Source organism: Pediococcus acidilactici DSM 20284, assembly GCF_000146325.1.
Taxonomy (GTDB): domain Bacteria; phylum Bacillota; class Bacilli; order Lactobacillales; family Lactobacillaceae; genus Pediococcus; species Pediococcus acidilactici.
On sequence record NZ_GL397067.1, the window covers coordinates 176,760 to 289,312 of the forward strand.

Here is a 112,553-nt window from a genome sequence, read left to right on the forward strand (position 1 = left end):
ACTACTTGCCAACTTGGCACGAAATCGATAAATTAGCCCGCATGGTTCATTTTGTGGGGGTCGATCGGCCAGAGTACGAGCGAGATGCGAAGTATCCGATTATTTGGGTTGACACTCCCCATTTTGATTTAAGTTCAACCATGATTAGGGAAAAGGTTAATAAAGGGTGCTCAATTAAATATTTAGTACCCGATGCTGTAGAAGATTATATAAGGGAGCATCATTTATATGAGTAAAGTAGAGTTGACTTACGAAAGTAATTATATTCCGATGAACCGAGAAGAATTGGTTGCGGCGGTACAAAAAAGCGTTCAAGGTCCCCGATTTGACCACATCTTACGCGTAGAACAAAAGGCCATTGAGTTAGCAAAACAAAATGACGCTGACGTGGAAAAAGCTAGTATTGCGGCTTTATTGCACGATTATGCTAAAAATCGGCCTGATAGTGAATTTATTGGTTACATTAATAAATTACAACTGGACCCAATTTTGTTAGATTATGGTAACGCGATTTGGCACGGAGTTGTCGGAGCAGAAATTGTCAAAAACGAATTAAAAATTCAAGATGAAGAAATCTTAAATGCAATTCGGCGACACACGGTTGGAGCACCATACATGACTTTAATTGACCAAATTGTCTTTATGGCCGATTATATTGAAGACGGCCGGGATTTTGACGGGGTGCAACAAGCGCGCATCATTACGGAACAAAGTTTACCAAAGGGCGTTGCGCTTCAGATGAAGAATACGCTGGCTTATTTAGTAGCCAACAACCGCCCGGTATTCCCCGCCACCATTGACAGTTACAACGCGTGGATTGCAAAACTTAACGACTAAGGAGAATGAAAGTGGATAACAAACAAAGCTTAGAATTAGTAGTAAAAGCAGCCGATAGTAAGCGTGCTGAGGGAATTATTGCCTTAGATGTACACGAAATTAGCACTTTGGCGGACTATTTCGTGATTACTAGCGCGGACTCAAATCGACAAGTAGCAGCGATTGCAGACGCAATTATTGAAAAAGCAAAAGAAAACGACGTAGAAATTCGTCGAATTGAAGGTTACCGGGCGGCCGAATGGATCCTCATTGACCTAGGTGACATCGTAATTAACGTTTTCCAAACTGACCAACGGAAGTTTTATAACTTGGAAAAGTTATGGTCAGAAGCTAAGAACGTAGAAATTGCGGATTGGATTACTGAATAATGATTTACCAGAGTTTTGCGGTACTTTATGACCAGTTGTTTGATGAAGAACAGTACCAAAATTGGTTTGAATATACCAAACAACAAGTTGATTTGAATCAAACCCACGAATGGCTAGAGTTAGCTTGTGGAGCCGGGCGCCTGGCGGTTAAGTTGGCAAAACAACGCCAAAAGGTGACCGGTTTTGATTTATCAAGTGAAATGTTGGCTTTGGCGGAACAACACGCGTATTCTGCAAAAGTTCCGTTAGAACTGGTCCAGGGGAATATGCTTGATTTAGCGGAATTACCCACCTATGACGTGATTTCTTGCTACGCCGATTCGTTTTGCTATTTAGCAAACGAAATTGAGTTATTGACGGCCTTTACGCAAGTGCACGATCACTTAAAGGAAGGTGGTCAATTTATTTTTGACGTGATTACTCCTTACCAAACGGGAGAAGTATATCCGGGATACATGTTTAATTATCAAGACGACCAGCAGGCTTTTCTTTGGACCAGCTATGCCGGCGAAGATCAATACCATGTTGAACATGATCTAACCTTCTTTACTAAGCAAGATCCAACGTCAGAGGCGTTTTACCGGACGGAAGAGACCCATTTTGAACGAACTTACGAATTAGATACGTATGTTGGTTTATTACAGAAAGCGGGCTTTTCTGTGGTGAAGTACTTTGCAGATTTTGGTAACGCGCCGGTAGATGAACAGACTACGCGCTGGTTTTTTAGCTGCAGGAGGTAGTAGAATGCGGGCTTGTGCGGTAATTGCGGAGTTTAATCCGTTTCATAATGGACACCAGTACTTGCTGAAAACGGCTCGGAAAACTTCCCAAGCCGACGTGATGATCGTGATAATGAGCGGCAATTTCGTGCAACGGGGAGAGCCGGCCTTAATAAACAAGTGGGAACGGGCAGCCGTGGCCTTGCAAAGTGGTGCCGATTTAGTAGTGGAAATGCCCACTGAGTACGCTGTGGCAGCCGCGCGGGATTTTGCCCAAGCGGGAGTTCAGATTGCCCAGTGGCTTCGAGCGGATGCGTTAGCATTTGGGTGTGAGACCCCTGGATTAGATTTTCAAGCACAAAGTCGGTTACTTGACCGGACTTTTAGCGAGCAAGATTATAATCAAAGTTTCGCCAGTCAGCTGTTTGCGGAAAGTTCGTTAAGCCGGTCTAACGATATTTTAGGGGTTAACTATGCTTATTGGCAGTTGCGGCTAGCACCTAAATTAACTTTATTGCCTGTGGAACGGTTGCAAGCGGGGCACCTAGACCAAGAAATCAAGGGCACGATTGCCAGCGCGACAGCCATTCGTCAGTCAATTCAACGGAATGATGCTCAGTATCAACAAGCGGTACCTGACCGAATGAAAAAGGTGTTAGAACGTCAAAAGCCGGTTGATTGGCAAGCATTTTGGCCCTTTTTAGAGTACCGGTTAAAAACAACTTCTGCTAAAGAATTACGCCAAATCCGCGGAATTAACGAAGGCATTGAAAATCGGATCCTTGCCCAAGCGGCACAAAGTAGTTCCTTTATGGAATTAATGACGAATTTAAAAACCAAGCGGTATAGCTATACTAGTTTACAGCGCAAATTAACCGCTATTTTATTAAACCTGCGGGTACTGAGTCCGTTGCAAAAGACTCGTCTGCTGGCGGTTAATGCTCAGGGGCAAGCCTATTTGCGGGAACACGATTTTCGTGAAGTTCTGATGACTAAGGTAACGAAAGCGGATTTTACTGCCAGTTATCAGCTAACTAAGCGCGCGGATGAGCTATATCAAATGGTGGCGCCTTACGAATGGGGAAGGACGCCGATTTTAGAAAAGAATGTCAAGGAAAAAACGTTGACAAAGAAATCCTAGATGGTATAATTATTTCTGTTGCATTGGAGGTTCACTATGGAATGGTATTTTACAGAATTGCGTAAGCATAAAGAACCGTTTCAGTTCGATGAGACAATGGATTTGGAACAATCTTTAATCGAACGCTTTCCAGATGTAGTTTTAAAATGCTCACCAATCAATTTTAAAGGCACCGTGACAAACGACCGGGATTCAGTTATGATTGATGCTGAGATCAGTTGTGATTTAACGGTTCCGTCGTCGCGTTCCTTAACACCTGTTCACTTAAAGCTTGATTTTTTTGTCAATGAAATTTACGTGGATAGTGCTAGTTTGATTGACACGTTCCCACAAGAAGAAGTGGTCATGTTAGTCAAGGATGACGTAATCGATGTCGATAAGTTGGTTGAAGACAACGTAGTTTTACAGGTTCCCATGCAGGTTTTAACCCCTGATGAAGAACAGAAGGGCACTATGCCTTCTGGTGCAGAATGGCAAGTGGTTTCGGAAGTAGCAGCGGAGTCGGAGCAAGATAAACAAGTTGATCCACGCCTTGCAAAGTTAAAAGATTTATTGAAAGATAATTCTGATCAGTAAGGCTTTAAATTAAGCGGGAGACCGTAATTCTCTTAAAGGAGGTGCTCATTGATGGCTGTTCCAGCAAGAAGAACATCAAAGACACGTAAGCGTAATCGTCGTGGACACATTAAGTTAACTACTCCAGGTTTGGCACCATGCCCAAACTGTGGTGAATTACGAGTTTCACATCGTGTTTGCCCAAGTTGTGGTTACTACAACGGCAAACAAGTTATTGACGTGAAAGCTAACTAATGATTAAAAAGCAACAAAAGGAGCCTAGGTCCTTTTGTTGCTTTTTTGTTTTAAACTTCTTTAATCAAAGTGATTTTTTTGGTAGTATTAATTCGACAGAGTCGTTGTCAAAGAGGAGGAATAGCAACATGGATAAACCACAAATTGGGGTCATTGGAATGGCCGTAATGGGAAAAAATCTCGCGTTGAACATTGAAAGCCGCGGATACACGGTTGCCATCTACAACCGGACGGCTGCTAAAACAAAACAAGTAATGGAAGATCATAGTGATAAGAAGTTAGTTCCTTCTTACACGATTGAAGATTTTGTTAATTCACTTGAAAAACCTCGTCGCATTATGATGATGGTTAAGGCTGGTAAGCCAACTGACGCAGTGATTGCTGAACTCTTGCCGCTTTTGGATAAGGGTGACGTGTTAATCGACGGTGGCAACACCTACTTTGAAGACACAATGCGCCGTAACAAGCAACTTGATGAATCTGGAATCAACTTTATCGGTACCGGAGTTTCTGGTGGTGAATTAGGGGCGTTACAAGGTCCTTCAATGATGCCAGGTGGTCAAAAGGAAGCTTACGACCTTGTTGCACCAATTTTTGAGCAAATTGCTGCAAAAGCTAAAGATGGTGAACCTTGCGTAACGTACATTGGGCCTAATGGGGCTGGTCATTACGTAAAGATGGTCCACAACGGAATTGAATACGGTGACGAACAGTTAATCGACGAAAGTTACGACTTAATGCGTAAAATGGTTGGTCTTTCCGTTGAAGAAATTGCTGACATCTTTGCAGAATGGAATAAGGGTGAATTGGATAGTTACCTAATTGATATTACTGCAGACATCTTAACCCGGAAAGACGATCTTGGCAGCGACAAACCAATTGTTGACATGATCATGGACAAGGGTGGTAACAAGGGAACTGGTAAGTGGAGTTCTCAAAACGCCCTTGAATTAGGGGTTCCACAATCATTGATTACGGAATCAGTTTATGCGCGTTACATCTCGGTTCTAAAAGACGAACGGGTTGCTGCAAGCAAAGAATTGACTGGTCCTAATCCAAAACTCGATGTGGACAAGCAGGAAATCGTTGAAAAGATTCGCCAAGCGCTTTACTTCAGTAAGATTATGAGCTACGCACAAGGATTTGAACAAATGCGGGTAGCTTCTAAGCACTACGACTGGAACCTTAACTTTGGTGAGATTGCTAAGATTTGGCGTGCTGGTTGCATTATCCGTGCCCAATTCTTGCAAAACATCACCGATGCATTTGACAAGAATCCGGAACTAAGCAACTTATTGATGGATGATTATTTCCAAGAAATTGCAAAGAAGTACCAAGATGCAGTTCGCGAAGTAGTTGCCCTTGCTGTTAAAGCAGGTATCCCGGTTCCCGCATTTTCAGCTGCGGTTGCTTACTACGACTCTTATCGCTCAGAAGTACTTCCCGCAAACTTATTACAAGCACAACGGGACTACTTCGGTGCACATACCTACGAACGGGTTGACCGTGACGGCATTTTCCATTACTCATGGTATGAAGAACAATAGACTTAGATAATTAAAAATAACTGTCCGCGAGCCTTGACTTAGATATCCTTGAAGATTGGGAGTAAAAAGTTGGGGAATTTGCGAGCAGTAACTGGAAATCGATCGTTATGCCTCAATTGGGCATAAGGGTCGATTTTTGGTTAAGCGGGAAAAACTAACTTACGGCGCACGTTGTGATTTCATTAAAATTATCGCACAAATGTTTTTAGTCGCTGCTTAATTTTTGGGTCGGTTTTGAATAGGTGTATTCGCTATTGCGACGGCCAGAAAGAAAAATGCATACCTCCAATAAAAACGCTTGTCAGCAACTTAGAGAACTGCTAGGCAAAGCCAGTTGACAATGTTAAAATTTAGAAGTATAGAGATTAAAATAATTTAATTTTGGAGCGGAAAAAATGAGTAAAATTTTGATAATTGAAGATGAAAAGAGTTTGGCTCGCTTTGTAGAGCTAGAACTACAACATGAAGGATACGAAACCGAAGTCCAAGGAAATGGTCGGACCGGTTTAGAAGCCGCCCTTTCAGAAGACTTTGACGCGATTTTATTGGACTTAATGTTGCCTGAAATTAACGGGATTGAAGTTTGTCGCCGGATTCGTCGGGAAAAGATTACCCCAATTATTATGATGACGGCACGCGATTCAATTATTGACCGGGTGTCCGGATTAGACCACGGTGCCGATGATTACATCGTTAAACCATTTGCCATCGAAGAATTGTTAGCTCGTTTGCGTGCGGTTCTTCGGCGGGTTGACCTCGAAGAACAGGATACTTCTTTCCACCAAACGACTGTAGAATTTAAAGACATCGTTATTGAAAAGGAAAATCGGGTCGTTAAGCGAAATAACGAGGTAATCAATTTAACCAAACGTGAATATGAACTCTTGCTACTTTTAATGGAGAACGTAAACGTGGTTCAGTCCCGGGAAACTTTGTTGAGTAAGGTTTGGGGCTTGGAAGATGGCGTGGAAACCAATGTAGTGGACGTTTACATCCGGTATTTACGGAATAAAATTGACGTGGCAGGGCAGCCTAGCTACATCCAAACGGTTCGGGGCACCGGCTACGTGATGAGGACCTAAGATGTTGAAGCAAGCAATTCGTAATCAACGGGTTTCCCTAAAATGGAAATGGGCGATCGGCACCGGTGTCGGAGTTTTGATAATTTTTGGCCTGTTTTCATTTTTCTTGTTTAAAATTTTAACCGGATCACTTTACTCCGTAGAACGGCATAACGTTGAAAATACAATTAGTCAGGTTAACGACCGGCTCCGCAGTGCTCAGGTTATCAATTATCAAACTACCAATATTTTTCGGCCTAATTTTAACGAAAAGTCTACGGAGCACCAACACCGGGTTTTTGACGATAATTTGCTAGCTAATTTGACGCGTAAGGATTTGGCAGTGACCGTATATGATTTAAAGGGGAAAACCGTTTTTTCTAACCAGCGAAATCCGTTGCAAATGAAAAAAGTCAGCCACCGGGTGGTTAAGCACCAAAAGTATCACGGGCAAAAAATTATCGTGGGACAGGCGCCCATCATTAACCGAAATAAGCAAAAAATTGGCTATGTGGAAGTTGTCAACCTGCTTCGGGACTACGGACGCAATTACCACCGCTTAATTTGGTTGTTTGGGTTGACCTCGCTGCTGGTCTTTATGATTATTTCGATTTTCGGGTATGGCTTAGCATCCTACCTGCTCCGGCCAATGCGCTCCATTAACATCACGATGCGGGAATTAGAAAAGGATCCGCAAACGGAATCTCGGGTGCCAGTTTTGAACACCAACGATGAATTGGAGGACTTAAGCCAACAATTTAATAGCATGATTGATCGGATGCAACGCTATATTGACCAACAGCGACAGTTTGTTGAGGATGTTTCTCACGAATTGCGGACCCCCGTTGCCGTGGTGGAAGGCCACTTAAAGATGCTTAAACGATGGGGGAAAGACGATCCGCAGGTACTGGAAGAATCGATTGAGTCTTCATTGGAAGAAACTCAGCGCATGAAGAGTTTGGTCAGTGAAATGCTGGACTTAACGCGCGCAGACCAAATCGAAATTAATTACCCAAATGAAAAGACCAACGTGGCTCGGCTCGTCAACCAAGTTTTTAACGACTTTAAGATGATCCATCCGGAGTTTCAGTTTACGATGGACAACGAGTTGATTGGGGAGCCGATTGTACAAATTTATCGTAATCATTTGGAACAGATTCTGGTGATTTTACTAGATAATGCCGTAAAATACTCTCGAGAACGTAAGGAAATTCACTTATCGATTGCCAACACTAAGCAATTTGTTGAAATTGCGGTGCAAGACTTTGGCGAGGGGATCTCCGAAAAGGATTTAAAGCTTGTCTTTAACCGGTTTTACCGGATCGATAAGGCTCGAAGCCGGGATCAAGGCGGCAACGGCCTAGGACTGTCCATTGCTAAAAAACTGATTGAGGAATACCACGGAACGATTTCGTTAGAAAGTTCGGTGGGATCGGGTTCAGTATTTAAAATTGAATTGCCAATCCTACAAAACCCGGGCTACGACCAAAATTATTAAAAATGACGAACTAAGCACTTTTCCAGGATTTTACTAAAATCCTGGAAGGGTGCTTTTTTGTTGCAGTTTTTGGCTTTAATGAACCAACTAAGGGAACCTTGCGGGTAACTAAACCGCAAAATAGACCTGGAGTTTTGCAATCGAATAGCTGTGCCAACGATATTGTAAGCGTTATCAAACGGTCGCAGTATATAAACCATAGAAACGTTTCTAAGTCTTTTAAAAAACGGGTTAGATTTGATTGAGGAGTTGAAGAGTATGGGTGAACAAGTAACCCCAAAAATGGATCGTAAGACGTTTTCGTTGGTTTTAGTTGCGGGAACGGCGTCTTATTTGGACTCTAGTTTGCTAGTTAGTTTGGGAGTAGCTTTACCAATTTGGACTCGAATTATGCACTTAAGCCCGTTGTTATCCGGGTTAATTTCGACCTTGTTAACTTTGATGGTAGCGCTGGGTGCCGTAGTTGGTGGATGGCTAGCCGATCGGTTTGGTCGAGTCCGTGTGTTTAATTTAGATATTTTATTCGTGGCGGTGGGGGCAATCATTATTGCATTCGCCCCTAATTTACCAATTTTGCTAACGGGAACCATCGTTGCGGGAATAGCTTCGGGGGCGGACTTGCCCACCTCGTTAGCCGTAATTTCAGAACGAACTTCTGACGCAATGTATGGCCGAGCAATTACGATTACCCAAATCTTTTGGACGGTTGGCATTTTGTTATCGCAATTTTTAGGATTTTTAACTTCGGCAATGACGGTCGGTTCGGTGCGGGTAATCTTTAGCGTAATTGCTTTAGTTGCCCTGGTCAATTGGTCAGTTCGGGTCTTTTCTCCAAAATTTAAAAGAGTGGAAGATTCGTTGGTGGACGACCAAAAAGCGACTTTTAATTCGCAGAATGGTCAGCAAAGGGTTAAACTAGGCGAAATTCTAAAGAATCCGGCTTACTTAAAGATTCTAGTGGCGTTAACGATGTTTTATTTATTTTGGAACCTGCCTGCTAATACGTGGGGTTCTTTCGTAAATTATTTTTTGGTGACGGTTTCGCACCGCACCCAAGCATTTGCAACCTTGGTTGCCTTAATTGCTAATGTATTTAATCTGGCATCGAATTCGATTTACGTGAAGGTTGCGGACACCAAGTACCGGTATCCAGTAATGGAAGGAGCTATTTTAATTGGGGCGGTATCTTTTTTCTGTGCGGGAGTTTGGAGCGACGTTTGGTGGGCCTTTGCAATTGCGTACGTTTGTTATTCCGCTACAAACACTTTGTGTGGCGAACCAATTTATAAAATTTGGACCCAGACGTTCTATCCGGTAGAAGTTCGCGCTTCAATTACCGGCTTTTCATATGGATTCGTGCGGCTATGCACGGCAATTTTTTCGCTTTTTACACCGACGTTAATGGCGTGGTCAGTACAAAATTTTTTATGGATAATTTTTGCTTGTGCGTTAATTTCAGGTGTCTTCGCAATTGGGATTGTTCAAATGCTACGGCACCGGAAAACGCGTTAGAAGGGAGATAAAATGAATCAAACTTATTGGATCTGGTATCCTGGAGATTTTGCAATTCACCAAGGAATGCTACAGAACTTTTCTCGTGAAGAACGGGGGATGCAATGGCCGGCATACTGGTACTTAGAGGATTGTTACCGGAACGTGAAGTTTTTAAAAACTTACCAGCTTAAAAACGCAACTAGTTTTATGGTGCGTAGCCATCAACCGGGATACGTAACGGTCAATGAACAGAAGTATTCGTTAAACGAACCAATTAATTTAACTGCAGGGGAACAGCAAATTGTTATCTACGTATTTAGTGCTAAAGACTTACCCTGTGTATACGTTGCGGGAGCGGAAATTTATTCCGATGCTAGTTGGGTTGCAAGTAATTATATTCAAGAGCGTCCAGTCGGGTGGAGTGCAATGTTTACTAGCAACACGGATGATCCTAATCAAATCCCATATCGATGTCGAGAAACTTTTCCAAAGCAAATTGTTGAGCGAGCAGGCGGAAAGTTAATTGATTTTGGTAGGGAAATTAATGCCACCGTTCGTTTTACTAAATTAAGCCACCCGATCCAAGTTTGCTATGGAGAGTCAGTAGCCGAAGCTTTAGATACCGTTAACTGTTATTATCAGCAACGCGATGTAAGGGAAAATGAAGAACTGCCTAAACGAGCGTTCCGTTACCTATTTATTCCAGACTATCCCGATGGACAACTAGAAGCTGTAGCGACTCAAATCGACTTACCAATGCAAAATCACGGCATTTTTAAATCGGACGACCCTTTGCTTAACCAAATTTGGCAAGTTTCGTTACGCACTTTCAAACTATGCAGCGATCTTTTCTTTATCGATGGCATTAAACGGGACCGCTGGATCTGGGGCGGAGATGCTTACCAAGATAACTTTATTAACCAATATTCCTTTTTTAACGAAGAGGTTGACCGACGAACCATTTTAGCGTTACGTGGCCATGACGAGGTTCGCCAGCACATTAATACCATCGTTGATTATTCGCTGTTGTGGATTATTAGCATTTACAACCATTACGAAATGTCTGGGGATCGTGATTTTTTGCAAATGATTATGCCCCGGATGGAGAAGATGATGGATTACTTACTAGCACAAACCAATTCCCTGGGCTTCATTATTGGCCGACCACAAGACTGGATCTTTGTGGATTGGTCGCCAATTGATAAAGAAGGACCGGTTGCTGCTGAACAGATGTTTTTATTGCAAGCGTTAAAAGCAATGACGGTAACTAAGAAAGTCTTGGGAAAAACCGCGGATGCTCAGCATTATCAGCAACGCTTTGACCAACTAAAACAAAATGTCTGGAAGTATTTTTGGGATGAAGCAAGCGGGGCGTTTATTGATAGTTATGAATCTAAACGGAGGCATGTAACTCGCCATGCTAATATTTTAGCGGTCCTTTTTGCGGTGGCCGATCGCAGACAGCAGCAGTTAATTTTGGAACGCGTTCTCTTAAATGATCGGGTTACGGCATTGACCACCCCGTACTTTAAATTTTTTGAACAAGACGCTTTGTGTAAGCTAGGACAATATGACCAAGTGTATCAAACCATTAAAGAATACTGGGGAGCAATGGTTGAAAAGGGTGCCACCACCGTTTGGGAAGAGTATGATCCGCAGGTATCGGGGGATGCCCAGTACGCAATGTATGGCGACCCTTTCGGAAAAAGTCTTTGTCATGCTTGGGGAGCAAGTCCAGTTTATCTACTGGGGCGCTATTTCTTCGGATTACGCCCCACCCAAGCGGGTTACGCAACTTTTGAAATCCAACCCCACCTAGCTTATTTTCAAAAATTACACGGCCAGTTGCCAATTAAAGACGGCCTCGTCCATTTTAAAGTAAACCGTGGTCAACTGACCATCACGTGCGATCGTAATGGGGGAACGGTAATTAGCCAAGGCAAACGAATTCCGTTGCTGGCCAATCAGCCCGTAGTAATTCCCATTGCGTGACGGAGGATTGCTAGCAAAAAAGGGGGTTAAGGGGATTCTTAAAAGCTATTTGGTTAGTTTGGCTTTAATAGAGCCAAAGTCAGCTTGTTCTGTTTAACCAAAAAGGACCGTTATGCCCGAATCGGCATAACGGTCCCTTTTCAATTAATGCTTGCGAACTACCTGACTTCTTTTAAACATCCCATTAGTGATGATGCCGTTGTTTTCCAGCATTCCGCTGGTGATTAACGTTCTTTTTGGTTGAATTAGTAGTAATCTTTGTGGTTGCAGTTTGCGGAGCAGTTTCGGTTGGCTTAACTGCGTCCGAAGCGTCTGCATTGTCCAAATCTACTGGACCAGCTGGTTTAATAATCTTTGGAGGATTCTTTTTCATCTCTTCATGAATTTGAGCCCGGATACGCGGACGGTAGAAGTTGATTAGTAATGTTTGGATACATGCGAATACTCCACCAACCGCAAAGTAAAGTCCTAACCCAGCAGGCGTAGAGAAGGTGAAGAACAAAATCATTAACGGACTAATGACCATCATTGACCGCATCGTCTTGCGTTGTTCTTCAGGAACCCCAAGTGTTCCAAGCCAGCCTTGCAGGAGGTAAACCAAGAATGAAATTATGGACAATAACAAACTTGATTTGGAAAGGTCAATTCCTAAGAAAATTCCCTGGTGCAATTCAGGAGAATATTGAATTGCGGCGTATAAAGCAGCAAATACTGGGAATTGAATTAACAGTGGCAAGCAACCGATCCCGCCAGTCATGCTAATGTTGTTATCCCGGTATAAAGCCATCATTTCTTGGCTGACCGCAGCTTTTTCTTCCGGCGTTTTAGCAGTTTGATTACGCTCTTGGAGTACTTTTAGCTGAGGTTGGATGTAAGACATCTTTTCTTGTTGAACGGTTGCCTTACGGGACTGGTTAACCATCAGTGGTAATAAAATCAACCGAACTACAAAGGTGATTAAGATGATTGCTAAACCATAACTCCCGCCAACTAAATGGGAGAGGTAGTCCATGAAGTGTTGCATTGGAACTGCTAAATTGTCATAGATAAAGCCATAAGGGTGGCCATGGCTGTCGCGTTGAACACAACCGCTTAAGACCAGTCCTAGCCCGGCAATTAAACTAATTGTCGAGATTCGTTTTATTTTTTTCATAATCTGCGTATGGTTCCCTTCTTACTTATAAATACTAGAAATACACAAGGGTAACTATACTTGATTTTGCCCGCTTTTTCAACGTACTTTAGTATTTAACTAAAAACTCGCGAGCCTGAAACGACGGAATTTCCTTGACCACTAATTTATCCACCCGCCCAGAAGGAGAAGGAGATGCTTTAACCCCTTGAATAAATTGCTTTAAGATCTCATTTGGTCCTTGAGCCTCAATTTCTACCGAACCGTCGAGACTATTTTTGACCCAACCGGTAATTTTCAGTTGATCCGCAAGGTGTTTGGTCATAAAACGAAAACCGACTCCCTGAACGCGGCCGACCACGTGCATGTGAACTGCTTGCATAACGTTCATCCCTTTCGTCGTTAACTTACAACTATAATTTTATCATTTTCAACTAGCTAAGCTAGTTATTAGCACGTATATCAATTTGCCAAGCTTAATGATAATATAAAAATGGCGTAAGTGTGTTATACTTACAATTGGTAAGGAGATTAGATAATGTTAGAAAAGATTTCTTCTGTAAAAAATTCCAAGGTAAAGGAATGGGTAAAGCTAAAGACTAATAATGGTCGCAAGAAGTACCGCCGTTTCTTTTTAGAAGGGCGTCATCCGGTAGAAACGGCGCTCGTTGAAGAACGTCAGTACGAGTATTTAATTGTGGAGGAGGGATTTGACCTAGCAAGCTTAGAAGCTAACGTTGACGAAGATAAGTTAATTGTGGTTACTAAAGAAGTGTCTAAGCACATTGCCGATACGGTACATGAGCAGGGAATCTTTTTGATTGGTTACGTGGAGGATGCGGTTTACGAAATGCCTAATGACACGACGGGGCAATGGCTGTTGTTAGATAACGTCCAAGATCCTGGAAACATTGGGACAATGGTGCGAACTGCTGACGCGGCCGGATTTACTGGCGTGATTTTTGGGAGCGGAACCGCTGACTTTTACAATCCGAAGATTCTACGGGCTATGCAAGGCAGCCAGTACCATTTACAATTAAAGCGGCTTAACCTACAAAAGTGGATTGAGGCTTGCCATCAAGCTCATCAAGCCGTTTACGGTTCTATTTTAGACGAGCATGCCCAAAGTTACCGAGACATCGATGCTCCAAAAGATTTTTCCTTAATCATGGGTAACGAGGGGAACGGGATGAGCCCTGAATTAGTTAAGGCTACCGATTGCAACCTTTACATTCCCATCAAGGGGAATGCTGAGTCCTTGAACGTGGCCGTAGCGGCGGGAGTTTTAATGTTTGGTTTAGTTAGTTAAGGTTTGGTTACATTTTCGGTTAATTTGCGTAAATGGCTTGATTAAAAAAAGTTTGCAGTTAATATTAGAGTAACTAACTAGCCAAAAGGAGCTTTAGATGAAGGTATTGGATTGGGAAAATGATGCACAATATTTAGATTTAGTCGGCGATTTACTTGAAACAGACGAAGTACAACGATTGAAAAACTATACGCAGCATCATAACGGAACCCGGTTGGATCATTGTATCCGGGTATCCTATGAAAGTTATTTATTGGCAAAAAAATTCCATTTAGACGTTCGCTCCACAGCGCGGGCGGGGTTATTGCACGATCTGTTTTACTATGATTGGCGGACGACCAAGTTTACGCTTGGTACCCATGCATTTATCCATCCCCGGGTTGCTTTACGAAATGCCGAAAAAATTACTACTTTAAATGACAAAGAAAAAGACATTATTTTAAAGCATATGTGGGGAGCTACAATTGCCCGTCCTAAGTATGCAGAAAGCAGCATTGTCTCTCTTGTAGACGATGCCCAAGCAGTAAGTGAATATACGGACCACGTTCGGAAAAACTTGCGGCTTAAATTATTAGAGTATAAAAATAAAGTGATTAAGTTGATTTAGTTAAAGAGGTTTTTGATATGCAAAATGTACACCAAAAAACACCAACTGATTTTGAACTTTGTCCAAAGTTTGAACACCTATTTGATATTTTAGGAAAGAAATGGAACGGTTTGATTTTAGAAGTGCTGACCAGTGCCGGTCCACAACGTTTTCGAGACCTATCACGTTCGGTAACGAAGTGTAGTGACCGGGTGTTGGTTGAGCGGTTAAAGAATTTGGAAGAAGAAGGATTGGTTGAACGATGTACCTATCAGGATTCTTCCTTAATTGAGTACCGCTTAACTGAAGAAGGCGAAGGGCTCCGGCCAGTCTTAGAAGCCGCGCATAAGTTTGCGGATTGTTGGTACTAATTGACTATTGACCTCGGCGAGGATTTTAGTTAAAGTAGCTAAGTGAATACAATATCAAGCTAGAAGAGTAGTAGCCGGTTGAGATTAGTAGCCAGAGAAGAAGGGAAAGCTGAGAACCTTCGATACTAGTTGCGGTGAATTCGCTTCGTTTTAGAATAGGCGGGTCGGCCACCCTTATGGGGCTAACCAAGTGTGCAAGTAATTGCAAACAAGGGTGGTACCGCGTTTAAAACGTCCCTTTTTTAGGGGGCGTTTTTTCTTTGCAGAAAGGTGGAAAGATTATGGGTTTACAGGACAAGTTAAAAGAACTAGAAGAAAAGGGCCTACAAGAAATTAAGGTCACGGATGAGTTATCAAAGTTAAATAAAATCCGGGTTAACTTATTAGGAAAAAAGGGACCGTTGACGGAAATCTTACGGGGGATGCGCGATTTAAGTAAGGAAGAACGGCCTAAAGTGGGCCAATACGCTAACCAAATTCGTGATAACTTAAAGGAACAAATTGAAGCTCGAAAGGCGGAGTTAGAACAAGCAGCCCTCGACCGGCAATTAGCTAGCGAAACACTTGACGTAACTTTGCCAGGTTCACCCGTTCGCCAGGGCCAACCGCACGTTATCCAACAAATCATTGATAACTTGGAAGACCTCTTCTTAGGAATGGGTTACCAGATTGTGGAAGGTCCCGAAGTGGAATTGGATCGCTACAACTTTGAGATGTTAAATTTGCCTAAGGACCATCCGGCACGCGATATGCAGGATACTTTTTACCTCACTGACGAAGTCTTAATGCGTTCGCAAACTTCTCCAGTACAAGCCCGGACAATGGAAAAGCATGACTTTAGTATGGGACCGCTAAAAATGATTTCTCCAGGCGTGGTTTACCGGCGGGATACGGACGATGCAACTCATTCGCATCAATTCCACCAAATCGAAGGATTGGTAATTGATAAAAACATTACCATGGGTGATTTGAAGGGGACATTGATTACGATGGCAAAGGAACTATTTGGCGATCGTTTTGAAGTTCGCCTGCGTCCTAGTTACTTTCCATTCACCGAACCATCGGTAGAAGCAGACGTAACGTGCTTTAACTGCATGGGCAAGGGTTGTTCAGTTTGCAAAAATACCGGTTGGATTGAAGTGCTCGGTGCCGGAATGGTTCATCCTAACGTGCTTAAGATGGCCGGCGTCGATCCTGAAGAATACGGCGGGTTTGCCTTTGGATTAGGTCCCGACCGATTTGCAATGTTGCGTTATGGAGTTGACGACATTCGGAACTTCTATTTAAACGACGTAAGATTTTTATCCCAGTTTGACAAGCGAGGTTAGTTAACAATGAAACTTTCATATCAATGGTTATCCAAGTATTTGGATTTAAGCAACATCGAACCGCAAGATTTAGCTGAAAAAATTGAGCGGACTGCCGTGGAAGTCGATTCGGTTACGCGGTTAGATTATAAATTAAAGAAAATTGTGGTGGGCCACACTTTGGAAGTGGTTGATCACCCAGATTCAGACCACTTACATATTTGCCAAGTTGACGTTGGCGAAGAAGAACCAATCCAAATTGTTTGTGGTGCGCCTAACATTGCTGCGGATCAAGACGTCATCGTGGCGTTACACGGTTCACGAATTAAAGACAACGTTAAGATCAAACGCAGTAAAATGCGGGGTGTCCCTTCAAACGGAATGATTTGCGCATTGCAAGAAATTGGTTTTCCGGATAGCGTGGTTCCTAAGAAGTACGTAGATGGCATTTACGTTTTCCCAGCTGATAGTAACGTTCATCCTGGTGATTCTGTCATGGAAGTTTTAGGGATGAATGATGACGTCATCGATACTTCTGTAACTCCTAACCGGGGGGACATGTTCAGTATGAACGGAAACGCTCATGAAATCGCGGCCATTTTAGACCAAACGGCTCAGTTTGAGGCGGTTCCCGAAGTAACCAGCGTGACGGATGCAAAACTAAGTGACCAAATTAAAGTTGAGATTGCTGATGATCAACTTGCTCCGGTATATAAAATGCGTGGTATTGACCAAGTAAAGGTAACTGACAGCCCATTTTGGCTCCAAACCCTTTTAATGAAGGTCGGTATTCGACCAATCAATAACGTAGTGGACGTTACTAACTACGTAATGTTGAAGTATGGTCAACCATTGCATGCATACGACCTCGACCAATTGCAAGGCAAGACGGTGGGCGTTGCTAAAGCTGAAGCGGACACCTCATTTACCACCCTTGATGGCGAAGAACGACAGCTCCGTGACGAAGATTTAGTAGTAACTGCAGATGGCCAACCAATTGCCTTAGCAGGGGTAATGGGCGGCTTGACTTCGGAAGTGGAACCTACTACCAGTCGGGTTGTGCTAGAAGCAGCTATTTTTGATCCGATCAAGGTTCGTAAGACCGCTCGTTTCCATAACTTGCACAGCGAAGCTTCGATGCGGTTTGAACGGGGGATTGATTACGGTGCCGTAACGGATGCGTTGAACGAGGCAGTTGCCTTGATTAGTGAATTTGGTAAGGGCCAAGCCTATCCGGATGAAGTCGTGGGCGCTGCAACCACTAAAGAACCAGCCAAGGTAGCAATTACGTTGGCTAAAATTAACCGGGTGTTGGGAACTACTCTAACGATTAGTGAAGTCGAAGCAATTTTTGCACGGCTTGGTTTTGCCGTAACCACTGATGAAAATGCGGAAACGTTTGAAGTAACCGTGCCAGTACGCCGTTGGGACATTCATTTACAAGCTGATCTTTTAGAAGAAATCGCCCGGATTTACGGTTATGATAACCTGCCTGTAACGCTACCAACCGGAGCTCCAACGGTGGGTCAATTAACCGAAAAGCAAAAAATCATGCGGAATTCACGGCAGATTTTAGAAGGGCTTGGTTTAACTCAAGCAATGAGTTATGGCTTAACTACGGTTGCCAAGAGTCAAAACTTCTTAAAGCAAACGACTGAACCAGTTAAGGTAGCTTGGCCAATGACCTTGGATCACGAAGCTTTACGGATGAATTTAGTTAGTGGGCTGTTAGACGACGTTGCTTACAATCACGCGCGCTTTGTTGACGACGTGGCGCTATATGAACAAGGGCGGGTCTTTTATTCAGTTGAAGGACAAGCTCAACCGCGAGAAGTGGAACATTTAGCAGGAGCAATTACCGGATCCTTACAAGCAACGACTTGGAACCAACCGCAACAAAACGTTTCCTTCTTTGATGCCAAGGGAATTGTAGAAAAGTACCTCCAAAACATGGCGTTAGAAGGCCAGATTAAATACGTTGCTGACCAAGATCGCAAGGGAATGCACCCGGGTAGAACTGCGGACATTTACTTAGACGATCAGCTTATTGGATTTGTTGGTCAAGTTCACCCAACTACTGCGCAAGAATACAAGATCAACGAAACGTACGTATTTGAATTGAACTTAAGTAAAATTATTGATGCACCAAAGCAAATGCAACATTACGAAGTGATTTCCAAATATCCAGCAATTACCCGTGACGTGGCATTACTAGTGGCTGAAGAGGTTACTAACGAACAAGTATTGGACGTTATTCAAGGTACCAAGCAAAAATACCTAACGGACGTTAAATTATTTGACGTTTATGCTGGAAATCATTTAGATGCGGGAACTAAATCGCTCGCCTACCAATTGACCTATCAAGATCGAAATGCTACTTTACAAGAGGATACCGTTAACCAGGAATTTGCGAAGGTAGTTGAACAATTAGAAACCCAATTAGGAGCAACAATTCGCTAAGGATTACAACTTGGTGACTTTAATGCACATTAAGGGATGATTTTGTATAATTACCAGTATTGTAAACGATAGGAGAATGAAATCTTGAATAATAACAGCAACGATTCTAATCAAAGTCGGCGGAGGCGGACTGATAATAGTCACGCTAATAAAAACAGTCATCAAATTATCAAGTGGGTAATTAGTATTTTGGCGGTAGTAATTATTATTACTACCTTCATGGGCTACCGGTACTATAGCTCTTCACTTAAACCATTAAACCCGCAAAGTAATAAACAGATTGAAGTGAACATTCCGATTGGTTCAACCGCTCGGGAAGTTGGCTCAATCTTGGAAAAGAAGCAGGTGGTTAAAAGCGGAGCCGTCTTTAACTATTACACGAAAAAGCAAAAGTTGAATAATTTTCAAGCTGGCTACTACGTTTTAAAGCCTTCGATGACTTTAAAGCAAATCGCTACTAAACTTGAAAAGGGCGGAGCGGCTGAACCAATTGCGCTAAACGGACCGCGGATCTTAATTAAAGAAGGCGAAAACATTGATCAAATTGCCAATTCAATCGCCAAAGATTCGAAATACTTTACTAAAAAAGACTTCTTGAAGCTGATGAAGGATGAAAGTTTCATCAAGCAGTTAGCTAAGAAGTACCCTAAGTTGTTAGGTTCTGCAATGGATGCGCAGGGCGTTCGTTACCGTTTGGAAGGTTATCTTTTCCCGGCTAATTATTCAGTTAGCAAGGATACCAGTCTAAAAGACGTGGTCACCCAAATGGTTGCAAAAGAAGATGCCGTACTCCAACCTTACTACGGCAAAATCAAGGAAAAGGGCTTAACTGTCCAACAAACCTTGAGCATTGCGTCCTTAGTAGAAATGGAAGGTAGTAAAGCTAGCGACCGGACTAAGATTGCGGGCGTATTTTTGAACCGGATTAAACAAGGTGAAACACTCGGTTCTGACGTTTCGACCCGATATGCCGTAAAGAAATCGGCTACGGAAAATCTAACTGCATCGGATTTAGCAAACCCAAGCCCATATAACACCCGGGTAAGCACCGGTTACATGCCTGGTCCGGTTGATAATCCAGGCGAAAACTCGATTTTGTCAGTAATTAATGCTGATACTAAAGATGGATACCTATACTTCTTTGCGGTAACTAAGAAGACTGGTGGCCATAAAGTTGGCGACGTCTTGTTCTATAAGGACTTTGATAAGTTTAATAATGACGTGGCAAAATACAATCCGGAAGGTAAATAGTGAGGAATTAGATTAATGAGTACGAAAAATAGTCCAATTATTATTGGGGTAACCGGAGGATCTGGAAGCGGGAAAACAACCGTTAGTAAGAAAATTCTTGAACAACTTGATGGACACTCAATTTCAATTATCCAACAGGATTCTTATTATAAGGATCAAGCGGGAATGACTATGGAAGAGCGGCGTGCGGTTAACTATGACCATCCGTTAGCTTTTGATTCAGATTTGTTGTATCAACATTTGAAAATGCTCAAACAGCGACAAGCGATTGACGTTCCGGTTTACGATTATACGATTTCAACCCGAAGTCCCGAGGTGATTCATCAGGAACCTACGGACGTGGTCATCTTAGAAGGAATTTTGATTTTAAGTGACGAACGCATTCGTGATATGCTGGATATCAAGGTTTACGTCGATACGGATGACGACATTCGGATTATTCGGCGTATTGAGCGAGATACCCAGGAACGGGGGCGCTCCCTAGAATCAATCATTACCCAGTATTTAACCGGGGTTAAACCGATGTATCATCAATTCATTGAACCAACTAAACGCTATGCTGATCTTATCGTTCCCGAAGGTGGGGAAAATAGCGTAGCAATTGATTTGTTAGTAACCAAAGTTCGCGATATTCTTGCACATGCAGGTCGCGACCGACAATATAATAAATAATTTTTGAGGTGAAAGAATGGCAGACGAAAAAAGATATCCAATGACTTTGGATGGTAAGCAAAAGTTAGAAGAAGAGTTAGAAACTTTAAAAACGGAAACTCGGCCACAAGTAATCGAACGGATTAAGATCGCCCGTAGCTTTGGAGATTTATCTGAAAACTCAGAATATGAATCAGCTAAGGACGAACAAAGCATGGTGGAAAGCCGAATTAACACGATTGAACACATGCTTCACTATGCTGAAATTATCGATGACGAAGCGATTGATAGTAACGAAGTTTCCCTAGGCCGGGTTGTAGAGTTCCAAGAACTTCCTGATGAAGAACCCGAAGAATACACCATCGTGGGTGCTGCTGAAGCAGATCCGATGTCTGGTAAGATTTCAAATGATTCACCAATTGCTAAGGGATTGTTAGGTAAGAAGGTTGGCGACGTAGTCACAATCGCTACACCAGGCGGCGATATGAAGGTAAAGATTTTGACTGTTAAGAGTGCGGAGTAGTTTTTAAACTTTCAATATATCAATGATAAAAAAGGACTAAATCTTGAGGTGTTACTCAGATTTAGTCCTTTTTAGTTAGTTTTTTATTATTAACTTAACTAGGAAAATAAAAGGGAGATTAGGGTCCTTGTGAATTCTAATCTCCTTTGTTTTATTTATTTACGCCGCGATTTTTGCCACCACAGTTTGATTAGTAAACCTAACCAACCCAGAAGGGTGATGATAGTTCCCATTCCTAGTAAAGGAGGGTAATAAGTGAGTTTCCATTGGTGGGTGCCTGACGAAATTTTGTCTGCACTACCCAAGAAGTGGTTGGCAACTTTTTGGGTGGCAACCGCATGGCCATCTGCTTTTAAGTGCCAGCCCGGACTATATGGGATCGAGGTAAACAGATACGGCCGCTTTGTAGTTGCCTTAAGCTTTCCCGTAACCACGTTGCCGTTAGCTTGTACATCCGTAAGCTGGTTATTTTGTGCAACGTGATCTAACTGTTTAAATTTAGCAAAATCAAGTTGATAAATTCCAAAATCAGACACTAATAGGGTCGATTTCTTTAGCACAATTTGAATTCGCACCCGCTTGCCGCGACTATGGTCGGCAACTGACAAAACAATTGGATGGTCGTAGTCAATGTCTTCGGTAATGCGTTGGTTATTAACGAAAATGTCGGCATTATGATAGTTCATCTGGCTGCCAGCGGTAATGTAGAGCGGATCGTCAGTTTGAGGAACCACTTCAAAAGTAACCGAGGCACCCTTATTTAGTTTTTGTTTATTAAGCACTGCGTTCCGGACGTCAGCCGAGGTGCTGACGTTGGAATAATAAATTTGTGCAGTGTTGGTGAGATCGTCAAAGAGGTTGACCTTACTTTGGCCACCCAACGCGGTCATAATTGTATTTTGGTACTCTAACGGACGGTAGGCTGGTAACTGGTTGGTAACTGGTTGTGAAGTCATCGCCCCTAAACTAATTGCGTAAGGGTTACGGTAATTATTCGCATACCGAGTTTTATCAAAGTAATCATAACGCTGTAAAATATCGTGCCGGACGCTCCGGGTTAAAAACGGATTTTTCTTAGGCTGGGCGTCAACGAGCGACCAGGAACGAAAATCTAAAAATGCGTCTGATAGTAAAGTTCCGTTCATATAGGTAATGTTTCCCGAAGTGGTCGGTTGGCCTAAATCCGCCATGGCCTCTAGGGAATTAGTTTCTAAGTTAGAATTAAAACTAGCTCCACTGTTAAAGCCTAACTGAATGGGATCGTTTTTTGCCCGAAAGTAATTAGTACCAATCCGCTGAAAATCTGCGGGATGTTTTTGGATTTGGCGGAGAGCTTTCCGCGCTGCGACACTATAAGTTTGAAATTCACTTTGACTAACGTAGCTGATGCGGTTTAAAGACCAAACGGCATTAATTCCAACGTCGAGGACCATTAATCCAAGCATAATCGAACGCAACGCCGGGTTGGAATTTGTACTCTGTAAGCCAACCCATAGTAGCAAAGCAGCTATGAAAAGGATTCCGCCTAAAATTAATTGGTCGTTAGATAAAAAGTCTTGCGATTTTTGCAAGAACTGGATACCTGCCAGTAGGATTAAACATAGTCCTAGTAGACTAGTGACCAGCGGGGCTAATAGCTTATTTTGGAGAGGATAAAGCATCCCCCAAAAGGCAAGCATCATCATCCAAAAGCTAAAGATAAAGCTGAATCGGTAAGCATACCACCACGGAAACTGCATTGCGTGCCAAAGTAAATCTAGTGGTGACCAGCAAAATGACAGCAAGAAGATTGCGGTGATTGCCAAGGCACTTAGGCGTTGAGAAAGTTTAATTTGGCGGTTAAAGAAGTAGGCGATTACCGCAATTAAAATTACCATCCCGACGTAAATGTTTGGAAGTCCCTCGGACATTTGTTTAAAACTAAAGGTTCCTGGAAATAGCTTTAAAACCATCTTGAGCGGATTATATTCAAATTTCCACTGCAAGGTGTTTTCAGTGTAGTTAGCCTTTCCGTGCAAAAGTGCCCACAAAGTCGGCATCCAGGTCACCGCAGAAAAGATTCCCACTGCCAGCCAAGCCTGCACAAAGGACCATGCCTTACGCCAATTGAGGCGGGGACTGCGCCACAGAAAATACATCACCGTAAAAATTCCAATCATGTACGCAAAGTAATAGTTAATAATTACCATGGCGGTCATGCTAATTACAAACAATTTAAGCTTGCGATCGGCGATAATTTGGTCGATTCCCATAATAATCAGTGGCAATAAAATTGGGGCATCAAGCCAAAAAAGGTTGAGCTGGTTTGCAATTGAAAAGGCCATTAAACTATAGGAAGTAGCAAAACCTGCCACACTAAGTCGGTTGGGATTTCGTCCAAGACTTCGTGCAAGGTGATGCAAATAAAGCGCTGCGGTTAAGCCTGCCAAAGCATACTTGACTAGGGTAACGATTAGGATTCCGGTAGTAATACTTTCCTTTTTAAAGAAAAGCAGTATTAAATTAGTTGGGCTTAATAAATAGTAGGCCCAAGTGCCGAACATATCACTCCCGAGACCGTTGCTAAAGGAGTAAAAAAGTTGACCCGGGTGTCCTAAAATAGTTTGCCGAAAATATTCGTAAAAAGCGACGTATTGCTGGCCCATATCCACGGTTAGTAAGCTCGAGCTACCAAATGGAGCAAAGCCCCGGTAAATAAAGTAGGTGAGCATTACTAAAGCGGGAATACAGCTACTGAGCAATAAATCACGTTTTTGGTTATTAATTTGCATAAAGATCCCCCAAGCAATTTATTAATAGTATTAGGATAGCATAAAACATCTTTAAGACTTTACTAATCAGTTAGTGAAGTGGCATATTTTCTGGTAGAATAAACGAAGTGATTTAACTAAGGAGTAATATGTGGACATGAAAAATCCGAAGAAAAAATTTCGGCGGCAAAAAAGTGAATTACCGTTTCGGTTAAATTTAATCTTTTTTGGTGTCTTTGCGTTATTGTTATTATTGATTGGCCAATTAGGCTATTTACAAATTTTGTACGGCTCAAAGCTCCAAGCCGAGGTTAACCGTTCGGATAACATGGTAGAAACCGAAAATGTACAACGCGGGATGATTTATGATTCCACGGGTAAGGTTTTAGTGGGAAATAAGGCGCACCAAGCGGTTTCTTATACTAAGAATATGAACGTTCTACCGCAGGATATGTACGACGTAGCTAATAAGTTAAGCAAGTATTTAACGGTTGAAAAAAATGACCTTACTTCAACTGATATTGCGAACTATCTTTTAGCTGACAGTAAAAATAGTAAAGCGTACGCGCAAAAAATTCCTAACCGGGAAAACCTTTCTAGTAAGGCATTGCAAGAAAAAGAGATTGCCGCGGTCAAAAAGGATCACGTTGAACTGACTGCTCGGCAAAAGAATGCCGCGCGAATCTATAAAACCATTAGCGGAGCTTACCAGTTATCGACGGTTTACATTAAGGAGACTGATTTAACCAGCGAGGAACTATCTCAAATTGGGGAACACTTGTCAGAGATGCCGGGAGTTAAGATCACTACTAGTTGGACCCGAAACTATCCTGCTGGCGATGATGTAAAGTCGTTTGCCGGAACGGTTAGCAGCTCCAAAGTCGGACTTCCTAGCGATGAAGTGAACACCCTCTTGGCGGAAGGCTACGCCCGTAATGATCGTGTCGGGCAAAGTTACCTTGAAAAACGTTATGAACCAGTACTAAAAGGTACCAAGTCGCAGACTTCTGTGGAAGTTAGTTCGGGCAACCAAGTGGTGAAACGGGTGCAAAAGTACGCAGGTAAGAAGGGTGATAACCTAGTTTTATCAATCAACTCTAAGTTCCAAGAAGAAGTACAAAAGATCATGAAGGAAGCTTCCCAAAATGCGGGCGGTGAGTCAACCGGCGGTTACGCGGTGGTAATGAATCCGAAAACCGGGGCGGTAATTGCCTTGGCCGGAGTAGATCGCGATCCGTCAACCGGTAAAATCACCGATAACGCCCTCGGAACTATTAACGAGCCAATTGTAATGGGATCGGTGGTCAAAGGTGCCATGGTTTCCGGAGCCTTAATGGACGGGGTAATTACTCCAAAAGACAATACCATGATTGATAAGCCAATTAAGTTGGCGGGAACGGGCTCAAAGAGTTCGTGGTTCAACAGTACGGGTAGTGCGAACATGCCGGTTGACGTATCGACCGCGCTAGAAGTTTCTTCAAACTCCTACATGATGCAATTAGCCATGAAGGAGGGCGGTTTCAAGTACAAAGAAGGTGCAGGATTAGCTGGGATGAATCCGACCGTGTTTAACAAAATGCGGGGATACTTTGAACAGTTTGGTCTCGGAGTAAAGACTGGAATTGATATTCCAGGGGAATCGGCAGGTTATAAAGGACCTTCGAGTGCGGCAGACATTGGTAAGGCGTTAGACCTCTCCTTTGGAAACTACGATGCTTACACCACAATTCAAATTGCCCAGTACATGTCGACGATTGCTAACGGAGGGTATCGAATTGCTCCTCACGTGGTGGAACAAATCCGAAGCAGTCGTTCAAATGGTAAGCTAGGGGCAGTACAAAGCACCACCACCCCGCAAGTGTTGAATTACATCGACATGAGCAAGGAAGAAAAGAAAATGGTTACGGACGGACTATATAAGGTAGTGCACGGTACCAATAAATATAAAACCGGGGGACCGCTTGCAAGTATTTCACCAGGAATCTCGGCTAAAACTGGTACGGCGCAGACCACTACTAATGGGAAATCAACGGTAACGTTATCCTTAGCTTCTTTTGCACCTTCTAACGATCCGCAAGTCGTCGTGGCATTGGCATTGCCAGGGTTGAGTACCTCTAGTGAAGCTGATAACATGAACGCGGCTAAAAAGATTTACGAAGCTTACTGGAAAGACGTCCAATCGAAGTCTTCCTTAGAAAACCCAACGAAGGCGACTAAAGAATCGGCTGCGCAAAACTTAAATGGGTAATTTATTGAATTCATTATGGAAAAAATATGTAAATCGTGGTAGCATGTATAATGCTAGTGGATTTTAGAATTCAAATATATATAATTAATGGAGGTCATTCCAATGCGTGTACACATTACTTTAGAATGTACTGAATGCCATAACCGTCAATACTTGTCATCAAAGAACAAGCGTAACAATCCAGATCGTTTGGAATTAAACAAGTATTGCCCACGTGAACGCAAGGTTACATTACACAAAGAAACTAAATAATAATTAAGGCTAGGGGCCCCAAGTTGGAGGTTGCTGGTCTTTTTTATTACAAGTTCACCGAATCAGGAGGAAGAGGCTCGTGGATAAAAAACAATTTCGGCAATGTCAGATAGAACGGTTGCGACAGTTGTCTCCGGATGTTAAGGCTAAGCTAGAAGAGCAAATTATGGAACGGTTCTTTGAACAAACTGCGGTCAGCACGGCAAAAAACGTAGCAATTACGTTAAGTCAAAAATTTGAGCTAAACACGGCCCCCATTATCCGAAGCCTGCAAGAGCGCAAGATTTCAGTGTTGGTTCCTAAAACTTTTGAAAATCGACGGATGGAGTTTGTTCCGTTAACCTCCGAGACCCAGTTGGCACCCCAGGCCTTTGGCATTTTAGAGCCCGTGGGCGGGGTTCCGGTTGCACCCACAGCTCTTGACTTGATTGTGGTCCCGGGGCTAGCTTACGAGCAAACAGGCGGTAATCGTTTAGGATTTGGCGGAGGATACTACGATCGTTATTTAAAACGGGCTCCGCAAGCACATAAAATTGTGTTAGCATTTAATCAGCAAGTTTATCCTGCTGCTCACTGGCCGGTAGATCAATTTGACGTGACGATGGATCTAATTATTACCGAGCAAGGGGTTCAATTTAAAAACGAACGGATAAGATAGAATGGACAAAACAAAAATTAATTTGAAAAACTTTTTTGCCGGACCTTTCATGACGATTACTTTAGTTGCGTTGAACGTGTTAGTTTACCTATGGCTAACCTTAGCAGGCGGATCAACTGATCTGACGGTTTTGGTAACTCATGGAGCCATGGTGCCAGCCATGATTAAAGATGGTGCCGGATGGGCAAGCTTGTTTACTTCCATGTTTGTGCACATCGGTTTTGAGCACTTGTTATTTAACATGATCACGCTTTATTTTATTGGACGCTTACTGGAACAGGTAATTGGTCACGGACGTTTTCTATTAATTTATTTGCTTTCCGGAATTTTTGCCAACGTAGTTAGTTTAGCGTTTGCTGCACCAAATAGTATTTCAGCAGGGGCTAGCGGGGCCATTTTTGGGATTATTGGTGTCTGGATAATGATGGCTGAGCAATACCGAAACTATCCTTTTTTAGCCGGAATGGGCCGCCAAATGCTGATTTTTAGTGCGTTGGGAATCGTTAGCGGAATGTTTGGTACAAATATTGATATTTTCGCCCACCTAGGCGGGCTAGTCGCTGGCTTTCTACTAGGTTACGGGTTTAGCTTCCCCAATTTAGGCAAAGTACCCCTAAAGAAAAGACTTGGTAGCGGGGTCCTTCTACTAATTTTATTGGGAGTATTTGTGAAATTAGCGTTTACATTATAGCGATAATTTGGTAAATTAGTTGAGATGGTATTATGAAAACACTTTATGATGTGCAACAACTTTTAAAGCAATTTGGTGTCTTTGTTTACGTTGGTAAACGCAAGTGGGATATTGAATTGATGAGCATTGAACTGAAAAATTTGTATAAAGCGGGGGTAATTGACCAGCCGACTTTTGCAAAAGCTCAATTAGTTTTACGGCACGAGCACCATATTGAAGAAGTTAGAGATCATAAGCAAAAAAATGGAGGTTTTTTAGACTAATGGAACGGAAATTAATTGGGGTTGACCTTGGTGGAACAACAATCAAGTTTGCTATTTTAACTGAGGATGGCGAGATCCAACAAAAATGGAGCGTAGAAACGAACGTCCTTGATGAAGGTTCTCACATTGTCCCGGACATTATTGAATCCATTAATCACCACATTGATCTTTACAAGATGAGCAAGGATCAATTTATTGGAATCGGTATGGGTACTCCTGGAACCGTTGATCGTCAACGCGGAACGGTAATTGGTGCATTTAACCTAAATTGGAAAGAAACCCAAAACGTCAAGGAAGAAATTGAAAAAGGCACGGGCATTAAGTTTGCAATTGACAACGACGCAAACGTGGCTGGCTTGGGTGAACGCTGGAAAGGTGCCGGAGAAAACGGTGACGACGTGGCGTTTGTTACCCTTGGTACCGGAATTGGTGGCGGTTTGATCGCTGGTGGTCAACTGTTACATGGGAAGGCCGGCGCAGCTGGAGAAATCGGACATGTAACGGTTGATCCAGAAGGCTACTTATGTACTTGTGGTAAGCGCGGTTGCTTAGAACAATACGCTAGTGCTACTGGTGTTGTACATGTAGCTCGGGACATGGCCGAAGAATTTTCTGGCGATTCTGAATTGAAACGCCAAACGGATGATGGGCAAGACATCACTTCTAAGCTAGTGTTTGATTTGGCAAAGGAAGGCGACGTTTTAGCATTGCGCGTAGTTGATCGCGTTTGCTACATGCTCGGTTTGGCACTTGGTAACTTAGCAAATACGCTAAATCCTGAAAGCATTGTAATTGGCGGTGGTGTTTCAGCAGCTGGTGAATTCTTGTTAGATCGGGTTCGCGATAACTTTGAAAAATTTGCATTCTCTACCGTGCGTTCTTCAACCCAATTGAAGCTTGCTCGTTTGGGTAACGACGCGGGGGTAATCGGCGCTGCTTCATTAGCGCGGGTATTTGCTTAATATATAGAATTTTGGAGATGAATAAAACATGGTAGCTGCAGCAGCAAGTAATTCGAGTGGATTTTGGATCAATACCGTAATCATTATCTTAATCATTGCCTACTTACTTTATCAACTATATATGTATTGGAAGCGGGGCAAGATTGCAACCCAATTGGATAATGAAGCTTTTCGAGCGGGGATGCGCAAGGCTCAAGTGATTGACGTGCGTGAAAAGAAAGAGTTTGATGCCGGTCATATTTTAGGTGCGCGGAACATCCCTTATTCCCAAATGAAAAGTCGGACGCAAGAGTTACGCCCTGATTTACCAGTTTATTTATACGATCAAGGCCGGACGTTTAGTGGACGGGCAGCAATGCTTTTGTCAAAACGCGGCTTTAAACAACTATATATTTTGAAATATGGTTACCAACGTTGGGATGGAAAAACTAAAAAGGCTAAATATTAAAAAGAGATTGGGTTAAAATGGAATTAACCCAATCTCTTTTTGTATACTGGTGCCAACTTAAGGTTAGCAATGTTTTTAAAACGAATTAACCGTTTTGGGCCGCGTGCCGTTTACGCTCTGCGCGTCGCCGATTTTCTTCAGCACGGTTTTCGATTTCTTCGACAGGCTCCACGACTACCTTATGAAAGGTGTACACTGCACCTGCAATGGCACCAAGAGTTGATACGGATCCAAAAAGGAATCCCTTAACAAATTTACCCATGTAATTCAGCTCCTTATTTAGGTTACCCTAATTATGCGCTGAATTGCCCAAAAATACCAGAAATAGATCTAGGAGAATGTTATGTTGACGCAAGTAATCGCCCACCGGGGCAGTAAGGGTGTTCGACCTGAAAATACACTAGCAGCCTTTAAAAAAGCAATTGAAGAGGGTGCAGATGGAATCGAAACGGACGTACACTTATCTAAAGATGGTGAAATGGTGATCATTCATGATGAGACTGTTGACCGCACCACTAACGGAACGGGCCGCGTATTTGACCATACTTTAGCTGAGTTAAAGCAGCTAAGCGCTGGAGGCTCCTTTAGCGGAAGGTACCAAAACGAGAAAATCCCTACATTGCAAGAAGTGGTCGACTTACTAATTGCGGAACGATATACCGGAATCTTTAATCTGGAACTGAAGACCGACAAATTTAAGTATCCTGGGATTGAACAAAAAGTGTTTAGTTTTTTTAAGGATCTCGACTACCCGTTCGAGCTAGTGTATTCGAGTTTTAACCCGGAAACATTAGTTACAATGCATACTTTACAGCCAGACGTAGAGATGGCTAGTTTGTTCAAATTTAACGCAAAGGCAGCTCGCAAGTTGACGCACCGTAAGGTAATTCAAAATTGGCACCCTAGTATGGCTTGGGTTCGGGGTCATCGTTTTCTTCTAGGAAAACGACGTTTACGTCCTTGGACAATTAACGTGGAAAGTGATTTAAGATTTTGCTTTCAAAAGGGCTTTTTAGGCGTGATTACGGATTATCCGACCCGTGCATTACAAGTCCGGGCAACTATTCAAGGAGGATGAGATGCAAAAAGTTTTAGCAATTGTGGGTCCTACGGCAGTTGGCAAAACCAGCCTGTCCGTCGAGTTGGCTAAACGCTGGAATGGTGAAATTATTTCTGGTGATTCAATGCAGGTATACCAACGACTTGATATCGGCACGGCAAAGATTACCCCTGAAGAAATGCAGGGAATTCCTCACCATTTAATTAACGTGCGGACGGTTCAAGAACGTTTTACCGCCGCTGATTTTAAAAATACGGCTTCGCAGTTAATTAAAGAAATTAACGGAAGAAACCGATTGCCAATTATTGTGGGGGGGACCGGATTTTATTTGCAAGCGTTATTGAACGACTTACAGCTGGGGACCACTAATGAAGATCGACAACAGGTTGAAAAAGTTCGGGCGGCATTAAATCAACAGGAGGACGATGCACTCCGGCAACAATTGAAAAAGGTCGACCCGACAAGTTACGTGAATATTGATTTGAATAATCGTCGACGGGTGATTAGGGCTTTGGAAGTCTACCAAACGACGGGGCAAAAATTTTCTGAACAGACTAAATCACGGGGTGAGTTAGCCTATGATGCATTCCTGATCGGGTTAAATACGGAACGGGCAAAGCTGTATGAACGGATTAACCAACGGGTGGAGATAATGTTGGAACAAGGTTTAGAAGCTGAAGCCCGCTGGTTGTTCAAACAGCCGGAGGCCCCTCAGGCGGTCAAGGGAATTGGTTATCGTGAATGGCCGGCATATTTTGCGGGTGAACAACCTTACTCAACCACGGTGGCTCAAATTCAAAAAGATTCGCGGCATTACGCTAAACGACAATTAACCTGGTTCCGGAACCAGATGGACGTAAATTGGTTTGATATTATTCAAAAACCAGATGAAAAACAAATAATTAATCAAGAAATTGAGGAGTGGTTAGTGAAATGAAGAGTTGGAAAGACCAATATAAACCGGAAGTACAAAAATTAATTACCGAAGTTGAACAACAAATTCAGCCTAAATTAAATGAAATTGATGATCAAGTGACTTACAATCAGCAAAAAGTTTTGAACGCTTTTCAAAAAGAACGGGTTGCTGAGGAGAATTTAAACGGGGCTACCGGGTACGGTTATAACGATATGGGTCGGGACGCTTTAGACCAGGTTTATGCAGACGTATTCCAGACCGAGGATGCCTTAGTCCGACCACAATTTGTTTCGGGAACCCACACGATTAGTACGGCTTTTTTTGGAATGCTGCGGCCTAATGATAAATTATTGTACCTAACTGGAATGCCATATGACACCATTCAAGAAGTAATTGGGATTACTGGTGAAGCTGGCCGAGGTTCGTTGAAAGATTTTCAAATTGATTTTGATTACGTACCGTTGTTAGCTGACGGAAAAGTTGACTTTGAGGGAATGCAAACGAAAATGACTCCCGATGTCAAAGTAGTGGCCATCCAACGTTCCCGGGGATACGATAGCCGAGCAAGTTTCACGGTTACCGAAATTGAAGCAATGGTTAAACAGGTTCGTAAAGTTGCTCCAGACGTAACCATCTTTGTAGATAACTGTTATGGGGAATTTTCTGAAATTATCGAGCCAACCGAAGTCGGGGTTGACGTAATGGTAGGATCGCTAATTAAAAATGCCGGAGGCGGCATCGCGCAAACTGGTGGATACGTAGTTGGGCGCAGGGACCTCATTGAAAAAATTGCTAGCCGTCTTACTAACGTTGGATCGGGCAAAGAAGAAGGGGCGACCTTAGAAAACTTGCGCCGGATGTTCCAAGGATTTTTCATGGCTCCAGCGGTCACTGGAGCAGCCATTAAAGGTGCTATTTTTGAAAGTGCCATTCTTGAAAAGTGTGGCCTCCAAGTGGATCCAAAGTGGAATGATGCGCGGACAGACTTGATTCAGACCATTAATTTTGGAAAGCCAGAACCAATGATCAAATTTGCTAAACAAATTCAAAAGAATTCCCCAATTGATTCTTACGTTGATCCAGAACCATCCGTGATGGCCGGCTACGAAGATAAGGTGATTATGGCAGCGGGAACCTTTGTACAGGGTGCTAGCATTGAATTTTCTGCAGATGGCCCGTTACGAGCGCCATATACGTTATATTTACAAGGTGGGTTAACCTACGCACACGTAAAAGTGGCGATTGCAAAGGCCGTGGAAGCAACTTTTTTTAGTTGATGTTAGAAAACCTGACATGATTCTTGACGGGCAGATTTTCAATTGGTAGAATAAGCTCAATATTAAAGGAGTTATTGGTATGAGTGAAAAAGAGCTCCGTCGTTCACTGTCAGTTTTACCAATTGGTACAGTTATGAAACTGACATCGCTAACTGCGCGACAAATTCGGTATTATGAACAACACCAACTGGTATTTCCGGACCGGAGCGAAGGCAATCGACGATTATTTTCCTTAAACGATGTGGATCGTTTGCTGGAAATTAAGGATTACCTAGCAGACGGTTTAAACATCGCTGAAGTAAAAGAGCAGTTTGCTCGGCAAGCCGAAGCGCGAAAACGTTCGATTTCGGATAGCCAGATGCGCAAAATTTTGCGCGACGAATTATTGCAAACGGGACGCTTGACCGACGATGATGGCCCAACTTTCCCAATTAAACGAATTTAATAAAAAAATAAGTGGGGCGGACATACAATTATGGCAAAGAAAAATTATACACCAGCAGATATACGACAAATGGCAAAGGATAACAACGTACAATTTTTGCGGTTAATGTTCACGGATCTCTTCGGGGTGATTAAAAACGTCGAAGTTCCAATTAGCCAGTTAGACAAATTGCTGGAAAATAAGTTAATGTTTGACGGCTCTTCAATTGATGGCTTTGTCCGGATTGAAGAAAGTGATATGTACTTGTACCCAGATCTTTCTACCTGGATGGTCTTTCCATGGGGAAGTGAACACGGAAAAGTTGCTCGAATCATTTGCGAAGTGTATACAAGCGATCGTAAACCGTTTGCTGGGGATCCGCGTAATAACTTGATCCGCGCCCTCCAAGACATGAAGGACGAAGGGTTTACCGATTTTAACATCGGACCTGAACCAGAGTTCTTCCTCTTGAAGTTAGACGAAAATGGTAAACCAACGACGCACCTCAATGACCAAGGAAGTTACTTTGACTTGGCGCCGGTTGACTTAGGAGAAAACTGTCGGCGGGATATCGTGCTAGAACTTGAAAATATGGGATTTGATGTGGAAGCTTCCCATCACGAAGTGGCACCCGGCCAACACGAAATCGATTTTAAGTATGCCGATGCGCTAACTGCGGCAGATAACATTCAAACCTTCAAGTTAGTGGTTAAGACTGTCGCACGGAAGTATAATTTACACGCAACCTTCATGCCTAAACCACTCGACGGAATCAACGGTTCGGGAATGCATTTAAACATGTCGCTTTTCAATAAAGAAGGCAACGCCTTTTATGATGAAAAAGGTGAGTTGCAACTTTCCCAAAAAGCCTACTGGTTCTTAGGAGGGCTGTTAAAACATGCTCGGAGTTACACGGCAGTTTGCAACCCCATCGTTAATTCGTACAAACGTTTAGTACCTGGCTATGAAGCTCCCGTTTACGTGGCTTGGTCAGGTTCTAACCGCTCCCCATTGATTCGAGTTCCTTCCAGCAAGGGATTATCGACACGCTTTGAAGTGCGTAGCGTTGATCCGTCAGCTAACCCATATTTGGCGATTGCTGCCGTCCTCGAAGCGGGACTGGACGGAATTCGCAACCAAATTGAACCAGATGATTCGGTTGATCGAAACATCTACCGGATGAACGTTCAAGAACGTCACGAAGAACACATTCAAGATTTACCTTCTACATTGCATAACGCTCTTAAGGAATTTGAAAAGGACGATGTGATGAGAAAGGCGCTGGGCGACCATATTTTCCAAAGTTTCTTGGAAGCTAAGAAATTAGAATGGGCTTCGTATCGTCAAGAAGTTACCCAATGGGAACGGGATCAGTATTTGGAAATGTTCTAAAAATCAATTAAAATAACCGTTTGATTGCCATACCTGACTAATGGAACAAATTCAATGCGGAATCGCAGGCTTTAAGATAATTTGTAAACAGCATTCTGGCTTTTGCTTCATCGGTGATGAACTAAAAGATCGCCTAAGAATTCTTAAATTCTTGGGCGATTTTTTTATTTACTGCAATTTTCATTTTGGTTAAGGTACTGTTTTCGCGTATGAAACGGTTTTAAAACTTATTTTTGAAGTTTGTTTAAATTTGGTGACTAAACGCTTTATTTATTTGAAATTTTTTTGTAACATTAAGTCAGAAATAGAGAATGGAGCGGATATCATGGCAGATGAACGTAAGAACCACGGGCAATCTAGTGGGGAGATTTTAATTTCCCAACTAAGGGTAAAGGATCAATACATAAACGACTTAGCGCAAGCGATTGATCAACATGATGATTTACAGGTTTACCAACTTTTAGAGCCGGTACGTTATCGTGAGGAAATTGACCAGGGCTTCGATTTGAAGTATGGGGAGCATCCGTTTGAACTTGTTCGGGATCAACGTGCTGAACTAGCGCATTACCTAAGTGATAATTTAATTGATTACCTGATTCAAAAGTTTCCATTTTTCTACTATCGTGAGGTAGAAAAGGGGCAATTTATCGTCTTCTTTGGAAATTGGTGGGACCGGCGCCAAATTGGGACGCTCGATTCTTTAAACATTGAATTGGCACTGGATGAAGATAAGTTGAGTCAATTGGAAAAAGCGTTACAAGCTGAAGAAGCTGGCGAAAGTTTAAACGGTGACCAAATTGCTGAACTTTCTGCTGACAACGTTAGGTTACAAAAATTAATTGATGGCCAAGCTGAATTAGAGAAGAAAAAAGAAGAGTTGCTGCAACAACAAAGTGACCTGGCTGAAAAGGGTGGCTTATTTGAGTCAGCAAAGGTAAAAGAAGAGCGGCAACAATTAAAAGACGACTTAGCTAAGGTCGAAGAAGAAATTCAAACTGCTAACCAAGCTCCAAGTAAGATTCGGGAACAACAAAAACAAATTTTGGCATTGTCCAAAGAAGACACCATGCTTGGATTGGAGACGGCGGCTTTAAAGAAGAGCTTTACGAGTTTTAAAGAATTCCATGAATTAACGCAAAACCTTTACCATAACTACCTTATGGATCTATTAGACGAAGGGCAGGTAAAGTCTAATGGATAAGCAAAAAACACAACAAACCAATACCAAAGCCACTAACGAATTCAAACAGAACATGTTAAAGGTTCAAGACGAATTAAATGAAGGACTCAAGAAGGGTCAACACTATGCGGAGTTAATGCAAGTGTTAACTACCACTACCGATCCAGAAGAGCTACTGAGTGCAACTCGGCAATTAGCTAATTTTGAAGTGGATACGGCAGCGGTGGTCTTTCCAAAAAAGTTTGCAGCTAGTGACTACTACCTGATTTTTATGTCACGGTTGCTTGAGCTAAACGGATTGACGAACCAATTTCGTTCCGTAATGACTGAGGCTGGTGGGCATCCGGTTATGCACCACCAATGGCCAGGTACTGAACAGACTTTCCGGTTTGAAAAAAATGGTGAGCACTTAGCGTATGTTGAACAAACTAGCCACCAAATTATTTTTAGGTTGGACTTAGAAAAGCAGACCATGAGCTTTGATACTGAAACCATTAATAATTTATACTTCTTATCCGGCTCTGAAACTGATCCGCAGTCCGCGTTGAAAAAACAGGTTGCTTCTTTTATCAAGTTTGGCCAACTACTTGAAAAGGATTATAATTTCCAAGTTGACTTCAACATGTTTGATGCTCGCAACGAAAAGACTTACGTTTTTGAAGGTACCGGTTTGGACAGTAGTATTCTTGATGAATTGTTTGTATCTGCGGCACAGAACCATTACATTTTATACAATGCGGATGAATTTTTAGGCGCATTCTTGCGTTTGAAATCTAACGTAATGCTAACTATTTTTGAAATGAGTGCCTCCGACCATCAGTGGGCGATGCGCGTTCAAGATCAAGAAGAGCAATATTCTTTATTTGATGTTTTGAAAGACTACGCCTTCTTAAATGATTGGTATGTTAATAACATTGGCGATTTAAAATTAAAAATGATACTTTAAGGTGATTAATAAGATGGATTGGGCAAAAATGTTACAGGCCTCGGTTAACCTTGACCGTGACATTCGGATTAAGCATAATTTACAAAACAGTTTGGCGGATCGAATCCAAGAAGCGTATATTTCATTGGACGTGGAATTGGCTGAAATCGCCAATGCTGCAGAATGGTTTAAAGTTTGGAAGACTCACCGCGGAAAGCGCGACGGAGAATTATCAGTTCATCAAACCGTTTTAAACGAGTTTGTGGATGCCATTGATTTCTTTTTGTTGATGGCTAATTTAAACCAGTGGAACCATTTAATTGTGATTGGTGATGAGCAATTAGCAAATTATCAAAGTGATCAGCGTGATTTGGACCTTTCTTTGATGTATTTAAATATTAAGAAAATGCTGTTTTCAACGTATTCTTATAATCGGGGGACGGATTTTCAACATGCTTGGCACTTATTCATAAAATTTGGGATACAAGGCTTAGGATTTACTCCTGAGGAATTGGAAAAGGCTTATTTTGCGAAAAACCAAATTAATTATCAACGTCAAGAAAACAATTATTGATGATTTGGGAGCGACGTTTAAGACGTATAGGCGCTTCAAAGAAGCAAGATATTTTACTAAAGGCTATGTTTGTGGAATAATGGTAACGTGAGGCCGAAGTACGTTTGGCGAATTTTGCGTTTATAAGGAAGCGATGTATGTAATGACGTATACTGATATCTATGGTTTTAAGCACGAAAATGCCACCATCGTCAGTAAAAAAGATGAGTTTCGACGTGTTTTCATTATTGAAGATGAAAAGCATCGCCGCTTCGAATGTTTGAAAGAGCATCCTGAATCTACTCATAAGGGATCTGCGCACTGGAAGTTAAGTTCTAAGGACACTCCACCAGATAACTATTGGGATGTTTTTGAGACGAGTGATAAGTAATGTGTAGGGCGAGGGGATTCTTGATGAATCTTCGCGCCCTTTTAATCTGGATAGATTAGGTTATCTGGCCCGAAAGTTTATTGACACAGTGGGATTTTTTAAATATAATAAACAGGTACGGTTCGGTAGCTCAGCTGGATAGAGCATCCGCCTTCTAAGCGGACGGTCGTGAGTTCAAGTCTCACCCGAATCATACTGAACAAGGGCTGATGAGTAATCACCTTGAATGAAGAAGCAACTGCTAATATAGTGGTTGCTTTTTTTATTTTAAAAATCAGTTAAGGGCGCAAATTACTTTAATAAAAGTTAAATATCCGTTATCATTAGGTAAAATAAATCATTAGAGGGTGACGAACGATGAAAAAATTTTTTGCAATTTTATTGTCATTAATTATGGTGACGGTCGTTTTGGGAGCTTGTACACATAACAAGGTTTATGGGACTGTAGTAGTCACACCTGAAAAATACAAACAGATCTCGGCGGATAAGACGATGATCGAAGACTCAATAAAGGGTTTGGAAAAATTTAATTCCGAGAATCCTGAATCAGAACAGAAGGTAATTAAAACCTTGAACACCCTTATTAAAAAGGGTCAACGACACCTTAATAAACAGGATCGAGCGCAGTTCAAACAACTATTAGGGGACACGCCTACTGGAGTTAAGGGGATTGTCAAAAATGCTTATGACCACCAGCGCGGCTTTGACGATGATTTAAGCGAGCGGATCCGCAATAACATGCTTAAAGCAATTAAACTTTTACCGCATGGGGTTACTAAACATCAGGATGAACAAAATAAAATTTATAAACAAATGTTAAAAGATACTCAGGCTGATCGGAAGTTATACCGGATTGGCGGTAACGAATAAGTGCTGATGTAGTGGGATTGTCTGATTGGGGATTCTGGGATCAAGTGAAACCAAAGGAATGACAATCTACGTTTTAATGCTATTAAAGGCGGAAAATCAAAAGTGTTTCTCAAGAATTTTAGTTTTTGAGGGGCACTTTTTTTAAATCTCAGTGTTGAAAAATGCATTAATTAGTTACCGAGAAATATCTTTATAAGTTGGGTCAATTAGTGTCAAGTATAACAACTGGTTATTTTTAAACGATGTAGCATCTTTTTTTTACACTAAAATAAAAGACGTTATTATTGATTGTTATCTTTATGGGGATAACTTAACTTGATACCGCTTTGGTGAGAGATGTTTGTGTACTATGCCACTTTTTTTAAAATAAGCGAAAAAAAGGAGACGGAAAACGGACTGTTAGCGGTTCATTTGTTGGGTTTGGTAAGCTATCATGAACATGTAGATGATAAAAGTTCGCTATTAATGTATGGTATAGAATATTAAGGGCGATACAAATTTTTGAATGACTAAATTTGCGAACTCTATGAGGTGCTTAATTATGAAAAATGATCCAAGAATTATTAAAACAATCAATAAACTGGAAAAGGCGTTTGTAATGTTATTAAAGACTTACGATGTTAGTGACATTAACGTCCGTCAAATTAGTGACGAAGCCGGGGTCACGCGGGGGGCTTTTTACTCTCATTTTTCAGACAAAAAAGAATTCCTTGAGTTTACTATGGAAAGCCTAATTCAAGAATTGCTAAAACCGTCCCTAAAGGACTCCGCGGATTATGTGGAAGAGACGAAGCACGAAAACGCCCATCAGGCAAATGTGCTTTCGTTGACTGAAATTTTTAACCACGTAGCTGAAAATTACCAAGCTTACACAGTAGTAATGGGAAGCGATCGACTACCTAGTTTCAACCAGACGTTAAAAAAACGCTTAATGGAAGAGTTTGAAAAGTTCGCAGATTATTACGATGACGAAATTGATTTAGGCGGGTTTCCCTTCGAAGTATTGAGCTCCTTTTATGTAAACGGAATTGTCGGAATGATCAAGGTTTGGCTGGAAAAAGGAATGATGTACACGCCGCATTATATGGCAAACGCAGCAAAACAAGTTCTTGATAGCAAAGAAAGTGTCAAGGCAAACAATTTAAAGTTGACTGATTTTTTTGTGGTTTAACGTTGACTAATTAACGATAATCAAGTATAGTACTAATGTTGGTGTGGTCTCCACGCTACAACCGCACAGAGTGAGTTTTAAGCATGGCACTTACTTTGGCGAGTCTGAGATGAATAAGGAGGTGCACGTTGTGTACGCAATTATTAAAACTGGTGGCAAGCAACTCAAGGTTGAAGAAGGACAATCTGTATACGTTGAGAAGCTAAACGCTGCTGAAGGCGAAAAGGTAACATTTGATCAAGTACTTTTTGTTGGTGGTGAATCAACAAAGATTGGTTCTCCAGTCGTTGAAGGTGCTTCAGTTGCAGGTACTGTTGAAAAACAAGGCAAGCAAAAGAAGATTACTACTTTCAAGTACAAGGCTAAGAAGGGTCAACACACTAAGAAGGGTCATCGTCAACCATATACAAAGGTTAAGATTGATTCAATCAACGCTTAGTCAGTTGGAAGGGTGAAGAGTGATGATACAAGCATGGATTTATCGGGAAGCCGACCGCATTAGCGGGTTCAAGCTGACCGGGCACGCGGATGCTGGTGAGTACGGCAAGGATATTGTTTGTGCCGCAGTTTCTGTTTTAGCTATTAATACCGTGAATAGTATCGAACAAATCGCCTCGGTAATGCCACTGGTTGATTCAGATGATGATAACGGTGGATTTTTATCAGTTAATGTCCCTGAAAGTAAGGATCGGGAAGCGGAACAAAAGGCGCAAGTCTTATTGGCTTCTTTTGAATTAGGATTACGGGATATTAGTAAAACCTATGACAAGTACTTAGTAATGAATTAACTTACATTCGGAGGTGTATTTACCATGGAAATGAACTTACAATTCTTCTCTCATCATAAAGGGGGAGGTTCCACATCCAATGGTCGTGACTCAGCTGGTCGTCGCCTTGGAACTAAGCGTGCTGACGGACAAGCTGCTAAGGCTGGTATGATTTTATATCGTCAACGTGGAACACATATTTACCCTGGTGTAAATGTTGGTCGCGGAAACGATGATACATTGTTCGCACTTGCAGACGGAATCGTTCGTTTCGAACGTAAAGGTCGCGACAAGCGTCAAGTTTCTGTATATCCAGTAGCAGATGCTGAATAAGCGATAAGCAATTCAGGTCGGGACAAATCATCTTGTTCCGGCCTTTTTTAATGAATTTCTTGTTAAATAGACGAGCGATTGATATTATGAACTTATAATAATTGGAGGAATCTTTTATGAGCACAATTTCAACGTCAGATTTTCATAATGGATTAACTATCGAAGTTGAAGATAACATTTGGCGGATTGTTGAATTTCAACATGTTAAGCCAGGTAAAGGTAGTGCATTTGTACGGACTAAGTTGAAAAACTTAAGAACTGGCGCGGTACAAGAAAAGACTTTCCGTGCTGGTGAAAAGATGGAACAAGCTAACATCGAAACTCGCAAGATGCAATACTTGTATAACGATGGGGCAAACTACGTATTCATGGATAACAATACGTATGAACAAGTTGAAATTCCAGAAGAACGTCTCGAAGAAGAAAAAAACTACTTAATTGAAAATATGGAAGTAAGCATTTCCTTCTTTGGTTCCGAAACTTTAGGGGTTGAACTACCAAAGAACATTGCTTTGAAGGTTGAATCGACTGAGCCAAGTATTAAGGGTAATACTGCAAGCGGTGGTTCAAAGCCAGCAACGATGGAAACAGGTTTAGTGGTACAAGTACCTTTCTTTGTAAACGAAGGAGATACCCTCAACATTAACACCCAAGACGGAACTTATATTTCACGGGCTTAATTTTTTGGGAGGCATAGTTATGGCAGATACGAAATACTTGGAATTGAAGGATTCCAGTTCAAAAAGCGGCGGAATCGCGATTGCACCTGACGTGGTTGAATCCATTGCGGGAATTACGGTCGATCAAATTGACGGTGTTCATTTGATTAGCAACAATATCTCAAAGGGCTTTAACACCATTTTAGGTCGTGACGCAGTTGGCGCTGGTACTAAGTTGATTGAAGATGAACGCGGATTGGTAATCAGGGTCAATGTGATGCTTGATTTTGGCGTATCTGTACCCCAAGTTGCCACCAAGATTCAGGATCGGATTCAACAACAACTACTATTTATGACCGGCATCGTTATTGATGAAGTTAACGTAGTAGTTAGTGGAATGGTTCCGGACAAAACCACGTCTGATATTGACCCTAACGATATTTTTTCAGAAAATAATGGTGATCAAAAGTGAGTTTAAATCGACATCAAATGCGGGAAAGCGCCTTTAAGATGATTTTTGCCCAGAGCGTAAATCCGGACGCGGATCCCGAAGAATTAAAAAAACAAGTTTTGGAAGAATTTCATGAAACCGACGTTGCTGATCCGTTTCTGGACAATCTAGTTACTGGAGTTCAAGAAAACGTTTCGTCAATTAATGAAACGATTGGTAAAGAACTTAAAGCTGGTTGGACGGTAAATCGTTTGGCAAACCCTGACCGGGTGATTTTACAAATTGGTACGTATGAAATTAAACATACTGAAGTGCCTAATAGCGTAGCAATTAATGAAGCACTTGAGTTAGCTAAGAAGTATACGGACGAAAAGGCACGTAAGTTTATTAACGGTGTTTTATCGAACGTTGCTAAAGACTAGGTTATGTAGAGTTACGGATGGAAACTGACATTCGTAACTCTTTTATTTTACAAATTATTTTATGAGGTCATGTGTTATCATTTAAAGTGTGTAATTATTCAAAACTGGAGGCGTTGTGCTTGGGACAAATCATTGATGGGAAAGCCTTAGCGGCTGAAATCGACTTACAGACTAAGGCAGAAGTTATGCAATTAAAGGAACGGGGAATCGTTCCGCATTTAGCAGTGGTACTAGTGGGAGATGATCCAGCTAGCCACATTTACGTTCGTAATAAAAAAAGGCGGGCGGAAAAGCTTGGAATCCAATCGACGGTTTGCCAATTTCCAAGTAGCGTAACGGAAGCAACATTATTAAAAGAAATTGACCGCTTAAACCGCGATACCTCGGTTCACGCAATTTTGGTTCAGATGCCACTGCCGCCACAAATCGATGAATTTAAGGTGACGTTAGCAATTGATCCGCGAAAAGATGCAGACGGTTTTCATCCGGTGAATATGGGGCGGCTTTTACAAAATAAAACTGATTGTACCCCGGTGGCTTGTACCCCCCGAGGAATTATGCAAATGCTGCATAAATACAACATTAATCCAGAAGGTAAGAAAGCCGTGGTGATTGGACGGAGCATGATCGTCGGTAAGCCAATGGCTGCATTGTTACTAAACGCTAACGCAACGGTAACGGTAGCACATAGTCATACTAAAAATTTAAGCGAACTAACCAAGCAAGCCGATATTTTAGTTGTAGCTACGGGTATTGCGCACTTTATCAAAGCTGACCAAGTAAAGGATGGCGCCGTAGTAATCGACGTAGGGATGAACCGGGATCAAAATGGCAAATTAACTGGTGATGTTGATTTTGCGGAGGTATCTCCAAAAGCTTCGTTTATTACCCCGGTCCCGAAAGGGGTTGGTCCAATGACCATTACCATGCTAATGAGGCAAACAACTGATTTGACAAAGTGGAGTATTTAATGACAAATGATCAATATTTAACGGTTTCGGCGTTAACTCAATATATCAAACGAAAATTTGACGTTGATCCATATTTGCATCGGGTTTACGTGGTTGGTGAAATTTCTAATTTCCGTTTGCGCGTTAACGGCCACCAATATTTTAGTATTAAAGACGAACAGGCTAAAATTAACGTAATTATGTTTAAGTCGGCTTTTGCGAAGGTTAAATTTCAACCTGAAGAAGGAATGCGCGTTATTGTGAGCGGTCGGATTAGCGTCTATCCCGGAAACGGCAGTTATCAATTGTACGTCGATTCAATGCAACCGGACGGTGTGGGCGCTTTATATCAAGCTTACGAGCAGTTGAAGGCTAAACTAGATAAGGAAGGCTTATTTAAGGCCCCTAAACAGGCAATTCCCCGATTTCCGAAAAAAATTGCGGTAGTGACCAGTCGTTCGGGAGCGGTAATTCGCGATATTATTACTACGGTAAAGCGCCGTTATCCGATTGTACAGCTAGTGCTTTTTCCTGTAGCGGTGCAAGGTAACGAAGCTGCTCCTAATATTGCCGCCCAAATTAAATTCATTAACACTTTACCCGATTTTGATACCATCATTTTGGGTCGGGGCGGAGGTTCAATTGAAGATTTGTGGCCCTTTAATGAAGAAGTAGTGGCACGGGCAATTTTTGAAAGCCGAATCCCGACAATTTCATCGGTAGGTCACGAAACGGACACGACGATTGCTGATTTAGTTGCCGACGTTCGCGCGGCAACCCCAACTGCGGCGGCGGAATTGGCGACCCCAGTTTTGACGGATGTTTTGACAGATTTACAAAAAACGGAGCTAAGAGTTATCAACGCTTTCAAAAATATATTGAAAATTAAGCAACAACAAGCGCGGCAATTAGAAAATTCGTATATTTTTCAAGAACCTCAACGACTTTATGAAGGCTACGTACAAAACGTTGATCAATTAACGGAGCGGTTACGTAATGCACAGAAACAGTATTTAGCTGACCGTTCTGCAGAATTAGTTAAATTACAGCACCGCTTGTTAGTAAACAATCCGCAAAATCAGGTTGACTTAGCTACGCAAAAGGTGGGATATTTGCGGGAACAATTGCTTAGCGTAATTACTAGGCGATTTACCCAATCACAAACACAAATGCAAAAATTAGTTGCGGCTTTAGATAACCTTAGTCCCTTACGGATTATGAGTCGAGGATATACTTACGTTACTAAAGACGAACAAGTGGTTAATTCCGTAGAAAAGTTATCCGTTAATGACGCAATTAAGTTGAACTTTAGCGACGGCAGTGCTGATGCCATAATTAAAACAATTAATAACGAGGAAAAATAATGGAAAAAGAAAAAACGTTTGAAGAAAATTTACAAGAATTACAAGATGTAGTAAATAACCTCGAACAGGGTGATATCCCTCTTGAAAAAGCATTGAGTGAATTTCAAAAAGGAATTCAATTGAGTTCACAATTACAAGATACTCTGAAAAATGCTGAAAAGACACTTACCAAAGTGATGAAAGACAATGGTGAAGAAAGTGATCTTGATTTAGAAACAGATGAAACTAATGAATAAAGAATTCAACGAGTTTGTTCGAAGAAGTACACCATTAATCAACGATCATTTTGCAGAACTGATGGAGAAGGTTGAAAAACACCAACCCCAGCTGGCGCGGATGATGGCGTATTCGTTCAACGCTGGAGGCAAGCGCGTCCGTCCGTTAATATTACTAGCCATTTTAGAGGTGCTGGGAGAGCCCATCAATCCCGATGTGTTAACGGTCGCAGTCGCGTTAGAAGCCGTACACACCTATTCGTTGATTCACGACGATTTACCGGCGATGGACAATGATGATCTTCGACGAGGCCGTCCAACTAGTCATAAACAATTCGGGGAAGCGGAAGCAATTTTGACGGGGGACGCCCTATTAACGATTGCTTTTCAATGGTTAGCAGCGACTGGGTTTACAGCTGAAGTCAAAGCCACGGTGATTGGTGACTTGGCGCAGGCAGCGGGACCAGAAGGGATGATTGCTGGGCAGCTACAAGACATTGAAGGCAATCACCAACGCTATACAATTGAGCAATTAAAAAAATTGCACGAATTAAAAACGGGACAAATGTTGATTTTTCCAGCTAAAGCAGCTTTACATATTGCTAAGTGCGAAACCACGGTGGCTACGGCAATATTACGGTTTGTACAAAATTTTGGCTTAGCTTTCCAAATTCATGATGATATCATTGACGTAACGGAAAGTAGTGTTGAACTAGGCAAAACGGCTGGTAAGGATCAAGCGTTAAATAAAAACACGTACGTTAATTTATTAGGACTGGATTCTGCAAAAGAACGGTTATCGACGGTTCTTAATGCATGCGAAGAGGCGTTGATCCCCTTAGTTGAACGGGGTTACGAAGTTTCACTGCTTCGCGGTTTTTTAGCGTATTTAAAATAATGGAGACAAGGTAATGGCAAAAGAACGAGTAGATGTTTTATTAGTTAAGCAAGGGTTATTTGACACCCGCGAAAAGGCCAAACGAGCAGTGATGGCTGGTGAAATTCTAGGAGATAATGAAGAACGGTTGGATAAACCAGGGGTTAAAATTGACCCGAACACTAAATTACACTTAAAGGGAAAACCGATGCCCTACGTGAGCCGGGGTGGTTTAAAACTTGCCAAGGCCCTAGATGTTTTTGACATTGACGTGAGTGGACTGGTAGTTTTAGACATTGGCTCTTCTACAGGCGGTTTTACCGATGTAATGCTCCAAAATGGTGCTAAATTAAGTTATGCCCTTGATGTGGGAACTAACCAACTGGTTTGGAAATTACGGGAAGACCCCCGAGTAGTAGTGATGGAAAATACTAATTTTCGCTATAGTAAGTTAGCAGACTTTACCAGTGGTCAACCAGAATTTGCCTCTATTGACGTTTCCTTCATTTCCTTAAAACTAATTTTACCGGTCCTTAAACAGATTTTAAAAACTGGAGGCTCGGTAGTTAGCTTGATCAAGCCACAATTCGAAGCAGGGCGTGAAAAGGTTGGTAAACATGGAATCGTCCGGGATCGTAAAGTGCATGAAGAAGTGCTTAAGAATGTTTTGACCATGGCTAATGCGGAAGGGTTCGACGTATTGGGGCTAGATTATTCGCCAATCAAGGGTGGCGAAGGTAATATTGAATTCTTAGCATGGCTATCTAGTGCGGATGCTGAATTAGGCAGCATTAGTTCGAAGGTAAATATTAATGAAGTAATTGATCGAGCATATTCTAATTTAAATTCGTAGGTGAGATAATGCGTAAAAATCAACGACACGCCCTCATTAAACAAATCATCAATAATCATCAGGTTGGGCGCCAAGAAGATATTGTTGAAATTCTGCAAAAGCAAGGAATTCAAGTTACCCAAGCAACAATTTCTCGTGACATTAAGGAATTGCAGCTAGTTAAGGTCGCCACGGTGGATGGCCGTCTTCGCTATGCGTTACCAAAGACGGATAGTTCACAAATTGAACAGCGTTTCTTTAATTTACTAGCGACGTCTTTAATTACGATCAAGGCACAAGACCAATTAGTTTACATCGATTTAAAGCCCGGGAACGGTCCCAGCGTTGCGGCAACTTTGAAGCAAGTTAACTACAGTTTTGTGTTTGCTGTGATTGCTGATGATGACGGAGTGCTGGTAGTTTGCAAAGACAATGAGCGCGCTATACAGTTAAGAAAAAGGATCACCAAAGCGATAGCCTATACCTAGGAGAGATTATCATGTTATTGGAATTATCAATCAAGGATTTTGCAATTATCGAAAAACTAGATGCTAGTTTTCGACAAGGGATGACCGTATTAACTGGGGAAACCGGTGCAGGAAAATCGATTATCATTGATGCCGTCGGACTGCTAGCTGGGGGTCGCGGATCCGTAGACTTTGTACGAACTGGCGCGGATAAGGCCGTCTTGCAAGGCGTTTTTGATATTGCTGAAATTGCCAATACTAAGACGGTTTTAGAAGAATTAGGAATTGAACCGACTAACGACCTCGTGATTACTAGGGAATTACTTAAGACGGGGCGTAGCGTTTGTCGAGTTAACGGAACCATCGTTAATTTGAACAGTCTAAAAAAGATTGGGCAAACTTTAATTGATATTCACGGACAAAATGAACACCAAGAATTGATGGATAGCGATAAGCATTTACGCTTGTTAGAACAGTTTGATTACGCTGCGGTAGCCGACACCAAGCAACGGTACCAAGCTGCTTTTAAGGCGTACACTAAATTAAATCGGCGTTTAAACCAAAGTCTAAAAAATGAACATGAATGGAATCAGCGGGTAGATATGCTGCAGTTTCAAGTTGATGAAATTAAGGCTGCAAATCTTATCGAAGGTGAAGATGAAGAGTTAGAAAAGCGGCGTGATCAGTTGGTTAATTTTCAAAGTATTTCAGATGCGTTAGCAACTAGTTTTCAAGTTTTGGAAAGTGAAGAAGGAGTTTCTGCAACCGACCAAATTGGAAACGTAATGCAAGAAATGCAAGGAATTGCTGACTATGATGAAGAATACGAGCAGATTGCCGATGAGGTTCAAAATGCCTACTATTCTTTAGAAGATGTTACTAATCGAGTTCGTTCGGCGATTGACTCGATGGAATGGAACCCTGCTGAACTAGATGAAGTCGAACAACGGTTAGAAACAATCCGGCAGTTAAAAAAGAAGTACGGCAATTCGATTACTGAAATTCTGAAATACTTATCGAGAATTGAAAATGAATTGGCAGAAATGACTGGGGCGGGCCAAAATCTAGATGATTTGGCTGTGGAAGTGGAAAAACGTTTGCAAGAAACCAAGCAATTAGGTACGCAGTTAACCAATTTACGCCAGAAAATGGCTTTGAAACTAGAACAAGCAGTTCGGGATCAGTTGGCGGGATTGTACATGGAAAAAACACAGTTTAAGGTACAGTTCAATTCTAAAAAGGTTCCGGAACTCGACGGACTTGATAACGTTGAATTTTTAATCCAACCCAATCCTGGTGAAGACTTGAAACCATTGGCAAAAATTGCGTCTGGTGGGGAGCTTTCACGGATCATGTTAGCTTTGAAAACTATTTTTGCTCGCAATGAGGGGGTTACCAGCATTATTTTTGACGAGGTTGACACCGGAGTCAGTGGTCGAGTAGCTCAGGCAATTGCGGATAAAATTCATGAAATTTCGAATCACTCGCAAGTATTATGTATTTCCCACCTTCCACAAGTAGCTGCCCGGGCAGACTACCAGTTGCACGTGGCTAAAAAAGTGGTTAAGGGACGGACGATGACTAATTTAACCGCTCTTGATGATGAGGGGCGGGTTAATGAAATCGCTAAAATGTTAGCTGGGGTAGACCTAACTGAATTGAGTTTAGAGCACGCACGCGAGCTGTTGCAGATGGAACACGAACAAGCCTGAGTAATAAGATACGTAAAAAGTGAGCGTGGGATAAAAGTTTGGTAATTTTTGAGCATTAACTAAGAAACTAGTCATCATGCTTGGATTTGGCATAATGTAATAATCCCTCCATGACTGTCAAATGAAATATCATAATTCAACTGACAATCATGGAGGTTTTTTTGAATGCCTGGATTTAAGTACACAGCATTAGAAAAATTAGATTTTATAAATGAATTTAAACTGCGTTGGCTGGAACGACATAGGATCCCTTAAAGCCTATCAAGTGCTAATTAAGTTAGTTAAAAATGGAATTGAATATTTTAATCAACAACAAGAAATGGCCTCATTCCTGATGAATACTGGAATGAGGCCGTTTAATAAGCTACCTAATTTTATATTATTTTGTCTGTCAACTTGACAGAGCCTAGTCCATGATGGTCGATTTTTAGTTTTTCTCAGCCGCGCTTTTTAATGGATTTTGCGTTCCTACTATGACAAATAACGGATTGAGGGTTACAAGCCACGTTGAACTTGCAAAAGAAAATATTATATTAGCGCGATGCTGCGAATTTCTGCATCTTCTAATGTTTGGGTGGTATTTGAATTTTGGTCTTGAATACAAAGCCTTCCCGAACGGTTTAATAATAGGTGGCCACGTAGCTCGACCACCCGCGAAGCCGTTAAATTGATTTGCATTTGAACGGGAACTTGGTTTTGGATAGCAAACGCAATCGTATCGTTGATTTGAGTTAAGGACATCGCTTGGTCAACAATGTTAAGTCCGCGGTCTTCAGGAACCACGAATAAACTTTCATAAGTACTACGAATTGCTGCGAGCGAAAAGTTAAATAATTTAAGCGGACTTAGTTTACGACTTTCCATAATTGCCTCCATCGAACGTTTGTTTGTGTTTTTATTATACGAACAAACGTTCAGTTTTGCAAGTGGTTTTAAATAAAGGTGCTCAAAAGCGAAATTACTTTGCCTTGACATGCGGAATACAGTTGAAAAATAAGTAAAAAAAGTGCAAAATAGTAATTACATACATATATTTGAGGGAGTTTGGAAATGGCGAAAAGAGGAATGTTGATTGTTCTTTCGGGACCTTCCGGTGTAGGTAAGGGAACGGTTAGAAAAGCAATCTTTGATCAAGGTGGAAATGATTTCCAATATTCAGTGTCAATGACTACTAGAAAACCTCGTGAAGGTGAAGTTAATGGCGAGGATTATTACTTTGTTTCTAAAGCTGAATTTGAGAAAAACATCGAAGAAGGTCAAATGCTAGAGTATGCCAAATATGTTGACAATTACTACGGCACCCCGTTAAAATATGTCAACCAGACTTTAGACTCTGGTCGGGACGTTTTTTTAGAAATTGAAGTTAACGGAGCTCGTCAAGTCCGTGAAAAAATGCCGGACGGCGTCTTTTTGTTTTTAACGCCGCCAGATTTGATGGAATTAAAACAACGGATTATTAATCGGGGAACCGAAGACATTGAAACGATTAATAAACGAATGGAAAAGGCGGTCGATGAAATTAAAACGATGCATGATTATGATTATGCAATCGTTAATGATAAGGTCGAAAATGCCGTTGAATCAATTAAAAACATTATTAAGGGAGAACATTTACGCGTTTCACGCGTTTACCCTGAATACCAAGAAATGTTAGGAGAGTTGTAAAATGATTTTATATCCTTCAGTTGATAAACTGCTCGAACGAGTTGATTCTCGTTATTCATTAATTATGTTAGCAAGCAAGCGCGCACACCAATTAGATGAGGGCGCACCAGAATTGCTTGACCACTATAGTTCTCATAAAAACGTTGGGAAAGCTTTAGAAGAAATTGTTGCAGGCGACGTAGTTATTGATCCTAACGAAAAAGACCTGTAATTAATCAGTACTTAAGGTTAAGTAGAACCCGTCACTGGAAAATCTACCAAACGATACTAAGTGTAAAGTGAGGCTAGGAAAAATCTGAAATGATTTTTTCTAGCTTTTTTACGTGATTGTCATTCCATTATTTTAGATGGGATTAGGTACAGGAGACTGGTAGAATATAAAACTAGGAAGGTGTTTGCCAATGAAAATATTATTTGTAATTACCGGCGGAATTGCCGAATATAAGGTGGTTGAGGCGGTTCGATACCAGGTGAAGGCTGGTAACGCAGTAAAAGTTGTTATGACTAAGATGGCTGAAGAGTTCGTCACCCCATTGACGTTTGCCACGTTAACCAACGAACCGGTTTATGATGATTTTAAATCGGATCTGGGAAAGCCAGTTGCTCACGTAGCATTAGCTGACTGGGCGGATCAAGTCGTGGTGGCTCCGGCAACGGCAAACTTTATCGCAAAAATGGTACTTGGAATTGCGGACGATTTTGCGTCTACGGTAGTACTTGCGTCTTCAGCTAAGAAAAGGGTTCTGCCGGCGATGAACGTTAACATGTGGCAAAATCCAGCGGTTCAACGTAACCTGACCCAACTCAAGGCGGATGGGGTAGAAATACTAGAGCCCGTAGTGGGAGAACTGGCGGAAGGCTACTCCGGAAAGGGCCGTTTTCCATCGGCAGAAGTGGTTAATCAGTTTATAAGTCAACCAGTTAGTAGTAGCCAGCAGTTGGCAGGCTATAAGGTGGTGGTCACTGCTGGAGGAACCCGCGAAGCAATTGATCCGGTCCGTTTCATTGGCAACCGTTCATCGGGAAAAATGGGTTTTGCACTTGCACAACAAGCTGCGGCAGTTGGAGCGACAGTGACTTTAATCACTGGACCAACTAACTTAAGCCTTGACACCCAGTCTAAAATTAAAAGAATTGATATTGAAGACGTAGCGGAGTTAAAAGCAGCTTTGGATCAGGAGCTCAAAAATGCGGATGTGTTAATTATGGCAGCTGCGGTTTCTGATTATCGAGTTGCTAAGGTTAGCACGCATAAGTTGAAGAAACATGATTTTAAAAATGGCTTACAACTTGAACTAGTCGAAAACCCAGATATTTTAGCTACGTTGGACCGACCGGACCGGTTAAAATATGTCGTGGGTTTTGCGGCGGAGACGGATGATCTACTAGAAAATGCTACGGGAAAAATGCAGCGAAAAGGTCTGAATATGGTGGTGGCTAACGACGTGGGCAACCCCGAGATTGGTTTTAACGTTGACGATAATGCCGTAACCATTTTACGTCCGGATCAAAGAGCTAAGGTGATTGCCAAACAATCTAAACTAAAGATTGCAGAAGCAATTTTAAAAATTGTTAGCGAAGAATTGAAGTAAAGGGGATTAGGGAATGACAAAAAAGTTTGATGTCATCGTCAACGTACCAGCTCTGCAAACGAACACACCATTTACTTACCAAGCAGATGCGGCAATTGAAAATGACATTAAAATTGGTTCACGCGTAATCGTTCCCTTTGGTCAAGCGGGACGACCGGTCCAAGGGTTTGTGATTGGAGAAAATCGGCAAGGTTCCCCGATGGAATTAAAAAATATTATTTCACTTCTTGAACCAGAGCCTTTCTTAAATCAGGAATTAATTGATTTATCAGCATGGTTGGCGGATAAAACCTTTTCCTTTAGGGTGACCTGTTTGAATGCAATGTTGCCTAATTTGGTTAAAATTAATACAAAACGGTTTGTGAAAGTCAATCGTCAACGAATTGATCCACAAAGGGTTGTTGAAGTATTGGGCGAGCAGCAGGTCGTCGATTTAAAGGTTAACGAGCTTGATTATCCGCAACAGCGTCAATTAAACCAGTGGGTTAAGGACGGTAGCGTTACTTTAGAGTACGCCACCGAAAATTCTGCTAGAAAAAAGATGATTAACTGGATTTGGCCGCTAGTGGATGCCGAACAAATCACTCAAATTACCAAGACGGTGCGACCTAACGCCCGTCAACAGTTGAAACTATTGCAGTTAATACCAGAAATGAGCGTTAAAGAAGGCCTTAGTCAAGCTTCCTTAATCAAGGATTATCAAATTAGTCGCGGAACGGTTGACCACGCGGTAGAGCAAGGGTGGTTAAAGCGTGACTTAGTAGAACAGTACCGGGACCCGTTTGCGCAAAGTGATCTGCAAACCGACCAAGAGCTCAACTTGAATGATGAACAAGCCTCCGCCTTTAAAAAAATTTCGGATGCTGTTCAAAACCGTCGTGCTAAGCCAATTCTGTTAGAGGGAGTAACTGGCTCAGGAAAAACGGAAGTCTATTTACAAAGCATTTCCCAGGTGCTCAACCAAGGCAGGACCGCAATCTTAATGGTTCCAGAAATTTCGCTAACTCCTTTGATGGTTAACCGCGTCCGGGCGCGGTTTGGCGACCAAGTGGCGGTCTTGCATAGCGCACTTTCTGATGGCGAAAAATTTGATGAATGGCGCCGAATTATGCGTAACGAGGTCAAAGTAGTGGTGGGTGCGCGTTCTGCGGTGTTTGCACCCCTGCATAATCTTGGTATTATTATTATGGATGAAGAGCACTCCGAAACATATAAGCAAACCGATGCTCCGCGATACCATGCGCGTGACGTTGCCATTTATCGGGCGCAAAATGCTAATTGCCCGGTGGTTTTAGGTAGTGCGACTCCAGCGCTGGAAAGTCGGGCGCGCGCAGAACGGGGGGTTTATGACTTTATCCAGATTCATAAACGCGCTAACCAACAGGCCTTGCCAGCAATAAGGGTAATTGATATGCGGCGGCACCTGGGCGACGGGTTTAACGAGAATTTTTCGGCACCCATGGTTAACGCGATTCAAGAACGACTCCTAAAGCATGAACAAGTAGTTTTAATGCTAAACCGACGGGGATTTTCGTCATTTGTGATGTGCCGTGATTGTGGATTTGTATTGAAATGTCCTAATTGTGATGTTTCGCTAACCATGCATCTGGATACTCACTCGATGCAGTGTCATTACTGTGGGCATGAAGAACCGATTCCGCGAAAATGTCAAAATTGCGGTAGTGACAAAATTCGGTTCTTTGGTACGGGAACCCAAAAAGTTGAGCAACAGCTGCAACAGATCTTACCGCAAGCACGGGTCTTACGAATGGACGTGGACACCACTCGGCGAAAAGGGGCTCACGAACGGCTACTGGCTCGTTTTGGTAACCATGACGCAGACATCCTTTTAGGAACCCAAATGATTGCAAAGGGGTTAGATTTCCCTGAGGTAACTCTTGTAGGGGTTTTGAATGCGGATACTTCCTTAGAACTGCCGGATTTAAGAGCCAGTGAACGGACTTTTCAATTGTTGACACAGGTTGCTGGACGAGCCGGACGGGCGCAAAAAGCTGGTGAAGTTCTTATCCAGACGTTTAATCCGGACCATTACGCGATTAAGTTGGCGCAAAAACAGGACTATGAAGACTTCTTTCAAAAAGAAATGTATCTGCGCCACCTAGGGAAATACCCTCCGTATTACTTTACGGTATTAATCAACGTTGCGGCTTCCGACGAAGCTACTGCGCAAAAAAATGCGTACGAAGTGTTAAATAAAATTCAACCCCAGTTAAGCTCGCAAGCAATTGTTTTAGGGCCTACGCCTAAATCGGTTTCTAAAATCAAGCAAAAATATTATTACCAGATTTTAATTAAGTACCAAAAGGAGCCACGACTCCATGACGCCTTGTTAAAGGTGCTAAATGAATCACAAGAAAAGTTTCGACACGGGGTCCGAATCACAATTGATGCCGATCCGCAAAACTTTATGTAAGCATAGAAAGTAGGTTTTTTAATGAAATCAATTATTTTCATGGGAACGCCCCAATTTTCGGCGCCCATTTTACAAAGTTTAATTGACCATCCGGATTACAACGTAATTGGGGTGGTCACCCAGCCCGATCGCCGAGTTGGTAGAAAGCACGTTCTTACACCAAGTCCGGTTAAACAAGTAGCAACTAAGCACGATATTAAGGTTTATCAACCGGAGAAACTTAGTGGCAGTCCGGAAATGGAGGAGTTAATTAATTTAAACGCGGATCTTATCGTGACGGCAGCCTTTGGTCAATTTTTACCGATGAAATTAATTAACTCGGTTAAAATTGCGGCAATCAACGTGCATGCTTCGTTATTACCTAAATATCGGGGAGGAGCACCCGTACATTACGCAATCATGAATGGGGATGCAGAAACTGGGGTCACCATTATTTACATGGTTAAGAAAATGGACGCCGGGGATATGCTTGCCCAAGCTAAAATGCCAATTACCGACCAAGATGACGTTGGCAGCATGTTTGAAAAATTAAGTATTTTAGGCCGGGATACGCTTCTGGAAACCTTACCTAAGTTAATAAACGGAGAAATCACGCCGGTAGCGCAGGATGAAGAACAGGTTAGCTTTTCACCTAACATTGCCCCTGAACAAGAAGCGGTTGATATCAATTTACCAGCACGTTTAGTAGACGCTAAGGTTCGCGGATTGCGACCTTTCCCAGTTGCTTACGTGATCATGGAAGGACAGCGGACCAAGCTGTGGAAGACGGCGGTCGTTGATCAAAGTACTGATTTAGCACCTGGCCAGGTGGTTGAAAAGACCAAGCATGAATTGCTTGTGGCCACTGGTGACCATGGTGTAATCAGCATTTTAGAATTACAACCAGCTGGAAAACAAAAGATGTCCATTACAGATTATTTAAATGGGGTTGGCGATAATTTACACCCCGGAAAGCAAATTATAGACAATGACGGAATTGAAAAATAACCCCCGCGATTTAGCGGTTGACGCTTTAGAAAGTATTGACGAAGGCGCCTATTCAAATTTAGAGTTAAACCAGGTGATCCAGGATGCAGACTTATCAGAAGTCGATAAGCATTTACTGACCGAATTGGTTTATGGTGTTTTACAACACCGCTTGACCATTGATTTTTATTTAGCAAATTTCTTGCAGCGACCAGAACAGACCCCGCGGTGGGTAATCAACTTATTACGTACGGCCATTTTTCAAATGGAATTTTTGGATCGGGTCCCCACCTTTGCCATCTTTAATGAAACCATTGAAATTGCTAAACGGCGGGGAAGCGACGGTGTTCGTAAGATGGTAACCGGGGTGTTACGTTCTTATCAACGTCAAGGAACCCCAAGTTTAGACAGCATTCCGGATTTAACCCAGCGATTAGCAACCGAATATAGCGTTGCTTCGTGGATTGTGGACCAATTATTGTATGAATTAGGAGAAAATAAGTGCCGGAAGATACTAGATAGTATTAATCGGCCAGCTCATTTAAGTGTCAGGATTAACCCTATTCAACGTTCGACGGCGGCAATTCGCCAAAGCCTATCCGAAGAATATGACGTTCAAGAAAGTTTATTAGCAACGGACGGATTACGTTTACAAAATGGTCCTGGACTGGCGCAGTCCGCTAGTTTTCAAGCTGGCGAGGTGATTGCACAGGATGAGTCGGCAATGTTAGTTGGTGAAACCATGCAATTAGCAACGGGACAAAAAGTCTTAGATGCTTGTGCAGCACCAGGGGGTAAGACAACCCAGTTGGCCCAAAAAGTGGGACCTGATGGACAAGTAATTGCTTGGGATATTTATGAATCCCGTACCCGGCTAATTCAACAAAATGCACGGCGGATGCATTTAACGAACATCGTTACGGAAGTCCACGATGCCACGACTCCTTGTCCAGAATTAAAGGAAGAATTTGATCGTATTTTGGTTGACGCCCCGTGCTCGGGAATCGGTTTATTACGCCGAAAGCCTGAAACGCGGTACCTTAAGAGCAAAAAGGATAGCAGCGATTTACACCGCGTCCAGTTGGACATTTTAGATAACGTAGCGTCGATGCTTAAGGTGGGCGGAATTCTTACTTATAGCACTTGCACAATGCTCCGTAAGGAAAATCAGATGACAATCGATGAGTTTTTAACCCAGCACCCAGAATTTGAACTATTAAAAACGCAGACGGATAAAAAAGTTAAAGCAGACCGCACTGATCTGAGCCTAAATATTTACCCGGATGATTTTGGATCAGATGGTTTCTTCATTGCGAATATGAAAAAAGTGAAGTGATTGATAGATATGAAATATGCGTACCTATCGGACAAAGGGAAAGTCCGCAAAACAAACCAAGACTACGTGGGGATTTTTAAAAGTGATTCAGAATCGATTTTAACGATCGTCGCTGATGGCGTTGGCGGTAATCGGGGCGGTGACATTGCTTCTGAGATGGCGGTTTCCCACATTGGTTATTTATTTGAGACCTCCGACATCAACACCGTTGAAGACGCCAAAAACTGGTTAACCCACCAGTTGGCAATTGAAAACCGTAAGATTCTACAAGCTTCTAAGCACTACAAAAATTTAAATGGTATGGGAACTACCATTGTTTTGGCGTTATTTATTAATGATCAAGTGGTCGTAGCAAATCTAGGCGACAGTCGTTGTTACATATATAATCAGCAGGCTGGATTACGTCAATTATCAACCGACCATTCGTTAGTAAATGAATTGCTAAAAACTGGCCGGATTACTCCAGAGGAAGCCCGCAACCACCCGCAAAAAAACGTGATTACCAAAACGCTTGGTATTTCTGAGCAAGCCGAAGCGGAAATCAAGGTATTTAACGTGGCGGCTGGTGATATTTTATTACTCTGCACGGATGGGTTAACTAACTTAGTTCGTAATGATGTAATCCAACAAATCTTGGGAGACCAACAAAGTCTCGAAGCCAAAACGCGTAAGCTGGTTGATTTGGCTAACCACGCCGGCGGTTTTGATAACGTGACGGTGTTGATTGTGGAAACAGAAATGGGGGCGAGCTGATGACCCCGAATCAAACGCTAAACGGACGTTATAAGATTATTCGCCCCGTTGGTGAAGGTGGCATGGCTAGCGTTTATCTAGCTCACGATTTGATTTTAGACCGGGACGTGGCGGTTAAGCTAGTCCGTTTTGATATGCAAGACGATGCTTCGGCTGTACGCCGCTTCCAACGAGAAGCATTGTCGGCTACCGAGCTGGTTCACCCCAACATCGTTAGTGTTTATGACATTGGTGAAGAGCACGGGATGAATTATCTCGTAATGGAGTACGTAGAAGGAAAAGATTTAAAACGATATATCAAAGATGAGTTTCCGCTTCCGCTTCCACAAGTGGTCAATTTAATGGGGCAGATCTTGTGCGGAGTGCAAGCGGCCCACCGGCATGGGATTATTCATCGGGATTTAAAACCGCAAAACGTGCTGATTGATAAACATGGGAATGCTAAAATTACCGATTTTGGAATTGCAATTGCCAACCAGCAAAGTAGTTTTACCCGAACCAACACGGTGATTGGTTCAGTACAGTACCTCTCGCCGGAACAAGTCCGCGGGCACGTGGCTACGCAACAGTCGGACATTTATTCATTAGGAATTATTCTTTTTGAAATGCTAACTGGAAAGGTCCCGTTTGAAGGTGAGACGGCGGTATCAATTGCTATTAAACATTATCAAGATCAATTACCGTTAGTAACTGATTTTAATCACCAAATTCCACAAGCGTTGGAAAACGTGGTGCTTAAAGCAACTGCCAAGAACCCGACGGATCGCTACAAAAACGTTGCTGAAATGGCACTTGATTTAAAAACGACCCTAAGTCCGCAACGTGCGCAAGAAAGCAAGTTCGTAGAGGATTCTTTAACTGAGCACACCATTGTTTTAGACCAAAAGGCGATTAACCGCCAATTGGATGAACCGGATAGCGAACAGACCCGCTCAATTAAGATGCAGGTAAACGAGAAACTTAAATCTATTAAGAAAAATCACCAGCCCGCAGCAAAAACAGAGGAAATGCACCGACCTAAACATCGGCACCCGTTGCGCAGGCGGGCGGCGTTTATGGCGTTTGCCATCTTGGCCTTCATTTTGGGAATTTTAATTGCCTTTAAGTTAAGCAGCCCGCAAATGGTTAGGGTTCCCAATTTGCATGGTTTGACGCAAAATCAAGCAACGACCAAATTATCTAAGGAAAATCTTGGAGTGGGTAAAATAACTAAGGTCGCTGATGATAAAACCGGTTATAATAAGGTGGTTAAGACCTTACCTGAGAATGGTAAAGCTGTTCAAGAAGGAATTAAGGTCAACGTGGTGATTAGTAAGGGACCAAATAGCTTTGATGTGGATAACTATGTAGGCAGTGATTATCCAAGCACTAAGCGGCAACTAGAAGCTAAGGGATTCACCATTAAGAAAAAAGAGGTGGTTACTAATCGTTTTGACAATAACCGCATTATTTCACAAGATGTGGTTGCTGGTCAGGTAGTCGTCCCGCGCTTGACAACGATTACGTTTACGATCGCTAAATAGATGGAGAAGTGCATGCATACTGGACAAATTATACAATTGTTAGCAGGATTTTATGATGTGCTAACTGAGCAACACGAAGTGATTCGCACCCGGGCACGGGGGAATTTTCGTAACCAACAAACTAAACCGTTGGTGGGAGATGTGGTCGATTTCAAAGAAAATTCGGACCAAACTGGCTACATCACTAGCATTCACCCCCGGAAAAACGAGTTAGTACGCCCGCCGTTAGCCAACATTGACCAAGCGGTAGTGGTTACGGCAGCTACCCAGCCGGATTTCTCAGCTAATTTACTGGATCGGCAACTAGTGGCACTTGCCGAAAAAAAGATTAGCGCAGTGATCTATTTTTCCAAAACGGATTTATTGGATAACGAGGCTTACCAAGATTTAAAACAAATTGCCGACTATTACCAAAAAATTGGTTATCAAGTAGTTTTTCCTGTTCGCCAAAAAGACGATGCCGATGTGAAGGCGTTGCGCAAACTTTTTGCTGAGCGATTAACTATTTTTATGGGACAAACTGGAGCTGGTAAGTCGACGTTGTTAAACCGAATTGATCCGGATTTGAACATCCAGACCGGTGAAGTTTCTCAGGCACTAAATCGAGGAAAGCATACAACGCGGAAAGTTTCGTTAATGAACATTGACGGAGGATTAGTTGCGGATACGCCAGGTTTTTCCTCTTATGCGGTTTTTGAAATGGCGGATACGGAACTTAAAGAATGCTTTCTGGAGATAAAGCAAATCGGCCAAAATTGTCGTTTTCGCGAATGTTTACACCTTAACGAACCAGGATGCGCGGTGAAAGCTGCTGTAGAAAATGGAGAAATTTTGGCTAGTCGTTACGCTAATTATGAACAATTCATGGGGTTGATCCGGTCCCAAAAACCAGATTATAAACGTAAAGGGTACCAGAAAAAAGATCGGAGGAAGAAGAAATGATTAAAGTAGCACCATCAATTTTAAGTGCAGATCCAGCAAATCTAATGAAGGATGTTGAACAGGTTCAAGGAGCTGACTACTTACACGTCGATGTAATGGACGGCAGTTTTGTTCCTAACTTAAGCTTTGGATTAAACACTGTTAAGGGCTTGGCACAAGACTGTGATATTAAGTTGGACGTACACCTAATGATTCAAAATCCGGAAAATTACGTGGAACAATTTGCCCAAGCGGGTGCTAGCATTATCGGAGTGCACGTAGAAAGCACCCAGCACATTGCCCGGGCTATCCAACTAATCAAACAAGCGGGTGCGCAAGCAGAAGTCGTTGTTAATCCAGGCACACCGCTAACTGAATTAGAAGAACTTTTACCAGAAGTGGATCAAGTATTAATCATGTCGGTTAACCCAGGATTTGGGGGACAAAAGTTCTTGGAAAGTTCGATTAGTAAAGTTAAACGTTTGTCAGCATTACGCCAAGCACGTGGTTTAGAATTTGACATCGAAATTGACGGAGGAATTAGTGACCAAAACGTTAAACAAGTGTACGACGCGGGAGTTGATGTGGCGGTTGCTGGATCATACATTTTTAACGCACCTGATTATACTAAACAAGTACAAACCTTAAAGGACCTTACTAAATAATGAAAATATTTAACCTATTAGTCGGCGGCGACCCGGCAAATTTACCAGAAAATTGGCAAGAATTAGATGGTGAATGGGTTGGCGTAGACCGCGGAGCATTACGTTTGGTAAATGAACAGCTTAAAGGTAGTTTGGCAATTGGCGATTTTGATTCGGTGAGCGAAGCAGAGTTTGCAAAGGTCGCAGCGGGATTTGATAGGGTGGTTAAATTAAACCCCATCAAAGATGATACGGACACCGAAGCGGCGCTAGCTAAGGTATTAAATATTGACGATCACGCACAGGTTCGCATTCTAGGCGTTAGCGGCGGGCGGATCGACCACTTGCTAGCAAACGTATTAATGGTGCTAGAAGCGCGCTTTCGGCGATTTGCTGAACAGATTACGTTGATTGACCGGCAAAATCGGATTACCTTTTTCAATTCTGGAAAACACACAATTAAAAAAGAAGCTGGTTTTAAATATTTGTCATTCATTCCGTTAACGCCCATCGACGCATTGACTTTGGATGATGAAAAATACCAACTGCATAATCACATGGTGCCCAATGCGCGGGCCTACGTAAGCAACGAGTTTATTGGTAGTACGGCTACCGTTTACTTAAGCAACGGATTAATTGCGGTTATTCAAAGCAAGGACTAAGTAAAACAAAAAAATGCTCTTAACAGCTAGATGATTATCTAACGGTTAAGAGCATTTTTTGTTTTAAGCTTTTAAGTGCTTGGTTATACACGAGTTACTTTACCTGATTTTAGAGCTCGAGCAGAAACCCAAACGCGTTTAGGCTTACCATCAACTAAGATGCGAACCTTTTGTAAATTTGGCTTCCAGCTTCGGCGGCTGTGGTTCAAAGCGTGTGAGCGAGTATTTCCAAAACTTGTGCGCTTACCGGTGACAAAATCTTTTGCCATGTTGAAACCCTCCTTTGTCACTTCTATATCTCAATAGAATCTATTTCAATTACCATAACAATTTATCACATTGCCCGGTATATTGCAATAGGAAACTTTCAAGTAATTATCCTTGACAGATATTTTAACGTGACGAAATAAAAGTTGCTGTCACTTCTGTTTAAGAATTGGCACGAACATAATTTCCCAGTATAATAGGAATTGACGTCGATTTATGGGGCAGGTTCTTGTATTTAGCGTCTAGATAAGATATGGTAAAATATCGTTGGTATATATGATACTAAGGAGGCAGGAAGATGGCTGTCAAAATTAAAACAAAAAATGGAACCATCGAGGTTTCAAACGATGTGATCGCGACGGTGGTCGGCAGCGCAGCTACGGATAACTATGGTGTAGTGGGCATGGCCAGCAAGAATCAAATCCGCGACAACATTAATGAAATTTTAAAACGTGAAAATTATGCACGAGGCGTGGTAATTAAACAAGAAGATAATGGGGTTGCAATTGACGTATACATCATTGTCGGTTATGGTACAAAAATTTCTGAAATTTCAAAAAACGTACAATCAAAAGTAAAATATAACCTGGAATCAATGCTAGGCATTTCTGCTAACTCAGTGAATGTCTTCGTTCAGGGTGTAAAGGCACTCAGCGATTAGTTCGTTGGGTTGGGAGGATAAAGAATTGGAAGCAATCGAAACCTTAGTTACTAATGAAGTTTTTGATCAGATGGTGCAGGCTAGTGCTGATCGCTTAAAAATGAATGCGGATTTTATTAACTCATTAAACGTTTTTCCGGTACCGGATGGAGACACCGGAACTAACATGAGTTTATCGTTAGAAAGTGGTGCAAAGTACGAAGCTAACGATGCTAGTGAAGAAGTTGGTCACTTGGCAGGTTCCTTAGCGAAAGGACTTTTAATGGGCGCGCGAGGCAATTCGGGCGTTATTTTATCGCAAATTTTCCGCGGCTTTGCTAAAAGTGTGGAAGGTAAGGAAAGCTTAGATGCCAAGGATCTTGCAGATGCGGTCGCTAATGGCGCTAAGACGGCTTATAAAGCGGTAATGAAGCCTACTGAAGGAACTATCTTAACGGTGGTTCGAGAAGCCGCTAAGGCCGGTAACGAAGCTGCTTTAACGAGTGATAATTTGGCTGAGGTAATGCAGGCAATCGATGCTGCAGCGCAAGCAGCTTTGAAAAAGACTACGGAACTGCTCCCGGTTTTAAAGGAAGTCGGAGTAGTTGATTCTGGTGGTCAAGGATTGGTTTTTGTTTTTGACGCCTTTAATGATGTTTTAAACGGTAAGGACGTCAGCGAATATCAACATGAACCAGACGTTACTGAAATCAATGAAATGGTGGAAGCCAAGCACCACCAAAGCGTGCAAGGAAAAATTAATCCCGAAGATATTAAGTACGGTTACTGTACCCAGATGATGGTGCGGATCGGTAAGGGACTCCAAGTTTCTCAAGAATTTGATTACGACACCTTCTACAACTACCTTGCGAAGTTAGGGGATTCCTTACTCGTAATTAATGACGATGAAGTGGTTAAGGTACACGTGCATACCGAACATCCTGGCGACGTTTTAAGCTGGGGACAACAATTCGGGGATTTAACCAAGATCAAGATCGATAATATGCGCTGGCAACAAGAAGAGATTATTGAACAAGACGACTCGTTGACGGCTCCCGAACCTAAGGAAGCCCCCGAAACGGCGGTAATCGCGATTTCTTCGGGAGACGGGATTTCAAAATTGTTTAATAGCTTAGGCGTTACCCACATTATTAGCGGTGGGCAAACCATGAACCCAAGTACGGCAGACATTGCTGCAATGATCAACAATTCGGGTGCTAAGCAAGCCATTGTTTTACCTAACAACAAAAACATCTTCTTAGCAGCAGAACAAGCTGTGGAAGTTGCTGAAATTCCGACTAAGATCGTTCACAGTCGGACAATTTCCCAAGGAATGGCGGCAATGCTTGAATTCGATCCCGAAGCGGAACTTGATGAAAATGCAAGTGCAATGGAAGATAACCTAGATACCGTCAAAAGCGGTCAAGTAACGGTTGCGGTCCGCGATACTAAGTTAGACGGACGTCAAATCCGCAAAGATGATTACATGGGCATGATTGATGGCAAAATCGTTAATACCGCTGCAAACCTCATGGAAGCAACTACTGAAATGGTTAAGTTAATGCTTGATGAAGATAGTGAGATTGTAACGATTATTTATGGCAAAGATGCAAACCAAAAACAAGCAGATGAATTAGAACAGGCTATCTTAGCAATTGACGAAGACCTTGAAATTGAAATTCACGAAGGGGACCAACCCGTATATCCATTTTTAATTTCGGTTGAGTAGGCTAAGCGATTTAAAAGTGTTAAGCTAATGCTGAAATAGATTTTAGAGGCTATGACAAACGTAATTGATGTCACAGCCTCGATTTGCATTGTGGAGGAAAAATGAAAAGTCTGACAGATTCAGTGCAGGTATTGGCAGGAGTCGGCCCTAAGCGCGCGCAAGCACTGCAAGAGCTGGGAATCCAGACGATTGAAGACTTGATCACCTACTATCCCTTTCGCTACGAAGATTTAGCAGCAAAAAAGCCGCAAGAAGTTGCTGATCAACAGAAAGTTACTTTTCAAGGAATCGTGGCTACTGCACCGACCATTGTTCGTTTTGGAAGGCATAAGGTGCGGGTTAATTTTCGGCTATTAGTAGAAAACAGCTCGGTGATGGTCACTTTTTTTAACCAACCGTGGATCAAAAAGCAGCTTGAAGCTAACCAAGAAGTGGCTATCTATGGAAAATGGGATGCTAACCGGCAAAGTTTAACCGGAATCAAGATAATTACTGAAGAACAGGGAATGGAAGCTGTCTATCCCGCTAACAAACATATTCGACAAGCGACAATCCAACAATTAGTGGAGGCAGCTTTGAATGAATATGCTGAGCAAGTCCAGGATGTGATTCCGGAAGCTTTAATTGAAAAATACCGGTTAATGCATCGTTTGGCAATGATTAAAGCTTTGCATTTTCCTGGCGACGAGCAGATTACTAAACAAGCCCGCCGAACCGCAATGTTTGAAGAATTTTTAGTTTTTCAAATGGGATTGCAAGTGGTTAAATCGCGGGACCGCGTGGAAAAAGGAACTAAAATTGACTATCAGATCCAACTAGTTCGGGAATTTATCCAACAGTTGCCGTTTGAACTAACTGGAGCTCAAAAGCGGGTTACCAATGAAATTTTAGCTAACCTTAAATCAGCTTGGCATATGAACCGGTTGTTGCAAGGGGATGTAGGTAGCGGGAAAACGGTGGTGGCGGCAATTGCCATGTACGCCACCATCACCTCCGGCCACCAGGCGGCCTTGATGGCGCCAACCGAAATCCTTGCTGAGCAACACGCTAATAACCTCATTAAGTTTTTTGCCAATTTTGACGTTAAAATTGGTCTGTTAGTTGGCGGAATGCGTAAGAAAGTGCGCAATGAGCTTTTAGAAGCTGTTAAAGCTGGAGAAATTGACATCGTAATTGGTACCCACGCTTTAATTCAAGACGATGTGGAATTCAAAAACTTAGGCTTAGCCATCATTGATGAACAACACCGCTTTGGGGTGAACCAGCGGCAAAAGCTGCGCCAAAAAGGAGCGAATCCTGATATCTTGGCGATGACGGCTACCCCAATTCCCCGTACCTTAGCCATTACTGCTTACGGGGATATGGACGTGTCGATTATTGATCAACTTCCTGCTGGTCGCAAGCCAGTGGTTACTAAGTGGTTGAAAAAAGGCGAGTGGGATAAAGTACTGGCATTGATGGAACACGAATTTAAAAAGGGACGGCAAGCTTTTGTGGTGGCACCGCTAATTGAGGAATCAGAAGTCATGGATTTGCAAAATGCCATGACATTGTATGAGGAACTAAAAGATTTCTTTGGACAAAGATATGCGATTGGAATCTTGCATGGTAAAATGGATGGTGCAGAAAAGGACCAAATTATGGCCGATTTTAAAGCTGGAAAGTATGCGGGGTTAGTCTCGACCACGGTAATTGAAGTGGGCGTAGACGTACCTAACGCCACCTTAATGGTGATTCAAGATGCGGACCGGTTTGGGTTAGCCCAGCTCCACCAATTGCGAGGACGGATCGGTCGGGGACAGCAACAAGCATATTGTTTACTGGTTGCCGATCCCAAAAATGCCGTGGGTAAGCAACGGATGCAAATCATGGTTGAAACCAATAACGGTTTCCGAATTGCCGAAGCGGACCTTAAAATGCGTGGGCAAGGGGATTTATTTGGTCAACAACAATCGGGAGTTCCAGAATTTAAAGTCGGGGACCCGGTGGTGGATTTAGGTGCCTTACAAACTGCCCAACTTGAAGCTGCTAAGATTGTTAACCAACCCGATTGGCAATCCCAACCAGCTTTCCAAAACTTAGCCAAGTATTTGAACCAAGTTATGCAAATTGAGCAAGGATTAGATTAATTAAATTAGATAATAAACATAAGGAGAGTAAAAATGAAAATTGCCGTTGATGCAATGGGCGGCGACAACGCCCCCGAGCAGATTGTTAAAGGAGTGGCTGCCGCTCGTGAAGCTTTACCGGACGTGGAATTTATTTTATACGGGAAAAAAGATGAAATTACTAAGTATATGGACGACTTTCGGAACGTCCAAATTGTGCATACTGACGAAGTAATCACTATGGAAGATGAACCAGTGCGGGCAGTTCGACGTAAGAAACAGTCTTCAATGGTTTTAGCTGCTCAAGCAGTTAAGGAAGGCAATGCGGATGCAATTTTTTCTGCTGGAAATACCGGAGCGCTGTTAGCGGCGGGATTGTTCGTCATTGGCCGGATTAAAGGGGTCGACCGTCCCGGAATGACCACCACGTTACCAAGCTTACAAGGGCCTCACGATAATTTCACCATGCTTGACGTGGGTGCCAATGCGGAAAGCAAAGCCAAGAATCTGCACGACTTTGCTATTTTAGGTAATTTTTATAGTGCTAACGTAATGCATATTACGAATCCCCGGATTGCCCTCTTAAACAACGGTACGGAATATGATAAAGGGGATCGGGTTCATAAGGAAGCTTATCAGTTGTTAAATGACGATAGCTCTTTAAATTTTGTCGGCAATGTTGAGTCCCGGGAATTGTTAAACGGTGCGGCTGATGTTGTGGTAACCGATGGATTTACCGGAAACGCGGTTTTAAAAAATACTGAAGGAACGGCGCTATCCATGCTTAAACTGGTTAAGGACACCATTTTAAACAGTGGTGTAAAAGGTAAAATGGGCGGTTTACTGCTGAAGTCCGCCTTTAGTCAAATTAAAGACCAAATGGACTATTCTAAGCACGGGGGTGCCGTACTCTTAGGGGTTAAAGCCCCGGTAGTGAAGGCGCACGGCTCTAGTAATGCTAACCAAGTAAAAAATGCTTTAATTCAAGTTCACGAAATTGTGGACTCCAAATTAGTTAAAAATCTTGCCGAATACTTTGACATGCACGTTAAATGTATTCAACAAGACGAAGTGGACAAGCCTCGGGAAAACAATTAAAATATTATCAGGATTTATAACAAATTTAAGGAGCAAGTAAATTGTCAAAAGAAGAAATTTTTAACAAAATTGCGGCAATTTTGGCAGACCGTTTTGAGTTGGATGCCGATCAAATTACCGAAAAACTTAACTTCAAGGAAGATTTGAACGCTGATTCAATCGATATCGTTGAATTTGTACTAGAATTAGAAGATACTTTCGGAGCTGAAATCAGCGATGAAGACGCTGAAAAGTTGACTACAGTTGCCGATGCTGTTAACTACATTAGTGAACATCAATCTTAATACAATAATGGGAAACTCGGTGATTGAATGTATTTTGGTCACCGAGTTATTCTTATCTATAAAAGAATTATTGAGTTTAAATTTAGAAAGGAATGATCGAGTTGTTAAAAGATTTAGAAGACGATCTAAGTGAAATGTTTGATATTCATTTTACCAAGCACGAACTACTGGACGAAGCCTTCACTCAAGCATCTTATGTTAATGAACACCCGCACCAAGGGTTGAAGTTCTATGAACGGATTGAATTTTTAGGGGATGCGGTTTTACAGTTAGTAGTTTCGGAATATCTATACAAACGTTATCCTGAAATGCCACAAGGAAAGCTAACCCGTTTGCGAGCTGCAATGGTTTGTGAGGCCAGCTTCAGTGATTTTGCCAAGGAATGTCATTTTGACCGGTACATCCGGCTTGGTAAAGGAGAGGAAAAATCCGGCGCGCGGCAGCGTCCATCACTTCTTTGTGATATTTTTGAATCGTTTATCGGAGCTTTATATTTAGACCAAGGACGCCAAGCGGTTGAAAAATTCGTCCGCCAAGTGATTTTTCCTAAGCTTGATGAAGGCCGGTTTGACCACATTATTGACCATAAATCTGAATTGCAAGAACTTTTGCAACGAAACGGTGAAGTGGAGATTAATTACGAATTAATATCTGAAACTGGGCCGGATAATGACTTGGTTTTCACCGTTCAGGTAAGTGCGGCTAACCAAGTTTTAGCGAAAGGTAGCGGACATTCTAAAAAAGCGGCGGAACAAAATGCCGCTAACAAAGCTTTACAAAAATTGCGTAATAGGAATTAGGTATTTTTAATGAAACTACGGACAATTGAAATTAGCGGATTTAAATCTTTTGCTGACCATACCAAGATCGATTTTAAGGATGGGATCACGGGGATCGTTGGTCCGAATGGCTCGGGTAAAAGTAATATTATTGAGGCCATTCGCTGGGTGATGGGGGAAACTTCCGCTAAGAGTCTTCGAGGTGGAAAAATGCCCGACGTAATTTTTTCCGGAACCCAGAAACGTAAGCCGCTTTCCCGGGCAGCGGTCAGCATTGTTTTTGATAATTCGGATCATTTCTTAGATTCCAAATTTGACGAAGTAATGATTAGCCGACGCCTTTTTCGAAATGGTGAAAGCCAGTACGAATTGAACCATCAGGAGTGTCGTTTAAAAGATATCCTAAATTTGTTTATCGACACTGGGTTAGGTCGCGAATCTCTGTCGGTAATCTCGCAAGGAAAAATCGAAGAAATTTTTAATAGTAAACCGGAGGATCGTCGCGCGATCATTGAAGAGGCTGCCGGAGTGTTGGAGTACAAGCAAGATAAACGGCGGGCTGAAAGTGAATTAGAAAAGACCAGTGGCTATTTAGAGCGAGTTAATGATTTAATTGTGGAACTTCAAAAACAGGTGGAACCTCTCGAAGAACAGGCCGCGGTAGCAAAGGACTATTTGCAACAAAAAAAGCGGTTTGACCGCTTAGAACAAACCCGGTTAGTGCGAACAATTACTCGTAATAGCGACCTCCAAAAGCGGTGGGCAAAGGAAGCTGAAGTTAAGCAAACTGAGGCGCATCAATTAGAAAATAAATTAAACGAGTTGGTTAAGCAGCGTGACCGGCTTAAGGAACAAGTGAACCAGCAAAGTAAGCAAAAAGACGACCTCCAAGCGGAGTTAGTCCGCTTAAACCGGCTTGAACAACAATTAGCTGGGGAGCATGACTTACAGATTGAACGCCGGAAATATTTTGAGCAAGAACAAAGCCGCTTAACGGAACAAATCGAACAAGTACAAGAGCAAATTGATGCGGGACAGCAGGACTTAAAGGACTTAGAACAATTAACCGCCGATCTTAATCGACAAATTAAAAAGACTAAGCAAGCTTTACAACTATTAACTGATGATCATCAAGAACAAAAGAAGGCTGATTTGCAAGCCCAAATTGAAGACTTCCGGGCGCAGTATGTTGACCATCTCCAAAAATTAACCTCATTGAAGAATCAATATAGTTTTAGCCAGCAAGATCAAAAGCGTGATGAACAACAACGGCTGAAAGTGGAGTTAAATTTAGCACGGTTTAACAAAGAGCTTCAAGAGCTTCAGACTAAACTAGCTGAATTAAACCAGGCGGTGGCTAACACTACGGAAATTTTTCAAAAACAAACTGGTAAACTTCAAGAACTGACGCAAAGGCGCAACCGACTAAGCCAAGAATACGAGGAAGCGCGTCAGCAGTGGCTAGACGGGTCGGACATCGTGCACCGCGCAACCAGCAAATTAGAAGCTCTGACCAGTTTAAAAAACGAACACACGGGCTTTTATCAAGGAGTACGTGCGGTTTTACAACAAAGGGAACGGTTTCCAGGGTTGGTTGGTCCAGTTGCGGACGTGATTGAAGTACCGGAACAGTACACCGTGGCAATTGAAACCGCGTTAGGAAGCCAAATTCAAAACGTAGTGGTGGACACGGACCAAACTGCCAAGTCGATTATCGAATTTTTAAAGAAACAACGCCAAGGCAGGGTAACGTTCTTACCCCGAAATACGTTGCAGGCGCGAACGATTCGTAGCGAAATGCTTACGCAAGTTCACTCGCTAGCTGGTTTTTGCGGGGTGGCAAGTGATTTAATCAAGGTTGCTAACGTTGACCGCGTAGTTAGCCAGCATTTGCTAGGGACAACGTTAATTGCGGATAATTTAGACCATGCCTTACAAATTTCACAACGAATTCAGCGTCGTTACCGGGTGATTACTTTGGCCGGTGACGTAGTGGGCGTTGGGGGAACGATGACTGGTGGAACCATGAAACATGGTCGCCAAGGACTTTTGCAACAGGACCAAGAAATCAAGCGGCTGCAAACGCAAATTGCCGAAATGAAGCAAAAGTTAGCGATAAAGGAAAGGCATGTGCAAGAGTTATTAGCGCAGGGTAAACAGCTTCAAGGTGAAATAGCAAAATTAACTGAAACGCAGCGAACCAGCGAACAGTCTAAGGTTAAGGCAGAAAATCAAGTTAGCTTAACTAAAGAGCGGATTGCCGAACTCGAACGTCGGATTAAAGCTACTAACTTTGAATTAACCCAGTTGAGCCCAGTAGATGACGCAATTCAAAAATTACCTGCCCAAATCAGCGAATTAGAAGCAAAAATTCAAGATTTAAAGGACCAAACGGCCGAAAAGCAAAAGCAATTGGCACTTTTTGATAACGATGCTGAAGCTCGTCAGGAACAACGGGCTGAATTACAAATAAAATTAGCAAAACTAAACGAGCAGTACTCCCAAAAAGAACAACAATTTCAGACGGCAAGGCAAACCCAAATTGACTTACAGGATCGTTTGGAAGAAACTCGGCGTCAGTTAGTTCAGCTACAAGAAGAACAATCTTCTTCTGCGAAGTCCCAAACACAAGCGGTCAACTTAGTAGATGTTCAAAAACGTTTGAAACAACGTGAAGAAGCGATGACGAACTTACAAACAGAATGGCAAAAGGCTCAGGTAGCACAAGACCGGGTCATTGCCGACTACGAATTAACCCAAAAGCAATGTAGTGAAGCGCAAAGTCAGGTCCAAGAAGCGCAAAATACGTTGGCGTTGGTGGAAAGTAAAATCGAATTAGCTGCTGATCAGCTTAACGATGATTACCAACAAACGTTTGAAAGTGCTCAAGCAGTTGTTGACCAATCGTTGGACGATGAGCAGTTACGGCGTGAATTGAAATTATTGCGCCGGGGCTTAGATGAACTCGGCACGGTTAACCTCGGAGCGATTGCTGAATACGAGCGTGTTTCTACTCGTTATAATTTCTTGAAGGACCAAAAGGAAGACTTATCTAGTTCCAAACAACAGCTGGAACAATCCATTGCGGAAATCGATCAAGAAGCAAGTCAAAGATTTAAGCAAACTTTCGACCAAGTTGCTGAAGAATTTGGACAAGTGTTTGTTAAAATGTTTGGTGGAGGGCATGCCGAACTCGAATTAACTGATCCTGATAATCTACTGACTACCGGGATCGAAATAAAGGCCCAGCCACCGGGGAAGAAGCTGCAACGTTTGAGTTTGTTGTCCGGCGGTGAAAAGTCCTTAACGGCAATTACCCTATTGTTTGCAATTCTACAGGTTAAACCCGTCCCATTTTGCATTTTGGATGAGGTTGAAGCAGCCTTTGATGACGCAAACGTGGACCGGTTCGCGAAGTATTTGCGAACTTTCCAAGACACGACTCAATTCATCGTGATTACCCACCGAAAAGGGACCATGATGGAGGCGGACGTACTTTATGGAGTTACCATGCAAGAATCAGGTGTATCAAAAATGGTTTCGGTATCAGTTGATGAAATCGAACGAAGAGAGCAGGTGGGATAAATGGCATGGTTTTTTGGTAAAAAGAAAAAGAAGGCTAAAGAAGCCGAAAAAAAGGTTGAACCATCAACCCCAGTTTCACAACCCGAAGTAGAGGCTTCTCCGGATAAAGTAAAAGAAGCACCAACGAACACTACACCGGTAAAGGAACCGGAAAACAAACCAGAACCAACTCCGGTTAAGGAAGTTAGTTCTGCGGCACCAGTTAATGAAGAGCCCCAATTAAATGAAGCTGAAAAGTATGATCGGGGATTGGAACGTTCTCGAAAATCTTTTGGTCAAAAACTTTCCGCTTTGTTTACTAATTTTTCAGGAGTAGATGATGATTTCTATGATGATCTTGAAGAAACTCTAATCGAAGCCGACGTCGGCTTTGACACGGCGCTTGAGATTAGTGAAGAGGTTCGTGAAGAAATTGAGTTCGAAAACGTTTCGGACCCCGAAAAAATTTCGCAGCTAATCGTTCGGCGTTTGGTAGATTTATATACGCGTAACGGTAGTGCAGAAGATAACCATTTAGTCTTCAGTAAGGAAGGCCCAACGGTATTTCTTTTTGTAGGTGTCAATGGCGTTGGAAAGACTACCAGCATCGGTAAGATGGCGGCTCGTTTCAAAGCTCGGGGACGGAAGGTCCTTTTGGCAGCCTGTGATACGTTCCGAGCAGGGGCAATTCAACAATTAGAAGAGTGGGCTAACCGGGACGGTGTCGATATCGTTACCGGTAAGGAAAAATCTGACCCTGCTGCAGTAGCCTTTGAAGCGGTAAAAAAGGCCAAGGCTGAGAATTATGACTTGGTTTTCATTGATACAGCTGGTCGTTTACAAAATAAAGTTAACTTGATGAAGGAATTAGACAAGATTAAGCGGGTAATTAGCCGTGAAATCCCGGACGCTCCGCAAGAATCACTGCTAGTTCTGGACTCTACAACCGGGCAGAATGCGTTAACCCAAGCTAAAGCATTTTTGGAAACCACTAACGTAACGGGGATTATCCTCACTAAACTAGACGGGACTGCCAAGGGTGGAATCGTTTTGGCTATCCGTAACCAGCTTCACCTGGCAGTTAAATACGTTGGCTTGGGGGAAAAGGTTGAAGATCTTAGTCCGTTTAATCCGGAAGAGTACGTCCGGGGATTGTTTAAAGGTTTACTGGATGAATAGTGCCTATGGAAATTGAAAAGAATAATCGGGTCAATAGCTTGTTGGAATTTTATGAACAGTTGTTGACCCCGAAGCAAAAAGAGTACATCACCCTGTATTATGCTGACGACTATTCTTTAGGCGAAATTTCTGAAGAATTTCACGTTAGTCGTCAAGCAGTGTATGATAATATTAAACGGACCGTGAAAATTCTGGAAAAATATGAGCAACAGTTGCACCTTTTGCGTAATTTTGAGGCCCGAAACGCCAAATTTGACCGTATTCAGGCGTACGTTGCCAAGAAATATCCAGAAGATACCCAGCTCAAGCGTTTTTTAGCGGACCTTGAGCAAAGTGAAGAAGAATAAGACGGAGGGGCTGTCAATGGCTTTTGAAGGTCTAACAGAACGTTTACAGAAAACTTTTAATAATTTAAGAAAAAAAGGAAAGGTAACGGAAGCCGATTTACGGGATACCATGCGAGAGATTCGTCTCGCCCTGTTGGAAGCCGACGTTAACTTTACCGTTGTAAAGAAATTTGTTAAAACCGTCCGAGAACAAGCACTCGGTTCGGATATTTTAGAAGGATTAAATCCGGCACAACAAATCGTTAAGCTAGTTAATGATGAATTAGTGAAGATGATGGGAACCGAAGCTAGTCCTTTAAATCAGGCACCTAAGATTCCTACCGTAATCATGATGGCAGGGTTGCAAGGTGCTGGTAAAACTACGACGACTGGTAAATTAGCATTAAAGCTAAAAAATGAAAAGAAAGCTCGCCCGCTGTTAATTGCGGCTGACGTTTATCGGCCAGCGGCGATTGACCAATTGGTTCAAGTCGGTGAACAAATTGACGTCCCAGTTTATCAAGAGGGTACCGACGTCAGCCCGGTTGAAATTGTTCGGCATGGTCTTGAACAAGCAGCTGAAAACAAGAATGATTATGTTTTCATCGATACGGCAGGACGTTTACAAATTGATGAAAAGCTAATGCAAGAGTTAGCCGACATTAAGGATCTAGCACATCCGGATGAAATTCTATTGGTTGTCGATGCGATGACCGGGCAAAACGCGGTAAACACTGCGGAAGGCTTTAATGACAAGTTAGACGTCACCGGGGTAATCCTGACTAAGTTAGATGGAGATACTCGTGGTGGTGCTGCTCTGTCAATTCGAGCAGTAACCGGTAAGCCAATCAAGTTTGTTGGTCAAGGTGAAAAGATGGAAGACTTAGACGTCTTCCATCCAGACCGGATGGCTTCCCGAATCTTGGGCATGGGAGATATGCTTACTTTAATCGAAAAGACCCAAAAGGAATTCGACGAAAAGCAAGCGGCTGAAATGTCCCAGAAAATTCGGGAAAACACCTTTGATTTCAACGATTTCTTAGATCAAATGAATCAGGTCCAAAGTATGGGTCCGATTGAAGACATCGTCAAGATGATTCCAGGAATGGCGAATAATCCTGCGTTAAAGAACATTAACGTGGACCCGAAGGACATTGAGCATACTAAGGCAATCGTCTACTCAATGACTAAACAAGAGCGCGAAAATCCGGATATTTTAAATCCGAGTCGGCGGCGGCGGATTGCTGCCGGATCGGGTCGGCCAGTTGTCGAAGTTAACCGGATGATCAAGCAGTTTAACCAAATGAAGAAAATGATGAACCAAATGTCTAAGGGAAACTTTGGCCCAATGGAAGGGATGTTTGGTAACGGAATTAAGGGGAAATTGTCTAAAATGGCAATGAATTCGATGGTTAAGCGAAACAAAAAGAACAAAAAGAAGCGGATGAAAAAGAATAAAAAGCGGAAATAACCGTATTTTAGCTGATTAAATAATTAAATTTAATCTGTTAAGGAAAAAACCTTTACATCTCTTCGAATAACTGGTATATTATTACTCGTGAATAAATAGTGGAGGTGTTAACATGTCTGTAAAGATTCGTTTAAAACGTATGGGTTCGAAGAAGCGTCCTTTCTACCGTATCGTGGTTGCTGATTCACGTTCACCACGTGATGGTCGTTTTATCGCCCAAGTTGGAACATACAACCCATTAGTTGAACCAGTTGCTGTTAAGCTTGAAGAAGAAGAAATCATGAACTGGTTAAACAATGGTGCACAACCTTCGGATACGGTTAAGAATATTCTTTCTAAAGCAGGAATTATGAAAAAGTATCACGAAGCTAAATATACAAAATAGGTTTTAACCTGAAATGAAGGGCGTAAGTAAAACGGTTGTTTTATTACGCCCTTCTTTTTGTATCGGAGGAAGAATAATGAATTATTATAACGTGGCCAAAATCGTCAACACGCGTGGCTTACGCGGTGAACTAAAGGTGATTGCGTACACCGACTTCCCGGAAGAACGTTTCCAGGCCGGCACCGAGTTGCAATTGTTTAAAGACGCAAACGCAACGACACCAACCCAAGCGGTGACAGTGCAATCGGCAAAGCCTTTTAAGGGAATGTGGTTAATCCAATTGGCCGGACTAGACTCAATCAACGAAGTCGAAAAGTTCAAGGGCATGATGCTAAAAATTGCTGAAGACCAGCTTCAAGAACTCGCAGATGGTGAATTTTACCAACATGAAATTATTGGTTTGACGGTAATTGAAGATGGACAAACCCTCGGTAAAGTGAAAGAGATTTTATCATATGGCCCTAACGATGTTTGGGTAGTTGAACGGCCGGGTAAAAAAGACTTGTTGCTGCCATATTTGAACGACGTGGTTTTAAAGGTTGACTTAGATAAAAGTATTGTTGAAGTCGCGGTACCTGAGGGGTTAGATTAATGAAGATCGATATTTTAACTTTATTTCCGAAAATGGTTGAAGTGCCACTCCACGAGTCAATCGTGGGAAAAGCGATCGAAAGCGGCAAATTAGGCGTTGAGGTGACTGACTTTCGGGAGTATTCAACTAATAAGCACAAGAACGTTGATGACTACCCATACGGGGGCGGCGCCGGGATGTTGTTAACCCCGCAGCCAATTTTTGACGCTATGGAACATGTTAAAAGCCAAAACCAGCAATCGGCAGGTCGGGTCATTTTGGTAGATCCGGGTGGCAAACGATTCGACCAAGCGATGGCAGAAGACTTTGCGAAAGAAGAACATCTGACCTTTATTTGTGGCCATTATGAAGGTTATGATGAGCGGATTAAGACGTTGGTTGACGACGAAGTTTCTTTGGGTGATTTTGTGATTACCGGTGGTGAGCTAGCAGCGTTGACGATGATTGATGCAACGGTGCGCTTACTTCCAGATGTTTTAGGTAATGACGAATCTGCTGAAGATGATTCGTTTTCAACTGGATTACTGGAGTTTCCGCAGTATACCCGTCCCGCTGACTTTCGAGGATTAAAAGTTCCCGAGATTTTATTAAGTGGTAATCATGGCAAAATTGACGAGTGGCGCCGAACCATGGCGTTAAAGAAGACGCTCGAACGTCGCCCAGATTTGCTAAAAACTGCTAGGCTAACGGCGGAAGACCAAAAAATCCTCCGGGAATTGCAAACGCCAGATATATAATGAGGATGAACATTATTTTAGCAATTATCTAGTAAAAGGATGACATGGCGCAAAGCTGGCCACCCTAAAAATATTTTAGAAGATAACTATGTTGCTAGAATAGCGGTTCATCCTCTTTTTACTAGTAACTTACGTTTTTTAAATTATAATGAATCTAAACAAGTTAGGGGAGTGACTTTTATGACCAAAATCTTTTCCGTTCGTAATCTTAATTACGTGGTTAACGGAACCAGAATTTTAAATTCAATTGATTTTGATGCGGAACTTGGTGATTATGTTACGATAATTGGCCCATCGGGGTCGGGGAAAAGTACTTTTTTAAAGATTTTGGCCACGTTGCTGACCCCGACAAGCGGAACGATTATGTATCATGGGGAAGACCAGCTTGCGATCCCCAAAATTGAATACCGTAAGGAAGTTTCTTATTGTTTTCAGCAACCCACGTTGTTTGGGGAAACGGTGCGCGATAATTTAGCGTTTCCTTTTGAAATTCGTAACCATCCTTTTAATGCTGATAAGGCAGTTAGGTCGCTCGAACAGGTCGATTTAACGGCGCGCTTTTTGGACAAACCAATTGTTGATCTCTCAGGTGGCGAAAAACAACGGGTAGCGTTGGTACGCAACTTACTCTTCCCACCAAAGGTCCTTTTGCTAGATGAAGTTACCACGGGGTTAGATGTGGATACCAAGGCGATTGTCCATCAATTAATTGAAAAAATGAATCAAAAAAGTAAAATTACGGTTTTGGCAATTACGCACGATGAAGCCGAAATTGGTTTAGCTCATCGGTTAGTAACAGTTGAAAATGGCAGAATTGTAGGTGAACGACATGAACTTAATCGTTAGTCCCTTAGCATTATCCTTCGCCATCATCCTGGTGATTATTGCCTTAGGAATCAATTTACACGAAAAAATTGGTTTGGAAAAAGACATGGTGGTGGGCGTAGTACGAGCGGTTATTCAATTAACCGTCGTGGGTTACGTTTTAACGTACGTTATTAAGGTTGATCGGGTGTGGTTAACCATTTTAATGGTGTTAATCATCATCTTTAATGCCGCTCTTAACGCAAAAAAACGGGCGGACAAGATTCCCCACGCGTTTTTTATCAGTCTTTTAGCGATTAGCGTGGCCACCGTAACTACCATTTGCTTGCTAGTGTTGGCCCGTGCAATTAAATTTACCCCCAGCCAAATCGTGCCAATTTCTGGGATGATTGCTAGTAACACGATGGTGGCGATTGGTTTATGTTACCGTAGCATGAACCAAACCTTCAAAGACCAGCGTCAAGGGGTTTTAGAACGATTGGCGTTAGGAGCTAATTTAAAACAGGCGTCACGGGCGATTGTTCAAAGTTCAATTAAGACGGGAATGTCGCCGACCATTGACTCGGCTAAGACGGTTGGAATTGTAAGTTTACCCGGAATGATGTCGGGGTTGATTTTTGCCGGAGTGGATCCGACAAAGGCAATTTTGTACCAAATTATGGTAACTTTCATGTTACTAGCGGCTACTAGTATTGGTAGCGTGATTGCGTGTTATATGGCGTATCCGCTTTTTTATAATGATGATTTACAGCTAAAATAACTTTGCATCACAGCAGCGGATGTGTTATTATTTTATTTGGCTTGAATGCCAACAATTAACAATGTTCCGCTGGCTCCGGGTGAGTTAAGAAGATTGGTGAAGGGAAGATTTTTTGATGAATGAATTAATCAACAAGATTACAAAAGAACAACTTCGCGATGACATTCCTGAATTCCGCGCTGGTGATACTGTTCGGGTTCACGCTAAGGTTGTTGAAGGTAACCGCGAACGGATCCAGATGTTTGAAGGGGTAGTTATCAAGCGTCATGGTTCAGGTATTAGTGCTACATACACTGTTCGTAAGATCAGTAACGGAATTGGTGTGGAACGGACATTCCCACTCCATTCACCACGTGTAGCTAAGATTGACGTTGTTCGTTACGGTCGCGTTCGTCGTGCTAAGCTTTACTACTTACGTGCACTACATGGTAAGGCAGCTCGGATTAAGGAAGACCGTCGTAAAGCTAACGCTATGAAAAACAAATAGTCTTTAGCCCTACTAAGATTGGGTAACGACTATTGAAGAAACCAATTCGCTTAATTGCGGGTTGGTTTTTTTGTTGTTAAGAATGAAAAGAAAATGCTAAATTTTTTAAATTTCCATGGTCAAAAAAAAGAGCCTCGACTATCGTTTAGCAGCAGCTGTTTATGGTACTCCACTTTGGGGAGCTTTTATGACTGATTTAGTAGCCATTAATGAAAGTAAGAGTGATAACGTGGTTAGTGGGGAAGCTGAGGTCAAGGCACTGGAATCACATCTTGATCAACTTGGCGTTTCATCTCGGGCCGTCTTGGTTGGACTTGGAGATAAAACTGCCGCAACTTTACGTCAATTTGCGCAACGCCCGGTTGAAAAGCTACCCCATTATTCAGGCGCAAACGGACACTGGAAAGCTGCTAATACACGACAAGCAGTTCTAAAGATTGCTGAAAAATATTAATAACTCAACTAGGTAATTAATCAAAAAGGAATCCGGAGTATTCGAGGAGCATTTCGTATACTTAGGATTTCTTTTTGATTTGATAACAAAGACTATAAATTAGTTATTAATTCATTATTAGTGACTAATTAAGTTGAGAGAACATCATGAGCTTTAAGTAAATTAACCGAGCGGTTTACCATTATTAGAATTAACGATCTTCAAGAGAGTACGTATATTAAAATTTCAAGCAAAAATAAAAAGGAAAGACATACCTTTAAACGAGATATGACTTTCCTTTTTTATTAAAACCTTTTACTACGCTTGGATAAACTTAACGGCAGTCCCGTAAGCGGCAACCGACTGCATATCCGAACCAATTGATCCAGAGTCAAAACGCATCATGACTACGGCGTCGGCGCCCATTTCTGCAGCATTTTCGCGTAAACGTTGGACCGCGATGTGGCGGGATTCGTCTAACATCTTGGTATAGTCCTTAATTTCGCCACCAACGATATTTTTCAGTCCTGCGCCAATATTGCGCACCAAGTTCTTTGATTGGGTGGTTAAGCCAAAAACTTCTCCAAGCACCTGATATTCCTTGCCAGGAATGTGTTCGGTAGTGGTAACTAACATTTCTTCCATAAAAATTCCTCCTCGTATAAGTTACGGACGTAAATATGCATAACCAGCGGATTGCTTTTCTACTGGTTCAACAACCCCCGAGGGAACAACTTTTGCTGCTGAAATTAAACTCCCGGGATTAATTTGTCGTTGGTCTAATGAATTTTGGCAAACGGCTAACTGATTTTGTGGTTGTAGTGCGAATTGAATTGACGCACTACGAGCCTGTGTAGTTTGTAAATCCACCACTGCCGGACCGTTAACAAGTAATTCGATCACGTCGTCTGAATTAACGTAATGCTCATTCAAATGTGCGAGATTGCTTAACACCATCGGCCATTTTTCAATTTCGTCAATATGGATAATTATTTTCATTAGTAACGAGTCTGCCTTTCTCAATGGTTATGTAACTCATATTATAACGCGAATCAAAGACGGTAGGGAGCTAAAAGCAAGTTACACAATCAGTTTATTTGTACACCATTAACGATGTCTAGGATGTATAAAAAAGACTTGACACGTTAAAAGCCGGTCTAAAGGTAATTTTGGTACATGGGGTTAATTAATTGTGACGATTCACATCAAACTGTTTCAGTAAGAAAGGAAAGCCTTCAGCCCCGTGGTTACGGAGTTTAGCGGAGCTTTATTAAAAAATAGAAAAAAGTTCATATTTTAAAATCAATTGCGCAAAGATATTTTTCTCGCTATTCTTTTGAATATTCCTTATATAAGGAATCGCAAGGAACACTCGGTTGAGGAGGAAATAAGAATTTGAGTATTTTAAACGCGGCAGAAATCATGGAATTAATTCCAAACCGTTATCCAATCTTGTTTATGGATTACGTTGACGAATTAGAACCAGGAAAATCAATCATTGCAACTAAAAACGTTACTATTAACGAAGAATTTTTCCAAGGACATTTCCCGGGTAATCCGGTAATGCCTGGCGTATTAATTATTGAATCATTAGCACAAGCAGCTTCAATTTTAATTTTGAAGTCGGAAGAGTTTGCTGGGAAAACAGCATACCTTGGCGCGATTAATAATGCTAAATTCCGCCAGATTGTTCGTCCCGGGGACGTTTTGAAATTACACGTCGAAATGATTAAGAAAAAACGCAACATGGGGGTTGTGGAAACTTTTGCAACCGTTGGTGAAAAGAAAGTTTGCCAAGCTCAATTGACCTTTATTGTTGGGGCGACTGACCAGCCTAAAGCATAGTCGGTGAAGTAAATGGGATTAAAAATTATTGATTCGGCAAAGTATAGTCCAGAAAGGATTATTACTAACGACGAGCTAGCTCAAACGTTAGATACGTCGGACGAATGGATTTCAAAACGAACCGGCATTAAGCAGCGACATCGAATTGATGAAGAAACTAATGCTGTAATGGCAACTAGGGTCGCAGAAGATTTACTAGCCAAGACGAATACCGCTCCCGAAGAGGTGGATCTGATCGTGGTGGCAACCATGTCTCCGGACTACCAAACTCCTTCGGTGGCTGCGCAAGTTCAAGGTGCTCTTAAAGCTTCTAGAGCCATGGCTTTTGACATTAGTGCTGCGTGCAGCGGATTTGTTTACGGGATGAGCGTGGTGAACCAGATGCTTCAATCGCCGAATTATCATAAGGCTTTATTAATTGGTTCAGAGGCGCTCTCTCGCTTATTAGATTGGCAAGACCGGAGTACGGCAGTTTTGTTCGGTGATTCCGCGGCGGGCGTTTTAGTTGAAAATGATCCCGCGAGTTCTGCTAGTTTAATTGCCGAACGACTAACTACTTATGGCGATTTAGGGGAACACCTCACAGCTGGTAACGTAGCTGCGTTAACCGATTCAACGCAATCTTATTTTTTTCAAATGAATGGCCGCAAGGTTTACGAATTTGCAACTAACCGGGTTCCTGAATCAATTCGTGAAGTGTTACAAGCGGCGGAAATTGACGCGAGAGACGTTAAGTATTTCCTGTTACACCAGGCGAATGCCCGCATTATTAAAAGCGTGGCCAAACGATTGGAACTTCCGATAGAGAAGTTTCCGTTTAACATTGCTGATTATGGGAATACCGCGGCAGCCAGTGAACCGTTGCTTTTAGCAGAACTGATGCAGGAACATAAAATCCAACGCGGCGACATCATTGTGTTCAGCGGCTTTGGCGGTGGTCTGACCATCGGAACTAACGTAATTAAATTTTAAAAACATATTATTTGGAGGAACATAAAATGACAAAAGAAGAAGTATTCGCAAAGGTACAAGAAGTAATCGCAGACCAATTGGAAAAAGACGCAAGCAAGATCACAATGGAAACTAGTTTTTCAGAAGATTTAGAAGCAGATAGCTTGGACATCTTTGAAGTTGTGGATCAATTAGAAGATGAATTTGATATCGACATTGATACTGACGAAAACATGGATACCGTAGGCAAATTAGTTGATTACATCATTGAAAATCAAGATTAGTTTTAGTCAGTATTAAGGAGAGCGTAATGGTTAAAGCAGCATACTTATTCAGCGGACAGGGTCAGCAGTTTGCGGGAATGGGGCAAGACTTCTATAAAACTGAACCAGCTTATCGGGCTTTAGTTGATGAAGCTAGTCAAATTTTAGACCAAGATTTTACAGATCCTGCGGTAATGGATGATCCCGTCAATACCCAATTAGCGATTGTGATTTTTAGCTTAGGGGTGGAACGAATTTTACGGCAGGAAAAACTGCGGGCAGAAAAATTTGTGGGACTAAGCTTAGGTGAGTATTCTGCATTGTTAGCGGCAGGTAGTTTTTCATTGGCGGATGGTTTAGCAGTAATTGGAGACCGTGCGCGATACATGAGTGAAGCTGGTAAACAAAACCCTGGTCAAATGGTAGCGGTGCTCAACGCAGAACCTTCAGTAATTGATGAAGCGTTAGCGGATGCCCGAGAAGTTGGTGACGTTTTTCCAGCAAACTATAATACGCCAAAACAAACCGTTTTTGGTGGCAACGCAGAGGGAATTGAACGCTTTAGTGCGGCTTTAAAGGCGGCAGGCGTAAAACGCGTTGTTCCAATCAAAATGCCGGTGGCTTCGCATACTCCGTATATGATGCCAGCTAGTGCTCGTTTAGCAGAGCGCTTAGCAAACGTTCCGGTTCAAGAACCGCAAATCCCGGTAATTAGCAATACGCTGAAGGCACCGTTTACCGTAAGTAATTTGAAGGAAACCTTAGTGAAGCAGTTAACACATCCGACTTACTTTACGGATTGTTTAAATAGTTTAAACGTTGATGAATTGGACTGTCTTATTGAAGTGGGACCTGGTAAAGCGCTGAGTGGTTTTGCGAAAAAAACGTTAAAAAAAGCGGAACTACCAATTTTTAACGTTGACCGGGTGGAAAATTTAAATAAATTACGCGAGTTCCTGGTGACTAAACAAGCTAAGGAACCGGTTATCTAAAGGTTTACGGACATTGATAGACACGAATAGGCTGGGAAAATTTAATTTAAGTTTTCTCAGTCTTTAATTAGGAGGCCATAATAATTGGATATTAAAGATAAAGTTGCGGTAGTTACTGGCGGAACGAAAGGAATCGGACTGGCAATCGCTAAAGATTTAGCGCAACAAGGTGCGAAGGTCTTTATCACTGCGCGCCGGGCAGTTGAAGATGAAGCGTTACAAAACGAACTTAATGATTTAGGAATTACCTTCAAGAACTTGGATATTCGCGCTGACGAAGCAGTGGGGACGTTGCTTAACGAACTTAACGAAGAACAAGGTCACGTGGATATTGTCATTAATAACGCCGGCATTACCCGCGATAAGTTGTTGAGTCGGATGTCGGTAGAAGATTTTGAAGAAGTTATCGCGACTAACCTGGTAGGAACTTTTTCAGTTACTAAATACGCAATGAAAATCATGCAAAAGCAACGTTCGGGAAACATTGTCAACATTTCTAGTATTTCAGGAACTCACGGAAACGTGGGCCAAGCTAATTATTCTGCTAGCAAGGCGGGAATTGTAGGTTTGACCAAAACAACCGCCCGTGAAGGTTTGTTAAGAAATATTCGGTGTAACGCGATTGCTCCCGGCATGATTGAGACGGCAATGACGGGAAAACTAAGCGACAAGGTTCGCGCTAAGACTGAAGAAATGATTCCAATGCACCGTTTTGGTCAACCGGAAGAAATTGCCATGGCGGTAAGCTTTTTACTGAAAAATAATTACATTACTGGGCAAGTTCTGACCGTGGACGGCGGATTGACCCTTTAAATCAAGGAGGAAAATATGACTAGAAGAGTTGTTGTAACGGGAATGGGGGCATTAACCCCACTTGGTAATAGTCGGGACGCCTTTATTGAAGGGTTAAATGAATCCAAAGTAGGAATCGACCAGATTACTCATTTTGATGCTGAACCTACTGGAATTACGGTTGCTGGAGAAGTTAAAGATTTTAACGCTACCGAACGTTTAGAAAGAAAAATTGCTAAGCGGATGGATCCATTTTCCCAATACGCTTTGTACACGGCGGTAGAAGCCATGGAGCAAGCCGATTTTAAGGATGGCGAAGTGGATCCCGAACAGATGGGAGTTATCTACGGCTCTGGAATTGGCGGGTTAACCACAATTCAAGAACAAGTAATCAAAATGAACACCAAGGGACCTAAACGAGTTTCTCCGTTGTTCGTTACTAATTCAATCACGAACATGGCGGCGGGTAATATTTCGATGTACTTTAATGCCAAAAATACTAGTCAAGCAATCGTTACAGCTTGTGCTAGCGCTAATAATGCCATTGGTAATGCGTTCCACCATATTAAAAATGGGTATGCGGACGTAATGATTACTGGTGGTGCCGAATCATCAATTAATGAAATCGGAATTGCCGGTTTTGCGGCCTTAACAGCGTTATCTACCGCGACGGATCGTTTACGCGCTTCGATTCCGTTTGATAAGGAAAGAAATGGCTTTGTCATGGGTGAAGGAGCCGCTACCTTAGTTTTAGAAGAGTACGAACACGCGAAGGCCCGTGGTGCAAACATTTTAGCAGAAATTGTCGGCTACGGAATGACTAGTGACGCTTTCCACATGACCCAGCCAGATCCTGACGGCCGTGGAGCTATCCGGGCGATGGAAATGGCCTTACAAGAAGGCGGTTTAACTCCTGCAGACGTGGATTACATTAACGCCCACGGGACTAGTACCCACGCTAATGATAGCGCGGAATCTAAAGCAATCGCGAAGGTTTTTGCTGACAACAATCATTACCAAGTAAGTAGTACTAAGTCGATGACCGGACATTTATTAGGGGCGGCAGGTGCCATTGAAGCCGTAGCAACCATTGCGGCATTACAAAATGACGTGATGCCAGTAAACGTCGGGCTTCAAGTTAAGGATCCGGAAGTCAACATTCCGTTGGTAACGGAAGACAGCCGGCGAACAAAGGTTCATGCAGCAATCAGTAATTCCTTTGGTTTTGGCGGGCATAATGCGGTATTAGCATTTAAGAGGTGAGAAAATGGAAGAGATTGATTTAGATAAATTATTAACTAAATTGGATCAATCGTCGTTTACGTCATTTGAAATTCACGACGGCGACTTTAATTTAAAGGTTAAAAAAGAAGCAGTAGCGGTTAGCCAACCCGTAATGCAAAATAATCCACCGGTAGCGGAAGCGGCTCCTTCCGTGCCTGAAAGCGAACCGTTAGCTGAAATTAAGGCACCGTTTGTGGGAGTGGTTTATTTTGCTCCGGCAGAGGGCGAAGATCCGTATATTCAAGAAGGTAGTACGGTTAAAAAAGGTGACACCGTTGCCTTGATTGAAGCAATGAAGATGTTTAACGAAGTTCATTCACCAATTGAAGGCGAAGTTGTCGAAATCCTGGTTGATAATGGTTCGATGGTGGAATATGACCAGCCAATCGCTCGGATTCGCGAAAAATAGGGGGGCGTGGAAATGGTAAATGTACAAGACATCATTCCCCAACGGCCACCATTTCAATTAATTGACCAGTTGATTAATTTAGAAGATGGCAAAAAGGCGGTTGCCCAAAAGCAAGTTACCATCAACGAATGGTTTTTTGGCCATCAAAGCGAACTATTTATGCCGGAACCACTATTAATTGAGGCTCTTGCGCAAACGGGGGCCTGTGCACTACTATCAGCACCCGAATTTGCTGGCAAAAACGCCTTTTTTGGCGGGATTAAGTCGGCAATCTTTAACCAACGGGTGGTTCCTGGAAACGAGTTAACCCTAACCGTGGAATTAACCAAACTGAAGCGTCAAATTGGGACGGGCCACGGGGTGATTGAAAATGAGCGACACGAAGTGGTTTGTGAAGCTGATTTAACTTTCATCGTGGGCTAGAAAGAGGAGAGTATTGATGTTTCAAAAAGTTTTAGTAGCCAACCGGGGTGAAATTGCGGTACAGATTATTCGTTCGTTACACGAGCTAGATATTCAGGCAGTGGCAGTCTATTCTACCGCAGATGAAAATAGCCTCTTTGTACGCCTCGCGGATGAAGCAGTCTGTATTGGCGGTCCCCAACCAGCGGAATCGTACCTAAATACTTTTAACATTGTTAACGCAGCCATTTTAACCGGCTGTGACGCAATTCATCCGGGCTATGGCTTTTTATCAGAAAATGCTGAATTTGCGCGGTTGTGTGAAGAAAGTAATTTAAAATTTATCGGACCAAGTTACCAGACAATCGAGTTGATGGGTAATAAATCACGGGCCCGTGAAACCATGATTAGTGCGAACGTACCGGTTATTCCAGGTAGTAACGGGATGGTGCGGGATTTAGAAAACGCCATGGTGGTTGCGGAGCAGATCGGTTATCCCGTAATGCTAAAGGCGGCCGACGGTGGTGGCGGAAAGGGAATCCGGCGAATTAATTCACCAGACGAACTAAAAAAAGCTTACCAAGCGGCGCAACGTGAAGCACAAACTTCTTTTGGTAACGCGGATTTATACCTAGAAAAAATTATTGAAAACGCCAAGCATATTGAAATGCAAGTGATTGCCGACCAGTATGGACACTACGTTTTCTTACCGGAGCGAGATTGTTCACTTCAGCGGACCAATCAAAAGGTGATTGAAGAAACGCCTTGCGCAGTAATTTCTCACACGGAACGGGAAACTTTAGGTGAAATCGTGGTTCGGGCGGCTAAGGCAATTAAGTACTATAACACCGGCACCATCGAATTCCTTATGGATCAAGATCACCATTTTTACTTCATGGAAATGAACACGCGCCTACAAGTGGAGCATACCGTTACCGAAGAAGTTACTGGAATTGAATTAATTAAGGAACAAATTAAGATTGCGGAAGGCCAAAAATTGAGTTTTAGTCAGCTTGACGTAAACATTTTAGGTCACGCAATTGAATGTCGGATTAATGCTGAGGACCCTAGTAACAACTTTATGCCATCGGCTGGTAAGATTGACCACCTCTTTTTACCGGTGGGAACCATGGGAGTGCGAATTGACTCGGGAATTACCCAAGGAAGTTTAATTCCACCGTTCTACGACTCGATGATCGCTAAAATGATTGTAAAAATGCCGACTCGTCAAGAAGCAATTGTTAAAATGCGACGAGTTCTAAAGGAATTTGAAATTAATGGGGTTAAATGTAACAAGACGTTCTTAGAAGCGTTGTTAGTTGATAAAGGGTTTGAAAAGGCACAATTTTCAACTAAATATATTGAAAATAACTTTTTGAAAGAGTGGTTGAATAATGAAAAGTAAGTTTTCCTTGCCAACCCAAGAAGAAATTGTTAAGCGCCTGAAGAAGATTCCGGAAGGCTTGTGGCGTGAATGTCCCGAGTGTCATGAGAAGTATTACTATCGTCACGCGGGTAGCTTAGAAGTTTGTCCCAAGTGTGGGTACGGAATGCGAATTGGTGCGCGCAAGCGAATCAAGATGATCTGTGACGAGTTTGAAGAGTGGGATAAAGCCCTTACTACCGACCCTCAGAACGCTGACCCAAAGTATCGCCAGAAGTTAGCAAACGGGATTAAGCAGACCCGGGTCAACGAGAGTGTTCTGACTGGAAAGGGTAAAATTGGTAATTTTGCGGTAGCTATTGCGGTGATGGACTCCCGGTTTATCATGGGAAGTTTAGGCCAGGTTACCGGACAAAAAATTGCCCATCTTTTCCAAAAAGCCACCCAAGAGCGGTTACCCGTGATCATCTTTACGGCTTCTGGCGGAGCGCGGATGCAAGATGGAATCCATTCCCTTATGCAAATGGCGAAGGTGTCTGACGAAGTGGCTCGGCATAGCGCGGAAGGCTTGTTATACATCGCGGTTTTGACTGATCCAACTACCGGCGGGGTGACTGCCAGTTACGCAATGCAAGCTGACATTATTTTGGCAGAACCGAAAACCTTAATTGGTTTTGCGGGACGGCGGGTAATCGAACAAACCATTAACCAAAAACCGCCTAAGGATTTTCAAAAGGCAGAAACGTTACTTAAAAATGGATTTTTGGATGCAATTGTCGAACGCAAGGACTTAAAAAGCTACTTAAATAACTTGTTAAGCCTCCATGCGGAATGAATAAGCAGGGATGAAAATGACAAAAACAGCATATGAAACGGTTATGGCAGCCCGGGCCAAAGAAAAGGTTGCCACCGAAGATTTGATTAATAATATTTTTACCGACTTTACTGAATTTCATGGTGATCGGCAATTAAGCGATGATCCGGCAATCATTGGTGGAATTGCTCGACTAAATGGTTTACCGGTGACCGTTATCGGAACCCAAAAGGGAAAAAATACTGCCGAAAATATTGAACGCCATTTCGGGACGGTCGAACCGGAAGGCTATCGTAAGGCAATTCGTTTAATGAAACAGGCTGAAAAATTTAAACGCCCAGTAATTACCTTTGTTAACACGCCGGGTGCGTATCCTGGAATGGATGCTGAATATCACGGACAGGGATCGGCAATTGCCCAATGCTTAATGGTGGGCATGGAGCTACGGGTACCATACATCAGCGTAATTGTTGGTGAAGGTGGTAGTGGTGGCGCATTAGCCTTGGCAACTGCGGATCGAGTCTGGATGTTTGAAAACAGCATCTATTCGGTGCTATCGCCAGAAGGCTACGCCTCGATCGTTTGGAAAGATGCTAAACGAGTGGCGGACGCGGCGGAAGAATTAAAGCTGACACCAGAGATTCTGCTGACCGAAGGAATCATTGATAAAATCATTCCGGAAGTTGTCGACCAAGAAAGCACGAAAGTTTTAAAAAATATGTTAGTTTCCGAAGTGGAAAGTTTACGACAATTTTCGGCTGACGAACTTGTTGAACAGCGCCACGAACGGTTTAGTAAATTTTAGAAAAGGGGTTACCGATTTGGAAGGAATACTTAGTGGAAAAACAATTATTGTAATGGGCGTGGCCAATAAAAATAGTATCGCTTGGGGATGTACCCAAGCGATCATTAACCAAGGCGGCCGAGTAATTTTAACTTACCAAAATGATCGAATTAAAAAGAGCTTAAGCAAATTTGTAGCTCCTGACGTTCCCTTAGTGGAATGTGACGTGGCCGAAGATGAAAATATTGAAGCTGCTTTTGATAAAATCAAGGCGGAATATGGCGAAGTCGACGGGATTATTCACGCGATTGCCTTTGCCGACAAGGAAACCTTAGAAGGTGGCGTAATTAATACCAAAAAGGCTGGCTACAATTTAGCGCAGGACGTGAGTGCCTATTCATTGATCGCGGTATCTCGTTATGGCGCAAAAATTATGAAGAACTCGGGAAGCATTGTAACGTTAACATACTTTGGCTCCACCCGGGCAATCCCTAATTACAACATGATGGGAATTGCAAAAGCAGCGCTAGAATCTAGTGTACGTTATTTAGCAAGCGACCTTGGCGAACAACACATTCGGGTTAACGCAATTTCTGCTGGAGCAATTAAAACCTTAGCAGTTACGGGAATTAAGAAACACCGTGATCTGCTAAAAGAATCTCAAAGCCGGACGGTGGATGGCGAAAACGTTACTACTGATGAAGTGGGAAACGTTGCGGCATTCTTAGTAAGTGATCTGGCAACCGGAGTAACGGGTGACGTGATTTACGTGGATAAAGGCGTGCATTTAATGTAAGCACAAGTCATACAAAAAAATACGAGATGATATCCCTATAACACCGGGAATTGTCTCGTATTTTTTTAAAAAAGATTCCATATTATTAAGTATAAATGGGAATTGATGTGGGATTTGGTGTGGGATTTTAAAATTTCCCAGATATTTTGTCTGATACTGATAAAATAGAGCTTTCATTGGCTCTAAAATATTGATTAGTCATATCAGGCTTAGCATGTCCCAGCCATTTCATTACTGATATATTGTTAATGTTGGACTGTAAAGCTACTGTAGCAAAATAGTGGCGTAGCTTATGAGGATGAATTTTTATGTTACATTTTTTAGAAACGTCCAAAAATAGTCTGTTAACGTATACTGGCGTCATTGGCAGACCAGTTCTTATCGAAACTACTATATAATCATCCGGCTTGATCGTTTTACCTCGGCGAAGCCGGATTTTTTTGGATAATCTTAATACTATTTCAATATCATCGTTCATATCTTCGTTAGCAATAATATAACGGTACGAAGAGGTCGTTTTCAGACTTGCACCATCCTTAACAACGGGATTACGTGCGCGATCAAAGGTGACTTTATAACGCTTGGTATTGTCAGGACTTGTTATCTTTTCAAAGGACTCGTATCTAAGACCTAATAATTCGCCACGCCGTTCGCCTAAAGTTAATAGACGAATAACAGAATAGTAGTAGGGGTTAAGGATTTCCTTGGCAGTCTTAAACCATTTTTCATAATCTTCCTTTTCAATAGTCATGCTTTTTGCTTGTTTAGCATGGGGAATGTCAATTCGCTGAATTTTATTTTTAACAATGTAGTCGTTGTATTCAGCATAATTTAAAATTGTCTGAAACATTCCATTAATATCCTCAATATATGCTTTTGAGAACCCGCGTTTGGCCAAGCTATTAATATAATCTTGATATTCTGCTCGACTTATTTTACTTATTTTAGTGTTCGCGAAGTCTTTCTTCACAAAATTTTTAACATACTTATCAGACATGTGAGCAGTTGTTTTGCGCCATTTACCAGAATTAAGTTTGAGTTTTTTCATCTCTTCATAGCACTCCACAAGCGTCATATTAGACTTGTCCTTAGGTTTTACTTTATCAGCATATAAATCAGCATTGAATTTGTCTAACACTGCTTTAGCATCAGAAATGGAATGCAGACCGCTTTTTGTGAACTCAGACCGTTTTTGTCCAGGTAATTGGTAAGTACGTCGCACTCCATATTTATATTTATTCTCATTTTTGTTTTTATAACGGTAAATATTAGGGTATTTCTTCAGCGGTTCCCATTTTGGCATTATAAAGATTCCTCCAATTTGTGTACTTTTTAATCGAAAATACAAACGTATGTTCGTTTTGACTTCAAAAAAATAAGCCTCTAGGCATTGGTGATACTACTTATTGTGTACGCTTATTTATATACACTTTCCAAGATTCGACTGACATAAGATAGAGTATTTTGATATTCTTCCTCGTTGTGAGGAACGTTTAAATCCAAAACGTCTAAATCTGAGTTATTCAAGTCTTTTTGTAGTCTAGTAATGAGTTGTTTATAAGTCATGAAGTCATTATCACTCATCTGATCCATATTATAATTCATTGTGGTACCTCCAATTTATTTAGTTAATTCCCACATACGGAGTTGAACCGTATTAAATCACCGGAGTGGGGAACGATCCGTTATAAGTCATTCAGAAAGTTCTTTTACTACTTCATTTCTTTTACTGTATAAAACGGGTTTAATTTCATTTTGTGTAAATAAATTTAAAATATCTTCATTGATAGCTTTGGGTTTATTCTCTTTGTCTAAATCATTCAAGAAAACATAGAAAGCAGATCTATCGTCTAATATAGGTCGAGTTTGTTCTACATCAGTTAGAATTGATTTTGCAAACATTGGATTGTTAGCATAAGACATGGTTTTTATAAGCTTAGTTGGAATATCTTTAAAACCAGCTATTGTATATTCGAATTTATGGGTTAATCCACTTTGTCCGATGAAGTTTGCATTTTTGGTAGTTCTTATTCCATTATTTTCAAAGAAAGTATTAAGATCTTCTAAAAATAGAGTACTAGTATTTGATTTAGCAGTCATAAACATGTCATTTACAAACAAAATTGCTTGTAACACTCGATGTTTAGCTTCAGGAAATTTTTCATAACTAAGTTTATCAATAAATAACTCAGTTCCATCTGTTTGGACACCATAGGTTTTAAGCTGTTTTATAAATATCTCCTTGCGTTTAGGTGACCGGGATATGCTAACTCCCATATCTTCAAGATTATTAATAGTCCATCCATCATCTGATATTTTAATAGTGTTGTCCCTATTTTTTACGGCATAAATAGATATCTCATCAGAAAAATTATCGTAGAAAGGGAGGTCAATTCTGACGACATCAGATTTGATATTATAGAATTTTGAGTTATTTTTATACCATTTGAAATAGTCGTCACTTAGCTTTTTTGCATCTAACGAAGCCATTGTTCTTCCTCCTTTCTTAAACTGTATTTTTCTTAATATTAACAAATTTTATAAAATTAGACACGGACTCTGCCAAATCATCATCTTTATCAAATGGAAATTTATCTAATTCATATGCATAATCTGTCTGTTCTTTTCCGTCAAATTTATAGATATGTATATGATTACCGCTAACTTTAACACCGTCATTATTGATATGGTTGGATCCGTTTATACATAAACGTACAAGATGCTTGTTATTGTCTAAGAATCGTATATGTATAGAATATTTTGTGTCAAGCTTTCCACGGTATGTTTTAAACTTATATTCGATATTATTTAGTTTATCGAGTATAGTTTCTTCATGTTTATATTGGCCAAACATAGGTACATCAATTTGTGGGTTTTTCAAAAAGTATTTAAGCTCTTTGATTAAAGCAGTAACTTCTATTTCAGTTAAAGTATCTAAGTCCATTTTGTTTCTCCAAATTATATAATTAGTGTAGTGGAATGCCCACCGGCGGAATCGAACCGCTGCGTGTCACCAGAGTGGGATAGTATTATTTGGAAATCTTCTGTTCCCAATAATCATTAACATTTGCCTTAACGTCTTTGTTGCTCATGTTGGAAGGGTCCAGTTGCTTCAACTGCGATCCTTTAATACCAAATGACAACACTTTTGTGTGTTTAACAACTTTGCCTTTATCATTTTGTAAATCAGCGTAGTATGTAACATTAAAGTTTTCGTATTGATCGTAGCCATCAAAAGATTGAATACCATTCAAAACATCCATCATTGAATTTCGTTCAATACTCATATCCATAAAATCTTTATCATAGATTTCAATACCTGCAGTGTAAGGCTTGGTTGAGGTCTGTCCTTGTACTGTAACTTTTGTATGATTTAACCCAGAATATCCATCCTTTAAAGCCTTTTTTATTTTGTTAGATAGTTTTTGCAAATTACCGTTAGAACTATCGAGGGATGCATCTTCTGATTCATCATTAATAACAAACATATTCGCAATTTTAATTTCTTTTTTAGCTCGATGATTACCATCATCTGCAGTCATTAAAAGCATATCCACATCATTCGAATTGTTTGTGTTTCCCTTCAGGTTGAAGTGTTCACCTATAGAAAGATGTTTAGAAAGTTTGGAAAAACTACTATTTTTTTGTTCAGATTTAACTGTTAAATTAATACCTTTCAACGCTATTCCATTAATAGAAAAGTTACCATTTTTGTCAGTGCTATAGGACCCAATATCATTTTTTTTAGTGGTAATTTTTATAAAATCTGTAATGGTTGATGCATTCTTGTGATCTTTTTTACTGTGTTGCTCTGATTCAGATGTGTCGTTAGGGATATAACTAGCAACCGTAAATGAAATAAGAAATAGGGGGAGAAAAATAAAAGCAATTTTTCTTCCAGAATGCTTATTGTTATTTTTTTTAATATTAATAAAACCAATAACCATTGAAATTATTAGCCCCAAAAAAGATATGCCAAATATGATTAATAATATATTAAGTAAAAAGTCCAATAGTAACCTCCAAAAAATATCAATTTTCACCATTAATATTTGAACAAGATTGTAATTTTGCCTCTAATTTAGTTAGTAGGCAACCCATAAGTAGCCTCTAACTCACGGATAGTATTAGGCAATCGATCGTATTCTTCTACATAAAATAAAGCTAAAAGGCCACTGGCAAACTCGTTAGCCTGGTTTTCAAATTCGTCATACCCGAATCTCACGCCTGTGTAGTACCCAGCTAAGCCTTCATGCATAAAATAGTGGCCGAGCTCATGGGCCAGCGTAAAATACTTTTGCGGCGAATCACGTAAAGAGTCGTTTAAAATGATGATAACTCCCTTATCATCGTAATTTGTCTTGCCTAACGGCATACGTCCAAGATAGCAATAACGTACATCTATATTTAGTATTTCAGCGATTTTAAACGGATCGGCGGTCTTGTATCTTTCTTGAACAGTTTTTATAAAATTTTTAACCAAAGACATTGAAACACCACCTAATTGTGTTTGTGACGATCCCAAAATATTTGAGTCATCGCGATTTTTAATTTTTCTTTTTCTTCTTCTGTTAAATCATCGCCGCCAAACGTAAAAGAACCATCATTATCATCAAGGAACTTTTTTAAATCGAAAACATCTTGCTTGTTAGCCCATTTGGGAGTGCCATTTTTACCTAACAAATAATCAGTCGTTACATCGAATATGTCAGACAATTTATTCAACTCTTCACTTGACACTTTTCTAGTCCCGTTTTCAATTTTGTTCATAGCAGATTTATCTATTTTAAGCCTACGTGCTAGTTCTGTTTGTGTTAGATCCATAGACTCACGTAGATCAACAATTCTTTTGCTTAATTTATTTTGCTCCATAATTGACCTCGTTTCTATTTTTACAATTATATAATAACAATGTTTCTAAAAAAGATACTTTTTGTTGCAAAAAAAGCAACAAAAAAAGATTGACGTTTCTAAAATCACAACGTATAATAAAAACATAAAGTTGAGATAATCGAAACAAGGGGGTGATTAAATGTTGTATGAGATCAATCTTGTCGCAATTAAAAAAGCTAGATTATCAAAAGGCTTTACGATGGAGAGAATGGCTAAATTCCTTGATTTAGACGGTAAGTCTAATTACTACAAGAGAGAAAATGGAATGACTAATTTTAAATCTACCGAATTGCCCGTATTATGCGATGTTTTGGATCTAAATTATGAAAAAATTTTTGTAAAATCGTTGCGAAAATCGAAACGCAAGGAGGTGACAGCATGAATAAAGACATAACAGTAAATTTAACTCTCGATGGACACTCCATTGGATGTGTTAAAGCAGCCAATGATTTAAAAATCGGCCTAACTACCATAAAAGTTAGTTCAGGAGATCATGATATTTTCATATCCACAACAGATAATCTCCCTAAACTACTAATTGATAATCAGACCGTTAATGGAATCTTGCAAATTAAATTTGTGGGACAAATAGAGCAGGATTCAAGCTTGGAATTGTTGGTAAATACTCAAGCTTTTAAAATGACTGAACTAGGGAAAAAATTACTTTTTGAAAATAACAGTTGTGAAGCCCCAGCCCGGGCCAATTGATTCTAAAGATATATGTGCATGTCTTTGTGCCCACTCAACAATGGCTCCGTTGTCATTGTGATGAGGCTCAGATGCAGGAATATTGAAATAGTTTCTATTTTCCCGTATAGCATCGGCATATAGATCATTTAATAAAGCATAAAAAGTTGACATGTAATCACCACCTTCCAGTGCTGATTATACGCTATTAAGTTTTCAAGGAACGGAGGTGAAGAAATGATAATTAAAAAAGCAAAACAATTACACAAGCAATTAGGAGCACAACAATATTACGACCTTTGCAATGAATGGCTTGAGGAGCAGGATGTATTGTTCTCTCTCAGGGAAGGGATCATTCCTGAATTAGCATTCCAAGCAATGTGTCGGGGTGACATCCCAGAACGTGCTGTGAAGCAAAAGATTAACGCAATGCCTACAGCGATAGTTAGCTAATCAATCTTTTTTACACTTTTAATAATACCGTGGGATTACGTGTATTAAAATCCCACGCAGTACACAAAAAAGGAGGTGATTCAAGTTGGTAATAGAGGACGTGATGGATGAGTTAGACAAATGTTTAATCCGTAATAGATTAACCCGAACGCAGTTTGCAAATGCATTACACGTGTCCAAGCAGGCCGTATCGAACTGGTTCTCCAGTGATAATCACGTGATACCGCTAGACAAATTAATTAGCATTGCTGATTTGTTAAAGGATGAAAGATTTAAATTTGTCGTTGCTGATTATGTACTGGACACGCGATTGCTTGCTAAAAACGAATATGCTTCCGATCCATTATCACAATTTATGAGGGTAAATAAAGAGGAGGAAGAACGGAGACTACTTAATGAACAGGTACAAGTGATTTTAGCTAAACCAGTTACTTATTGGAACGACGAGGAACGAAGCTTCTTGATTAAATTTAGAAAAGAATTCTCTGAAGAGCGACAGGCGGAAAATGATTTCGCAATTGCGCTAGATGAGGCATTGGAGGTGATTTAATTGGCAGTAATCCAATTTGAAAGGATTGATGAAAAAGTAGCTGATCGAGTGGTTGAATTAATCATCCCTAAAATCGAGGAACGTTTAAGCTCAGCGACTAAACCAGACCAGTTGCTCACGCAGGAGCAAGTAATGAAAAAGTTGCACGTCGGTTTTGAATTGTTTAAGCGTGATTATTATCCAACGATGCCACATATTGGGTATGGTAAGGGAATTCGGTACTCGGAAAAAGCTGTTGATAAATGGATTCAAGAAAATCAGAAGACGTTAATGGAGGAATAATATGAATTTTCTAATGTTTATGGGTGCAGCATTTATTGGAATGCTAATCGATAGAATCCTTATCTTTTTGGATGATCCAAAAGATAATATCAAATATTTCGAAGAAAAAAAGAAAGGAAATTGTTATGTCACCAAGAGAAATTAAGCCAACAAAAAAATCCCGCACGGCCATGCGAGATTCAACAGCTATAAATATTATCTATGCTTTTATCTTACCACCGAAAGAAGGTGCCGTAAATGTTTCCATCTAATCAGTTTGATAATTGGTTACAGAACACAACAGTTGATAATTATTACAACGGAATTGCGTTAAGGGAATTAACAGATGAAGAGATCCAGGACAAAGCTTATGCCAAGTTAGAAAAAATGGACTCTATTGATATGGCAGAGATGCTGGAAGATTTAATTTATGACAACAAAATTCCGGCGCAGTTAATTGCTTACATTTTCGGAATCGATACGGAGGTAGGAACTAATGAGTAATGAACTAATGACTAAAGCTGTCACGTACGAAGTTAATAATGAAGAAGTTAAATTATCGGGACAGATTGTTAAGCAGTACCTAACAAGTGGACAAGCAGTGACGGACCAAGAAGTAACTATGTTTATACAATTGTGCCGCTACCAACATTTAAACCCGTTCTTAAACGAGGCGTATCTAGTTAAGTTTAATGGTAAACCGGCTCAAATAATTACTTCAAAAGAAGCATTCATGAAACGGGCGGAATCGAACCCCAATTATGCTGGGTTAAAAGCTGGTTGCATCGTAGAGCGGAATGGAGAACTTATCTACACAGAAGGGGCTTTCACTTTAAAAACTGACAATATTTTAGGAGCATGGGCGGATGTCATTAGAAAAGATCGTAGGGAACCAACCCATGTTGAAATATCGATGGATGAGTTCAGTAAATCACAAGCTACTTGGAAAAGCATGCCGGCAACAATGATCCGGAAGACGGCGATCGTTAACGCATTAAGAGAAGCGTTTCCTCAAGATTTAGGAGCCTTATACACAGAAGATGATAAGAATCCTAACGAAGCTACCCAAACAACCTATAAACAAGAACCTGAAGTTAATACTACAAAAACGGCGGACGTTCTTGCAAAGAAATTTTCAGGAGCGCCCCAAATTAAATCTGTAGAAAATGTACAAGAGTCTGAGGAGGAATCAAATAATGCAAGCAACCATGGAGAAGCAACAGAACCCGTTAATAACGTTGAGGAACCAACAGCCACTGCCGAAGTTGAACAGGGACAATTACTATGATTTAGCGACTGAAAGCTACATGTCGTTTTCGTTGTACAAGCGCTTTAAGAAATGCGAAACCGAAGCCATGGCTTATCTTAATGGAGAACTCCCAGAAGAAAAAGAGACTAATAAGAATTTGCTAGTAGGCAATTATCTACACACCTATTTTGAATCCGAACAAGCCCATACGGACTTCATTGAAGAAAATAAGAAAGAATTAATCAGTAGTAAGGGCAATACAAAGGGTAAGCTCAAAAGCGACTATAGGTTAGCGGACAAGATGATTAAAGCCCTTAACCAACAGGAGTTATTTAAGGGTGTCTACCAGGGTGAAAAAGAAGTAATCCTAACTGGCGAATTGTTTGGGATGAATTGGAAGGTCCGAATTGATTGCTTACATGTTCCCAAAGATGAATCAGACGTAGCTTACTTTTGCGATTTAAAGACGTCAAAGAACCTGCATGCTAAGTTTTGGAACAATGAGCTACATGAATGGCAACCGTTTGTAACTGCCTATAGCTATGATTTACAGATGGCGGTTTATCAAGAGATTATCCGTCAAAACTATGGTATGACGTTTGCACCATTTATTTTTGGGGTGTCAAAAGAAGATGTGCCTGAGGTAATGGGAATTGAATTTAAACAGGCAGAGCTAGACGAACCGTTATCCGCGTTAGAGGTTGATATGCCGCACATTATTAGACTGCTAAAGGGCGAAGAGGAACCCCTTAGCTGTGGTAGATGTGATTATTGCAAAGCTCATAACCAATTAACCGGGTTTGTAGACATCGACTCGCTACTAGATTAGGAGGCCGTCATGGAGGTAGATAAGCCAAACTACTACGCTATTATACCGGCTAGCGTTCGTTATGACAGAAAACTGCAACCTAATGCGATTCTTTTATACGGAGAGATTACGGCGCTAACCAAAAAAGATGGTTATTGTTGGGCGGGTGATTCTTATTTTGCCGACTTATATGAGGTTGCTAAATCAACGGTTCAAACGTGGCTCAAGCGATTAGAGCAAAGGGGACACATTATCCGAACGGTGGTTTACAAGGACGGTAGTCGGCAGATTAAACAGCGCCGAATTACTATTACTGATAGCTTAACTCATAATTCCAGTAACGATGCTAAAAAATTAGATGACCCTACACCGAAAAACAAGGGTACCTATACTAAAAATCTAGATAACCCTATACCAGAAAATTGGGGAGATAGTATTACAACTAGTATTACAACTAATAATAAAAATATAAATAAAAACCATGCAAAGCCACCTAAGTCGGTGGCCGAGCGTGACAACTTTGAATCGCTATGGAAGCTGTATCCCAACAAGAAGGGCAAAGAATCAGCATGGAATTCCTACAAGCGATCTATCAAAGCTGGCGTTACTGATGATGAAATTAAGCAAGGTATTAATAACTATCTTGCTGAAATCAAAGCTAAGGGCACTCCTAAACGGTACATCAAGCATGGTGGTACTTGGTTTCGACAGAAAGGCTGGGAGGATGAATACGACACCACTCCTGACGCAGCAGCAAGCCATAAACGACCAGTTACCGTTAGGGAGACGTTACCAGACTGGGCCCAGGATAATACTACGGTGCCAGCGCCAAGTAATGCCGAATCTGTACCAACCACGGAAGAGATTAATGCCAAGCTGGCTAAGTTAAGGTCTAGTAGAGAAAGTAGGTGAAACAATGCAGAGAGCAAGAGCTGAACAACGGGGCTTAGATCTAGTTATTCATTTGGATAAGCCGCTCAATCAAGAACATCTAGAGACGGTTTCGGGTTCTACTGAACAATTTTACGTTAACTTTGAAGTAGCAGACGTGCGTAAGGCTCGTGTTCAACAACGACGTTTGTTCTTTGCATTACTTCACGACATTGAGGCGTGGTCATTTACGCCTAAGGACTATCTCAAGGATATTTTCTATACGCAGTATGAAATCTATACAGCTGGTAAAGAAATTAGCTTGTCAAACGATACCAAATCGTCTGTAAGCGATGCGAATACATTACTCGACCTAGTTATCGATTTCATGTTTGAATGGCGCGTGCCGTTTAAGAAAGGATATGAGTTATTGCCACGAGACCAGCAATACTTCTTGTATGAATGTTGTCGGTATCGTGTGTGCACGATTTGCGGCAAGTATGCGGATATTCACCATATTGACCCTGTTGGAAGAACTAATCGAACGAAGATTGACCATCGTAAACGGCATGTCATGGCTTTGTGTCGCGAACATCATAGCGAAATTGAGACGATTAATGTTATTAATTTCGCAAGGAAGTATCACGTACCAGTTACTGGTATCAAATTAAAACTTGAAGATTTGAAGAAATTAGGAATTAGGGGAAATTACACTGATGAAAAAGTTGAGCAATGAAGATACAAAAGCTATCAAGAACGGATTAGGAGGATATTAGAAAATGAAAATTGATTTAAACACACCAGACCTCATCGGAAGCAAAGAAGCTAGCTTAATGTGGGGCAAGCAAAAGGATTATGTACGGACAATTTATAACAAGTACCCAGAACGCTTCCCAGCAGGCACAATTCGTAAATTTGGTAAACAAATAGTTGTTACACGAGAAGGTATGGAGGCTGTGACTAAAAGGGAAGCTAAGTACACGCTTGACGAGATTGAGAAAGGCTAGGGCGGTAATTACAAATGATTGGTGATTACAAATCAGGCTACCATGATGGCCAAACAGATATGTTAATGGATTTGGGCTATAAATTGTATATCATGGCTGGACCGTTGCTCTTGAAAAAGTTAACAGAACAGAAGCTTACTACAGAAGAAAATACCCGCTTAGAAACAATTAACAAGATTGCGGAGTGGGTAAAAGAAAAGGAGGAGACAGAAGGTGATTAATCGAGCAGTACTAGTCGGGCGATTAACGAGAGACCCCGAACTAAAGTACACAACCAATGGCGCAGCGGTCGCTAGCTTTAACCTAGCAGTCAATCGCCAGTTTACTAACTCACAGGGTGAACGCGAAGCGGATTTCATCAACTGCGTAATGTGGCGAAAGGCGGCAGAAATTTTCTGCAACTATACTCACAAAGGTTCGTTGGTTGGCATTGATGGCCGGATTCAAACCCGTTCATACGAAAACCAACAAGGACAACGAGTGTATGTTACCGAAGTTGTTACAGAAAACTTCTCGTTGCTGGATTCAAAGCCGAAAGAACATCAGCAAAATAACGCAGGGCAAGTATCAACGCCAGGAGATCCGTTCGCTAATGGCGGACAGTCAATTGATATCACCGATGAAGATTTACCGTTCTAGGAGGTTGAAAAATGACTACATTTCAAGAGAGACAACGCTTGCGGGAACAGGCAGCCTATTATCTAAATATGGGGGATGTTGATACATATACTCAATTAATGCACGAGGCACAAATGGGCATTCCAAACAGCAATAACGACCTGAAAAATTGGGGATCTAATAACAAACGAACTGTTAATCGGCGGAAGGCAGTCAAACAGTTGATGGACGATTATACCAGAAAAGAAATTGCTGAAGAACTAAACTGTGATATTTCGACCGTCAGAAAGGACATTATATTTCTACGGGAAAAGGAGCAAGAGGAAGAACATGGATAAGTTGATAATCGGACTGGCAATGGTAGGAGTGCTGTTACTATTAATATCACATCCAGCAGGTGCGATGATTACGATCGCCTTGGCACTATTTTTACTTAGTTAGGATGAGAACGATGGAGATTTTTAAAAGGTTTTATAAACGACTGCAGACAGTTGCATGGAATGGCGGTTTAGAAAGTTTGATGGCTGATTTGTTCGCCATCCTCGCGACAATAGACATCTTTATGAAGGATGTTTCAATGACAGAAAAAGGACTAATGATATGCCTGATGTTGTTATTTGACATTTTGTCGATTGTTAAACGATGGGATTACCGGAAATCGAAAGAATGGGAGAGAAATCAATGAAAGATAGAGCGATTAATGCATTAATTAACACACTAAATAACGGATTGCAGTCCGCCCCACAAATAACTAAACAAATAATACGTCAGTATCAACAAAGCCAGCTATTTTATGTGTTTATATGCGGGACACTAGCAATTATTTTTGTTATTATTCCACTCATTTTCTGGATAAAGTGGTTTAAAAACTACAAAAAATGGCGAAATGACGGAGGACCAGAATCTTCTTTTCTTGATACTGATATAGACGGATATGTCGATGACGTTGGTTTAGAAATAGTGACATGGATCGGTGCAATTATGACTTTCCTACTATGGTTTGTCGCAATCATAATGACCATATCTGCATGTGATAGTTTAGGCAATTATATGTCTCCTATTACATCAATAATTGCGGATTGGAAAGGATAGCGTTATGAAGGGACTTTTTCAACTAGCAGTAGGATTAACGGAACTTGTAATCGGCATACTACTATGCTGGGCAGCGTTGATTTCAGTAATAAGAGGGATTGTGTTTTTGTGTCAATTCTTCTTTTAGCAACAAAAAAAGCCCCACAGCCAATTGCTATGAGGACAACCAATAATCTAATTATAGCACACAGGAGACTATGGGGGATGGACGTTTTGGCAATACCTAAGATTAATACTAAAGGGACAATGTGGCGGGTTAAGGACTTTTTCAAAAGAGATTATCCAGGGATTTGCAGACGTGCCGGCAACAATCCGACCGGCATTCGAGCGGTAATCATTGATGGGATGCCCAAGTCACAAGCAGCAGGTAATAACGCAGAAGAAAAGATAACCGATTACATCGCACAGCAGGTCGAATATGAAAAAGTGGTTAATGCAATTAGATCGCTAGACATGCGATCACAAGACATCATCACTTATGATGTAATCTAAAATCGCACGGTGAGCTGGTGTTCGGGAAGGTTACATATGACGCGATCAAGGTACAACGATTATAAGAGATACGCGCTAAACGCCTTTGCTGACGCCTACGAGTACCAAACTTTTGGAGAGACAGACCTACATGAATACGAGTGAACGCAAAAAATCGGACTTTTGGTGTACTTTTATCGGATTTTTGTAGGACTTTTATCGGATTTTTATCGGACTTTTTTGAGGAGAAACGGCGGTAAAATGATATTGTCGAAGGATTGAGGGATACCAATTAATAGATTTCCTTATCGCGTTTCTCCAATTAGATTTGTATATTTTGCCAACTAGTCTCAATCCTTCGGCAAATTGTAGATGTAGCTCAGTTGGTAGAGCACCTGACTGTTAATCAGGAAGTCGCAGGTTCGATTCCTGCCACCTACGTTGCGATATTAATTGCTAAGACATAGCCAAGTGGTTATGTCTTTTTTGATGAGGGGGAGGATGGGCAAGATTATGGTTAAATGCTTAAAAGTTTTAATATCAATAATTATAGTGATATCGGCCTTATTTTCTAGAAATACCGAAGCCTTGTGTTTTTCAATTTCAGCGTTGTTTTTTTCATTCCAATAATGCGATAATTACAGTTAATATCTAATTTGTATGAGGTTATTGGTAATGAAGATTGGAATATTTAATGGCGAACTATGGAAAAAAATATCAGCCACCGGAGGATGGGTCTTTGGATTTTTAGGAGCTTTAATATCTTTTATAGATATTGAAGAAGCAATCAGAGTGAAAATGTTATGCGCCTTTGTTGTTCTTATGATTATTTTCTTCTTATTTGAGTTAATTAAAGCTAATATCTTGTGGAAAGCAAGGTTAAATGTTGGAGAATCAGAAATAATAATAAGAGAAGGAGATATTTTTAGTAACGATATATATGAAAATAAGAAACTAATAAAGGTTTTTGCTTTTAATGAATATTTTGATACAGAAGTTGATGATAATGTAATATCACACGGTTCTTTAAATGGACAATTTATAGATAAGCATGTAAATAATGTATTGTCGTTAGATAAAGCTATTGATTCAGATAAAAGATTGTCAACCAGGCATAAATTAGGAGAAGATAGTACTAGAGAATCCGGGAAAAAAATAAAGTACGAATTAGGTTCAATCTTTAAATTCTCAGATGATATATTTTTGACTGCGTTAACCCATTTTGATAGCAAAAATAGAGCTTACTTATCTATTCAAGATTACATTAAGTTTCTGGTTAATTTTTGGGACGAAATAGATGAGTTATATGCTGGAAAAACAGTGGTTATTACTCTCTTTGGATCTGGAATAACTAGGTTGGATCATGATAGATATTCTGCAACGGAAATACTTGACACGATCCTCTGGACTTTTAAACTACGCAGGATTAAATTTAAGAAGCCAACTAAACTTATGATACTTTTAGATAAGGATACAAATAGGCAAATCAATTATTTTCTTTTAAGGAGTAGATTTTATGGCTTACAGAAATAAAGTATATGTTGCTTTTGATGGCGATAATGACATTAAATATTACTATTTAATGAAAGCGTGGAATAAAAATCCTAATTTTGACTTCGAAATTAGTGACGCTCATGATTTGCACAGCTCCAGGGATACAAGTACTGAAGAATCAATTAAGAGAAGTTTAAGACAACGGTTTGCAAACTCTAAACTATTTATATTATTAATAGGAGAGCATACTAAGTATTTAACAAAATTTGTGAAATGGGAAATTGAAACAGCGATTAGGTTGGAACTGCCTATAATTGCAGTTAATTTGAACGGTTCTGAAAAAGAAGATAATTTAGTGCCTTCAAGTTTAAAGGGCGAATTAGCAGTTTTCGTCCCATATAAAGAAAGAGCTATTAAACACGCTATGGAAAATTGGCCTACTTTTGATAAGAAATACCGAAAAGCTGGTAAAACTGGAGCATATTACTACGAAAACTAAATTTATAAACTATAATAAAAGTTTAATAAATTGACAGCTTAGGCTGTCTTTTTTTGTACATGAAATTAAGGGAGTGATAGCCATTGTAAAACTAATACATTCAAAGTACGGATATGAAACGCCGGAATGGACGGCAGCTGATGCTAAATTAGAAAAATGGTTAAAGCAAAAAAAGAAGGACGATCCTAAAATGGACCGTCCTTTTATTATGCCTAAAAAAGAAAGAGAAACAATTAAGATTGATTGGAACAAAAAAACGAGCACATAGCCTGCCATCCTTGTAAATGTTGGCGTAATGGTGATAATCGACGTTAAAACACTTAATAAGTTGTCTAACAAAGTTATTTCCATAATACCACCTTCTTTCATAAGAAAAAGGATCAGTATTGCTACGACAAGGAATATGGCATCGCCTATATATGGCAAGCTATATGTTCGTTCCTTAACTGATTTTACTATCAGTGACTTGTTTAATCAAATGGAGGTGTGGTGATATGTGATGAGAAAGCTAGAACAAGCAGAAAAAGATTATCTCTCTGGTATGAAGTACAAGGACATTGCTGATAAGTACGATGCTTCGATTAATACCGTTAAATCGTGGAAGAACCGTTATGGTTGGCAACGTGGATCCAAAAAGGGTGCATCCCCACCTGAAAAAAGGGTGCACACAAAAGTGAAAAAGGGTGCACACAAAAATGAGGGTGCGGATAACGAGTTAAGTCCGTCACAGGAATTGTTCTGTCAGTTGGTTGGCGGGCAGAGATTGCCGTTATATCGGGCTTATATGGTGGCCTTTGATATTAAAAGCAAATCGTTGGAGTCAATCATGTCGTCGGCGTCTAGACTTGGTAAACGTCCTGAAATAAATGCAAGAATTGTTAAGATTCAGCAGGAAGTGGCTGCTAAACATGAATGGTCGTTGGACAGTGTTGTTGATTCATTAACGTTTGTCCATGACGAAGCCAAGGCAGACATCTTCTTGCAAGGCATTAAAAAGGCTAACTCAGACGCCATGCTGAACTCACTCGACCGCATTACCAATCTGTTGCATATCAGTGATGAAGGACGCCGTGCTCAAGCTGAGGCAGATGTTGCCAAGATTAAAGCAGACGAGTTGCAAGGCAAAGGTGAGGATAATCCAATCTTGTTAGCAATGGCTAAACAAGCACAACAATTGGTCAATAAAGAAGAGGAGGATAAAGAATGAAGACGTTTATCAAGAATATTAATTACTCACCCAAACAAGCTAGTTTTATCTTTTCTCCATTTGACCATCTGTTTGATGTCAATGAGGGTTCAATCCGTGCTGGTAAGACAGCTGCTGATGATGCGCGTTTAGCGCTTTTTTATTTGGTTTCACCTAACGAAACACATTTGGTGAGTGCTTATAACCAAGAATTAGCTTACAAGCTGTTTATCGAAGGCGATGGGCTAGGACTTGCTTACATCTTTGATGGCGTCTCACATTTACGACGTGACCGTGGTGGTGACCATTTAGAAATTGATTTGCCTTCCGGGAAGAAAAAGGTTTACTTCAAGGGTGGTGGAAAGTCGAACAGTGCCAATTCAATTCGAGGGTTGTCGCTTGGTTCGGTTGCTTACTCGGAAATGAATCTCCTAGATAAGGAGTTCATTGATGAATCATTTCGACGGACAGCAGCAGCTAAGATTCGCTATCATTTAGCCGACTTAAACCCGCCGGCGCCGCATGACCCAATCATCGAAACGTTTAAAGAATATGGCGCTCACTGGTTGCATTGGACAATGAGTGATAACCCCGTCATGTCAGAACAACGCTTGAAGGAAATGGAAGAACAACTAAAACGAAATCCATATCGTTACAAGCGTGACTGGTTAGGGCTCCGAGTAATGCCACAAGGTGTTATCTACTCAATGTTTGATGATAAGGATATGACCGACCAAGCACTAGTTGGCGAACCAGTGGAGATGTTCTTTGCTGGCGATGCCGGTCAGAACGATGCTACTACGTTGAGTTGCAACATTGTCACTCGCGTGGTTGACGGTGATGGCGCGCGTTTTGTTCTTAATCGAGTCGCTAATTACTATCATTCTGGAACCGAGACAGGCGAGACTAAAGCAATGTCGACGTATGCGGAAGAATTACGCCAGTTTATTAACTGGTGTCACCAGAAGTACCAATTATATTATTCTGATATCGTAATTGATCCAGCGGCTAAAACATTGCGTGCTGAACTTGAGAAGCTAGGCATCATGAGTAGTCCCGCCAATAACAACGGTAATGAAAAGGTTGGTTCTGTTCGTGGCATTGAAGTAGGGATTGAACGCCTACAGAACTTAATGACCAACCAACAGTTCCGCCTAGTAGAGCCAAACAGTGATTTGTATAGCCATTATCACTTCATTAAGGAGTTAGGGATGTATGTTCGCGATGAAAACACTGGGAAGCCAGTTGATATGAATAATCATGCAATGGATGAAGCTAGATATGCAGCTAATTACTTTACCAGCCGATATGAATAGAGGTGGACTGAATGCCAGAAAACTTAATCTCAAAGACAAAGGCGGTGTTGCAAAGAATGAATGTGTTACCAGTACTAAATGAGGTACAAGACCATAAGAAGGTAATGATTAGTGATCTAGACGTGGCACGTATTAAGAAGTATCAACGTTTATACGAAGGCAATCCGGAATGGAAAGTGCGGACGTTCAGAAATATAAATGGACAGACCGCGGTTGTACATCGGCAATTACTAAACATGCCGAAGGTTACCGCTAAGAAATTATCCTCATTGGTGTTTAACCAAAAAGCAAAAGTGGATGTATCGTTTGAAGATGTTGACCCTTCACAAGATAGTAAAGCCTATGATAATCCAGCCAATGAATACGTCCATAAAGTATTAAAGGACAATCGTTTCAATGAGACATTCCCCCGGTGGTTGGAATACATGTTTGGGGTAGGTGGTATCGTTATACTTCCGCAGTGGAATGATGGCTTAAAAATTAACTTTGCGACTGCTGACGCATTCTACCCAATCAGCACCGATTCTAATGGCGTGAGTGAAGCGGCTATTGTATCAACGTCGACGCAAAATGGTAAATACTACACTTTATTTACGTGGTATGAAAAGAAAACCGGGGATGATAATAGTTACATTGTCACCAACCAGCTTTATCAATCTATCAACGCTAATGATGTCGGTTCGCGAGTACCGTTATCAACGGTATATCCTGATTTAGCAAAGTCATGGGAGTTTACTGGGTACTCTAGAGCGCCATTCATTTATTTACGACCTAATGTTGCTAACAACAAGGATATGACCAGTCCAATCGGCATCCCTCCATATGCGAATGCCATTGATACATTACGAACGCTTGATGAAATCTACGATACGTTATTTCAAGAGTTTCGCATGGGTAAACGTCGGATTATTGCACCAACTTCGATGTTCAAACGTAATACGGACCCCATGACTGGAAAAGTTGATTATGCTGTCGATTTGGATGAGGAAGTTTATAAAGCTTTCAAGTGGGATGCTTCAAATGGTGATGCCCCAGCTAAGCCAGAAGATATTACTTTAGGTTTACGGCAAGAAGATATCATATCCGCCCTAAATGGCGTGTTAAGAATCTATGCCTCCCAGATTGGATTGAGTCCCGGAGCATTTACTATGGATGAGAATGGCGTCCAAACTGCCACTGAAGTTATCAGTCAAAACAGTGAGACGTACCATACTAAAAATGACCATGAAACTATGATTGAAGAAGCGTTAATCCAGTTAGTGCATCTAATTTTAGATATCGGTCATGACCATGGCGAATATAGTGGCAGCCTGGATGTTAATGTGTCAGTTAACTTTGATGATTCGATTGCTCAAGATCGCAACGAAAATTTGGCATATTACATGCAGGCCTCTGGGAACAAACCATTAATGCCACGGTTGCAAGCTATTCAACAGGCCTTCAATTTAACTGATGATGAAGCCAAGAGTTATTTGCAACAACTGCAGAGCGAAGAGCCTGGGCAAGGTGACATGACCGATATTGCTGGTGAAGAAGAATGAGCTTAAATCCATGGCAACTAGATCGATATTCGCAACCAGTTGTTGATCACTATATTGATGTTGAACAGCAGATCATTGAATACATTATTGATTCAATGACTGCCAAAGCCAATCAAGATGATATTGATGGGGATGATTATGCCGTTCAGAATTATGCGACAGGATTAGTTAAATATGCTAAAGAGATGAAAAGCCAAGTTCATGCTGATATTAAACAAGCGGGACAAGATAATATTGACCCATTGGATAGTTGGCTAAAAGAACATAACGGTCAGGTGGTTAAAAAATCAGGTGACCTAGTAAAACAGCATTTAGCAAACACAGATTCGTATCTTAAACTAGCCAGCAGAAACATGTCTAAGAACGCCGTGGATGGAATTCGCAACATTATCACTTCAGCTACTAATGAATATCGGCTTGGTAAAGTAACAAAAAAGCAAGCGATTGGTAAAGCACTCCACCAATGGTCTGATAATGGAATACCAGCCTTAATCGACCGGGCGGGAAAACAATGGAGCCCAGAAACTTACGTACGAACAGTGGTTCAGACTCAAGCCAACCGGCTAGCTAATGAAGAAACGTTGCAACGCATTAAAGATAATGGACAGTACGTTGATATTAGTGCCCATGCTGGTGCGCGTCCGCTGTGTGCGCCGTATCAAGGCAAGCGATATTCGATGCTTGATAATGACCCTAAATATCCGTCTTTCTACTCTACAAGTTACGGCAAGGCTGCTGGTATCTTGGGTATCAATTGCCACCATCATCTAATGCCAGTCGCTAATGATGGAGCGGTCTATAACCCGCCTAATATTGACGATGATTTGAATGCCAAAGTTTATAAACAAACTCAACAACAACGCAAGTATGAACGCGAGATTCGTCAGCTTAAGAATCATGTTAGAATTTCAGACAACTTGCACGATAGTATTGGCAAGGCGCACTATCAGATGAGACTGAGAGATAAGCAAACACAGCTCCATGAATTACAGAAAGCCAGTGGGTTACGGCGCCGTCCAGAATTAGAGAAAAACATTTTGAGATGATTAGCTGGTAACAAGTTAGTCGTCTTTTATTTTGCCCTAAGCATGGCATTAAAAGGCTTATTTTTTATGCAATCAATTCGCGCGGTCGTTGCCGTGTAATAAATAACGTTAGGAGAGATTGTTATGGAAAGAAGTAAGTTGACAGATATTGGCTTAAACGAAGAACAGATTAATCAAGTTATGAAGCTCTACAATGCGGATATTGACCCAATCAAAGTAGAACTGAATGATGTTAAAACGGAAAATGCTTCGTTGCAATCAAAAGTTGAGGATCGTGATAGTCAAATTGACAGCCTTTCAAAAGAAGCTGGCAACAGTCAGAAACTTAATCAAAAGATTGCCGATTTGCAAAATGAGATTAAACAGCATGATGAAGATGCTAAAAATCAATTACACGAAGCACAACGTGATAATGCAATTGAGTTGGCTTTGAGGGATGCTAACGTTCGAGATTCTAAAGCAGTTCTTCCATTTTTGGATAAAGACACCATTAAGCTCGAAGATGGAAAACTCAAAGGGATTAACGAGCAAATTGAAACAATTAAGGCCGACCATGATTATCTGTTTAATTTGGATGAGCCAGCCCAACCATCTGGACCATCGTCACATCCAACAGTTGGTGGCGACCGCACGGGTGGCAGTAATGATGTAGCAACTCCAAGTCAAGAAGCTGCTGATTTGAATAAATTTAGAATTATTTAGAGGAGGAATTAACATGTTCGATCCAGATACAACTACGTTACAAGATGCGAGAACCGGAAGCATTCCAACTAATTTAGCAACAGATATTATTACCGAGGTTAAGAGTGGCTCGGCGATTATGAAGGTTGCTAAGGCTCAACCAATGACTAAACCAGTGCAAGAATTTAGCTTCATGAGTGGGATTGGTGCTTACTGGGTAGATGAAGGTCAAAAGATTAGCACGAGTAAACCTACCTGGATGAAAGGTAGTATGACAGCCCACAAGATGGGTGTCATTATTCCCACATCAAAAGAAAATTTAAAATACTCGGTTACTAACTTCTTCGATTTGATGAAAGCAGAAATTGCTGAAGCATTTTATAAGAAATTCGATAATGCTGTTTTGACAGGCAATGACAATCCATTTCCCCAAAGTGTTTTAGGTTCGGCCGCTTTAGTTAAGCAAACAGTAGAAGAAAGTGGTAATAAGTATGATGATATTTCTAAAGCAATGGCATTGCTTGAAGCGCAAGACTTAGATGCCAATGCAATTGTTGCGCCACGGGCACAGAAAGTTAAATATCGCTCTACAAAGGACAACAATGGTTCACCAATCTTTAACGATGCTCATAGTGGGACCACTGCTGATGTGTTAGGACTCCCAATTTCATGGACTCCGTCCGGTTCTTTGGATCGCACAAAAGTTTCCGAAATTCTAGCTGATTGGAATTCAGTTTACTACGGTATCCTTGGCGGGATTGAATACGAAGTACTCACAGAAGCAACACTTAGCGGTGTGCTAGGCGAAGATGGATTACCAATTAATCTAGCAGAGCGTGATATGGCTGCTATCAAAGCTACATTCTCGCCTGCTTTCATGGTTATTAAAGATGAAGCAGTTGCGGCTGTGTTGCCAAAGGGAACAACGGCAACGCCTAATGACACTCCAGCACGCACGAAAGTTGGAGGAGATTCCCCAAAAGCGTAAATCCCGTAGTTGGTGAAGGTGAAGCTGATTCAGCTGTATTAGCTGAATAGGAGGTGGTTATTTGGATTTAATGGTTGATAAGACGTACTACAAAGATGTTTATTGTGGTGCTGAAGTTAAAAATGATGAGCTATTTAAGCGATTTGCAGTAAAAGCTCAACGACAAATTAATAAGTACTGCGATTCCTTCTTTGATACGCACACACTAGATGATATGCCATTAGATAGTGACCGTACCAATGTTAAGAATTCTATTTGTGCCCAAATCGAATATTTTAATGATTTAGGTAGCGCAAGCGAATTAGCAGGTGAAGGCCAAGTAACCAGTATTCATATCGGCAATACAACTAAGAACTATAGCCACGTTAGCTTGAGTAAAGCTACAGCAATGGTTTCAGAACAAGCAATCGAATATTTAGCACCTACGGGATTATTGTACAGAGGAGTGGGCCAATATGATTGATGAAGGCATGCCACTAGAATGGCTAATTCATGATGTCAAAATTACGCCCGCTAATGCAATTAATGATGCAAATAATTGGCAAGATGTGGACGCTGATACTGATAGCTACACAATTAGCCAGTGCCGAGTTGATAGCAATAAAGGATTGGCGTCAATTACTGAAGGAACGGCTGGAACAGTAACAGCTATCCAAGGGACGTATACATTGTATATAGATGCTGAGCATTCATTTCCGCTAGACAAAATACCTAATAATGGTGATTTAGTTGAATGGAGTGACGGTTATTCGGATTTTAGTGCAAACGTCCAAGCTGTTAGCTCGTTATATAGTGACAACGGCATTAATCATTGGGAGGTGACTCTACAATGAAAGCTAAAAGTGAAGTTAATATTCAGCCGATTTTTAACATGCTAAAGCAGACTGAAAAAGCAAAGCAAGCGGCTGCTGAAGAATTAGTATCAATATCAGACCCGTATGTCCCATATTTAAGTGGTGATACAGCGGCTAGCCCGACAATCCATTCAAGTGTGGGGACAACCTACATTGAATATCCACTGGAATATGCTAATTACATTTATCAGGGGCAGGCGATGAAAGGCAACAAGCCTAAGCACGCCACTGGTAAGCCATTGGTGTACGGTACAGCTCGCCACCCACTAGCAGGTCCACAATGGGACCAAAGAGCGCTTAACGATCATCCGGGCGTTTTAGAGAATGTGGTTGTGGAGGCGATGCTCCATGGATAAAGAAGTTAAAAAGGATGTTGAGCGCTCAATCTTAACGTACATTACGAATAACATTGATTTACCCGAAGATATTGCTTTAGGCGACAGCATCAAGCCGGGTAATTCAATCTCTTATCTAATGGGGGCAGGAAGTCCTGGTCAAAGATATTATGACGGCAGACGCAAAAAGCATTATTTATTTACGATTTCAGTTAAAGATACTAATAGTCTTAAAGCGATT

General features: G+C 41.5%; 136 protein-coding genes, 2 tRNA genes and 1 other annotated feature (2 of these 139 cut by a window edge). Of the genes, 123 read left to right on the forward strand and 15 right to left on the reverse strand.

Annotated features, from left to right (window positions below; all coding sequences use genetic code 11):
• The 12 genes from HMPREF0623_RS00845 to HMPREF0623_RS00895 form a co-directional block, all read left to right on the forward strand.
• Window positions 1–236, forward strand: partial view of a nicotinate-nucleotide adenylyltransferase gene (locus tag HMPREF0623_RS00845; RefSeq protein WP_002831391.1) — the 3' end only. The gene continues 406 nt to the left of window position 1, outside the view; the window shows 236 of its 642 coding nt (coding positions 407–642); its start codon lies beyond the left edge, outside the window; it ends in the stop codon at window positions 234–236.
• Window positions 229–837, forward strand: a complete 609-nt coding sequence (yqeK, locus tag HMPREF0623_RS00850) for a bis(5'-nucleosyl)-tetraphosphatase (symmetrical) YqeK (protein ID WP_004165682.1) — start codon at window positions 229–231, stop codon at window positions 835–837. The genes HMPREF0623_RS00845 and yqeK overlap by 8 nt, the downstream gene beginning before the upstream one ends.
• Before the next feature lie 11 nt (window positions 838–848).
• Window positions 849–1,205, forward strand: coding sequence for a ribosome silencing factor (rsfS, locus tag HMPREF0623_RS00855; protein WP_002831393.1), 357 nt, complete (start codon window positions 849–851; stop codon window positions 1,203–1,205).
• Window positions 1,205–1,945, forward strand: a complete 741-nt coding sequence (locus HMPREF0623_RS00860) for a class I SAM-dependent DNA methyltransferase (RefSeq protein ID WP_004165244.1) — start codon at window positions 1,205–1,207, stop codon at window positions 1,943–1,945. Before rsfS ends, HMPREF0623_RS00860 begins: the two co-directional genes overlap by 1 nt.
• Before the next feature lie 4 nt (window positions 1,946–1,949).
• Entirely contained in the window at window positions 1,950–3,065 is a 1,116-nt protein-coding gene (locus tag HMPREF0623_RS00865; protein ID WP_004165684.1) for a tRNA(Met) cytidine acetate ligase, read from the forward strand.
• Between the two features lie 36 nt (window positions 3,066–3,101).
• Window positions 3,102–3,641 (forward strand): YceD family protein, encoded by a 540-nt coding sequence (locus HMPREF0623_RS00870; protein WP_002831396.1) that lies wholly within the window; start codon window positions 3,102–3,104, stop codon window positions 3,639–3,641.
• 51 nt (window positions 3,642–3,692) lie between these two features.
• A complete protein-coding gene (rpmF, locus tag HMPREF0623_RS09305; RefSeq protein ID WP_002831400.1) occupies window positions 3,693–3,875 on the forward strand; it encodes a 50S ribosomal protein L32 in 183 nt (60 codons plus the stop codon).
• Between the two features lie 128 nt (window positions 3,876–4,003).
• A complete protein-coding gene (gndA, locus tag HMPREF0623_RS00875) occupies window positions 4,004–5,422 on the forward strand; it encodes an NADP-dependent phosphogluconate dehydrogenase (protein WP_002831401.1) in 1,419 nt (472 codons plus the stop codon).
• 395 nt (window positions 5,423–5,817) lie between these two features.
• Complete coding sequence (locus HMPREF0623_RS00880) at window positions 5,818–6,504, forward strand: response regulator transcription factor (RefSeq protein ID WP_002831403.1); 687 nt, start codon at window positions 5,818–5,820, stop codon at window positions 6,502–6,504.
• Between the two features lies 1 nt (window position 6,505).
• Complete coding sequence (locus HMPREF0623_RS00885; RefSeq protein ID WP_002831405.1) at window positions 6,506–7,981, forward strand: HAMP domain-containing sensor histidine kinase; 1,476 nt, start codon at window positions 6,506–6,508, stop codon at window positions 7,979–7,981.
• A gap of 258 nt (window positions 7,982–8,239) precedes the next feature.
• A complete protein-coding gene (locus tag HMPREF0623_RS00890; RefSeq protein WP_002831406.1) occupies window positions 8,240–9,493 on the forward strand; it encodes an MFS transporter in 1,254 nt (417 codons plus the stop codon).
• 12 nt (window positions 9,494–9,505) lie between these two features.
• On the forward strand, window positions 9,506–11,467 hold the full coding sequence (locus tag HMPREF0623_RS00895; RefSeq protein WP_004165687.1) for an alpha-L-rhamnosidase-related protein: 1,962 nt from the start codon (window positions 9,506–9,508) through the stop codon (window positions 11,465–11,467).
• Between the two features lie 184 nt (window positions 11,468–11,651).
• On the opposite strand, the gene yidC is transcribed toward HMPREF0623_RS00895, so the two are convergent.
• Both yidC and HMPREF0623_RS00905 read right to left on the reverse strand, forming a co-directional pair.
• Window positions 11,652–12,620, reverse strand: coding sequence for a membrane protein insertase YidC (gene yidC, locus HMPREF0623_RS00900; protein ID WP_004165688.1), 969 nt, complete (start codon window positions 12,618–12,620; stop codon window positions 11,652–11,654).
• 88 nt (window positions 12,621–12,708) lie between these two features.
• Window positions 12,709–12,981 carry an acylphosphatase gene (locus tag HMPREF0623_RS00905; protein WP_002831410.1) on the reverse strand — a complete coding sequence of 91 codons (273 nt, stop codon included), beginning with the start codon at window positions 12,979–12,981 and terminating at the stop codon, window positions 12,709–12,711.
• Window positions 12,982–13,137: 156 nt separating this feature from the next.
• On the opposite strand from HMPREF0623_RS00905, the gene HMPREF0623_RS00910 reads away from it, so the two are divergent.
• The 8 genes from HMPREF0623_RS00910 (at window position 13,138) to greA (ending at window position 21,057) form a co-directional block, all read left to right on the forward strand.
• Window positions 13,138–13,908: a TrmH family RNA methyltransferase gene (locus tag HMPREF0623_RS00910; RefSeq protein ID WP_002831411.1), complete on the forward strand. Its 771-nt coding sequence runs from the start codon at window positions 13,138–13,140 to the stop codon at window positions 13,906–13,908.
• 97 nt (window positions 13,909–14,005) lie between these two features.
• Window positions 14,006–14,515 carry an HD domain-containing protein gene (locus HMPREF0623_RS00915; RefSeq protein ID WP_002831412.1) on the forward strand — a complete coding sequence of 170 codons (510 nt, stop codon included), beginning with the start codon at window positions 14,006–14,008 and terminating at the stop codon, window positions 14,513–14,515.
• Window positions 14,516–14,532: 17 nt separating this feature from the next.
• On the forward strand, window positions 14,533–14,865 hold the full coding sequence (locus tag HMPREF0623_RS00920) for a winged helix-turn-helix transcriptional regulator (RefSeq protein WP_004165691.1): 333 nt from the start codon (window positions 14,533–14,535) through the stop codon (window positions 14,863–14,865).
• A gap of 281 nt (window positions 14,866–15,146) precedes the next feature.
• On the forward strand, window positions 15,147–16,193 hold the full coding sequence (gene pheS / locus HMPREF0623_RS00925) for a phenylalanine--tRNA ligase subunit alpha (protein ID WP_036671187.1): 1,047 nt from the start codon (window positions 15,147–15,149) through the stop codon (window positions 16,191–16,193).
• Between the two features lie 6 nt (window positions 16,194–16,199).
• Complete coding sequence (gene pheT, locus HMPREF0623_RS00930) at window positions 16,200–18,632, forward strand: phenylalanine--tRNA ligase subunit beta (RefSeq protein ID WP_004165694.1); 2,433 nt, start codon at window positions 16,200–16,202, stop codon at window positions 18,630–18,632.
• Window positions 18,633–18,716: 84 nt separating this feature from the next.
• Window positions 18,717–19,883: an endolytic transglycosylase MltG gene (gene mltG / locus HMPREF0623_RS00935; RefSeq protein ID WP_002831418.1), complete on the forward strand. Its 1,167-nt coding sequence runs from the start codon at window positions 18,717–18,719 to the stop codon at window positions 19,881–19,883.
• A gap of 15 nt (window positions 19,884–19,898) precedes the next feature.
• On the forward strand, window positions 19,899–20,555 hold the full coding sequence (udk, locus tag HMPREF0623_RS00940) for a uridine kinase (protein ID WP_002831419.1): 657 nt from the start codon (window positions 19,899–19,901) through the stop codon (window positions 20,553–20,555).
• A 16-nt stretch (window positions 20,556–20,571) separates the two neighbouring features.
• Complete coding sequence (greA, locus tag HMPREF0623_RS00945) at window positions 20,572–21,057, forward strand: transcription elongation factor GreA (RefSeq protein ID WP_002831420.1); 486 nt, start codon at window positions 20,572–20,574, stop codon at window positions 21,055–21,057.
• A 155-nt stretch (window positions 21,058–21,212) separates the two neighbouring features.
• Here greA and HMPREF0623_RS00950 read toward each other — a convergent pair whose 3' ends face one another.
• A complete protein-coding gene (locus HMPREF0623_RS00950; protein ID WP_004165695.1) occupies window positions 21,213–23,828 on the reverse strand; it encodes a YfhO family protein in 2,616 nt (871 codons plus the stop codon).
• Between the two features lie 136 nt (window positions 23,829–23,964).
• Here HMPREF0623_RS00950 and HMPREF0623_RS00955 point away from each other — a divergent pair, with 136 nt between their 5' ends.
• The 7 genes from HMPREF0623_RS00955 to HMPREF0623_RS00980 all read left to right on the forward strand — a co-directional run bounded on the left by HMPREF0623_RS00955 (window position 23,965) and on the right by HMPREF0623_RS00980 (window position 29,329).
• Window positions 23,965–26,055 (forward strand): peptidoglycan D,D-transpeptidase FtsI family protein, encoded by a 2,091-nt coding sequence (locus tag HMPREF0623_RS00955; protein WP_002831423.1) that lies wholly within the window; start codon window positions 23,965–23,967, stop codon window positions 26,053–26,055.
• A gap of 102 nt (window positions 26,056–26,157) precedes the next feature.
• Complete coding sequence (gene rpmG, locus HMPREF0623_RS09310; RefSeq protein WP_004165222.1) at window positions 26,158–26,307, forward strand: 50S ribosomal protein L33; 150 nt, start codon at window positions 26,158–26,160, stop codon at window positions 26,305–26,307.
• 79 nt (window positions 26,308–26,386) lie between these two features.
• Window positions 26,387–26,965: a 5-formyltetrahydrofolate cyclo-ligase gene (locus HMPREF0623_RS00960; protein WP_002831425.1), complete on the forward strand. Its 579-nt coding sequence runs from the start codon at window positions 26,387–26,389 to the stop codon at window positions 26,963–26,965.
• A gap of 1 nt (window position 26,966) precedes the next feature.
• Window positions 26,967–27,656: a rhomboid family intramembrane serine protease gene (locus HMPREF0623_RS00965; protein ID WP_002831426.1), complete on the forward strand. Its 690-nt coding sequence runs from the start codon at window positions 26,967–26,969 to the stop codon at window positions 27,654–27,656.
• Window positions 27,657–27,688: 32 nt separating this feature from the next.
• Window positions 27,689–27,919: a YqgQ family protein gene (locus tag HMPREF0623_RS00970; RefSeq protein ID WP_002831428.1), complete on the forward strand. Its 231-nt coding sequence runs from the start codon at window positions 27,689–27,691 to the stop codon at window positions 27,917–27,919.
• Window positions 27,919–28,881, forward strand: a complete 963-nt coding sequence (locus HMPREF0623_RS00975; RefSeq protein WP_002831430.1) for an ROK family glucokinase — start codon at window positions 27,919–27,921, stop codon at window positions 28,879–28,881. Before HMPREF0623_RS00970 ends, HMPREF0623_RS00975 begins: the two co-directional genes overlap by 1 nt.
• Window positions 28,882–28,909: 28 nt before the next feature.
• Window positions 28,910–29,329 carry a rhodanese-like domain-containing protein gene (locus HMPREF0623_RS00980; protein ID WP_002831431.1) on the forward strand — a complete coding sequence of 140 codons (420 nt, stop codon included), beginning with the start codon at window positions 28,910–28,912 and terminating at the stop codon, window positions 29,327–29,329.
• Between the two features lie 85 nt (window positions 29,330–29,414).
• Here the strand turns inward: HMPREF0623_RS00980 and HMPREF0623_RS09315 are convergent, their stop codons facing one another.
• Window positions 29,415–29,591, reverse strand: a complete 177-nt coding sequence (locus HMPREF0623_RS09315; RefSeq protein ID WP_002831433.1) for a DUF3042 family protein — start codon at window positions 29,589–29,591, stop codon at window positions 29,415–29,417.
• Window positions 29,592–29,672: 81 nt separating this feature from the next.
• Here HMPREF0623_RS09315 and HMPREF0623_RS00985 point away from each other — a divergent pair, with 81 nt between their 5' ends.
• The 25 genes from HMPREF0623_RS00985 to recN all read left to right on the forward strand — a co-directional run bounded on the left by HMPREF0623_RS00985 (window position 29,673) and on the right by recN (window position 48,537).
• Window positions 29,673–30,407, forward strand: coding sequence for a glycerophosphodiester phosphodiesterase (locus HMPREF0623_RS00985; protein WP_002831434.1), 735 nt, complete (start codon window positions 29,673–29,675; stop codon window positions 30,405–30,407).
• A gap of 1 nt (window position 30,408) precedes the next feature.
• Complete coding sequence (gene miaA, locus HMPREF0623_RS00990; protein WP_004165698.1) at window positions 30,409–31,326, forward strand: tRNA (adenosine(37)-N6)-dimethylallyltransferase MiaA; 918 nt, start codon at window positions 30,409–30,411, stop codon at window positions 31,324–31,326.
• Complete coding sequence (locus tag HMPREF0623_RS00995) at window positions 31,323–32,582, forward strand: methionine gamma-lyase family protein (protein WP_004165699.1); 1,260 nt, start codon at window positions 31,323–31,325, stop codon at window positions 32,580–32,582. Before miaA ends, HMPREF0623_RS00995 begins: the two co-directional genes overlap by 4 nt.
• 79 nt (window positions 32,583–32,661) lie before the next feature.
• On the forward strand, window positions 32,662–33,027 hold the full coding sequence (locus HMPREF0623_RS01000) for a MerR family transcriptional regulator (RefSeq protein WP_004165215.1): 366 nt from the start codon (window positions 32,662–32,664) through the stop codon (window positions 33,025–33,027).
• Between the two features lie 30 nt (window positions 33,028–33,057).
• Window positions 33,058–34,398: a type I glutamate--ammonia ligase gene (glnA, locus tag HMPREF0623_RS01005; protein WP_002831440.1), complete on the forward strand. Its 1,341-nt coding sequence runs from the start codon at window positions 33,058–33,060 to the stop codon at window positions 34,396–34,398.
• Between the two features lie 325 nt (window positions 34,399–34,723).
• Window positions 34,724–35,599: a hypothetical protein gene (locus HMPREF0623_RS01010; RefSeq protein WP_002831441.1), complete on the forward strand. Its 876-nt coding sequence runs from the start codon at window positions 34,724–34,726 to the stop codon at window positions 35,597–35,599.
• Entirely contained in the window at window positions 35,592–36,524 is a 933-nt protein-coding gene (locus HMPREF0623_RS01015; RefSeq protein ID WP_004165702.1) for a hypothetical protein, read from the forward strand. The genes HMPREF0623_RS01010 and HMPREF0623_RS01015 overlap by 8 nt, the downstream gene beginning before the upstream one ends.
• 13 nt (window positions 36,525–36,537) lie before the next feature.
• Entirely contained in the window at window positions 36,538–37,077 is a 540-nt protein-coding gene (locus tag HMPREF0623_RS01020; protein WP_002831443.1) for a dUTP diphosphatase, read from the forward strand.
• A gap of 142 nt (window positions 37,078–37,219) precedes the next feature.
• Window positions 37,220–37,447, forward strand: coding sequence for a hypothetical protein (locus HMPREF0623_RS01025; protein ID WP_002831444.1), 228 nt, complete (start codon window positions 37,220–37,222; stop codon window positions 37,445–37,447).
• A 119-nt stretch (window positions 37,448–37,566) separates the two neighbouring features.
• Window positions 37,567–37,640, forward strand: a tRNA-Arg gene (locus HMPREF0623_RS01030).
• A 164-nt stretch (window positions 37,641–37,804) separates the two neighbouring features.
• Window positions 37,805–38,317 carry a hypothetical protein gene (locus tag HMPREF0623_RS01035; protein ID WP_002831445.1) on the forward strand — a complete coding sequence of 171 codons (513 nt, stop codon included), beginning with the start codon at window positions 37,805–37,807 and terminating at the stop codon, window positions 38,315–38,317.
• Window positions 38,318–38,858: 541 nt separating this feature from the next.
• Window positions 38,859–39,488, forward strand: a complete 630-nt coding sequence (locus HMPREF0623_RS01040) for a TetR/AcrR family transcriptional regulator (protein ID WP_002831447.1) — start codon at window positions 38,859–38,861, stop codon at window positions 39,486–39,488.
• A gap of 49 nt (window positions 39,489–39,537) precedes the next feature.
• Window positions 39,538–39,604 (forward strand) — a sequence feature (ribosomal protein L21 leader region).
• Between the two features lie 14 nt (window positions 39,605–39,618).
• Entirely contained in the window at window positions 39,619–39,927 is a 309-nt protein-coding gene (gene rplU / locus HMPREF0623_RS01045; RefSeq protein WP_002831448.1) for a 50S ribosomal protein L21, read from the forward strand.
• Between the two features lie 22 nt (window positions 39,928–39,949).
• On the forward strand, window positions 39,950–40,276 hold the full coding sequence (locus HMPREF0623_RS01050; protein WP_002831449.1) for a ribosomal-processing cysteine protease Prp: 327 nt from the start codon (window positions 39,950–39,952) through the stop codon (window positions 40,274–40,276).
• A 24-nt stretch (window positions 40,277–40,300) separates the two neighbouring features.
• A complete protein-coding gene (gene rpmA / locus HMPREF0623_RS01055; protein ID WP_002831450.1) occupies window positions 40,301–40,588 on the forward strand; it encodes a 50S ribosomal protein L27 in 288 nt (95 codons plus the stop codon).
• 116 nt (window positions 40,589–40,704) lie between these two features.
• Window positions 40,705–41,268 (forward strand): elongation factor P, encoded by a 564-nt coding sequence (gene efp / locus HMPREF0623_RS01060; protein WP_002831452.1) that lies wholly within the window; start codon window positions 40,705–40,707, stop codon window positions 41,266–41,268.
• Window positions 41,269–41,287: 19 nt separating this feature from the next.
• Window positions 41,288–41,719, forward strand: coding sequence for an Asp23/Gls24 family envelope stress response protein (locus HMPREF0623_RS01065; protein WP_002831453.1), 432 nt, complete (start codon window positions 41,288–41,290; stop codon window positions 41,717–41,719).
• Window positions 41,716–42,120 carry a transcription antitermination factor NusB gene (gene nusB, locus HMPREF0623_RS01070; protein WP_002831455.1) on the forward strand — a complete coding sequence of 135 codons (405 nt, stop codon included), beginning with the start codon at window positions 41,716–41,718 and terminating at the stop codon, window positions 42,118–42,120. Before HMPREF0623_RS01065 ends, nusB begins: the two co-directional genes overlap by 4 nt.
• 119 nt (window positions 42,121–42,239) lie before the next feature.
• Entirely contained in the window at window positions 42,240–43,091 is an 852-nt protein-coding gene (gene folD / locus HMPREF0623_RS01075) for a bifunctional methylenetetrahydrofolate dehydrogenase/methenyltetrahydrofolate cyclohydrolase FolD (protein ID WP_004165709.1), read from the forward strand.
• Window positions 43,091–44,434 (forward strand): exodeoxyribonuclease VII large subunit, encoded by a 1,344-nt coding sequence (xseA, locus tag HMPREF0623_RS01080; RefSeq protein ID WP_002831457.1) that lies wholly within the window; start codon window positions 43,091–43,093, stop codon window positions 44,432–44,434. Before folD ends, xseA begins: the two co-directional genes overlap by 1 nt.
• Window positions 44,434–44,670: an exodeoxyribonuclease VII small subunit gene (locus HMPREF0623_RS01085; RefSeq protein ID WP_002831459.1), complete on the forward strand. Its 237-nt coding sequence runs from the start codon at window positions 44,434–44,436 to the stop codon at window positions 44,668–44,670. Before xseA ends, HMPREF0623_RS01085 begins: the two co-directional genes overlap by 1 nt.
• Window positions 44,654–45,547: a polyprenyl synthetase family protein gene (locus tag HMPREF0623_RS01090; protein ID WP_004165710.1), complete on the forward strand. Its 894-nt coding sequence runs from the start codon at window positions 44,654–44,656 to the stop codon at window positions 45,545–45,547. Before HMPREF0623_RS01085 ends, HMPREF0623_RS01090 begins: the two co-directional genes overlap by 17 nt.
• A 13-nt stretch (window positions 45,548–45,560) precedes the next feature.
• On the forward strand, window positions 45,561–46,379 hold the full coding sequence (locus HMPREF0623_RS01095) for a TlyA family RNA methyltransferase (RefSeq protein WP_002831462.1): 819 nt from the start codon (window positions 45,561–45,563) through the stop codon (window positions 46,377–46,379).
• Window positions 46,380–46,387: 8 nt separating this feature from the next.
• Entirely contained in the window at window positions 46,388–46,846 is a 459-nt protein-coding gene (locus HMPREF0623_RS01100; protein WP_002831464.1) for an arginine repressor, read from the forward strand.
• 11 nt (window positions 46,847–46,857) lie between these two features.
• Entirely contained in the window at window positions 46,858–48,537 is a 1,680-nt protein-coding gene (gene recN / locus HMPREF0623_RS01105; protein WP_002831465.1) for a DNA repair protein RecN, read from the forward strand.
• A 528-nt stretch (window positions 48,538–49,065) separates the two neighbouring features.
• On the opposite strand, the gene HMPREF0623_RS01110 is transcribed toward recN, so the two are convergent.
• Window positions 49,066–49,401 (reverse strand): hypothetical protein, encoded by a 336-nt coding sequence (locus HMPREF0623_RS01110; protein WP_002831469.1) that lies wholly within the window; start codon window positions 49,399–49,401, stop codon window positions 49,066–49,068.
• A 186-nt stretch (window positions 49,402–49,587) separates the two neighbouring features.
• Between HMPREF0623_RS01110 and gmk the strand changes: the two genes are divergently transcribed.
• The 11 genes from gmk (at window position 49,588) to HMPREF0623_RS01165 (ending at window position 61,033) form a co-directional block, all read left to right on the forward strand.
• Window positions 49,588–50,202 carry a guanylate kinase gene (gene gmk, locus HMPREF0623_RS01115; RefSeq protein WP_002831470.1) on the forward strand — a complete coding sequence of 205 codons (615 nt, stop codon included), beginning with the start codon at window positions 49,588–49,590 and terminating at the stop codon, window positions 50,200–50,202.
• A 1-nt stretch (window position 50,203) separates the two neighbouring features.
• Complete coding sequence (rpoZ, locus tag HMPREF0623_RS01120) at window positions 50,204–50,413, forward strand: DNA-directed RNA polymerase subunit omega (protein ID WP_002831471.1); 210 nt, start codon at window positions 50,204–50,206, stop codon at window positions 50,411–50,413.
• 190 nt (window positions 50,414–50,603) lie between these two features.
• Entirely contained in the window at window positions 50,604–51,794 is a 1,191-nt protein-coding gene (coaBC, locus tag HMPREF0623_RS01125; RefSeq protein ID WP_004165713.1) for a bifunctional phosphopantothenoylcysteine decarboxylase/phosphopantothenate--cysteine ligase CoaBC, read from the forward strand.
• Window positions 51,795–51,807: 13 nt separating this feature from the next.
• The gene (priA, locus tag HMPREF0623_RS01130) at window positions 51,808–54,228 is read left to right on the forward strand and encodes a primosomal protein N' (protein ID WP_004165714.1); all 2,421 of its coding nucleotides are present in this window, start codon (window positions 51,808–51,810) and stop codon (window positions 54,226–54,228) included.
• Between the two features lie 21 nt (window positions 54,229–54,249).
• On the forward strand, window positions 54,250–55,215 hold the full coding sequence (gene fmt / locus HMPREF0623_RS01135; RefSeq protein ID WP_002831476.1) for a methionyl-tRNA formyltransferase: 966 nt from the start codon (window positions 54,250–54,252) through the stop codon (window positions 55,213–55,215).
• The gene (gene rsmB / locus HMPREF0623_RS01140; protein ID WP_004165715.1) at window positions 55,196–56,530 is read left to right on the forward strand and encodes a 16S rRNA (cytosine(967)-C(5))-methyltransferase RsmB; all 1,335 of its coding nucleotides are present in this window, start codon (window positions 55,196–55,198) and stop codon (window positions 56,528–56,530) included. The genes fmt and rsmB overlap by 20 nt, the downstream gene beginning before the upstream one ends.
• Window positions 56,531–56,539: 9 nt before the next feature.
• Entirely contained in the window at window positions 56,540–57,283 is a 744-nt protein-coding gene (locus HMPREF0623_RS01145) for a Stp1/IreP family PP2C-type Ser/Thr phosphatase (protein WP_004165716.1), read from the forward strand.
• Window positions 57,283–58,806 carry a Stk1 family PASTA domain-containing Ser/Thr kinase gene (gene pknB, locus HMPREF0623_RS01150; RefSeq protein ID WP_004165717.1) on the forward strand — a complete coding sequence of 508 codons (1,524 nt, stop codon included), beginning with the start codon at window positions 57,283–57,285 and terminating at the stop codon, window positions 58,804–58,806. Before HMPREF0623_RS01145 ends, pknB begins: the two co-directional genes overlap by 1 nt.
• A gap of 12 nt (window positions 58,807–58,818) precedes the next feature.
• A complete protein-coding gene (rsgA, locus tag HMPREF0623_RS01155; protein WP_005916637.1) occupies window positions 58,819–59,748 on the forward strand; it encodes a ribosome small subunit-dependent GTPase A in 930 nt (309 codons plus the stop codon).
• The gene (rpe, locus tag HMPREF0623_RS01160; RefSeq protein WP_002831483.1) at window positions 59,745–60,392 is read left to right on the forward strand and encodes a ribulose-phosphate 3-epimerase; all 648 of its coding nucleotides are present in this window, start codon (window positions 59,745–59,747) and stop codon (window positions 60,390–60,392) included. The genes rsgA and rpe overlap by 4 nt, the downstream gene beginning before the upstream one ends.
• Entirely contained in the window at window positions 60,392–61,033 is a 642-nt protein-coding gene (locus HMPREF0623_RS01165) for a thiamine diphosphokinase (protein ID WP_004165719.1), read from the forward strand. Before rpe ends, HMPREF0623_RS01165 begins: the two co-directional genes overlap by 1 nt.
• A gap of 83 nt (window positions 61,034–61,116) precedes the next feature.
• Here the strand turns inward: HMPREF0623_RS01165 and rpmB are convergent, their stop codons facing one another.
• The gene (gene rpmB / locus HMPREF0623_RS01170) at window positions 61,117–61,302 is read right to left on the reverse strand and encodes a 50S ribosomal protein L28 (RefSeq protein WP_002831485.1); all 186 of its coding nucleotides are present in this window, start codon (window positions 61,300–61,302) and stop codon (window positions 61,117–61,119) included.
• 296 nt (window positions 61,303–61,598) lie between these two features.
• Here rpmB and HMPREF0623_RS01175 point away from each other — a divergent pair, with 296 nt between their 5' ends.
• The 17 genes from HMPREF0623_RS01175 to HMPREF0623_RS01255 all read left to right on the forward strand — a co-directional run bounded on the left by HMPREF0623_RS01175 (window position 61,599) and on the right by HMPREF0623_RS01255 (window position 78,718).
• A complete protein-coding gene (locus HMPREF0623_RS01175; protein WP_002831486.1) occupies window positions 61,599–61,961 on the forward strand; it encodes an Asp23/Gls24 family envelope stress response protein in 363 nt (120 codons plus the stop codon).
• A 70-nt stretch (window positions 61,962–62,031) separates the two neighbouring features.
• Window positions 62,032–63,669 (forward strand): DAK2 domain-containing protein, encoded by a 1,638-nt coding sequence (locus HMPREF0623_RS01180; protein ID WP_373367279.1) that lies wholly within the window; start codon window positions 62,032–62,034, stop codon window positions 63,667–63,669.
• A 101-nt stretch (window positions 63,670–63,770) separates the two neighbouring features.
• Entirely contained in the window at window positions 63,771–65,798 is a 2,028-nt protein-coding gene (gene recG / locus HMPREF0623_RS01185; RefSeq protein WP_004165721.1) for an ATP-dependent DNA helicase RecG, read from the forward strand.
• Between the two features lie 33 nt (window positions 65,799–65,831).
• Window positions 65,832–66,875: a phosphate acyltransferase PlsX gene (gene plsX / locus HMPREF0623_RS01190; protein ID WP_002831489.1), complete on the forward strand. Its 1,044-nt coding sequence runs from the start codon at window positions 65,832–65,834 to the stop codon at window positions 66,873–66,875.
• 41 nt (window positions 66,876–66,916) lie between these two features.
• Window positions 66,917–67,159: an acyl carrier protein gene (gene acpP, locus HMPREF0623_RS01195; protein ID WP_002831490.1), complete on the forward strand. Its 243-nt coding sequence runs from the start codon at window positions 66,917–66,919 to the stop codon at window positions 67,157–67,159.
• A gap of 101 nt (window positions 67,160–67,260) precedes the next feature.
• Complete coding sequence (rnc, locus tag HMPREF0623_RS01200; RefSeq protein ID WP_002831491.1) at window positions 67,261–67,959, forward strand: ribonuclease III; 699 nt, start codon at window positions 67,261–67,263, stop codon at window positions 67,957–67,959.
• Between the two features lie 9 nt (window positions 67,960–67,968).
• Entirely contained in the window at window positions 67,969–71,523 is a 3,555-nt protein-coding gene (smc, locus tag HMPREF0623_RS01205) for a chromosome segregation protein SMC (RefSeq protein ID WP_002831492.1), read from the forward strand.
• Window positions 71,524–72,681: a signal recognition particle-docking protein FtsY gene (ftsY, locus tag HMPREF0623_RS01210; protein ID WP_002831494.1), complete on the forward strand. Its 1,158-nt coding sequence runs from the start codon at window positions 71,524–71,526 to the stop codon at window positions 72,679–72,681. It begins immediately after the preceding gene.
• A gap of 5 nt (window positions 72,682–72,686) precedes the next feature.
• The gene (locus tag HMPREF0623_RS01215; RefSeq protein WP_002831495.1) at window positions 72,687–73,028 is read left to right on the forward strand and encodes a putative DNA-binding protein; all 342 of its coding nucleotides are present in this window, start codon (window positions 72,687–72,689) and stop codon (window positions 73,026–73,028) included.
• Between the two features lie 16 nt (window positions 73,029–73,044).
• A complete protein-coding gene (gene ffh / locus HMPREF0623_RS01220; RefSeq protein ID WP_002831496.1) occupies window positions 73,045–74,478 on the forward strand; it encodes a signal recognition particle protein in 1,434 nt (477 codons plus the stop codon).
• A gap of 112 nt (window positions 74,479–74,590) precedes the next feature.
• Window positions 74,591–74,863, forward strand: a complete 273-nt coding sequence (rpsP, locus tag HMPREF0623_RS01225) for a 30S ribosomal protein S16 (RefSeq protein ID WP_002831497.1) — start codon at window positions 74,591–74,593, stop codon at window positions 74,861–74,863.
• 76 nt (window positions 74,864–74,939) lie between these two features.
• Window positions 74,940–75,455 carry a ribosome maturation factor RimM gene (rimM, locus tag HMPREF0623_RS01230; protein ID WP_002831498.1) on the forward strand — a complete coding sequence of 172 codons (516 nt, stop codon included), beginning with the start codon at window positions 74,940–74,942 and terminating at the stop codon, window positions 75,453–75,455.
• Window positions 75,455–76,192 carry a tRNA (guanosine(37)-N1)-methyltransferase TrmD gene (gene trmD / locus HMPREF0623_RS01235; RefSeq protein ID WP_002831499.1) on the forward strand — a complete coding sequence of 246 codons (738 nt, stop codon included), beginning with the start codon at window positions 75,455–75,457 and terminating at the stop codon, window positions 76,190–76,192. Before rimM ends, trmD begins: the two co-directional genes overlap by 1 nt.
• 180 nt (window positions 76,193–76,372) lie before the next feature.
• Entirely contained in the window at window positions 76,373–77,038 is a 666-nt protein-coding gene (locus HMPREF0623_RS01240; protein ID WP_002831500.1) for an ABC transporter ATP-binding protein, read from the forward strand.
• A complete protein-coding gene (locus tag HMPREF0623_RS01245; protein WP_004165726.1) occupies window positions 77,022–77,777 on the forward strand; it encodes an ABC transporter permease in 756 nt (251 codons plus the stop codon). Before HMPREF0623_RS01240 ends, HMPREF0623_RS01245 begins: the two co-directional genes overlap by 17 nt.
• A 115-nt stretch (window positions 77,778–77,892) precedes the next feature.
• The gene (rplS, locus tag HMPREF0623_RS01250; RefSeq protein WP_002831503.1) at window positions 77,893–78,264 is read left to right on the forward strand and encodes a 50S ribosomal protein L19; all 372 of its coding nucleotides are present in this window, start codon (window positions 77,893–77,895) and stop codon (window positions 78,262–78,264) included.
• 115 nt (window positions 78,265–78,379) lie between these two features.
• Window positions 78,380–78,718, forward strand: a complete 339-nt coding sequence (locus tag HMPREF0623_RS01255; RefSeq protein WP_004165727.1) for a hypothetical protein — start codon at window positions 78,380–78,382, stop codon at window positions 78,716–78,718.
• Between the two features lie 297 nt (window positions 78,719–79,015).
• Here the strand turns inward: HMPREF0623_RS01255 and HMPREF0623_RS01260 are convergent, their stop codons facing one another.
• Both HMPREF0623_RS01260 and HMPREF0623_RS01265 read right to left on the reverse strand, forming a co-directional pair.
• Complete coding sequence (locus tag HMPREF0623_RS01260; protein WP_002831506.1) at window positions 79,016–79,342, reverse strand: heavy metal-binding domain-containing protein; 327 nt, start codon at window positions 79,340–79,342, stop codon at window positions 79,016–79,018.
• A 21-nt stretch (window positions 79,343–79,363) separates the two neighbouring features.
• Entirely contained in the window at window positions 79,364–79,696 is a 333-nt protein-coding gene (locus tag HMPREF0623_RS01265) for a DsrE family protein (RefSeq protein WP_004165728.1), read from the reverse strand.
• 396 nt (window positions 79,697–80,092) lie between these two features.
• On the opposite strand from HMPREF0623_RS01265, the gene fabZ reads away from it, so the two are divergent.
• The 12 genes from fabZ to fabI all read left to right on the forward strand — a co-directional run bounded on the left by fabZ (window position 80,093) and on the right by fabI (window position 89,413).
• Window positions 80,093–80,542, forward strand: a complete 450-nt coding sequence (gene fabZ / locus HMPREF0623_RS01270; RefSeq protein WP_002831508.1) for a 3-hydroxyacyl-ACP dehydratase FabZ — start codon at window positions 80,093–80,095, stop codon at window positions 80,540–80,542.
• 12 nt (window positions 80,543–80,554) lie between these two features.
• On the forward strand, window positions 80,555–81,514 hold the full coding sequence (locus HMPREF0623_RS01275; RefSeq protein ID WP_004165729.1) for a beta-ketoacyl-ACP synthase III: 960 nt from the start codon (window positions 80,555–80,557) through the stop codon (window positions 81,512–81,514).
• A gap of 26 nt (window positions 81,515–81,540) precedes the next feature.
• Window positions 81,541–81,777, forward strand: a complete 237-nt coding sequence (acpP, locus tag HMPREF0623_RS01280; RefSeq protein ID WP_002831510.1) for an acyl carrier protein — start codon at window positions 81,541–81,543, stop codon at window positions 81,775–81,777.
• 26 nt (window positions 81,778–81,803) lie between these two features.
• Window positions 81,804–82,748: an ACP S-malonyltransferase gene (locus HMPREF0623_RS01285; RefSeq protein WP_004165730.1), complete on the forward strand. Its 945-nt coding sequence runs from the start codon at window positions 81,804–81,806 to the stop codon at window positions 82,746–82,748.
• Window positions 82,749–82,832: 84 nt separating this feature from the next.
• Window positions 82,833–83,561, forward strand: coding sequence for a 3-oxoacyl-ACP reductase FabG (gene fabG / locus HMPREF0623_RS01290; protein WP_004165731.1), 729 nt, complete (start codon window positions 82,833–82,835; stop codon window positions 83,559–83,561).
• Window positions 83,562–83,576: 15 nt separating this feature from the next.
• Window positions 83,577–84,803, forward strand: coding sequence for a beta-ketoacyl-ACP synthase II (fabF, locus tag HMPREF0623_RS01295; protein WP_004165733.1), 1,227 nt, complete (start codon window positions 83,577–83,579; stop codon window positions 84,801–84,803).
• A gap of 4 nt (window positions 84,804–84,807) precedes the next feature.
• A complete protein-coding gene (locus HMPREF0623_RS01300; protein WP_004165734.1) occupies window positions 84,808–85,233 on the forward strand; it encodes an acetyl-CoA carboxylase biotin carboxyl carrier protein in 426 nt (141 codons plus the stop codon).
• A 12-nt stretch (window positions 85,234–85,245) separates the two neighbouring features.
• Window positions 85,246–85,656, forward strand: a complete 411-nt coding sequence (locus HMPREF0623_RS01305; RefSeq protein ID WP_002831515.1) for a 3-hydroxyacyl-ACP dehydratase FabZ family protein — start codon at window positions 85,246–85,248, stop codon at window positions 85,654–85,656.
• A gap of 16 nt (window positions 85,657–85,672) precedes the next feature.
• The gene (accC, locus tag HMPREF0623_RS01310; RefSeq protein WP_004165735.1) at window positions 85,673–87,040 is read left to right on the forward strand and encodes an acetyl-CoA carboxylase biotin carboxylase subunit; all 1,368 of its coding nucleotides are present in this window, start codon (window positions 85,673–85,675) and stop codon (window positions 87,038–87,040) included.
• A complete protein-coding gene (locus HMPREF0623_RS01315) occupies window positions 87,030–87,854 on the forward strand; it encodes an acetyl-CoA carboxylase carboxyltransferase subunit beta (protein WP_004165736.1) in 825 nt (274 codons plus the stop codon). The genes accC and HMPREF0623_RS01315 overlap by 11 nt, the downstream gene beginning before the upstream one ends.
• Window positions 87,855–87,870: 16 nt before the next feature.
• Entirely contained in the window at window positions 87,871–88,638 is a 768-nt protein-coding gene (gene accA / locus HMPREF0623_RS01320; RefSeq protein ID WP_002831518.1) for a carboxyltransferase subunit alpha, read from the forward strand.
• A gap of 16 nt (window positions 88,639–88,654) precedes the next feature.
• On the forward strand, window positions 88,655–89,413 hold the full coding sequence (gene fabI, locus HMPREF0623_RS01325) for an enoyl-ACP reductase FabI (protein WP_036671191.1): 759 nt from the start codon (window positions 88,655–88,657) through the stop codon (window positions 89,411–89,413).
• 127 nt (window positions 89,414–89,540) lie between these two features.
• Here fabI and HMPREF0623_RS01330 read toward each other — a convergent pair whose 3' ends face one another.
• The 7 genes from HMPREF0623_RS01330 to HMPREF0623_RS01360 all read right to left on the reverse strand — a co-directional run bounded on the left by HMPREF0623_RS01330 (window position 89,541) and on the right by HMPREF0623_RS01360 (window position 94,285).
• Window positions 89,541–90,716, reverse strand: coding sequence for a tyrosine-type recombinase/integrase (locus HMPREF0623_RS01330; protein ID WP_004165738.1), 1,176 nt, complete (start codon window positions 90,714–90,716; stop codon window positions 89,541–89,543).
• Window positions 90,717–90,829: 113 nt separating this feature from the next.
• On the reverse strand, window positions 90,830–91,018 hold the full coding sequence (locus HMPREF0623_RS01335) for a hypothetical protein (RefSeq protein WP_004165739.1): 189 nt from the start codon (window positions 91,016–91,018) through the stop codon (window positions 90,830–90,832).
• An 87-nt stretch (window positions 91,019–91,105) separates the two neighbouring features.
• Window positions 91,106–91,903, reverse strand: a complete 798-nt coding sequence (locus HMPREF0623_RS01340; RefSeq protein ID WP_036671193.1) for a DUF1828 domain-containing protein — start codon at window positions 91,901–91,903, stop codon at window positions 91,106–91,108.
• 16 nt (window positions 91,904–91,919) lie between these two features.
• Window positions 91,920–92,357 (reverse strand): DUF6978 family protein, encoded by a 438-nt coding sequence (locus HMPREF0623_RS01345; RefSeq protein WP_004165741.1) that lies wholly within the window; start codon window positions 92,355–92,357, stop codon window positions 91,920–91,922.
• An 85-nt stretch (window positions 92,358–92,442) separates the two neighbouring features.
• Complete coding sequence (locus tag HMPREF0623_RS01350) at window positions 92,443–93,459, reverse strand: hypothetical protein (protein WP_004165742.1); 1,017 nt, start codon at window positions 93,457–93,459, stop codon at window positions 92,443–92,445.
• 35 nt (window positions 93,460–93,494) lie between these two features.
• A complete protein-coding gene (locus HMPREF0623_RS01355; protein WP_004165745.1) occupies window positions 93,495–93,902 on the reverse strand; it encodes an ImmA/IrrE family metallo-endopeptidase in 408 nt (135 codons plus the stop codon).
• Window positions 93,903–93,913: 11 nt separating this feature from the next.
• Entirely contained in the window at window positions 93,914–94,285 is a 372-nt protein-coding gene (locus tag HMPREF0623_RS01360; RefSeq protein ID WP_004165746.1) for a helix-turn-helix domain-containing protein, read from the reverse strand.
• A gap of 160 nt (window positions 94,286–94,445) precedes the next feature.
• On the opposite strand from HMPREF0623_RS01360, the gene HMPREF0623_RS01365 reads away from it, so the two are divergent.
• The 31 genes from HMPREF0623_RS01365 to HMPREF0623_RS01515 all read left to right on the forward strand — a co-directional run.
• Window positions 94,446–94,688 (forward strand): helix-turn-helix domain-containing protein, encoded by a 243-nt coding sequence (locus HMPREF0623_RS01365; protein ID WP_004165747.1) that lies wholly within the window; start codon window positions 94,446–94,448, stop codon window positions 94,686–94,688.
• Window positions 94,685–95,014, forward strand: a complete 330-nt coding sequence (locus tag HMPREF0623_RS01370; RefSeq protein ID WP_004165748.1) for a hypothetical protein — start codon at window positions 94,685–94,687, stop codon at window positions 95,012–95,014. Before HMPREF0623_RS01365 ends, HMPREF0623_RS01370 begins: the two co-directional genes overlap by 4 nt.
• 216 nt (window positions 95,015–95,230) lie before the next feature.
• On the forward strand, window positions 95,231–95,446 hold the full coding sequence (locus HMPREF0623_RS01375) for a hypothetical protein (RefSeq protein WP_004165750.1): 216 nt from the start codon (window positions 95,231–95,233) through the stop codon (window positions 95,444–95,446).
• Between the two features lie 85 nt (window positions 95,447–95,531).
• The gene (locus tag HMPREF0623_RS01380) at window positions 95,532–95,996 is read left to right on the forward strand and encodes a helix-turn-helix domain-containing protein (RefSeq protein ID WP_126130475.1); all 465 of its coding nucleotides are present in this window, start codon (window positions 95,532–95,534) and stop codon (window positions 95,994–95,996) included.
• Window positions 95,997–96,278, forward strand: a complete 282-nt coding sequence (locus HMPREF0623_RS01385) for a hypothetical protein (protein WP_004165753.1) — start codon at window positions 95,997–95,999, stop codon at window positions 96,276–96,278.
• Between the two features lie 125 nt (window positions 96,279–96,403).
• Window positions 96,404–96,529: a hypothetical protein gene (locus tag HMPREF0623_RS09755; RefSeq protein WP_262347917.1), complete on the forward strand. Its 126-nt coding sequence runs from the start codon at window positions 96,404–96,406 to the stop codon at window positions 96,527–96,529.
• Window positions 96,516–96,761: a hypothetical protein gene (locus HMPREF0623_RS01390; RefSeq protein ID WP_004165755.1), complete on the forward strand. Its 246-nt coding sequence runs from the start codon at window positions 96,516–96,518 to the stop codon at window positions 96,759–96,761. The genes HMPREF0623_RS09755 and HMPREF0623_RS01390 overlap by 14 nt, the downstream gene beginning before the upstream one ends.
• Window positions 96,754–97,545, forward strand: a complete 792-nt coding sequence (gene bet / locus HMPREF0623_RS01395) for a phage recombination protein Bet (RefSeq protein ID WP_004165756.1) — start codon at window positions 96,754–96,756, stop codon at window positions 97,543–97,545. The genes HMPREF0623_RS01390 and bet overlap by 8 nt, the downstream gene beginning before the upstream one ends.
• A complete protein-coding gene (locus tag HMPREF0623_RS01400) occupies window positions 97,454–98,335 on the forward strand; it encodes a PD-(D/E)XK nuclease-like domain-containing protein (RefSeq protein ID WP_004165757.1) in 882 nt (293 codons plus the stop codon). Before bet ends, HMPREF0623_RS01400 begins: the two co-directional genes overlap by 92 nt.
• Window positions 98,336–98,344: 9 nt before the next feature.
• Complete coding sequence (locus HMPREF0623_RS09230; RefSeq protein WP_004165758.1) at window positions 98,345–99,226, forward strand: helix-turn-helix domain-containing protein; 882 nt, start codon at window positions 98,345–98,347, stop codon at window positions 99,224–99,226.
• A 4-nt stretch (window positions 99,227–99,230) separates the two neighbouring features.
• The gene (locus tag HMPREF0623_RS01410; protein WP_004165760.1) at window positions 99,231–99,920 is read left to right on the forward strand and encodes a putative HNHc nuclease; all 690 of its coding nucleotides are present in this window, start codon (window positions 99,231–99,233) and stop codon (window positions 99,918–99,920) included.
• 43 nt (window positions 99,921–99,963) lie between these two features.
• Window positions 99,964–100,191 (forward strand): helix-turn-helix domain-containing protein, encoded by a 228-nt coding sequence (locus HMPREF0623_RS01415; RefSeq protein ID WP_004165761.1) that lies wholly within the window; start codon window positions 99,964–99,966, stop codon window positions 100,189–100,191.
• Between the two features lie 14 nt (window positions 100,192–100,205).
• Window positions 100,206–100,412 (forward strand): hypothetical protein, encoded by a 207-nt coding sequence (locus tag HMPREF0623_RS01420; RefSeq protein WP_004165763.1) that lies wholly within the window; start codon window positions 100,206–100,208, stop codon window positions 100,410–100,412.
• The gene (gene ssb / locus HMPREF0623_RS01425) at window positions 100,405–100,830 is read left to right on the forward strand and encodes a single-stranded DNA-binding protein (RefSeq protein WP_004165764.1); all 426 of its coding nucleotides are present in this window, start codon (window positions 100,405–100,407) and stop codon (window positions 100,828–100,830) included. The genes HMPREF0623_RS01420 and ssb overlap by 8 nt, the downstream gene beginning before the upstream one ends.
• 11 nt (window positions 100,831–100,841) lie before the next feature.
• Entirely contained in the window at window positions 100,842–101,147 is a 306-nt protein-coding gene (locus HMPREF0623_RS01430; protein WP_004165765.1) for an HTH domain-containing protein, read from the forward strand.
• 343 nt (window positions 101,148–101,490) lie between these two features.
• A complete protein-coding gene (locus tag HMPREF0623_RS01440; RefSeq protein WP_004165767.1) occupies window positions 101,491–101,901 on the forward strand; it encodes a hypothetical protein in 411 nt (136 codons plus the stop codon).
• Window positions 101,902–102,114: 213 nt separating this feature from the next.
• Complete coding sequence (locus HMPREF0623_RS01445; RefSeq protein ID WP_143121384.1) at window positions 102,115–102,393, forward strand: ArpU family phage packaging/lysis transcriptional regulator; 279 nt, start codon at window positions 102,115–102,117, stop codon at window positions 102,391–102,393.
• Between the two features lie 347 nt (window positions 102,394–102,740).
• Window positions 102,741–102,813: transfer RNA gene (locus HMPREF0623_RS01450), tRNA-Asn, on the forward strand.
• A 234-nt stretch (window positions 102,814–103,047) separates the two neighbouring features.
• Complete coding sequence (locus tag HMPREF0623_RS01455; protein ID WP_126130477.1) at window positions 103,048–103,905, forward strand: macro domain-containing protein; 858 nt, start codon at window positions 103,048–103,050, stop codon at window positions 103,903–103,905.
• Window positions 103,889–104,365 carry a TIR domain-containing protein gene (locus tag HMPREF0623_RS01460; RefSeq protein WP_004165770.1) on the forward strand — a complete coding sequence of 159 codons (477 nt, stop codon included), beginning with the start codon at window positions 103,889–103,891 and terminating at the stop codon, window positions 104,363–104,365. Before HMPREF0623_RS01455 ends, HMPREF0623_RS01460 begins: the two co-directional genes overlap by 17 nt.
• 73 nt (window positions 104,366–104,438) lie before the next feature.
• A complete protein-coding gene (locus HMPREF0623_RS01465) occupies window positions 104,439–104,633 on the forward strand; it encodes a hypothetical protein (RefSeq protein ID WP_004165771.1) in 195 nt (64 codons plus the stop codon).
• Between the two features lie 231 nt (window positions 104,634–104,864).
• On the forward strand, window positions 104,865–105,572 hold the full coding sequence (locus HMPREF0623_RS01470) for a terminase gpP N-terminus-related DNA-binding protein (RefSeq protein ID WP_004165772.1): 708 nt from the start codon (window positions 104,865–104,867) through the stop codon (window positions 105,570–105,572).
• A complete protein-coding gene (locus tag HMPREF0623_RS01475; RefSeq protein ID WP_004165774.1) occupies window positions 105,569–106,867 on the forward strand; it encodes a PBSX family phage terminase large subunit in 1,299 nt (432 codons plus the stop codon). Before HMPREF0623_RS01470 ends, HMPREF0623_RS01475 begins: the two co-directional genes overlap by 4 nt.
• An 11-nt stretch (window positions 106,868–106,878) precedes the next feature.
• Window positions 106,879–108,408 carry a phage portal protein gene (locus HMPREF0623_RS01480; protein WP_004165775.1) on the forward strand — a complete coding sequence of 510 codons (1,530 nt, stop codon included), beginning with the start codon at window positions 106,879–106,881 and terminating at the stop codon, window positions 108,406–108,408.
• Entirely contained in the window at window positions 108,405–109,454 is a 1,050-nt protein-coding gene (locus HMPREF0623_RS09235) for a gp4 family protein (RefSeq protein ID WP_004165776.1), read from the forward strand. Before HMPREF0623_RS01480 ends, HMPREF0623_RS09235 begins: the two co-directional genes overlap by 4 nt.
• Before the next feature lie 123 nt (window positions 109,455–109,577).
• Window positions 109,578–110,156, forward strand: a complete 579-nt coding sequence (locus tag HMPREF0623_RS01490) for a phage scaffolding protein (RefSeq protein ID WP_004165777.1) — start codon at window positions 109,578–109,580, stop codon at window positions 110,154–110,156.
• Window positions 110,157–110,169: 13 nt separating this feature from the next.
• The gene (locus tag HMPREF0623_RS01495; protein WP_004165778.1) at window positions 110,170–111,123 is read left to right on the forward strand and encodes a phage major capsid protein; all 954 of its coding nucleotides are present in this window, start codon (window positions 110,170–110,172) and stop codon (window positions 111,121–111,123) included.
• A gap of 61 nt (window positions 111,124–111,184) precedes the next feature.
• Complete coding sequence (locus tag HMPREF0623_RS01500) at window positions 111,185–111,586, forward strand: head-tail connector protein (protein WP_036671210.1); 402 nt, start codon at window positions 111,185–111,187, stop codon at window positions 111,584–111,586.
• Complete coding sequence (locus HMPREF0623_RS01505; RefSeq protein ID WP_004165780.1) at window positions 111,579–111,956, forward strand: putative minor capsid protein; 378 nt, start codon at window positions 111,579–111,581, stop codon at window positions 111,954–111,956. Before HMPREF0623_RS01500 ends, HMPREF0623_RS01505 begins: the two co-directional genes overlap by 8 nt.
• The gene (locus HMPREF0623_RS01510; RefSeq protein WP_004165781.1) at window positions 111,953–112,333 is read left to right on the forward strand and encodes a minor capsid protein; all 381 of its coding nucleotides are present in this window, start codon (window positions 111,953–111,955) and stop codon (window positions 112,331–112,333) included. The genes HMPREF0623_RS01505 and HMPREF0623_RS01510 overlap by 4 nt, the downstream gene beginning before the upstream one ends.
• On the forward strand, window positions 112,326–112,553 hold the 5' portion of the coding sequence (locus HMPREF0623_RS01515) for a hypothetical protein (protein ID WP_004165782.1). The gene runs 189 nt beyond the window's last position; 228 of the gene's 417 nt are visible here — the first part of the coding sequence; it begins with the start codon at window positions 112,326–112,328; its stop codon lies beyond the right edge, outside the window. Before HMPREF0623_RS01510 ends, HMPREF0623_RS01515 begins: the two co-directional genes overlap by 8 nt.

Bases quoted from the DNA above. Each gene is read 5' to 3' on its own strand.
- ffh (WP_002831496.1), top strand. From the start codon at position 73,045: ATGGCTTTTGAAGGTCTAACAGAACGTTTACAGAAAACTTTTAATAAT.
- HMPREF0623_RS01415 (WP_004165761.1), top strand. From the start codon at position 99,964: ATGAAAATTGATTTAAACACACCAGACCTCATCGGAAGCAAAGAAGCT.
- HMPREF0623_RS01335 (WP_004165739.1), bottom strand. From the start codon at position 91,018: ATGAATTATAATATGGATCAGATGAGTGATAATGACTTCATGACTTAT.
- HMPREF0623_RS01040 (WP_002831447.1), top strand. From the start codon at position 38,859: ATGAAAAATGATCCAAGAATTATTAAAACAATCAATAAACTGGAAAAG.
- coaBC (WP_004165713.1), top strand. From the start codon at position 50,604: ATGAAAATATTATTTGTAATTACCGGCGGAATTGCCGAATATAAGGTG.
- accC (WP_004165735.1), top strand. From the start codon at position 85,673: ATGTTTCAAAAAGTTTTAGTAGCCAACCGGGGTGAAATTGCGGTACAG.
- HMPREF0623_RS01065 (WP_002831453.1), top strand. From the start codon at position 41,288: ATGGCAGATACGAAATACTTGGAATTGAAGGATTCCAGTTCAAAAAGC.
- HMPREF0623_RS01100 (WP_002831464.1), top strand. From the start codon at position 46,388: ATGCGTAAAAATCAACGACACGCCCTCATTAAACAAATCATCAATAAT.
- ftsY (WP_002831494.1), top strand. From the start codon at position 71,524: ATGGCATGGTTTTTTGGTAAAAAGAAAAAGAAGGCTAAAGAAGCCGAA.
- HMPREF0623_RS00860 (WP_004165244.1), top strand. From the start codon at position 1,205: ATGATTTACCAGAGTTTTGCGGTACTTTATGACCAGTTGTTTGATGAA.
- HMPREF0623_RS01240 (WP_002831500.1), top strand. From the start codon at position 76,373: ATGACCAAAATCTTTTCCGTTCGTAATCTTAATTACGTGGTTAACGGA.
- priA (WP_004165714.1), top strand. From the start codon at position 51,808: ATGACAAAAAAGTTTGATGTCATCGTCAACGTACCAGCTCTGCAAACG.
- udk (WP_002831419.1), top strand. From the start codon at position 19,899: ATGAGTACGAAAAATAGTCCAATTATTATTGGGGTAACCGGAGGATCT.
- xseA (WP_002831457.1), top strand. From the start codon at position 43,091: ATGACAAATGATCAATATTTAACGGTTTCGGCGTTAACTCAATATATC.
- HMPREF0623_RS01390 (WP_004165755.1), top strand. From the start codon at position 96,516: ATGTTTCCATCTAATCAGTTTGATAATTGGTTACAGAACACAACAGTT.
- HMPREF0623_RS00910 (WP_002831411.1), top strand. From the start codon at position 13,138: ATGTTAGAAAAGATTTCTTCTGTAAAAAATTCCAAGGTAAAGGAATGG.
- HMPREF0623_RS01260 (WP_002831506.1), bottom strand. From the start codon at position 79,342: ATGGAAGAAATGTTAGTTACCACTACCGAACACATTCCTGGCAAGGAA.
- efp (WP_002831452.1), top strand. From the start codon at position 40,705: ATGAGCACAATTTCAACGTCAGATTTTCATAATGGATTAACTATCGAA.
- HMPREF0623_RS01400 (WP_004165757.1), top strand. From the start codon at position 97,454: ATGCAAGCAACCATGGAGAAGCAACAGAACCCGTTAATAACGTTGAGG.
- HMPREF0623_RS01455 (WP_126130477.1), top strand. From the start codon at position 103,048: ATGAAGATTGGAATATTTAATGGCGAACTATGGAAAAAAATATCAGCC.
- miaA (WP_004165698.1), top strand. From the start codon at position 30,409: ATGCAAAAAGTTTTAGCAATTGTGGGTCCTACGGCAGTTGGCAAAACC.
- gndA (WP_002831401.1), top strand. From the start codon at position 4,004: ATGGATAAACCACAAATTGGGGTCATTGGAATGGCCGTAATGGGAAAA.
- HMPREF0623_RS00870 (WP_002831396.1), top strand. From the start codon at position 3,102: ATGGAATGGTATTTTACAGAATTGCGTAAGCATAAAGAACCGTTTCAG.
- HMPREF0623_RS01275 (WP_004165729.1), top strand. From the start codon at position 80,555: ATGGGATTAAAAATTATTGATTCGGCAAAGTATAGTCCAGAAAGGATT.
- HMPREF0623_RS01370 (WP_004165748.1), top strand. From the start codon at position 94,685: ATGAATAAAGACATAACAGTAAATTTAACTCTCGATGGACACTCCATT.
- HMPREF0623_RS00865 (WP_004165684.1), top strand. From the start codon at position 1,950: ATGCGGGCTTGTGCGGTAATTGCGGAGTTTAATCCGTTTCATAATGGA.
- acpP (WP_002831510.1), top strand. From the start codon at position 81,541: ATGACAAAAGAAGAAGTATTCGCAAAGGTACAAGAAGTAATCGCAGAC.
- HMPREF0623_RS09235 (WP_004165776.1), top strand. From the start codon at position 108,405: ATGAGCTTAAATCCATGGCAACTAGATCGATATTCGCAACCAGTTGTT.
- HMPREF0623_RS00885 (WP_002831405.1), top strand. From the start codon at position 6,506: ATGTTGAAGCAAGCAATTCGTAATCAACGGGTTTCCCTAAAATGGAAA.
- HMPREF0623_RS01050 (WP_002831449.1), top strand. From the start codon at position 39,950: ATGATACAAGCATGGATTTATCGGGAAGCCGACCGCATTAGCGGGTTC.
- rpmB (WP_002831485.1), bottom strand. From the start codon at position 61,302: ATGGCAAAAGATTTTGTCACCGGTAAGCGCACAAGTTTTGGAAATACT.
- HMPREF0623_RS01085 (WP_002831459.1), top strand. From the start codon at position 44,434: ATGGAAAAAGAAAAAACGTTTGAAGAAAATTTACAAGAATTACAAGAT.
- rpe (WP_002831483.1), top strand. From the start codon at position 59,745: ATGATTAAAGTAGCACCATCAATTTTAAGTGCAGATCCAGCAAATCTA.
- HMPREF0623_RS01285 (WP_004165730.1), top strand. From the start codon at position 81,804: ATGGTTAAAGCAGCATACTTATTCAGCGGACAGGGTCAGCAGTTTGCG.
- HMPREF0623_RS01475 (WP_004165774.1), top strand. From the start codon at position 105,569: ATGAAGACGTTTATCAAGAATATTAATTACTCACCCAAACAAGCTAGT.
- smc (WP_002831492.1), top strand. From the start codon at position 67,969: ATGAAACTACGGACAATTGAAATTAGCGGATTTAAATCTTTTGCTGAC.
- HMPREF0623_RS00890 (WP_002831406.1), top strand. From the start codon at position 8,240: ATGGGTGAACAAGTAACCCCAAAAATGGATCGTAAGACGTTTTCGTTG.
- HMPREF0623_RS01090 (WP_004165710.1), top strand. From the start codon at position 44,654: ATGAAACTAATGAATAAAGAATTCAACGAGTTTGTTCGAAGAAGTACA.
- rpmG (WP_004165222.1), top strand. From the start codon at position 26,158: ATGCGTGTACACATTACTTTAGAATGTACTGAATGCCATAACCGTCAA.
- pheT (WP_004165694.1), top strand. From the start codon at position 16,200: ATGAAACTTTCATATCAATGGTTATCCAAGTATTTGGATTTAAGCAAC.
- HMPREF0623_RS00905 (WP_002831410.1), bottom strand. From the start codon at position 12,981: ATGCAAGCAGTTCACATGCACGTGGTCGGCCGCGTTCAGGGAGTCGGT.
- fabF (WP_004165733.1), top strand. From the start codon at position 83,577: ATGACTAGAAGAGTTGTTGTAACGGGAATGGGGGCATTAACCCCACTT.
- HMPREF0623_RS01245 (WP_004165726.1), top strand. From the start codon at position 77,022: ATGAACTTAATCGTTAGTCCCTTAGCATTATCCTTCGCCATCATCCTG.
- HMPREF0623_RS01015 (WP_004165702.1), top strand. From the start codon at position 35,592: ATGGATAAGCAAAAAACACAACAAACCAATACCAAAGCCACTAACGAA.
- yqeK (WP_004165682.1), top strand. From the start codon at position 229: ATGAGTAAAGTAGAGTTGACTTACGAAAGTAATTATATTCCGATGAAC.
- HMPREF0623_RS09315 (WP_002831433.1), bottom strand. From the start codon at position 29,591: ATGGGTAAATTTGTTAAGGGATTCCTTTTTGGATCCGTATCAACTCTT.
- HMPREF0623_RS00895 (WP_004165687.1), top strand. From the start codon at position 9,506: ATGAATCAAACTTATTGGATCTGGTATCCTGGAGATTTTGCAATTCAC.
- HMPREF0623_RS01355 (WP_004165745.1), bottom strand. From the start codon at position 93,902: ATGTCTTTGGTTAAAAATTTTATAAAAACTGTTCAAGAAAGATACAAG.
- HMPREF0623_RS00880 (WP_002831403.1), top strand. From the start codon at position 5,818: ATGAGTAAAATTTTGATAATTGAAGATGAAAAGAGTTTGGCTCGCTTT.
- pheS (WP_036671187.1), top strand. From the start codon at position 15,147: ATGGGTTTACAGGACAAGTTAAAAGAACTAGAAGAAAAGGGCCTACAA.
- HMPREF0623_RS01175 (WP_002831486.1), top strand. From the start codon at position 61,599: ATGGCTGTCAAAATTAAAACAAAAAATGGAACCATCGAGGTTTCAAAC.
- HMPREF0623_RS01365 (WP_004165747.1), top strand. From the start codon at position 94,446: ATGTTGTATGAGATCAATCTTGTCGCAATTAAAAAAGCTAGATTATCA.
- HMPREF0623_RS09230 (WP_004165758.1), top strand. From the start codon at position 98,345: ATGGAGGTAGATAAGCCAAACTACTACGCTATTATACCGGCTAGCGTT.
- rsmB (WP_004165715.1), top strand. From the start codon at position 55,196: ATGACGGAATTGAAAAATAACCCCCGCGATTTAGCGGTTGACGCTTTA.
- HMPREF0623_RS01255 (WP_004165727.1), top strand. From the start codon at position 78,380: ATGGTCAAAAAAAAGAGCCTCGACTATCGTTTAGCAGCAGCTGTTTAT.
- HMPREF0623_RS01480 (WP_004165775.1), top strand. From the start codon at position 106,879: ATGCCAGAAAACTTAATCTCAAAGACAAAGGCGGTGTTGCAAAGAATG.
- HMPREF0623_RS01330 (WP_004165738.1), bottom strand. From the start codon at position 90,716: ATGCCAAAATGGGAACCGCTGAAGAAATACCCTAATATTTACCGTTAT.
- HMPREF0623_RS01375 (WP_004165750.1), top strand. From the start codon at position 95,231: ATGATAATTAAAAAAGCAAAACAATTACACAAGCAATTAGGAGCACAA.
- HMPREF0623_RS01410 (WP_004165760.1), top strand. From the start codon at position 99,231: ATGCAGAGAGCAAGAGCTGAACAACGGGGCTTAGATCTAGTTATTCAT.
- HMPREF0623_RS01010 (WP_002831441.1), top strand. From the start codon at position 34,724: ATGGCAGATGAACGTAAGAACCACGGGCAATCTAGTGGGGAGATTTTA.
- greA (WP_002831420.1), top strand. From the start codon at position 20,572: ATGGCAGACGAAAAAAGATATCCAATGACTTTGGATGGTAAGCAAAAG.
- recG (WP_004165721.1), top strand. From the start codon at position 63,771: ATGAAAAGTCTGACAGATTCAGTGCAGGTATTGGCAGGAGTCGGCCCT.
- rpmF (WP_002831400.1), top strand. From the start codon at position 3,693: ATGGCTGTTCCAGCAAGAAGAACATCAAAGACACGTAAGCGTAATCGT.
- HMPREF0623_RS01265 (WP_004165728.1), bottom strand. From the start codon at position 79,696: ATGAAAATAATTATCCATATTGACGAAATTGAAAAATGGCCGATGGTG.
- HMPREF0623_RS01460 (WP_004165770.1), top strand. From the start codon at position 103,889: ATGGCTTACAGAAATAAAGTATATGTTGCTTTTGATGGCGATAATGAC.
- rpoZ (WP_002831471.1), top strand. From the start codon at position 50,204: ATGATTTTATATCCTTCAGTTGATAAACTGCTCGAACGAGTTGATTCT.
- HMPREF0623_RS01430 (WP_004165765.1), top strand. From the start codon at position 100,842: ATGACTACATTTCAAGAGAGACAACGCTTGCGGGAACAGGCAGCCTAT.
- HMPREF0623_RS01440 (WP_004165767.1), top strand. From the start codon at position 101,491: ATGAAAGATAGAGCGATTAATGCATTAATTAACACACTAAATAACGGA.
- HMPREF0623_RS00950 (WP_004165695.1), bottom strand. From the start codon at position 23,828: ATGCAAATTAATAACCAAAAACGTGATTTATTGCTCAGTAGCTGTATT.
- HMPREF0623_RS00970 (WP_002831428.1), top strand. From the start codon at position 27,689: ATGAAAACACTTTATGATGTGCAACAACTTTTAAAGCAATTTGGTGTC.
- plsX (WP_002831489.1), top strand. From the start codon at position 65,832: ATGAAAATTGCCGTTGATGCAATGGGCGGCGACAACGCCCCCGAGCAG.
- pknB (WP_004165717.1), top strand. From the start codon at position 57,283: ATGACCCCGAATCAAACGCTAAACGGACGTTATAAGATTATTCGCCCC.
- HMPREF0623_RS01315 (WP_004165736.1), top strand. From the start codon at position 87,030: ATGAAAAGTAAGTTTTCCTTGCCAACCCAAGAAGAAATTGTTAAGCGC.
- HMPREF0623_RS01490 (WP_004165777.1), top strand. From the start codon at position 109,578: ATGGAAAGAAGTAAGTTGACAGATATTGGCTTAAACGAAGAACAGATT.
- HMPREF0623_RS01420 (WP_004165763.1), top strand. From the start codon at position 100,206: ATGATTGGTGATTACAAATCAGGCTACCATGATGGCCAAACAGATATG.
- HMPREF0623_RS01110 (WP_002831469.1), bottom strand. From the start codon at position 49,401: ATGGAAAGTCGTAAACTAAGTCCGCTTAAATTATTTAACTTTTCGCTC.
- fmt (WP_002831476.1), top strand. From the start codon at position 54,250: ATGAAATCAATTATTTTCATGGGAACGCCCCAATTTTCGGCGCCCATT.
- rpsP (WP_002831497.1), top strand. From the start codon at position 74,591: ATGTCTGTAAAGATTCGTTTAAAACGTATGGGTTCGAAGAAGCGTCCT.
- trmD (WP_002831499.1), top strand. From the start codon at position 75,455: ATGAAGATCGATATTTTAACTTTATTTCCGAAAATGGTTGAAGTGCCA.
- HMPREF0623_RS01510 (WP_004165781.1), top strand. From the start codon at position 111,953: ATGAAAGCTAAAAGTGAAGTTAATATTCAGCCGATTTTTAACATGCTA.
- HMPREF0623_RS01340 (WP_036671193.1), bottom strand. From the start codon at position 91,903: ATGGCTTCGTTAGATGCAAAAAAGCTAAGTGACGACTATTTCAAATGG.
- HMPREF0623_RS00915 (WP_002831412.1), top strand. From the start codon at position 14,006: ATGAAGGTATTGGATTGGGAAAATGATGCACAATATTTAGATTTAGTC.
- rsgA (WP_005916637.1), top strand. From the start codon at position 58,819: ATGCATACTGGACAAATTATACAATTGTTAGCAGGATTTTATGATGTG.
- HMPREF0623_RS00965 (WP_002831426.1), top strand. From the start codon at position 26,967: ATGGACAAAACAAAAATTAATTTGAAAAACTTTTTTGCCGGACCTTTC.
- HMPREF0623_RS01025 (WP_002831444.1), top strand. From the start codon at position 37,220: ATGACGTATACTGATATCTATGGTTTTAAGCACGAAAATGCCACCATC.
- HMPREF0623_RS01020 (WP_002831443.1), top strand. From the start codon at position 36,538: ATGGATTGGGCAAAAATGTTACAGGCCTCGGTTAACCTTGACCGTGAC.
- HMPREF0623_RS01495 (WP_004165778.1), top strand. From the start codon at position 110,170: ATGTTCGATCCAGATACAACTACGTTACAAGATGCGAGAACCGGAAGC.
- accA (WP_002831518.1), top strand. From the start codon at position 87,871: ATGACAAAAACAGCATATGAAACGGTTATGGCAGCCCGGGCCAAAGAA.
- gmk (WP_002831470.1), top strand. From the start codon at position 49,588: ATGGCGAAAAGAGGAATGTTGATTGTTCTTTCGGGACCTTCCGGTGTA.
- HMPREF0623_RS01095 (WP_002831462.1), top strand. From the start codon at position 45,561: ATGGCAAAAGAACGAGTAGATGTTTTATTAGTTAAGCAAGGGTTATTT.
- HMPREF0623_RS01470 (WP_004165772.1), top strand. From the start codon at position 104,865: ATGAGAAAGCTAGAACAAGCAGAAAAAGATTATCTCTCTGGTATGAAG.
- HMPREF0623_RS01145 (WP_004165716.1), top strand. From the start codon at position 56,540: ATGAAATATGCGTACCTATCGGACAAAGGGAAAGTCCGCAAAACAAAC.
- HMPREF0623_RS00995 (WP_004165699.1), top strand. From the start codon at position 31,323: ATGAAGAGTTGGAAAGACCAATATAAACCGGAAGTACAAAAATTAATT.
- HMPREF0623_RS00980 (WP_002831431.1), top strand. From the start codon at position 28,910: ATGGTAGCTGCAGCAGCAAGTAATTCGAGTGGATTTTGGATCAATACC.
- HMPREF0623_RS01505 (WP_004165780.1), top strand. From the start codon at position 111,579: ATGATTGATGAAGGCATGCCACTAGAATGGCTAATTCATGATGTCAAA.
- HMPREF0623_RS01345 (WP_004165741.1), bottom strand. From the start codon at position 92,357: ATGGACTTAGATACTTTAACTGAAATAGAAGTTACTGCTTTAATCAAA.
- yidC (WP_004165688.1), bottom strand. From the start codon at position 12,620: ATGAAAAAAATAAAACGAATCTCGACAATTAGTTTAATTGCCGGGCTA.
- HMPREF0623_RS01180 (WP_373367279.1), top strand. From the start codon at position 62,032: ATGGTGCAGGCTAGTGCTGATCGCTTAAAAATGAATGCGGATTTTATT.
- recN (WP_002831465.1), top strand. From the start codon at position 46,858: ATGTTATTGGAATTATCAATCAAGGATTTTGCAATTATCGAAAAACTA.
- HMPREF0623_RS01000 (WP_004165215.1), top strand. From the start codon at position 32,662: ATGAGTGAAAAAGAGCTCCGTCGTTCACTGTCAGTTTTACCAATTGGT.
- HMPREF0623_RS01300 (WP_004165734.1), top strand. From the start codon at position 84,808: ATGGAAGAGATTGATTTAGATAAATTATTAACTAAATTGGATCAATCG.
- HMPREF0623_RS01360 (WP_004165746.1), bottom strand. From the start codon at position 94,285: ATGGAGCAAAATAAATTAAGCAAAAGAATTGTTGATCTACGTGAGTCT.
- HMPREF0623_RS09755 (WP_262347917.1), top strand. From the start codon at position 96,404: ATGTCACCAAGAGAAATTAAGCCAACAAAAAAATCCCGCACGGCCATG.
- rpmA (WP_002831450.1), top strand. From the start codon at position 40,301: ATGGAAATGAACTTACAATTCTTCTCTCATCATAAAGGGGGAGGTTCC.
- HMPREF0623_RS01035 (WP_002831445.1), top strand. From the start codon at position 37,805: ATGAAAAAATTTTTTGCAATTTTATTGTCATTAATTATGGTGACGGTC.
- HMPREF0623_RS00975 (WP_002831430.1), top strand. From the start codon at position 27,919: ATGGAACGGAAATTAATTGGGGTTGACCTTGGTGGAACAACAATCAAG.
- HMPREF0623_RS00985 (WP_002831434.1), top strand. From the start codon at position 29,673: ATGTTGACGCAAGTAATCGCCCACCGGGGCAGTAAGGGTGTTCGACCT.
- HMPREF0623_RS00955 (WP_002831423.1), top strand. From the start codon at position 23,965: ATGAAAAATCCGAAGAAAAAATTTCGGCGGCAAAAAAGTGAATTACCG.
- HMPREF0623_RS01165 (WP_004165719.1), top strand. From the start codon at position 60,392: ATGAAAATATTTAACCTATTAGTCGGCGGCGACCCGGCAAATTTACCA.
- rimM (WP_002831498.1), top strand. From the start codon at position 74,940: ATGAATTATTATAACGTGGCCAAAATCGTCAACACGCGTGGCTTACGC.
- glnA (WP_002831440.1), top strand. From the start codon at position 33,058: ATGGCAAAGAAAAATTATACACCAGCAGATATACGACAAATGGCAAAG.
- HMPREF0623_RS01305 (WP_002831515.1), top strand. From the start codon at position 85,246: ATGGTAAATGTACAAGACATCATTCCCCAACGGCCACCATTTCAATTA.
- rplS (WP_002831503.1), top strand. From the start codon at position 77,893: ATGAATGAATTAATCAACAAGATTACAAAAGAACAACTTCGCGATGAC.
- bet (WP_004165756.1), top strand. From the start codon at position 96,754: ATGAGTAATGAACTAATGACTAAAGCTGTCACGTACGAAGTTAATAAT.
- HMPREF0623_RS01215 (WP_002831495.1), top strand. From the start codon at position 72,687: ATGGAAATTGAAAAGAATAATCGGGTCAATAGCTTGTTGGAATTTTAT.
- HMPREF0623_RS00920 (WP_004165691.1), top strand. From the start codon at position 14,533: ATGCAAAATGTACACCAAAAAACACCAACTGATTTTGAACTTTGTCCA.
- HMPREF0623_RS01350 (WP_004165742.1), bottom strand. From the start codon at position 93,459: ATGGTGAAAATTGATATTTTTTGGAGGTTACTATTGGACTTTTTACTT.